The organism is Paenibacillus sp. FSL H7-0918 (assembly GCF_038007025.1).
Taxonomy (GTDB): domain Bacteria; phylum Bacillota; class Bacilli; order Paenibacillales; family Paenibacillaceae; genus Paenibacillus_AQ; species Paenibacillus_AQ odorifer.
On the sequence record NZ_JBBOWJ010000001.1, the window covers coordinates 2,014,095 to 2,129,437 of the forward strand.

The following is a 115,343-nucleotide window of genomic DNA, read 5'->3' on the forward strand; positions in this document are numbered from 1 at the left end:
TCATTCAGTAGGGTTCCATCCATATCCAATGCAAGCAGGCGGTATTTGGCAATCATTTGCCACCCCTCCATTCTTGTATGCTCTCTATTGAGAAGCTGTTTATTTTTTAGATCTTAGCCATAGGGTCAGAGTTACTCGGTACCTGTAGTCTCTCCCTCCTTCGCATTATCATTAGTATTATTGCCAGACTGGAGACTTTTCTTTGGAACTCCATCAAGCCCATATTCCCAATCATAGGCATCAAATATTTTACGTGCGACTGGTGCCGCACTTTGTGAACCAAAACCACCTTCAGGGATTACAACCGCCACAGCCAACTTAGGATTATTACGTGGAGCATATGCAATAAATACCCCATTATCGCGAATTTCACCCTTAGCTACTTGCTGAGAGGTTCCCGTCTTACGGGCAAAGTCATAAGGGAAATCAGAAAAAGCACTAACTTCACTTCGCATCCCCTGCTTAATTTCATTCCAGTAGGACTTATCGAAGTTTGTTACTTCATCGAGCACCTCACGTTTAAACTCTTTGACTATATTTCCATCTGCATCAGTAATCTTGCTAACCAATTGAGGTTTAATCCGCTGTCCTTCATTAGCAAGTGTTGTAACATACTGCGCAAGCTGCATTACTGTATAACTTCCTTGTTGTCCGAAAGAGGCATAGACCAGTGCGGACTGCGCACTACCAGCAGCTTCTATATTGGTATAGTTTCTTTGACCCAAGAATTCATTTGGCAGGTCAATTCCCGTAGATACACCAAGGCCGAACTCTTTCATATAGACATCCCAGATGTCTATCCCCTTGCTTTTATATTTGTCATACAATCTTTTACCGACCATATCGACCATAAATGCATTCGAGGATTTCTCAATGGCTCTAGCAGGATCCAAAGAACCATATACGTGGTTAGAAGAGTTTCTTACCTTCGTTTCATGCCCAGACTTACCAAAAGTCGCAAAACCTTTATCCTGATAATACGATGAAGTTGAAAACAACCCTTCATTCAGGCCCACGAGTACACTCAAAGGTTTAATCGTTGAACCTAGAAGCAATACAGATCTTAGTCCATTCCCTGAGGTTCCTGAAGAAATAGGAGTTATCGTGCCGTTCTGATAGTTATCCATAATACTGTTCCAGACATCTGCAGATAAAGAACCCGTTGTCCAAACATTCGTATCATAGTCAGGCATACTCGCCATAGCAACAATATTGCCAGTATCTACTTCCATCGCTACTGCATATCCCGTTAAAGCATTCGGATGCGTTCTGCCTTGTACGGTATTAGAGTGCAACCATTTGAGCTGATCTGTTATCGCCTGTTCTGTCTTCATCTGAACGTTCTTATTAATCGTTGTCCAGATGTCATTTCCTTTGACAGGCGGAACGACACGCTCAATTTTCTCCGCCATATTCTGTGGATTGACGGAAATTTCCTGATAGCCGTTTTGCCCGCGAAGCTCACGCTGATATTTCAGCTCCAGCCCATCGAAGCCAACAAATTCATCATCCTTATACGTTAGCCCTGGCTCCGGATTGTTTTTCATAGCACTTAGAATGTTTTTATAAATATTAAGACTGTTCGCGGATTTGAAGGGTTTGATATAACCAATCGTCTGTACAGCAACCGTATCTTTATCGTAATGACGAATGCTCTCCTCGACAATCTCAAGCCCCGGATATTCTCCTTTATGTTCCATGAAATAAGCAACTTCTTCAGTAGTCAGATCAGCCTTAATTCGCCGTGCCATAAAGCCAAGTGATTTACGAAAATATAAATCCAACACATCAATTACATCTTTCTCCGTCATCTTCTCTGCATTTGGATCCCCATATTTATTGAAATCAGCTACCAGCTTGGCTGCCAATGCATCAGACTTGGCCTTAGCCTCTGGGGTCAGCGTTGTTTTACCGGTGACTTTATCTGTTTCCTTAGCCGTATACTCTTTATTGAGTGTGATATACAGCGATTGAACAGGTGTGGAATAAGCTAGCTTCTCACCACCTGCAGCGTATATAACCCCTCTCATGGAAGCTAACGGTACATTTTTAGTATCTCTACTCGTCTCTACCTCAGTTAAAGTTGGACCTTCCACGAACTGCAGAACAGCTAGTCGGATGATGATTACGCAAAATATAACGAACGTGCTAAAGAAAAACACGTTGAGTCGCAGGCCAATGGAACTTTTGCTGCTGGTCTCGTCAGGAGGTGAGGCCTGCTTACGGAAAAAACTCACAGTTTTTCTCTCCTTTTTCTCTAATTTAAGCTTATTGTTCTTGAACGGGATCTGCCACAGGTGGAATATTCTTCTTCGGAACCCCATCCAGCCCATATTCCCAATCATAAGCATCAAAAATCTTACGGGCAACCGGAGCTGCACTATTGGAGCCAAAGCCGCCTTCCGGAATCACAACCGCTACAGCCAGCTTCGGATTCTCACGTGGAGCAAAGGCAATAAAGACCCCGTTATCACGGTTTATATTTTTTCTATCCGTTTTTTCAGAGGTTCCTGTCTTACGGGCAAAATCATAAGGAAAATCGTCAAAAGCACTAACTTTACTGCTCATTCCCTGTTTGATTTCTCTCCAGAACGATTTATCAAAGGTTACGCTATTAAGCACTTCTTTTTTAAATTCCTTAACCACCTTACCTTGCGCATCAGTAATCTTACTTACAAGCTGCGGTTTAATTCGAACACCTTCATTTGCAAGTGTAGTAGCATACTGGGCAAGCTGTAATGTAGTATAACTGCCTTGCTGGCCAAAAGATGCGTAGACGAGCGCGGCCTGTGAGCTCCCTGCAGCCTTGAAATCTGTATAGTTAATCTGACCTGGTGATTCACCGGGAAGACCACTTTGTGTTGACACACCCAGTCCGAACTTTTTCATATATTCGTCCCAGACCTCTACACCTTTATCCCCCAGGTATTTCTTGTATAGTTGCTTTCCGACCATATCTACCATAAATACGTTAGAGGATTGCTTGATAGCATCAGCCGGATACAGTTTTCCATAGACGTGACCTGATGAATTTCTAACCGATGATTTATCATCCTTACCGAAATAGGTAATCCCCACATCGGGATAGGTGCTCGAGGTGTTAAAAAACCCTTCATTTAAACCAATTAATACACTTAACGGTTTAATGGTCGATCCCAAGAATACAAGTGAGCTAAAATCATGACCCGATCTCCCGGAAGAATTCGAGGTAATTGTACCATTCAGATGATTATTCATAATTTTATTCCAGACAGATGTAGGCAGCGAGTCCTTTGTCCATACATTCGAATCGTAATCAGGCATACTCGCCATAGCGACAATATTCCCAGTCTCTACTTCCATTGCTACTGCATAACCTGTTAAAGCATCAGGATGAGTTTCGCCTTGAACAGCATTGGTATGCAGCCATTTAATCTGATCCAATATAGCCTGTTCAGTCTTCATCTGAACATTCTTATTAATGGTCATCCAAATGTTATTGCCTTTTACAGGGGGAACGGTCTGTTCTACCTTCTCCGCCATATTTTGAGGAGTGACCGAAATGACCTGATAACCATTTTCTCCGCGCAGTTCGCGTTGATACTGCATTTCCAGACCATCAAATCCTACATATTCTTCCGTTTTATACATAAGTCCCGGTGAAGAATTGTCCTTCATTGCACTACGAATATTTTTGTACATCGCTATGTCTTCGGTTGATTTAAAAGGTTTACCAAAACCCACCGTCTGCACAGCTACCGTATCTTTATCGTAGTGGCGTACGCTTTCTTCCACAATGGTAATGCCTGGATATTCATCCTTATGTTCCATGAAATAAGCTATTTCTTCTGAAGTTAGCCCTGCTTTTATACGACGCGGTACATAACCCAGATACTTTTTAAAGTCCAGATCAAGTAAATCCAGCACGTCCTGCTGCGTTAACTTAGGGGCATCTGCACTTCCATATTTCTCAAACTCCGCTACTAATCTTGCTGCAAGGTCATTAGACTTATTTTTCGCTTTTTCCGTTAGTGAGGTTTCACCCGTTACTTTATCGGTAGTTTTAGCTGTATATTCCTTATTTAGGGTAAGATAGAGCGACTCAACAGGTGTAGAATAGGCTATCTGCTCACCCCCGGCAGCAAAAATAATCCCTCGCATGGCTGCCAGCGGAACAAACTTCGTATCCCGTTTGATCTCTTCTTCTGTCAGCAAAGCTCCCTCAGTAAACTGCAAACCTGCAAGACGCACAATAATGATACAAAAAATAAAAAAAGTGCCAAAGAAAAACAGATTCAATCTCAGACCTACAGAATGTTTCGAAGATTTCCCGTCCGCAGGCGGGAGCTGCTTCCCAAAGCTCACCAGCTTTCTTCCCTTCTATATAAAAATAATGTCTGAATTGCCTTAGCCAGCGACATTGCTCTTATAATGAAGGTGATTTCTAAGAAGCTGATTGTGAGCATTGCACTCGCATTTGTGTTAGAGCGGTTGGTATGAGTTTATTGTACCACACGGAAGGAGTGCGGCGCCCTCACTCAGAGTGCGTTCTCCCTAATATGCGTATCGTCAAAATCCTTCGGATTAAACCAATCCCCACTGCTCGCCCAAGTGGGATCCAATGGAATCCAAGCTTGCCGGTCACTTATATAAACTTCATTCCAGGCATGTGCGCCATACCCGCCTCGACCATCATAGCCTTGACCCGTTACAACGCGCACCTGCAATCCTTGGGAGCGGGCCATTACAGCGTAAAGACGTGCATAATCAATACATACCCCTATGCGTGTGTCGAAGGTATCCTGCGGGGTCTGTTCATGCCAAATTCTATTTTTTTCATAATTTTCCGCTTTGGCGTAATCATAAGTTACTCGTGTTCCTACCCAATCATACAGTAGTCTGGCTTTCTTCTCGTCTCCTTGCGCTTGTCCAATAATATCTTCAGCCGCACCCACAATATCTTGTGGAATGTCATGATCAATAACTTCATATTTTCTGCGCAGGATATCATTCATCTCAGCTGCAACGGTCTTCGTCAGAATAGGCAGCTTTTTCTGCACGGTCTCCCCAACAAAGGGCTCAAATACAGCGGCAGCGCTTTGACTGTAGATCGGAGAAGATTCAACATAACGGCTAAATTGACTTTCTGGATTTAGGCCAACACAAATGAAGAGAGCAAGCACAATAATTAAACCACGAGTCAAGCCTATAATTAATCCTATGATAGCTCCGCCCATACGGCTTACTTGCGTAATCTTTCTGTCCTTAAATGTCTTGGTGCGCCGTAGCTGATGGAATGGGAGCAGCATAGACAACAATCCCAGAAGCATGCGAATTAAGATATAAGAGAGCAATAACAACAATAGAAACCGCACCAGCGGCGATTCCGCCAGCACAGACACAGCCGTATAATAAATTTGCTGCCACTGGGTCAGCTGTTTATCAGGCAGACTTATTCCTGCTGCCCAAGTCTGTACATGAGGATTGAGATAAGCCGCAGCAGGAATGGCCAGCACCAAAGAAGCTATTGTATACAGTCCTGTTCCCAGCAGACCGAATAATCTTCCGGTAGCACTTGAGAACCCTCTGCTCCAGCCTTGCAATAGTGAAAAGACTACTACCAGCAGGAGGGCGATGGAGATGATATTTGCATCACTAAGACTAGTCAACCAACCGTTTATCATATCCAATCTCCCCTTTCAATCGCCCGCTTGCTTGTTTTTGATAATAATTTAAACTGAAGCCGTTTATTGATGTTTCCGAGCTTCCTCGATAAATGTTTGTGTGGTATCAGTAATACTCCACTTTCCAAGACTAACTCCGCGGAAAGTAACCTCTACCTTATCTTCGCCAGTAGTACCTTTCACTTCAATATTCGGAGTTGTAATCGTAAATGTTCCGTCACCATTTGAAGTGTACTTCGCATCCTGCGCCTCTTTAAGCATAACCTCTTGTGCTTCCTTCTTCACCGTACTTACCGTTCCATCTGCCACCTTATTCACAGCGTTACCAATTTGGTCCATTGTCACACCACTATAGATGAATAGACCTACAACGATAATAATGACAATCGCCCATTTCAACATCGTTTTGACCAAATTAACAACCGCGAACAACAGAATGAGCGCAATAACAATAACTAACCAATTCTCTCTAATAAACTGTGACCACACCTCTGGATCCATCAACCTCACAACACCCCTATCACCTAGTTTCGTCCTAAGGATTATCTCCTCTATAGACATGACGCCAATATTAATTATTATACATGAATGCCCATCATAATTCATGGTTCCACAGCCAGAGAAAGGTATACCTGCTTATAGGAATTAAAAAAGCGGTATAAGCCCTCTCTGTCCCACGTAAAGTACAAGTAGTTGCTTAAATTTGATCTTCTTAAAATCCGCCTTCCTGCATTAATCTTTATTGTAGGTGGCTCTCGGAGGTGTTTCCCTGTGAAAACTGCGCTGTGGCTGTACCTGTTTCTTTTTCTGGCGTTTTTTGATTTACATGCACAGTATCCTATTCTAACGCCCTTTGCCATCTCTCTTGGTGCGGGACCCGCCTTTATTGGCTGGATGATGGGTATGTATTCGTTAACCCATCTTCCTGGCAATTTGCTCGCAGGCGTACTCGTCGATCGTAATGGCAGCCGCCGCTACATCGTCTTTAGCCTTGTTACTGCGGGAGCCATTCTACTGCTGCAGGCTCATGCTCAGCTTCCGTGGCATTTGCTGATGCTACGAGCAGCAAGCGGGTTCGCGCTCGCCTTCCTCTCTCCAGCGTGCATGACCTTGCTGGCTTCATTATCATCTGATGCTACTGAGCAGGGGAAATATATGTCCGGACATGGTATCGTTCATACCTTAGCTTCAGTGGTATCCCCGGCAGCGGGGGCCTTTATCGTAGCTAAAGCTGGCTATTCCGGCACCTTCACCACATTGGGATGGCTGCTTATCGCTACAGGCATCATGGCTTTTTTCAGTGTACCGGCGCCTGCCCGGCGTTTAGTACGCCCTGTAAACTCTGCAGCACCTCCTTTAAAAAAACAGGATCTTCCTTCGGTCCCTATATCCGATGCCAATCCAGTTTCCAAACGTTATTATCTGCTGCCTTTTTTCGTTTCTTGTTCACAAGGGGTTCTGTTCTTTGAACTTCCTCTATCTCAGACCGGAAGTAATAGCATTGTTTCCACAGGCATTCTTTTATCGCTCCTTAGCTTAGGGGCTTTGGTAACACTCAGTTTGTTCTTCCTGAACCGCTTTTCCCCAGGAGGAAGAATAGCCGTGGCCTTGCTAGGAATGGCCCTTTGTTTTTTTGCGCTTGCCTCACTTCACAGCATTCCCGCTTCCGTTATTCTCTTTATGCTGGGTGCAGCCAAAGGAATATTATTTCCCGCAATGGCATCGCTCTTTATTAGTCTAGGTGGACCAGGACGTATGGGACGCACCTTCTCCATGCAGTCGATAGCCATGTCACTAGGCGCATTCGCAGGCCCTGTGGCCGCAGGACAATTAAGAGCCGTTGTTTCGCCTTATTTCATTGCCTTTCTATTGCTAATGGTTGCACTATTACTGCTTTCGCCAAAAAATTCAACCAAGCTGTCTACCTACTCTTCCAAATGGAATGGGCGGGCCGCATGATTTATTGTTTTTACGACATTTCCCGGGGAATGAAGATTTTCCTGTAGAAACAGTTGTTAAAACTGCTCCTCCTTCGGTAAACTATAATGAGTCTGTAAGTTCAGACTTCATTTCCGGAGGTGATTGTCAGCAAATGTCCATTACGATTATTGTCGAAGGCAAAAACGATCGCAGCAGATTACGACGCGTGCTGGTACCGGAAGTCGAAATCCTCTGTACCTTTGGTACATTAAATACGCTCAAACTCGAGTCCCTGCGACAAAAAGTAGGAGATGGAGAAGTATATCTTTATATGGATAACGACAGTTCAGGCAAAAAAATACGCGGGATTCTCCGCGATGCCTTTCCCGATGCTGGTCACATCTATACACGCCGGGGTTATGCCGGAGTGGAAGGCACTCCAGATGAATACAATATCAATCAGCTTGAAAAAGCGGGTCTGGAAGAGTTCATCATTTACCCTGAACCCATTCCTTTTTGATTCGCGATATATTGCCTAAGAAATTAAAAACGCCCTTTTCGTTATCCTTCAATAAATGGGATTCGAAAAAGGCGTTTCTGTTATGCGGTTATGTTCTATTCACGAGCCAATTCATTCAGCCTATCGGCAAGAAATTCAGGCGTTATGTTATCCGTATCCCCTGCGTCATACAATGCACGGAGACGATTGTCCCGATCAACCAATGCTATGCGATTGGCATGTACGAAATTTTCTTTACTATTCCCTGCAATTAGTACTTTAAAAGAATCAGTTGCCAGCTTACGAATGACTTCCTGATCCCCCCGTAAGAAGTACCAACCCTTATAATCTGCCTGGAAACGGTCCGCAAAGCTTTTAATGGCTTCACGCGTATCATTCTCTGGATCAAAAGAAATGGAGACGAACGCCGTATCTTTTCCAAAGCTGCCATCGTCGACCAGAATTTTCTGCGTCTGAGATAACAGAAACGTAGTTATAGGACATACATCCGGACATTGTGTGAAAAAAAAGTATACCAGCCGCGCTTTACCTTGTGTATCAGCCAGAGTAATCTGGTCTCCATCCACATTTTCAAGTGAAAAGTCCTGCACTTCTCCGATTACCGGCAGTTTTTCTTTTCCTAAATTCAAAGAATTAACTGCCAGATAACCAGCCATTACCAAAGCAAGCAATAGTAGAATCCAGGTCCATTTATAACGCTTAAAGGTCTGCACGGACAATAATACCCTCCCTCTTCTTAACCGTGAATCGTATTCAATACAAGTACGATCAAACTTACCGTTAGGTAGTTAATGGAGAAGAGGAAGTTCTTCTTCGCCCAGACTTCGTCATCTTTTGCTGCAAAGCCCATCAAGGTTATGATTAACCAAGCCAGGGACAGCGCTGTTGAAATCACCAGATAAAAAATCCCTGCATAATCGTAGGCGTACATTAACACTGGAATAGGCAGCAACAGTGCTACATAAGGAATCATTTGAAACTTCGTACGACGTGTTCCTTTGACTACAGGCAGCAGCGGAAATCCAGCGGCTCTATATTCTTCTTTACGTCTAATCCCGAGTGCCCAGAAATGGGGAGGTTGCCACAGAAACAACATCGCAAACATCAGCCAAGCCCCTAGATCAACTGTCCCCGTAACTGCAACGTAGCCAATTACAGGTGGCATAGCTCCAGAGATCGCACCTACTGAAGTGCTCCATGTTGATGTCCGTTTCAACCAAAGGGTGTATACTACAACGTAAACGAACATCCCTACAATCCCGAACAGACCGGCTAAAACTCCGGAAAAAGCAAACAGTACAATCAAGCCCGCAATCCCTAGCCCAATAGCATACAGCAATACGGTTTTGGGTTTCAGTCGTCCTGTAGGAAGCCCCCGATCGCGCGTTCTTTCCATCTTCATGTCCAGGTCACGGTCGAAATAGTTATTAAAAACACAGGCCGAAGCCATAACCAGCATTGTACCGAGCAGAGTCAGAACTAATCTGCCGTATTGAACATCCCAACCTGAAGCCAGCCAATATCCTGCAAAGGCAGCGATGAGGTTAGATCGGATAATACCGGGTTTTGTTACGGTAATGAAATCACGCCAACTTGCACCTTCCGGTGGAGATTTTGCAGACATAGCTGCAGAATCGGAAGAAGCTTGAAATGTTATATGATTATCCACACCAAATGATCCTCCTTCTAAACGAACTTCTAACGTTCTAGCCGAAGCACTAAATAGACTTCGCTGTTAACTTTATCATATCAAACCCGAGGAGACTTTGACAGTCATGGCACAGTATGTTCATGAATTTGACAATTACGTGACAATATTTATTTCCAGCCCGTTAATAACCTAAGCTGTATTTGGGTAATTATTAATAATGTACTTCCGAACAACAAAGGAGAACTGACCAATGGACACCGCTACACATTTAGTTATGGGCATAGGGTTAGCCGGACTTTCATTCGTAGATCCTGTCGTTGCTTCTGACCCTAAACTGGCCGGGGCCGTTATGCTGGCTACGATTTTAGGCTCACAAGCTCCTGATGCCGATACCGCATTAAGACTAAAGGACAATGCAATATATATTCGTAATCACCGGGGAATCACACACTCCTTGCCTTTTCTAATTTTGTGGCCCGCTCTGATTGCCCTAGTCTTAGGGCCTCTGTTTGGATTTACTGATTTGGCAGCTTTAAGCCATGTTGCACTCTGGGGTTTCATAGGCGTAGGCGTGCACGTCTTCTCTGATCTGTTTAACACCTATGGAACCCAGGCCGCCCGTCCATTTACTGAGAAATGGATTGCCTGGAATATCATCCACATTTTCGATCCATTTATTTTTGGCAGCCATATCGCAGCTATTCTACTCTGGATCACTGGGATTGTGCCGCCCAAACCTTTATTTATTACGCTTTATGCCTGTACCATTCTTTATTATATTTGGAGAACGGTTGTTCATGCCCGCCTTACACGAAACATCAAGCTTAAAGATATACACCATAATGCTGGTGAACGTTATATTGTAATCCCTACAATTTCACTTAAACGCTGGAACGTAGTTAAAGTGAAAAAAGACGGCAGCTATGACGTTGGACAGCTACTGAACAACCGCCTGGAATGGTTCAAACATGCGGTCTGCTCGAATCATCCCGCTGTGGAAATATCCAAGTCGCATCCAGATATTCAGTCCTTTCTATATTTCACCTCTTATGCGGTTGCCGAAGTGGAGGAGCTTCCTTCAGGATATATGGTGCGCTGGGGAGACGTTCGTTATTTACACCGCAAACAATACCCTTTTGTGGCTGTATTAGTTATGGATAACCAATATAAACCTTTAAATACTTATGTAGGCTGGCTTAGCAGTGATAAGCTCGACAAACGATTTTCCATCGACCCTGGTTCTTTACGATGAAACTGTAGACTTACTGAGAGATCTATTCTATAATCACAAAAAATCCCGGAGTATTTTATAATACTCCGGGATTCATTTTAGCAGACACGGAAAGGAAGGCTCTTAATGGGTAAAGGACTCTCACTTTGGTTCGCTTGTTCTTCTATTCTTATTCTCACTGCCGCTTCAATCGCGATCAGCTATAGCTTCTGGCTGGCACTTCTGCTTGGTTTTCTTTGCGTAATGAATATTGGCTGGGGATTTATCCTCAAAGCCAGAATTAGACGCAAACAGGAAAGCTTAAGCTCTGACTAAGATTAACGAGCTGGCAGAAAGCCCATCCGCTCTTTTACGCCATTCAACGTCTCAGCTGCAACAATACGTGCACGTTCAGCACCTTCAGCAAGAATATCAGTGATCGCACCTGAACTGCGAATTTCATGATATCTTTGTTGCAAAGGCTCAAGTGTGGATACAACCACTTCCCCAAGATCCTTCTTAAAGCCACCATACATTTGTCCTTCATAACGATCGGCAATTTGCTGGAGGGACATCCCAGAACATTCCGAGTAAATACTCATCAAGTTACTAATCTCTGGCTTGTTAGCCGGATCAAAGATCACTTCACGTCCAGAATCAGTCGTTGCGCGGCTGATTTTTTTACGGATCACATCCGGTGAATCCAACAGGGCAATATAGCTGCCTGCATTCGGGCTGCTCTTGCTCATTTTTTTAGTGCCATCATCCAGAGACATAATGCGTGCGCCCACTTCAGGGATATACGGTTCAGGAATCGTAAAGAATTCGCCAAAACGGTTATTGAATCGGCCAGCTAAATCACGGGTCAACTCCAAGTGCTGCTTCTGATCTTCACCTACTGGCACAAGATCCGCATTATAAACAAGAATATCTGCTGCCATTAAAGAAGGATATACGAATAGGCCCGCGCCAACTGAATCCTTACCTGATGATTTATCTTTGAACTGTGTCATACGCTCAAGCTCGCCCATTGCCGTCAGCGTAGTCATGATCCAACCCAATTCCGCATGCTGAGGCACATGAGACTGCATATATACATTCGAACGCACAGGATCAATTCCTGCCGCGATAAAGAGTGCAGCTACAGCTTCAGACTGCTCACGCAGTGCCGCAGGATCTTGAGCAACGGTGATCGCATGCATATCGACAACCATAAAGAAACATTGATGATCGTCTTGCAGCTTCACAAAATTTTTCAGCGCTCCGATATAGTTACCCAAAGTTAGAGAACCGCTCGGTTGTATGCCTGACATTACTTTTTTCAACATAATATAGACCTCCGTTAGATGTAATTTCCGATTTCCGAGAACGCAAAAAAAGCCTCATCCGCAAGGGACGTGAGACCGTGGTGCCACCCTTATTCGCTGCTTAACCTTTGTATAGTCAAAGGGAAACAGCCTTAGTCTTCCGTTAACGGGGAAGATCCGGCCGGTCTACTAGGGCATCTTGCTCCCGTTCAAGCGCGGCGCTCAGGGGTCCATTCATCAGGAGTGTCCTACCGGTTCGCATCAACCACCGGCTTTCTGAAGGTGCATTTCCTGTCTACTTGTCCCCGTCATCACATTCTCATCATAATTTAATGCCTTCATCATAGAACCATAAAGAGAAGTTGTCAAATCACTTAACCACTTCCGCATAAATCTGTTATGATAAGGTTATCCATGTTCTATTCGATTACAGTTACGATAAAGGAGCATATCTCATGAAACAGGTGACCAAAGGGCAGTGGGGCGGTTATGATACTTATATTTTGCACAGCCGCGAACTGGAAGTCACGCTTTTGCCGCGACTAGGAAACAACGTGATTTCATTGTTTGATGTAAAAGAACAACGGGAAATTCTGCGGCGGCCTGATGAAAGCGATCAAGCTTTCTTTATGCAAAAACCTTACCATTTTGGCATCCCGCTCTTAATTCCACCCGGAAGAATTCGTAAAGGAAAATTTCAATTCGAGGGTACAAGTTATCAATTTGACCAGAATACCGCTGGTGACAATCATATCCATGGTCTACACCGGACTCAATCCTGGTGTGTCAGCGATATTGAAGAAGACGAGGACGGTTGTGCAGTCACTACTGAATTCCTTACTGAAGATGATCCGCACTGGATGGAGCAATTTCCCATTCCACTCAAATTCGAAATGACATTCAGGCTTCAGGATGCCCGGCTCAGCCAGACTTTAAAGGTTACAAATCTCGGCGATCATCGTATTCCCTTTGGGATCGGCTATCACACCTGGTTTATGATCGATGGAGAACCTGAACGCTGGAATCTCAAGCTGCCCGTAAACAGCATTTATGAACTAAACGATGAATTGCTCCCTAGCGGCAATCTAATTCCACTTGGTGATCTAGATTCACTAAACTCTGGAATCAACCTCCAGGGAACTAATTTTGATACTGCTCTACGTATTGGTGACAAGCAGCCCGTAGAAGCCTTGCTATTACGCGATGATGGTTATGGTCTTCGTTATACAGCTGACGAGAATCATTTCCGTCACTGGGTCCTGTATACCAAAGGGCCGCTCGATCAATTTCTGTGCATCGAACCTTACACCTGGCTCCCGGATGCTCCTAACGTTTCCGATGACCCTTCCTTCACGGGCTTGCTGAAGGTAGAACCAGGTCAAAGTCTTGAGCTGTCCACTATGCTGGAAATGATCTATCCCGAGAATTAAAGCAGATATACATTATATCGGTCTTCCCTTGCGTTTACGTAAGAGAAGGCCGATTTTTTGTGCGAGCTTAGTTATTTGGGCTTTCTACCCTTACTTTTAATCGACTAATAATTACCATCCTTAAAACCTTTCGATAGCATGCATGAATTAGCCTCTTAGCGCTCATACTATCTTCACAACGGGCGAAGGAGGTGACACACATGGGTCAAGCAGGTCAAGGTCGTAGCAGCCGTTCCAATAACCTTGTAGTTCCTCAAGCAAATGCAGCGTTGCAACAATTGAAATATGAAGCAGCACAAGAGCTTGGAGTAACGATCCCAGCTGACGGTTATTACGGGAACTACACTTCCCGCGAAACTGGTTCTTTGGGAGGTTACATCACTAAACGTCTAGTACAACTGGCAGAACAACAACTGTCCGGTCGTCAGTAACATCGTTATCTTAAGTGTTTTATCCGGCAGAGGTCTTAAAAAGCCTATTGCCGACTAGCTTTCAAACCTCTCACACTTCTTCTAGAAGCTGTGGGGGGTTTTTCTAATTTATAGCCTATAGTCCCAGCTGCAAACAATTTTTATGTAAAACGTTTAACTTAAAAATTGATCAGCACTCTCGGCGTAAGCATTACGGGGAGATCGAATCATCAGATTCGCCATATTATAATTAGACTCCAGCGTAGCATCTACGATTAGCTTGCCTTGTCTTATAGCAAATTCATAGCTGATCTCACCATGAGTCCAACGGCGTTTGTATTTCAGACTCTCCAGTGCCATTAGACGAAAAGAAGACAGCTGGCTCTCCGTTATTCCTTCCTTCACTTCTGTGAATCCACCCCCCCGACCGGCTAAAGGATGATGACGTATGCCGAATTTGCCAATGGTATTATTTCGTATTTGCACAAATACCGTACCGGAAGATAGTCCTGACAATTCCTCTTGCAGTTCCCTAAACACCAAATCCATCTGTCTTGCTAATGATAGCTGTTCTGTCTTAAGCATATCTTTCCTCCTAAAAGTTTTGTGAGCTTAGCTACTTCGAGTTTACTTCGTCTTATAAATCGAACCCTAAATATTTGGGCTAAGGGTCCGTCGCTACTGCGGGGAATGTTTGGACTTCCAGCCGCTGTTGTCTCCAAATTTCTTGAATTCTTACGCGTATAGCGGGTGAAATTCGGAGACAAAGGCAGTCGCTCCCGCTCTTACAGTTCCAAAATTCCCCTCCGCCACTCCTTCCCCTTTTCCCAAGTTTCTGGTTCGATTTATATCGTTTTGTGAGCTTAGCTACTTCGAGTTTACTTCGTACAAATCGGCTTAGTAAGCGCTTACTTAAGCTTTTTGAGCTGAGCTCATTTGTCTTCCATGCAAGCCTTTTATAAGGCTCAAGGCTCATTATAGACCCCTTAAATACGTCAAACAACATTATTCTACAAAATTGGGTTATTATCCCTAGTAATGCGCAAAATTCATGGATCATTCGTATATTAATTTTTATAAACCGGGGGTTTTCGACATTTAAGCATTAAAAAAAGACCCCTTAACCGGGGTCTTTGCGTGTTCACACTGAAATTTCGTTATTTTTTGTGTCCTGAAATTTGTCTTATTTTAGACATTTCACGCTAAATGCTCTGTCATCTCCAAGAACTCGTTAATATCAGCCACGATCAGATCTGTAGCTCCTTGCCAGAAATCCGGTTTTGTCAGATCCACACCCAAATGTTTGAGCACCAAATCCTCCAATGTCATCACGCCGGTATCCTGCAACAAGCTATCGTATTTGTCTGCAAAGGAAGCTCCCTCTTGTAATGCCAGACGATATAAGCCTGTACTGAACATATAACCAACGGTGTACGGGAAATTATAGAAAGGTACATCTGTGATATAGAAATGCAGCTTCGACGCCCAGAAGTGAGGATGGTATTCAGAAAGCACACCACAGAAAGCTTCTTTCTGTGCTTCCACCATCAGAGCGGACAGTTCCTCAGCATTTACAAGACCTTCCTTACGTTTCTCATAAAAGCGAGTCTCGAACAAGAATCGAGCGTGAATGTTCATAAAGAATGCCACACTGTTCTGTATCTTCGTTTCAAGCAGAGCCAGCTTCTCCTCTGCATTGCCCGCAGCTTTAACCTGAGCATCAGATACAATCACTTCTGCAAAGGTTGAAGCGGTCTCTGCAACGTTCATTGCATAATTCTGATTAAATACAGGTTGATCATCAAGCAGGTAGGAATGATAAGCATGTCCCAGCTCATGGGCCAATGTTGAAACATTGGAAGGTGTGCCGCTGTAAGTCATGAATATCCGTGATTCTTTACTCTCAGGGAAGGAAGTACAGAATCCACCAGGGCGTTTGCCATTACGATCCTCAACCTCGATCCAGTTATTATCAAAGGCACGCTCTGCAAACTCAGCCATCTTAGGACTAAATTTACGGAACTGTGTGACGATATCCTTCGCAGCTTGATCATAAGGGATCTTGCCGGAGGATTTGCCTACAGGAGCTTCGACATCGACCCATGAGAGAGAATCCAGCCCCAGCAGCTTGGCTTTACGCTGAAGGTAGGACACAAGTACAGGTTTGCTATTCGTAATCACGTCCCACATTGTATTTAAGGTGTCCTGTGTCATACGATTGATGCTGAGCGGATCTTTCAGAACATCGTCCCAGCCTCTGCCCTTATAGAGCTTCAGGCGGAAGCCTGCTAAGTGATTTAAGGTATCCGCGCAATTATCTGCCGCTTCAGTCCAAGCCTCTTCCCATTTATGGAACATCGTTTGACGCACTTTTGGATCTGGATCATCCAGCTTATTAAAAGCTTGACCAGCAGATAGCAGCTTTGTTCCTTCTTCATCCTCAAATGGGATCTTGATCGAGCTCACAATCGTATCATAGTGCCCGCTCCATCCATGATATCCGTCAACAGCTAATTCCAACGCTAAGCTTTCCAGCTCAGGGCTCATCTTCTCACGGGCCAAATCACGGCTCTCGCTCAGTACGAACGTTAAAGGAGCAATCTCTGGACGAGCCATCCACTCAGCCCATACCTTGTCCGTAGTCTGACGAAGGACATTGCTAAATTGCGAGCTGATCCCTTCGAATCCGGCGCGCATGCTTGTCACTTTGGCCGCCAGCCTTACCGCACCCTTGTCCATCTGATTCTGAGCGCCTAGACAGTCTGCGAAGGAAGTGACCTCCACAAGTCTTCCTGAACAGCTCTGAAGCAATGCTATAACCTCATCCAATGCTTTTGTAGACGCAACATCCGTTGGTGCCACAGCATCCTTCACAAAGCCTTGCAAGGATAAAATATCTTTTTCAAGCTTGCTCAAGAACCCTTCTAACTCTGCAGACGAAGAACCCCCCGGAAAAATAGTATCAAGTTCCCAAGTCAGTGATAACGGTTGTTTCATGTGTACTCACCATTCCTTTGCTTTCATTTGACTTTCTTTGTAATTGTCTTAACACCATGGTAAAGTGAATAACGATATCTGAACATTTATAGCCGATAAACTTTAGGAGGGCATCCATATGAAGCCACTACAAATTTCACCGGAAACAGCCATTACGTTATCCAAGCAACTAGGCGTTCCTTTGGAACACTTGATGCATATGCCCCAACATATTTTACTACAAAAAATAGCGGAGCTATCCAAAAAAGAAAATCCCCCACAAACTGAGGGCGAAAATGAAGAGACTCCTTCTGGGAAGGACTCACAATGATTCCATTTAGTCATACCTGGCCTTATGACATCATTCTAGGCGATATGTATGTGCAATACTGTCCATTCTGCAACTCAGAGAATGTGCTTCTGCCTATGAAGCCTAAAGAATTACAAATCGTTCGTGACGGCAAGAAAAAACTGCTCGTCTTCCCCTGCTGCAGCGCCAGTCCTACAGTTATAGATAATGACGGCGATTACCTTTTGTTCGATCGAGCTGTCAGATAAGCAAATCCTAACATTTTCTTTCTACAAAGCGCAGAGGAGAATTTAAATTCTCTTCTGCGCTTTTTGTTGTTCGCAAACATTATGAACTTGAAGACAAGCCTTCGATATCAACTTCAACATCTAGAGCCTCAGCACGCATTTGCTCCCGTAAAATAACCCACTGCTCACGTGCCGCTCGAATCATCGCCGCATCCATGATCTTCTGATCATTGATCAGACGGGAGAACCACATTACAGCCACTGAGTATTCTCCGATCCGCCGATTAAGTTCGCCGATCAGGTACATGAGCCGGGCATCATTGCCGGCAATGCCATCTATTTCATAGACCTTAACATACTCGTCCAAAGAATAGCGTAAAAAACGCTTCTCCTGCTCAGTCTCCCCTTGATAGCGATAGAGCCAAGCAATATGATGCAGCAGACTTGCGATAATCCGATCTTTATCGTTAATACTTTGAGCACATAAAAGCGCCAGCTTATAGGTCTCGAGCGCAGTTTCCCAGTCTCGTTTCTCTCCAAAGTCCCGGCTCTTCCAGCGTTTCCCTACCTGTTCATTAAATGCCTTGCGCTGGCGTTCCGTCAGCTTGTCAGCCGAATTTTCTGTGGAGGCAAACCCGCAATTGGGGCAGACCCGTACAACATAATAATCCGGATTCTCATTTTTATAATACGCGCAGAAATCAGCATCACGCCGAATAGCCTTTTTTAGACTAGGACGTACCCGCGAGGTTGAAAATTCATTTTCACAGTTGCAACACTTGACCTTAATAGAATATAGGGGTATTAACTCTGTCAAGTACTCTCATTCCTTTCAGGATCAACCTGTCCCTTATTATTCCTGGGGCATGTTAACAAAATGATGTGCAGGACCTGCAAGGCGGCTAAGCACGAATGAACGCAGTGGTTCTTCGACTCCAGTCTCCACCAGTGCCTCTTTCATACAATGTAACCACTCCTCAGCACGTTCTGGAGTAATAGGAATATGCATATGCCTTGCTCTCATCATGGGATGTCCATGTAATTCCGAATAAAGTGGACCCCCGCCAAAAAACTGTGTCAGGAATTGATATTGCTTCTCCAGAACTGGAGTAATATCTTCAGGGAACAAGGGTCCCAGCTGCGGATGAAGCTGTACCTTGGCATAGAACACTTCCACCAACCGATGTAGTGCTTCAGCCCCCCCTAGATTGTCATATATACTCTCATTTGGATTCATTGAGGTTACCAGCCTTCTTCCATATTAATGAAACGTTACTTATTTTATTATACCAAAGATAAGCATAACACGGATATCCGTCGAAAGTGCTCTCTAAACTACAGAAAAAAGGCGCTAAACTATAGTTCAGCGCCTGAAGAGTAAGGTTAGTAGGTCCTAAATTCCTCATCACCAGGAGGGACGAGAGAGACCCGGATTACATATACAAAAGCACAAACGAGAACTCCGGCTATAACGCTCATCGCCATCACTCCATCCCATTTAATCGTGTAACAGAGGGTGCATTTATTTATTACATAATATCATAATTCCTGCGAAAAAGCACAGATAATTGTAACCGCTTTCTCCATTTTTTTGTGCTGTTTGTCCCTCTTTTTGCATACATCTAACCATAGACCAGGAGGCGTTAATTATGACTTTTAAAAAGATTGGCGGCCCGCTGCTGGGATTCATATTGGCAGGTTGTATGCTGCTTATGTTACTTCATCCTGAAGCATCTCTTGCCGCAGCCTTACGTGGCCTGGCCATCTGGTGGGACGTGCTCTTCCCTTCACTGTTTCCCTTCTTCGTCATTTCTGAAATCATGCTAGGCTTAGGCATTGTCCATCTCTTCGGCGCTTTACTTGATCCACTGATGCGTCCCCTCTTCGGTATACCAGGCAGCGGTGGTTTTGTCGCGGCCATGGGATATGTATCAGGATATCCCGTTGGAGCCAAATTAACCGCTAAGCTGCGGGAGCAGAAGCTGATCAGCAGAATCGAAGGTGAACGCCTTGTAGCATTTACAACCTCCTCCGATCCTATTTTTCTATTAGGGGCGGTATCCGTTGGGTTCTTTCGCGATGCTTCTTTGGGGCTAATATTGGCACTAGCCCACTACGGAAGTGGCTTAATGGTTGGTCTCCTAATGTCATTTCATGGACGTAAGGAACAAAAGACCCCCACCCAAGACCCAACAAAAAGTAGTTCTGACGTCCCCTCTGCTCCAGCAAAACAAGGATTCGGCAGAATACATGCCGCACTCCTTGCGATGTCCGAAGCCCGGCGCAAGGATGGACGTAGCTTCGGGGAGCTGTTAAAAGGAGCGATCCAATCCTCGCTACAGCTTATTATTGTCGTAGGGGGTCTGGTTGTATTCTTCAACGTGCTAATGGAGCTGCTTGCCCGTGCCGGAATCCTGCCCTCACTATTTAGCCTGGCCGGATCTCTCGTCTCCCTTGTTGGAGGGCCTCCCGAATTAGCTCAGGCCTTGATCAGCGGATTATTCGAGGTCACCATAGGTGCCCGTTCTGCTGGTGAAGCCGCTTCTTCCATCCCGCTTCAATTCAAGGTCGCAGCAGCTGCCTTTATTCTCTCTTGGGGCGGATTATCTGTACATGCCCAAGTCGCCAGTATTTTGAACGGTACCGGGCTGCGTTATCTGCCGTTCTTAACAGCGAGACTAATACATGCCGTACTCGCAGCAGGTCTCGTGGTGCTGCTATGGAAGCCTGTGATGGGATCAGGATTGTCTTCTGCCTGGGTCTCTCTGCCAGCCTCCACCGCCTTTACACCTTCAGCCTCTGGTGTCACTGCCAGCCTAGCTCTACTGAGTCTTATACTGGCCGCTGCTCTTCTAGTGTCACTGCTTATTCCTGTCTTTATGGCAATGCTCCGATTGATGCGCCGAAGTTGATTACATATTGTGTTCCGGGGCAAGATTGATTATGATCGGTGTATGACGGAATTATATAAAGGAGCTTGTACATCTTGAGATATTATGTTCTGGACCGCGGTGATGAGCTGTCAATCAAACTTGCCGAGCAATTTCACAAGCTGGCGGCGGAGCGGGATTTGCAACTGGATGCCGAGTCTCCGGAAATCGTCATCTCGATAGGTGGAGACGGCACAATGCTGCACGCTTTTCATACCTTTATCGATCAGATTCCCAACTTAGCCTTTGTAGGTGTGCACACAGGACACCTCGGCTTCTATGCGGACTGGCAAGCAGAAGAGCTGCCCACCTTAATCGACTATATGTGCGGAACCGGTGATACTGAGCCGCAGAAACCGCGCATTGTGAAATATCCATTAATAGAGCTGGAGATTCACAAAAAATCGGGATCTTCATCTCACATTGCCCTCAACGAATTTACCCTTAAAGGGGTGGATGGAACTATAATGATCCAAATCGACATCAATGATGTCACCTTCGAAATGTTCCGGGGCGATGGAATTTGTATTTCAACTCCCTCTGGCAGCACCGCTTATAACAAAAGCCTTGGGGGCGCTATGGTTCACCCTTCAATAGAAGCGCTGCAGATTGCCGAAATCGCGTCTATTAACAACCGTGTATTCCGGACAATGGGCTCTCCGCTACTACTGCCGAAGCATCATCATTGTGACATTTTTTCATGTAAAGACCAGCGTTTGCTGCTCACCGTAGATCATAACAACATTCCTGTTGATGACCTGATTTCAGTACGCTGTCAAGTTTCAGACAAAAAAGTCAGCTTTGCAAGGTATCGTCCGTTTCCGTTCTGGAACCGTGTCCGTGAAGCTTTCTTAGTCTGAGATCAGGGGATCAAAAAGCTGGAGATTTCAATATCTCCGGCTATTTTTGGTGTGACAAAACTAACACCAATTGATAGACATAGAGAGAAATCAAATGGTATAATGAGGCTATTTTACAAAGAGTTACATAAAAGGAGAGAGTACTGTTGAAAAAATTATTATCCCTCTTGAGCATAAGTCTTCTGGCCCTGATACTGGCGGTCCCGGCTTTTGCTGCTTCAAAACCGATTGATGTTTATATCAACGGCAGTAAGGTTTCCTTTACCGCAGGAACCCCATACTTAGCGAACAATTCTGTACTTGTCCCTTTCCGGGTCATCTTCGAAAAGCTTGGACTGCAGGTGCTTTGGGATGCCAAGACTGGAACAGTAACAGGTAAAAGTTCAAATCTGGCGATCAGCCTAAAAATTGGCAGCAACCGCGCAACCGTTAACGGAACCGTGAAAAAACTGACCACCGCACCAGTCTCCTCAGCTGGCACTACATACATTCCTTTACGTTTTATCGCAGAGGCAACCGGAGGCACAGCCGTCTGGAATTCAACCAGCAGAAGCGTGCAAATTACCACCCCAGTATCCAAAGATAAGGACGAAGCAGCGATTACAGCATTAATCCGTTTGTCTAATAAGTATTTCAATGAAGAAAAAGCGATTAGCTTCTATTCCCTTATGGATTCAGAATCCTCAAATGCGGAGTCAGTAGCGGATCTTAATGCATCCTTTGAGATTTTTGACATAAAAAATACTATTGAGAGTTTGGAAATCATTGATATTTCAGGCAATGACGCTACTGTCTATACACTGGAAAGCTCTCGCCGGACAGGTGGGGCCTATACGCCAGATACAGAGGACGAATACATGTATACACTTGTCCGCAAGAATGGAAGCTGGAAAATATCATCTGTGGAATCCCAAAGCTCCGTGATACTGCTGACTCGTGAACAAGCTCTAAAAACAGCAGCTAACATTCCTCAAAATGATGCGGATGCCATCAAAGGTAATATCACCAAATATTATCAAGCTATGAATGAACAAAATTCGGCCGCTGTTCTTTCCACCATGACTTCATACGGAGAAGAATATGATACTTCCCTTAAGGAAGATCTGGAAGATTTCTTTACTTCATATGACGTCATTTATACTCCAAGCGTTTCGAGTATCTACTATTTTAGCGCCAAAGAAGCAGCTATTTATGTAGAAAGCAAAGAGAAGGATGCCAGTGAAGAGGAAACTTTTGAGCAAGGCACGATCTTCATTTTATCCAAGTCGGATAACGGGGTATGGACTACTGATAACACCTACAGCGTTTACTATAAACTTGTGAAATCCTAACAACCATACGTCACAGAAAGTTAATTCGTGCAGTGTATACTTTCTTATCTTATAAATTATATAAAAAGGGCGTATGATTCCATGAAATCCAATAAAGTAATAAGTGCACTTCTGGCTTTATCCCTAACTTTTGCTCCAGTGGTGTCTGCTGCCGATGCCGCTCAGGCATCTACAGATAACCGTGATCTTATCAATGAAGTCATGAATATTCTGGAGAACTATAACCTCTCCGGTGTAGATAAGGATACCTTGATTCGTGGAGCCATTGACGGCATGGTGAACACCCTAGATGATCCCTATAGCCAATACTTCAATACCGAGGAAGCGGCACAATTTGAACATGATGTTGATCTGGAATACGTTGGTATTGGTGTTAGATTGCAATATACCGCAACTGAACTCTACATCGAAGACATAACACCCGGTTCGCCTGCAGAACAAGCAGGTCTGAAACGCGGCGATACGATAGTCAAAATTAACGGAATCCCCGTTGAAGAGACTGAAGGTGACGAGTTAAGCGGAGCCGCAGGCACCAAGGTCACTCTGCAGGTGCTCCGGAATGGAGTGTCTAAATCATTTCGTGTAACCCGGAATGAAATCAGCTCAACTTCCGTTACCGGAACCATTGTTGGACAGAAGATAGCCTACATCACACTGAGCGGTTTCACACAGAATTCCGATGAAGAATTCGCCGCCATGCTGAAAAAGATGCGCGCAGCAGGTATGAAATCGATGGTGCTTGATTTGCGTGACAACTTAGGCGGCTATATGGATTCGGCATACAACATTACCTCCAATTTTATGGATAAAGGCATTATGATGTATACCTCTGATCAAACCGGAGCACTTACTCCAGTAACGATTACCAGCGGCAGCAAAATAGGCGTACCCGTCGTTATTCTAACGAATGAGTACACTGCCAGCGCTTCTGAGGCGCTTACTGGCGCATTACGTGACAATAAGCTCGCTACCGTCGTAGGCACTCGTTCTTTCGGCAAAGCACGTATTCAGAGCCTGCTTCCAATGTCTAATGGAGACATGCTGAAGCTGACTACGCAGAAATACCTAACTCCAAATAAAGAAGACTTTAATCACATCGGCCTTGCACCGGATATTGAGGTTAAAGGCAAAACTGCACAGCTGATTACCGCTCTTCAGATTGCAGGAATGAAAAGCATTGAGGTTTCCGGTGATCATCATATCTTGAACGTCAACGGGGTTGCCTTTGCTGGTAATGTGGGTCTAATAAAGCAAGGAGATAAGACTTATGCTTCTTCGCTCGTATTAGGTGCTCTGATCGAAGGCGACATCACATGGGATGCCAAGAACAAAAAAGTCATCGTAACGAACGGGGCAGGTAAAGCGACCGGCTTTACATTGTCCTCCAAAGAGGCGCTTTCTCAGAACGGCGAGACCTTCATTGAATTAAATGCCTTTAAGAAGAAGTTCCCTGCGCTTGTATGGAGTTACAATGCAACACAGAAACAATTGAAATTATCTGTAAAATAGATCCTTAATCTCACTAATCATTAAGCTGCTGAATCAAGCACCAATGAGTAAAAACAGGAGTTGTCACATAAGCCATGAAATGGCCGTTGGGACAACTCCTGTTCTTTGTTTAGTTTGATAATATTTGCACCTACGAAACATCTGTAGCACCTATCGGACATGGATGACCCTAAACGCAATATTAATCCATATTTGTTATGCTATCGGACTCCATAGTCGCTATTGGTATGAAAAACACCATAATTACGCCTCTTTCTAACGAATAGCATCATTGGAGTCCGAAACACCGCTCAAAAGGCTGAAAATTCGCAAATAACGGCATCTGGGTCCTTAAGCCTTAGGGGATGATGAAACTGCTGGGTCAAGCAGCCAACGACTAACAGCAAAGAGCAGCAGAGCAACACTGAGCCACACAGCAACACCGAGCGGCACAGCAACACCGAGCCACACAGCAACACCGAGCAGCACAGCAACACCGAGCCCACAGCACAGAGCAGCACTGAGCAACACCGAGCGGCACAGCAACAGCAGAGCAGCGATCTCCAAGTAACGGGAGAAACGCTGCTCTGCTATTTTTTATAAGAAAAAAAGCTGGCTCATTCGTAGAAGGACTCTACTTATGGTTCAGCTTTCATCATTAAGGTTGTGAATTTTCTATGTTTTGGTTGTTTTGGTTGTTTTGAGCGCTTTGAGGTTTTGGTGTGTTTTGGGGCTTCTGAGACTGACCTTGTGGCGGTCTGCCTTGGAAATCCTTTTTGGATTTCTTGCCCTGTGAATCCTTGCCCCGGTGATTTCGGCTCTGATGTTCTCTCACAGGTCTATCCTTCGCCATATTGTCCTTTGAAGAAGTCATCTCTTTAAATGCCAATGAGTGATTCGAGCCTTGCTTAGAGGATGTTTCTTTAACAGAGAACTCTTTATCTGCAGCCGCTTCATCACTAGCTTCCCCTTCTTGCTCCAAGGCCTCTTCATCACTCGGCTCTGGTATTTCTTTGATTAAAATATCCTTGAACATGCCTTCCTGTGGTACCTCTTTCAATTTATGCAGCACAAAATAAGCGCAGCCAAAATTGCAATATTCATTAATATAATCAACCATACCCGAAATCGCTGTATCCCGATTCACCTTAGGATGGTTGTCCCGGTAAAAACCTTTCAAACGCAACTGACTGTAACCCCAGTCACCGATAATATAGTCGTATCTTTCCAGCACCTCGCTATATCTCCCGCGAAACGCCTCCGGATTCCAACCATCCTTATGATCCAACATAAGTTCATAGCCTTTTCCGCCTATTACGATCAAACCTTTTGTCGCCTGCCTTTCTTTGGGTATCGTAGCGTTGATTATACCGCCATCTATGTGGAATATTGGGCTTTCGGTCGCTGTTCTAGAACCGCTCCTACAGCACCAATATTCCCCTCCGATGACGCAAATCAACGATTTTTATGGGTAACCTAAGAGCAGAGATATCAGAACGCTGTCGCTTCTTCCTCCTCTTACTAACATTCTCTGTGAATTAAACCACAGAAAAGCAATAATTAGCTAGAAGAAACCGCACGCTCCTCGCGAGCTTGAGCTGCAGACTTCACCTGCTCATGCGCATGATAAGAGCTGCGAACTAGCGGGCCTGATTCCACGTGGCTGAAGCCACGCTTCATTCCCTCTTCCTTCAACAGTGCAAATTCCTCCGGTGGATAATATTTCTCCACATTTAAGTGTTTTGGAGTGGGTTGCAAATATTGTCCTAAAGTCAATATATCACAATTTACGGCTCGCAAATCATCCATTGCTTGTAAAATCTCATTCCACTCTTCACCGACACCAAGCATGATGCTCGATTTGGTTGGAATATTGGGTTTCATTTCCTTGGCTCTACGCAGCAATTCCAAGGAACGAGGGTACTTCGCTTTAGCCCGTACACGATCTGACATCCGTTCCACGGTCTCAATATTATGATTAAGAATGTCTGGATTACTGTTCATGACAATCTCAAGACTATTCCGGTCTCCTAAAAAGTCTGGAATAAGCACTTCAACGCTACATAACGGAAGGCGTTTACGAATCGCCGCTACCGTCTCAGCAAAAATCTGAGCGCCACCATCCGCAAGATCATCGCGGGCCACACTAGTCACCACACAGTGACGAAGATTCATTTTCTCTGCAGCTTCAGCTACACGTTCAGGCTCCTGCAGGTCCAGTTCTGTAGGCATCCCTGTATTCACTGCACAAAAACGGCATGCGCGTGTACAAATATCACCTAAAATCATGAAGGTAGCCGTACGGTTTGCCCAGCATTCATAAATATTCGGACACCTAGCTTCTTCACATACGGTATGTAAAGTTTTGGAACGCATCATGCTTTTGATTTCCTGATAGTTGTCACCGGTAGTTAGCTTAATCTTAATCCAATCCGGTTTAGGTTGCTTTGCTGTTTTATTAGACAAAATGATAAACCCCGCTTCCTCCTGAATGTGATGCTGCAGATGAAAGTTGCTGCCTCATATTATAACATGTGCGATTTACAATTGCCTGTTTTTGTGAAATATGCAGGGTGTATCATCTGGAGTTTCCAGCGAGATTTTTCTGGTACCTTTAGACAAGAACGGATAAAAAGTAGCATTTTGCACCAATCTATAAAAAAGCTTCATCCGAAGTGACTACACTCAATTTAATGCCCGGACAAAAGGAGGCTGTTATCTTGCTGGCCCTATTTAAGAATATTAAAGACCGGAGAACCCTGTTATGCCTGTCCGCGGCCGCTATCCTCTGGGGTGGTTTAAACCTTCCCGTTTCAGCAGCTGTAGCGCGGCCTACAATCCAACCGGTGATGAGCAGCGGGGATCCCGCTAGTGCTAGCAAAGAAGCGCAATGGTCTGGCCGAAGACAGCTTTATGAGCAAATGAGCGCAGCTACTGGTATCCCGTGGTTTAGGTTCGCAGCCATTGATCAATATGAACGCACGCTCGCCAAAAAGGGAGCCTCAGGGCAGCCTGTCTCCACGCGCCTTACAGCCATAAAGATCCCGGCACCGGTATGGGCTGGTCCACTCAATCCGGATCAAGGGGATACTTCCCCGAACTCCATTAGCTTCTTTGATGGTTTTGGCAGTGATGGCTCAGGAGACGGCATTGCTGATCCAGAGAATGATGCGGACGTTCTGTATAGTATGGCTAGACACTTATTGAAGTATGGACAATCCGCTAGTGATTTCAGTATCGGGGTCTGGGAGTATTATCACAATGGCCGCGCCTCGCAGCGCATTACCCAGTTCGCGAAGTTATATGAACATTTTGGACGGCTGGACCTATCCGGCAATGCCTTCCCGCTTCCCTTAAGTAACCTTTATTCTTATCGTAGCACTTGGGGCACTGGAAGAAGCTGGGGTGGAGCACGTATCCATGAAGGAACAGATTTATTTGCACCTCAAGGAGTGCCAGTCCGAAGCACCTGCTTTGGCTTAGTGGAGACAAAAGGCTGGAACCGGTACGGCGGCTGGAGAATCGGGATTCGCGATATTGAGAACCGTTACCATTATTACGCTCATCTATCTGGATATAACAAAACCATTTCTCGCGGAGATATAGTCACCCCCGGTGAAATTATTGGCTGGGTAGGCAGCTCGGGTTACGGCAATCCCGGAACTCAAGGGAAATTTCCTCCGCATCTACATTTTGGCATTTACCGCGATCGCGGAATTACCGAATGGGCTTTTGATCCGTTTCCGTTGCTGAAACAATGGGAGAATCAGGAATATAGAGACTTAAAGAACAAAAGAAGCAAAAAAAGTGCCGTAAATTAGAATAAGGTCCCTTTCCTTAGAGAGGGGCCTTTTCTTTTTTAATACAACATCAAACAGCCGAATGGTTCAATGCTGACCGTAAGCTTATTATTATTTTTAAAAATTACTCCAGACAATAAATCAGTTAATTCGTTCTTATCAGCTCGATATGGGCTAAGCTCTAGTTGGTAAGGGTTTGGAGAATTATTGATAATCAGCCCTATCTTTTCGTGCTCCACACCTCGTATGTAACCAAGCACATTACGAACTTCATCAGTAAACCAAGGACGGAAGGAGCCTTTGCGCAGAACCTCATGACTTTTTCTCAGAGAAATCAACTGTTGATACCACTTATGCAGCACTGCATTCTGAGCTTGTTCTTGCCATATCATAGCTTTTCTACAGTGGGGGTCCGTCGCCCCTTCCATCCCAACCTCATCCCCGTAATAGATCATTGGAATGCCGATATAGGTCATCTGGAAAAAAACAGCCAGCATCATACGTTCAACAGCGGTACCCAAGCGGTCCCAACCACGCCCACCTTCTTTACACGCTGTAAGAAACCGCAGGGTATCATGGCTGCCAAGCAACTGAAACATAGCTGAATTCGCCTGGTCATTATACAACGCCTCCTGATGGAGCAATTGCTCCATAAAGCGAACTGGCCCCGTCGATTGTTCCGCAAAAAATTCTAACACTGCATCACGAAGCACATAATTCATTCCTCCATCGAACTGATCCCCTCTAAGCCATGGCCCAGAAGCATGCATAATCTCACCGATCAGCAGGATTTCAGGATATTCAGATTTGAGTTCTTGCCGAAACCGGGACCAAAAACGCGGATTAACTTCATTGGCCACATCCAGACGCCAGCCGTCAATCCCTGTCTCGCGCACCCAATACTTCGCAACCTCAATCATGTAATTCGCCGTATCCGGATTGTCCATGTTCAGCTTTGGCATATGCGCTTCAGCTTTGGCAAACGTTTCATAATTGGGTACAGGGGTCTGCGTAACCGGAAAGGAATGAATGAAGAACCAATCTTTATACGGAGATTGCTCTCCTTTTGCCAACACATCCTTAAACGCGAAAAAGCGATCTCCCGAATGATTAAACACAGCATCTAAAATCACTTTGATTCCATGTCTGTGCGCCTGGCTGACCAGTGCCTTCAATCCTTCCGTATCCCCAAATACTGGATCAACCTTATAGTAATCGGAGGTATTATATTTATGTTCTGAAGGAGACTCAAATACAGGCGTCATATAAACAACGTTTACTCCTAACTGTTGCAGGTAGGGCATTTTGTCAGAGATGCCTTGTAAGGTTCCTTCGTTATAACTGCTGGGATAGATTTGATAGGTTACTGCATCCATGCTCCATGAAGGTAACTTCAACGCCTCAGAATGATGGAGATATGCATATTGAAAAGAACCCGCACGTTCCCGGTTCTCCGACGCCCCTCTCTCTCCATACCAGACATATTCACCAGCAGGATTAGTTACATGGAATAGATATCTGCATTTTTTAGTAGGGGTCTCAATGACCGCTTCATGTATCTCATAAACACCTGCCGACCCAATCCGCTCCATCTGCAAAGGAACTTCATGCCCCGGAGAATCATAACGGTCTGAGTAGATGACGGTACAGGATAATTGCTGTCCAGCTTGCGTGAACAGTCTGAGCTTCAAGATGCCCGTACCCATAGGATAGGCAAACGGATCTTCACTTGTATGATATAAAAACCATGTATGAGGCATAACTTCTAAACTCCTTTTTATGCTTTTATCGTTAAATCTATAAGACTCTTTGTAATTAGAGAGACTGCTAAATTTGTGTTATTATGGTTACAAATACCGTTCCGGATTATGAGGGGAAGACAATGAAAGTAACCATTTCTGATATTGCCAAAGCAGCCAATGTGGCTAAATCTACCGTATCCAAAGTATTAAACGATTCCCCCAAAATATCACAGGAAACGAAACACAAAGTTCGCGAAATTATGAAGCAGATGAACTATACACCAAGTAGTATCGCTACCGGATTAGCCAGACAAAGCAGCTGTAATATTGGTCTCCTGGTCGATATGTCCAAGGAAAGTGAATTTCTAAACCAGTTTTTCTACAACATCATCGGTGGAATAGAAAGTGTAATTGCGCCTTTAAAATACGAGCTGACTATTTCCAATGTACAGCATAGTAGTCCGGAAGGACATTTTCTAAATAGACTTGTATTCAGCAAACGTGTCGACGGAATCATAGCGAATAACTCCGTACTCACGGAAGAGCTTTGCGAAGAACTGAACCGCTTGGAGTTTCCCTACATCTCCATCGGCGAAATTATGACTCCCGGAAGCTGGGTTGATTTCGATAATGAAGCAGGCGGCAGCATGCTGACCTCACATTTAATAAAGCAGGGGTACTCCAAAATAGCCTTCATAGGCGGGCAGCAGCAGGAAAAGATTTATACCCATCGTCTGAGTGGATATTTGCAAGCATTGCAGCAAGCAGATCTTACCGATCAGCAGCAATGGATTATCAATTGTAAGGCTGATGAACATGAGAGCTATCATGCTGCACTTGAGCTTCTACAGAGCGAAGATCGACCAGACTCCGTAGTATGCATGAACAGCTATGTTGCCTTCGGGGTGCTTCAAGCTGCAAAATCACTGGATATTCATGTTCCCTCACAGCTCGGCATTGCCGCATTTGATGAATATCCTCTGTCCCGTTACACTACGCCTCCTCTAACCTCGCTGAATATCGACACCTTCCAGCTGGGGGTATCTTCAGGCGAGCTGCTGATGCAACGCATTCGTAATAACAACATACCTTCTAGGCATTTGCTTCTCGAGCCAGAACTCATTCCTCGTGAGTCAACTATGAGATCGCAGTTCCCGGCGGGAACGTAGTGAAGAGGCGGGAAGCTTGGTTGCTCTGAGTGCTGTTTCGGTTTGATTGTCTTGAGTAACTAACTGAGCTTGGTTGCGCTTGTATAGCTGACTGAACTTTATTGCGCTGCATGCTGTTTCGGCTTGATTGTCTGGAGTAACTGAGCTTGATTGAGCTTGTATAGTTGACTGAACTTTATTGCGCTGCGTGCTGATTCGGCTTGATTGTCTGGAGTAACTGCTTTAGCTTGATCGAATTTGAGTAGCTAACATGGCTACATCGGATTTAATTGCATTTTGTGCAATAGAAATCCTTATAGGATGGATAACATTCGATTTAATTGCACTTTGTGCAGTCAAAACTCATAAAATCGGTAAAAAACAGCCTTTTTCCTGAATTCTACTGCACAAAATACAGTTAAATCTTTCTACCAGCTTCAAACAGAAAGTTTAATTGTACTTTCTGCAATTAAAAAGCTTCATACTGCTTACCAAGGAGCGGCCCCATACGGGAGCCGCTCCTTGTTGTGTTTAAGCTGTAGATATTATGAAGCTTATAGATCCTTCCAGCGCTGAACCGTCAGATTTACGGTTTGTGCACCGCCTGATGGCGTAAGGGTTCGATTGGAAAGATCCGATCCATTCGAATTCACCTCCACATTAGTCCAAGCACCTCGTGTAACTTTGTATTGAATTGCTGTTCCCGCCGGTAGACTTAGTGTGATGGAGTAAATACCATCACTACCCTTCGTCAGTTGGTAGTTCGGATCTGCCGCATTCCAGCTATTGAAGGAACCGGAGAGATAAACGGGACCACTCACAGGAGTAGACGCAGGAACAGTTGCTCGGAATGTAACACTATCCGCTTGTGGCTCTCCTGCGGTGATGTTACCATTCACCATACTCCAGGTGCCCGCAGCAAAATGATAGTTATTGCCTCCATTGTTATCCCATGTGCCACTGCCATTATTAAAGGCTGCGGTCAGCCCAGCTGCCGTGTCCAACTGAATCGTAACCGCCTTATATCCTGTAAAAGCAGAAGCTTGAAGCTGCTCGCCTGGAGACGTCGTCCAGACCGTTGAACCATCGAGCTTATAATGGATATAAGAGCTGCTATAAGCCGCATTCTTATAATAGATCGTTGCCGTACTGCCGACAGGTGTTGCCGTTGGTGTTGGCGTTACGGTGGGTGTCGGCGTTACCGTTGGCGTCGGTGTTGGCGTCGGTGTTGGCGTTACGGTTGGTGTCGGTGTCGGCGTTACCGTCGGAGTTGGCGTTGGTGTTACCGTCGGTGTCGGCGTTACGGTTGGTGTTAGTGTCGGCGTTACCGTTGGTGTCGGCGTCACGGGTCCACCCGATTGAATATTGCCAGTTGGTGTATAAGTCCAGGTGCCGGCACTAAATAAATAGTTGCTGCCCCCGTTACTGTCCCAAGTGCCGCTGCCATTGTTAAAGCAAGCTTCAAGCTGGCTGGCCGAGCCAATATTAATCGTTATTTTGTTGTAGCCTGCTACATCAGAGACAGGTATCGCCACACCCGGTGATGTCGTCCAAGTTCCTCCTGCAGGACGATAATGAATATAAGGCGAGGTATAGCCCTGCTTATAGTAAATAGTGACACTGTTCCCCGCTGGTGTTGTCACTGAAGCAATCGCGCTAAGGAGGGATAGATTGCCTGCTGCATCCAATGCTTTTACCGTATAGTCATACGTAGTACTGGCAGATAATCCGTTATCCGTATATGAAGTAGTTGCGGATGTACCCACTTTTACGCCGTTGCGATAAATTTCATATCCGGTCACACCTACATTGTCGGTGGAAGCGGTCCAGCTTACTAAAGCACTGGATGCATTTTGAACGGTTGCGGTCACGTTAGTGGGTACAGTTGGAGCAACTGTATCTGTAGGAAGCTGTTGTTTGGCATAGATTTTGGCTGCATTTGCACCCACGGTTACAGTGATCTGCTTGCCAGTTGCTCCACCCGATTGTACGGTTACCGTATCCGAAGTGTTCAACTGGTTATAAAGAACCGTCCCGACTGCCAAGCTGCTCTCTGCACGCAGTGGAATGGTAACGGTCTGCGAGCCGCTGGATTTATTACTGAATACGGAGATAACTTCCTGCCCCAGATTAGTTCCAGTGTCAATACGACGTGAAAAAGCATATAAGTTCTGTGCAGACCACATTTCACGTTGAGTGCCTGTACGGAGTGCCGGATTATTTTTCCGAATCTCATTAAGTTTGGCTACGTGCTTGTAGGTGCTGGCATTCTCATTAAAATAATTCTCTATTACATTGCCGTTTGCATCCCGTTTCACCATTGACCAGCGGTTCCAGGTATCGGCGATGCCTCCCGTCATAATCTGCCCGTTACCATTGCCTTTGTTCTGTTCCGTACCTTGGAAGACAACGGGTGTTCCACGCACTGTAAAAATAAAACTCAAAGCGTTCTGCAGCTTATCTACGCTTCCTCCAGCTTCTGTGAGAAAACGATTGCGGTCATGATTGTCGATAAAGGTAACCATGTGATTGGCATTTCCGTTATAGTAGGAATCCTGTGCCAAGGTGCTTTTAATATTGGAGTCAAAAGACTGCCCATATGCGAAGCTATTTAGAACGGAGAAGAACATTGGGAAATCAAGCATGCCCCACTCCTTGTTGTTGCCGACCCAGCGCGAGACAAATTCAGCATTGCCGTCAAAATTCTCGCCAAAGGTATTAACCCCCAGATAATTTTGCAATTCACCAATATCAGTCGGCTTCATCAGCTTGGCTGCGTCTACACGCGCACCATCTGCCCCTGTATAGTCAAACCAGCCTTTAATCGAATCAAATATGGCCTTTTTAGCAGCAGGGACATCGAAGTCAATGTCATCCAGTCCGCCTAGATCATGATTTTCTAAGTAATCCTGTGCCCATTGATCGTATCTTCCGTCTGCCAAAGACCAGTTGATATCTCCGTTATGGTGATACCAAGCCGGGTTATTGAAAGGAGCTGCTGGCTGCAGACTAGGGATATCATAGTAGGCTTGGGTACCCAGCATATAATCCCCGATATGGTTTGGCACAACGTCTATAACCACCTTGATGCCAACCGCATGTGCGGAATCCACTAACTCCTTCAGCTTCTCCTTTGTACCGAAGTAGGGATTGGCTGCGTTAGGGTCCTTAACGTTGTACCCGTGATACGCCGTGTTTTTACCACTGCCATTGTTCTCCCGATTCGTCATTTGCGGCTCCGCCACTGGGGAAATCCAGATCGCGGTGTAGCCCATATTTTTAATATAAGATAGCTTGTCGATCACTCCTTGCCAATCTCCGCCTTTCATATAACGGAAATCTTCTTCAGAGTTCTCGCCATAGCGAATTGCCGCTCCCGTAGCATTGTTGGAAGAGTCCCCGTCATTAAACCGGTCAACCATAATCTGATAAATGGTATCATTCTCGTTAATCGTACCGATGCTGGCTGCATCTGCCTGTTGTGGCGCTAAGACGAATAAATTAATCACAGTAGAAAGAAGAATAGATGTAATCAGAACGGGCACGTACCATAACTTACGTTTCATCGCGCGCATCTCCCTCTCTTATTAAAGCGTATTCATAACACACTAAAACCTACTTCTTGGATTAAAAACGACCTTTCCAGCGATGTTTTTGGCATAGAAACAAACGAATTTTAGGGAAACCGGTTTCCCTACTAAAAATTACCATGACTCCAGACGCGTTGTCAAGCCTTAAAATTGAAATGTACAACAAAAAAAGAGTTCCTATTTAGGAAGCTCTTGGAGTTGAATATTTACTGTTTGAGTTCAGCGTCCCGCCGTCTGAATAAACTGCAAGACCTCATTCATAATTCGGTCCTTCTCTTCACAATGGCACACCATATGACCACTGTTGTCGACCATCAGCACCTGTTTTTGGGTCGCCTTGATCATATGATGTCGTAGGTAATCGGCGCTTCTAGTCTTCACTAGATGATCTCTTTTTCCTTGCACGATCAGGGTTGGAGTCTCAATATGCGGATAGACAGAAAAGCTCTCACGAACCAATCGCTGGAACTCTCGAGTTGCTTTTGGAGGCGTTGAACTGAATTTACTAATATAAGTTTTTAGCATGGAAAAGCTCCCAAGGGTCTTAATAATTTCTACAGGATTCAGCGGAAACACAGGGGTAGACAACAAAGTGAGAGATTTAATCCAAGGTTTATAGCGCACGGAAAGATGTGAAGCAATAAGAGCACCGGTTGAAAAACCGATCAGATGAACGCCGTCATTTGTCTTTAACAGCTCTGTTAATTCATCCTCAGCACTTTGCTGCCAATCATGTCGATCCGAATGCAGTAGATCATTCCTGCTGCCCCCGTGCCCCTTCAGGGTAAATGTTCTGGAACGATAATTATGCTGCTCCATAAACTGGGACAAGGGAGAGATTTCATGCTCACCTCCGGTAAAGCCATGAATAAATAAACAACTTTCCATAATTGTCCCTCTTTTCACATTCCATACTGAATTCCAACTTTATTGTATAATGCCAATCCCCTTTATTTTCTATTCATTCCAACCTTCTATGTAAAACCTTAACCAAATGATGTCAAGGTTTACCACCGTTATAGGTTCAAAAAAAAATATAAACTCTATTGCTCCCACCAAAGAAGACCAAGTGCAGAAGTAATCGTTAAACCTACAGCCGAGCTAGATGAAGTTACGTTAGCACAAATAGCAGTCCCCGGCGGAACGATGATGCTGCCCGTAAAGTTCTGTGAGAAAGCGCCTGGAGCTAATTGATAATTGTAAAGCGTCGTCCCCCCGCTAATTGCCGCTGTTGAAGATTGAACGGTCATCGCACTTGTAGCCGCGCTTCCGAGATTATTATTGGTTGGTGTCAAGGTTGCAGGAGAGGTTAGCGTCCCTCCTTTTACAATTGTAAAGCTTCCAGACATAGCCGATAGCAGAGAAGATCCGCCGATACTGCCGCTAATACGTGAGATATATACGGTTTTCCCGCTACCAGCAGCATTACTAATCCGAATAGAAGTAATTGCAGAAATAAGACTAAGTACGACCAAACTAGACGCGGATGTGTTGGTAGAATACAAGACCGCAGCCTTCGAAGCACTTATTTCAGGTGGCGCGCTGATATCCGGAGATTGGAAGGTATTGACCATATCCACAAAAAGAGGTTGATCATTGTCGTTAAACACATATTGATTAGGCATGATTATCCCCTCCCATTTCTAATATTCCCACCAACTGATAGATGTTGTCGCTGCTGAAGTTCCCGATGCAATCGTGATGGACGTGGTTATGGAATTTCCGGGAGGAACAACGATTTGTCCAGTAAAATCAACAATGACGGGCCCCGCTGCCAGTAATAAAGATACTAGAGTGGCCGGCCCTCCCGTAGGGGCAGCAGTCGAGGTTCTGGCCGTCATCACACTGGTTAACGCACTTCCAAAATTAAAATTTATCGGTGTAACGGTAGTCCCGGTGACCGTAGCGTTCCTAAGTAGAGATAAATTAACAGCAGCTGTTGCCGAGCTAGCTGCAACACGGGATACATACAATGTACGTCCGCTGCCTGCCGGATTACTAATCTGAACAACTAACGGTGCAGCAGTCGTTACCGTAGAAGTAAAAGGGATTCCAAACAATAGCCCCGCCTTAGCCGCTCCTCCCTCCGGAGCTGAATCTATACCAGGTGCAACATACGTGTTGACTTGTTCTGTAAAGAGTGGCTGGCTACTCTGATTAAAGACTGAATCGTTTGGCATGCGCTATCCTCCCCGTACTTGAGCTTATCTTATTTTATGCCGCTCTAAGTAACAGGTTGTTTGGGAATGTGCGTATTTTTGCTTTCCCAGCCCAATCACCTCTTATTTTTCACCATATATTATTATCACCATTCGAATGGCTAAGGATTGTCCCTAACGGTTCGCGGCTTATTGAACTGCGGTTTATTGATGCTCAGGGCTCAAACGACGGTTAGGGTCCTTTTATGGACAGGGTTCCAGAAAACCCGTAGGAGGTGAATGAAATCCATAACGGTCTGGAACTAAAAAAGCGCAGCAAAATAAAACACTCAAAAAAACAGGGGAATTGTTCTAGAAATCCGCAATCATTTCCACCTCCAAAAGGTCGAAAAAACCGCCGTAAGGTGACGATCAGTCCTTTATTTTCCGAGCATCAATTTATCGGATTCCCCGTGTCCAGCTCCATTTCACCTCTGCCTTGGCAAAAAAGCGGAACCAAAACGATGATCTCTTACGCAGTTATGAACCAAGGAGACCACCCTGTTAGCGTCCGCTTGGAGATTAGTCCGAACAGTTTTGATTCTTTTATAGATTCAGAAGAGATCGTGGCTGCAAAAGAAATGAAGGTGCTAGTGCCAAGCAGATTTTTAAAGTGGACTCGGATATCCGCCTCCACGCAACAGTCAACGGGTTTAGGCAAAATTGATGTATACGTCCAAGCCCAGTCTATAGGTATGAGTTAACAATTTTATAAGAGAGGGACGAGGAACTTTGCCTAACTACAGCTCTTTTCAAGCTAATCCCGATAATCTACGAACGCTTATTTTTGGCCGGGATGCCTCGCTGATTGATCATCCGCTCACTACAGATCCAGGCGGAAATCTAACTACAATTATCCTAGATGGTACGATTTCCAATATACTCGGAGCTACCATCACTGCGGGTACTTTGTCCTCAGCAGGAACAGTTACCAACATTCTTAACGGGACCATTACTAGCGTACTCGGAGCTACCATCACTGCGGGTACTTTGTCCTCCGCAGGTACGGTTACCAACATTCTTAACGGGACGATCACTAGCGTACTCGGAGCTACCATCACTGCGGGTACTTTGTCTTCCGCAGGTACGGTTACCAACATTCTTAACGGGACGATCACTAGCGTACTCGGAGCTACCATCACTGCGGGTACTTTGTCCTCCGCAGGTACGGTTACCAACATTCTTAACGGGACTATTACTAGCGTACTTGGAGCTACCATCACTGCGGGTACTTTGTCTTCCGCAGGTACCATTACTAACATTCTCGAAGGCACGATTACTAGCGTGCTCGGAGCTACGATTACGGCTGGTACCATTACTAGTGTACTAGGCGCAACTATTACCGCGGGGACTTTGTCCTCAGCAGGTACGGTCACCAATATCCTTAACGGGACCATTACTAGTGTGCTAGGAGCTACGATCACAGCTGGTACCCTATCCTCAGCAGGTACCATTACTAACATTCTCGAAGGCACGATTACTAGCGTACTTGGAGCTACCATCACTGCGGGGACTTTGTCCTCCGCAGGTACGGTTACCAACATTCTTAACGGGACTATTACTAGCGTACTTGGAGCTACCATCACTGCGGGTACTTTGTCCTCAGCAGGTACAGTAACCAATCTCTTAAACGGGACCATTACCAGCGTACTTGGAGCTACGATCACAGCCGGTACTCTGTCCTCAGCAGGTACGGTCACCAACCTCCTAAACGGGACCATTACCAGCGTACTTGGAGCTACGATCACTGCGGGTACTCTGTCCTCCGCAGGTACGGTCACCAATCTCTTAAACGGGACCATTACCAGCGTGCTCGGAGCTACGATCACTGCGGGTACTCTGTCCTCCGCAGGTACGGTCACCAACCTCTTAAACGGGACCATTACCAGCGTGCTTGGAGCCACCATTACGGCTGGTACGCTCAGTAGTGTGACCTCTATTTCACAACGCAGCTTTATCGAACAGACGACGACGGGTATTGCAACTGCTAATGCCTATACTCCACTGCCAGCAGTGACTACGAGCGTATTGGGGACCTATTCCTTTTTCATCAATAACACTGGAGCTAACCCAGTCAACACACGAGTAGAAATCAGTGCTGACGGAACGAACTATTTCGTCGATACCACAGGAGATAATCCTTTAGCAGCAGGTTCTATCGATGTCATAGTTCCAGCCAGATTCCTGAAATATACACGCTTATCCTATCAATCAACGAATGCAGGGGCCGCCTCAACAATCAATGTAAGTTTCAACGCACAGGGAACGTAATGCAGATGCCCATCATATGTTGTAACGAAAGAGTGCATGGATATCCATGCGCTTTTTCTTTTGATAGCAAAAGCTGATTTCTACTTCTACATATGTAACAAGGAGGAAACAACGTGAACAATATTACGCTTGGCGTCCACCTCATCGTTAACAATGAAGCTGATCTTCTGCCCCACTGTCTCACAAGCGTAGCAGGTGTTGACGAGATTGTGATCATAGATACAGGCTCTACTGACGAATCCATAGCTATTTCCCAAGCGCACGGGGCTAGAGTATTCCAACGGGAATGGACAGAAAACTTTGCTGCAGCACGTAACGAAGGTCTCGATCAGGCGGATACCGATTGGATTCTAGTCCTTGATGCCGATGAACGCCTGCAAACTCCACTTCCGGAACTCCGCAGCCTCCTGCAAAACACGCAAGCTCAGGCTTTTACAGTACACATTGATAATTGGCTTGGCGTTCGGCCTGAGGATAAGGTAAAGCACAGTGCGGTTCGTATATTCCGAAATGGACAGGGTTATCGATATAGCGGAAGAATTCATGAAGGAATTGACGCTGCAATTCTTAAATCACATAACATCTCGGCGATTGTGCATAGTGATATTGAGATTGAACACTTCGGATATTTGCCGGAAATCATGGCACGAAAAAATAAAATCAAACGCAATGAGCATCTGCTGCGACTCGCTTTAGCCGAACAACCGGAAGATCCTTTTCACTCGTATAATTTAGCAGTCACCTGCTGTCAGGACGGTCGTCTTCAGGAAGCAGAGACATTACTTCGCCAGACCCTTCACCATGTGCCACTTGAAGCTTCTTACCGTCCTACGATGATTAGAGATCTCTGTAAAATTTATCTGACTCAAGGAAAAACCAATATCATAGATCCCTTGCTGTTGCCTGAATTGGAGCGTTATGAGGATTACCCTGACCTGCATTTTTTATTAGGCCAATCTTTGGAGAGTCAAGGCTTGTTAGAACGTGCTTTTCAAGCTTATCAGCGTGCAGCATCCATTTCTGGAGATCAGGTTAGTCAAAAATATGTATCTGAGCAAGGGATGAACACCTTCCGCCCACTTTATCGACTAGGCTTAATCTCAGAGCGGCTTGAGCTTCAGGAGGACGCTGCGAGATTCTACCACCGTGCGCTTCAACACCACTCTTTATATAGGCCTGCCTTGCAGGGAATAGCTTCTGCTTTTCAACGCTTAGCTGTACCCGACGAGGAGATTGCCAGCTTGCTGATACAACTCGTCCCCCCAACTAATGCTGCCCAACGAGCTGCAATCATTGACAGCTTATTTGCGATAAATGCTAATGAGACCATCACTAACTTATCCCGAGACACTTTTCCCTTGGAATTAGATACGGCAAATTGGATGATCTCTTCACTCCTGATCACCGGCAAGCTAGAGGACGCCTATGCAACCATAAGACAAATGACCTCCTTAGCTACGCAAGATAACCATGATTTAGAATATCTGAAAAAGTGGGCTACCCTCTGGGCTATTTGCTCTTGGGCGCTTTTTGGAGAATTCCACAATGACCTGCTAACCTATGCACCAGACGAACTCCGTTTCGGACTGCAATACATTCAGAAGTGCCACCAGCAACAAAAGGTAGATCCCGCTGAAGCAGAGGTAGATTCATTAACATTACATTCCTCATTCATTTCAGATTTGATCGAACAATCAGTAAAACTACACCAGCCCGCGTTAAGCGAAGCTTTGATAAAGCTGTTCCCTACCTTTCGGTCTGAATTAGCCGCAGCATTATATAAAGAAGGGAATAGGAATGCAGCCGGTGAGCATTTTATCAGGTTAGTTAGCGATCAAGCGGCTGATGCGAAGGTTCTTTTTTATATAGGTGAGATGGTCTTTGACAAGGGGCATTACACGGAAGCCAGTGAATGGTTTCAACAAGCGCTGGAGCAGATGCCTGAGCATGAGGCTGCCCGAGTGGGTTTAGCACTCTGTTACCTTCAGCAAGCGAAGCTTAGCATGGAGGAGGCACTGAACAGCTTGGATGCAGCTAACGTTCATGGTCCACTGCAAACGGATATTGGTGCCATCCATAAATCCATCTTTTTACTAAATCGTACACCGTGGCACACACAATGGAGCTTCCGCCAGAGTGAGGGGAGGACAGCCAAATGAGCATGCCAAGCCAAAAACCTCTGATTTCTCTATGCATGATCGTTAAGAACGAAGCAGATAACCTAAACCAATGTTTAAAAAGTGTACGTGGTGTCGCCGATGAGATTATTGTAGTCGATACTGGCTCTACTGACTCCACGCTACAAATTGCTCTAAGCTTTGGAGCTAAAGTTGTTCACCATCCTTGGAATGGCGATTTTGCCGCTGCCCGCAACGCGGGTCTTCAGCAAGCCCACGGACAATGGATTCTCATTCTGGATGGAGACGAGGAACTGGATGCGAAAAGTAAGGGGGAGCTGTTGCTGTGTGCGGAGCATTTGGAGTATGAAGCTTTTTTTCTGCGCATTCATAATCATAAAGGTTTAACCGCAGCTTCCCAGACCATTACTGTTAATCCGATTATCCGGCTATTCCGTAACCGCCCGCAGTACCGTTTCAGCGGCATCATCCACGAACAGATTGCAGAAACGATCGTAAGAGCTACACCCAAAGCAGCTATGCATTTAAGCAACGTAGTCATCCATCATTACGGTTATGCAGACGGCGTAGTAGCAAAAAAAGATAAGATCAAACGAAATGTAGAGCTGCTCAAGGAACAGCTAAAGTTAAATCCCAATGACCCCTTTCACCATTTCAATATGGCTGTTGAATATATGCGGCTTAGTGAATATCAACCGGCTCTAGAGCATATCAAAAGATCACTTAACGAAGCTCCACCCGACACAAGTTACGTTCATCTGCTGCACAAATATCAAATCCGCTGCCTGGCAGAATTAAAAGATTTCAACGCGGCGCTGGAAGCTTGCGACTCAGGGATAACCTTACATCCGGATTATCCTGACTTGGCTCATATCAAAGGTGTGCTGCTGTTTCAAATGGGGGCCCTAGCTGAGGCCAAAACAGCATTGCTGCAAGCCTTAGTCATTGGAGAAGCTCCTTCCGGTTACCATACCGAGTCCGGATTCGGATCTTATTTGACATTTTATTTGCTGGGACAGTTATGCGAAGAAATAGGCGATGAGACCGAAGCCTGTGCCTGTTATACCAAAGCTGCTCAGCTTCATCCCGAGCCAACGCCCATCATAACCCGACTGATCCGAGCCTTAAAATGTGCTGAGCGCGAAAATGAAATTTCGGGCTGGCTTCACGCTCATCTACCCGAATACACAGCTGTTAAAAGCGGACTTCTCTTAGATTTAATGCGGATTGAGGGATGTGAAGAGGCAGCAAAACAGCTGATGAAGACCACAGGGCAGTCCTCATCTAATGACTCGTTATTCAACCCAGCCTATCACCCAGGGCGTTCGGAGCTTTTGTTGGCGGATCGTCTGCTTGCCTCCCTCACTTCCTCAACCCCCTATTCTCCAGCGGCTAAAAGAGTGCGACTCGCACTTCCACTGCCCAGAGTTTCAGATTAGGAAGGACGTATTCCTATGACCACACCGGATATCACACTTTGCATGATTATTAAGAACGAGGCAAACCATCTGGAGAAATGCTTATCCTCTGTGCGCGGGCTAGTGTCTGAGATTATCATTGCGGATACAGGCTCAGAGGATAACAGTAAAGAAATCGCTCAGAGGTTCGGTGCAAAGATTATCGACATTCCTTGGGAAAATGATTTTGCCAAAGCGCGGAATATAAGCCTAGAGTATGCAACTTCCGCTTGGGTTCTGGTACTGGATGCTGATGAGGCTGTGGATCATTGGAGTGAGGAGCTGCTCCAGCCCTTGCTTGGTGCCGAGTATATTCATGGGTATTGGCTGCCCATTATCCACTATGTCGGTGAAATACCTGAAGCGGATTTTGTTACAGATCATGTCTGTCGATTATTCAAAAATGATAAAAGAATTATTTTTCGCGGAAGTATTCATGAGGAGATTGCCAGCAGCATTTGGGAGCTTCCAGCGGGGGAGATCGCTTATGCAGATTTGCGTATTTTCCACTACGGATATTTAGAAGATGAACTGCTGCGTAAAAATAAATATAACCGCAATTTAGCACTCATCAACAGGGATCTGCGGCTTCAACCGAACCATCTTTTTCTTCGTTACGCGTTAGGGGCAGAGTATTATCAGCAGGGTCAATATAAAGAAGCGGCAGAGATCCTCCTTCCGCTGCTCACCGATGTTCCAGCCCCTTCCGGTTATGTCTCAGATATTTACCTTAAGACGGCGTACGCCTTACAACTATGTGACCGAAAGCAGGAAGCCGAGGAAGTTTTTCGTACGGGGAGCGGTCTTTTTCCTGATTTCACGGATTTATTAGAAAGCTATGCCCTCCTATTACTGGAACAAGGGAAGCTCAGCTCAGCCAAGCACTTCTTGGAGAACGCACTTCAGAGCGGGAATACAGCACAGAAATACCCTTCTTCCTCAGGCAGTGGAACGTATCGGACAGAACTACTAGCCGGAAGAGTCTGTGAGAAGTTATACCAATATCCGGATGCGTGGAGACATTACGAGGCTGCTATACAACATAAGCCTGATTATAGCGAAGCGTGGAAAGAACTCGTCCCACTAAGCCTTCTATCTGGAGAGAAGGCACAACTACGAGCATTGACCCACAACTATCTTCACTCTTTATCTCCTGATACTTTGAGTTATCTTCTGCCCGCAGCGCTCAATGCCCGCGATCCGGAATGGCAAGCTGAGCTTTCTACAGCCAGCCAGTTACCCTCATCTGTTCAGGCTGCATTGCAGGCGATTCTGGAAATAAACAATCAACCGGAACATTTTCAGACACTCGCACCGCTTGAACAGCTGCTTCATGATCCTTCCCATCTTTCCAACCGATCCTTTGTACTTGGCTACCTGTGGGCTTTCTCTTGCCGTATTGGAGATACTGAGTCTGCCATGCGCTGGCTTGTCTGTCTATTGCCTTACAGACCGGGGATTTTATCGATCCATCATATTTTAGCGGGGAATTATAGACTTAAAGCTGATCTTTCGGATCTCAACTATGCAGCACAATTGCTGCTTCAGACTGGTGCTTGGAATAGTTTATTGACACTTTATCGCCATTCGGAAGGATCTTCCTTACAATGGTCCAGTCTGCCGCAGCCCTTACTCTACGGATTACTCGAAGCCCCTACCTCCATAAAAAAACAATGGTGCTCTATTTATGTCAGCAAGCACCCTCAATATCATACGCCTGCGGACTGTACCGAGTGGCATTTATACGCTGCGATATCCTACTCCTGCGGAGAGATGCCCATCCTTCATGTAGAGGATGAAGCCGCTTTGCGTAGAGTCGGGGGGGCTACCGCAGCCGTGAGCCTCGCTTATTACAAGCTGCAGCTCGCAGCAGAAGTATATCCGCAAGGGATACCATCAGCTCATATCCCATCTGCGCTGCTTCTGAGATCTGCCAGCCGGACTTAGCCGGTTGGCAGATCAGATGCGGATTTCAAAGCTCCTCTTGCCATTCCACCAGATGGGGCTGCTCATCAAGGATAGATTCGTACTGCTCCAGACTACCCCAGCGCCCCTCTGGATCAAGCTCCAGGTAACGCGAGTATTTTCGCCGAAGCTCCTCAGGGGATATCGCCCAACCATAATGTTTCACACGCAGCTCGGTAAGAAACCCCGGCAATACCGAATAAGAGAGCGGAAGTCTTGGCACATGATGATCCATTTTCGGAAAAAAATAATGAAAGTTCGGCAAATACCGGACTAGTGTACGGGTATGCTTCGTGTGGATATTCCAATGCTCATCTTCACGGTAATGTGTGGTGCCACCCCAAAAATCAAATAATCGGAAGGATACCCAGTCATACACATCCTGATTGATGAGTCGCCTCATCTCCCGTTTAGCAGACTCTTCATAGAATTCATCGGCATCCACAGACAGCAGCCAATCCGGATTCGTAGATACCGCCAGCTCCCACAATGTTTGCCGTAGCTCCCATTCACGGTTAAACAAAGAGCTTTGCAGGGTTACGAGCTTCTTAACTTTAGCAAAAGAGAGACATAACTGAGCCGTATGATCTGTACTTCCATCATCCACGATCACAATATCATCCACGAACTCACTTAATTCCTCCAGCACCTGCTCTAAATACCTTCCGGCTTCGTTCCTAACCTGCATAATAGCGGTCAGACGGTTGCCTGATGTTTTGCGGAGTGGCCCTCTATGACTACTCATCCTCCACTCTCCTTCTCAATCGTCTTACAGCCTCTTCGAGATCTGCCATCTCTGACAAAAGTGGCCATGCCTGATTGTCTTGCCCTCCTGCATTTAAAAAGCTGCGAATGGCCTCGTGCCGCCTGCCATACAGCAAGTGTATGGTGCCTTCCATGGCTTCATCCACATTTTCTTCCTGCTCATGTTGCAGCACTATTGCCTTTTCCCATTGAAAAGTCCGAACATAATTTTGCACCAGCAACGCTTTTGCCTCGGGAGAAGTTAGCGGACTTAAAATTCTTACCGCCGCTGCCTCATCCTCATTCCGGTGGAACAACTCCGCACGAACCAGTTCATCCTGCCCGGAATGGAGCCAGCCCTCCATCCTTTCTACTGCTTGCTTCTCCTCTGCGGTAAATGCTGTAATCGCAAATTGGCGGACCGCCGTTTCCAGATTCCCTGTCTTGGCTTCTATTGCAGAAAAAAACCGGAAGTGTGAAATAAGGCAATTCAAATATTCATACAGAACCATTAACTCAAAGGATTGCGCCAGATATCGATTCGCTGTGGAGTCCCCAAGCAAATACAAATAAGATGCTGCCAAATAATGTACAACAGGCTGGCTGGGCAGCTTGGCGCACATCGAAGTATAATAATCCGCCCTAAGCTGGAGTTGAATCCTAAACCAGTCCTTAGCAAGGAGGGGCTCCTCCTGCCATAAGCTCCCAATCGCCTTACTCCATAACACTTCATAATCTGTCAGAAAATAAATCCGCTCGCGCTGACATACAACTCCATAGGATTCCTGCTGATCCCCGTCGAGATAAATAATATTCTCCCTGCACAAGCTCTGCTCCAAATAGATCCGTTCTGATCGGGTTCCTACTAGATCGGCCTTTGCTCCAAGCAAGCCGCTGTATTTATCCCATAAGACCTTATTTTCTTCTTCCGGACAGCGCTCTAACAAAGCCACTATATATCCCGCTTGCAAAGAAAGAACCTCGGGCAGCCAATAGGGAGAAGAGACCAGAAGTGTGTACTCCCTCGCCTTGAGAGTATGAATATCCGCGATCATTACTGGCTTGATCTGGCTGTTAGTCTGCTGCTCAAGAGTCATTCTTCCGGCAAAACAGACCTCTTCCCGCTCGGGCAGAAGATCCAACAGTCTTTTATATTCGTATTCCTCCCAGGAGCCTCTGCTCAGAATTAAATATTTCATGATTGCGCCTCCTTGCCCCTGCTCCTATCTGCCTTTTTCCCCTGCGGTTCGGACAAATCCCCCACATAACCTATAGTTAGTGAAGCTTCAGGGTGAAGCTGCAATTGGTGCGAAGTAGACGCCTTACAGGTAATCACTCCAGGCACATTCCCGCCTTTATGAGCAACTCGCTGTAATGGAAAAACAATTCCCGAAGGGTCCCCCCTAAGCAACCGCCCCACCTCTTCGTCCATATCCGTAGATAAACTAACGATCAGATCTGCGGAACCTTGGGTGATCGCCTTCACTACCCGTTCAACGTAATATTTCTCATATCTGATAGAGTCTGATAAATACACAGTTATCTCACTCTCAAATAATGCAGATGCATTCCTCAAAGCCCGCAGCCAAGCCTCTTGACCACGAACTGTAATCACTACATCCTGTTCATTTACTGGCAAGCCGGGAGCTGTGTTCATCCAGCTGTCCTTGATCCAGATCCAGCGAATATTCTTGTAGCTCTGCTGCTCCTGTGTAGCTGCCCATTCCTGCGGAAGAGGGTCCCCATTCCCATCCTCTTCGCAATAAACAATCGCCGTCACTAATGGCGTTGTCAAGGATGCCTTACCGAGTGGAATAACAGGTTGTGTTGATTGTAAGAATCCATTCTTCGGTACAAGATGTTCTTCGGCTTCTAAGACATCTTCCAGCGCCCATTTTGTACTGTACGCCTGCCAGCCATCCGCAAGTGTTGGTCCGTTCAGCCTTCTCTGGCCCCTATCAAGTGAATGTATAGCATGAACATACACAGCATCACTTAGCGCCAGCTTGGCTCCAGACTGCCGGGCTCGAAGACACCAATCGGCAATCATAAGAGGCCGCGCTTGAAGCGAGGTGTCCAACCCTCCAATACGCTGAAGCAGCTCTTTAGAGAACAGGAGGCAAGAACCCGTTAGTACATCCATCTCTCGCCATTCTCCTTGATGCCGGCCAAGACTGTAGCTTACATGAGCAGCAAACTCATCATAGGTGCCGAAGTGAAGACGTTTCTTCCCTTCCCCTCTTTCGGTTGAAGAGCGAGGGGCCACCACCTTAACTGCAGCGTCATCAAAAGGAACCCACAATAGCTCACTTAGCCAGCCAGGCGATACCATGATCGAATCTTCAAGCAAAACCGCGAAACTGGTTTCGATCTGTGCCAAAGCCTGGTTAGGCATGTACTCCTCCTTTTCATAAGGAAGAAAGAGAATCGACTGCTCCGGTGAGAACTGTCCCGCTAAAGTTTCCATAGGAAAATCAGGAGTCATCGCCACAGCAATAATGCGCACAGACTCTCCAGAATGGAGCAGCAGCAAGGGTAAGCAAGCTGCGGCACATTCCAGGCGGCTTAGCTCAACTACAAGGGTAAGCCCATCTTTACTCGGCAGTGGAAGTAGTCCCGTGCGCTCCAAGAACCCATACCTTCCCGCCAAGCGTTCCACATTCAGAGATTCTTGCGACATTAGGATTCACGCTCCATTTATTAAAGCTGTTCTACCTATAGTCTATGAGCACTGAAGCATGATATCCCCTTAATTTCCTCCGCCCGCGCCTTTGTCTTCTTCCGTATGCTCTGCACCCGTACTCGCGGGATCGGTTGCCGCTGGAGACGAGCTGTTATCTTTCTGACTGTTACTGGAGGTATCCTTGCCCTGATCCACTACTCCACTCTTATCCCCGCCTACAGCTGGAGCAGGAATGGCAATTCCCGGAGCACTGCTGCCGTTAGCCCCCACAGGTTGACCTTGATTATCGTAATAATACATAGGTACATCTCCAACAACCATCAGATAAGACACAGGAATTTCTGTATCCACTACCTGCGGCTCCATATCAAAAGGAATGACGACTGCAACCTCTGTCACAATATGAATGTATACCTCGACCAGAATCATATTGATCCCAGCGTTTTGCTGGCGGGTGCTGAGTTCAACCTTAACCGCACCTTGTGGTTCAATCTTGATCGGAATATCGGGTCCATAAGAAGCAATAAGGGGACTGCCCAGCGCTTGCCCCAGCGGAATATATTCTGTTCGATTATGCAATTCCTGCAGCGTAGACTGAATGACCTGTGCCGCTTGCGAAGTAATACGCATATGCTCCGCGTAGTTGAGCATGAACCCTGATATTTTCCCGTTCTTATCCGTCTTCCAATCAATTAACTCTTCCGCATTCCCTCCATTCGCAACCTGAGAGGTAATCGCCTTGTTAATCGATTCCGTAGCGATTTGCTTCACACGTATTTGTGCTAAATGCAGGATGGGCGGCTTCATATGCAGCTCCACATAGCGCAAGGATTGCAGCACCAGCACAAGTATTACTAAGGAGGCTATCAGCCAAAATTTGCGTCGGCTTCTTGGCTTATGTGTTCTTCCGCCTGCAACCGTTACCTTACTCTCTGGCCGGCTGGATAACCTAAAGCGGCCTTTGCTACGTTTGGCTTCAAAGCGCGTACGCTGCGGCCTAACCGCTGCCCGGCTGGGTTTTGACTTGAATGCAGAGCTTCTCGCTGAGAATCTCCGATTCGTGTCCCCATTTATTTTTGGCAGCCGAAAATGGCCTAGATCAGGTATTCTCAGCCTTCGGTTCCCCCATTTTTTCAATCTGCCCATTGCAATAGTCCCTCCCGCCTTACGCAGAGGTCAAGCCACCTCCACTTAATTTAAGGTATTCGCTAAGAGGACAAAAAAGAAGAACGTTCCCTCCGGCAAACTGCGCCTGAAGTAACGTTCTTCATCCTTTAGATCATGAACTGGGAAGATGATATTAGTGCATTCTGCTCCGCTTATCCTCCTGCAAATGGTCCCAATGACGCCGAATAAAGATGCCAATGAGAATAGCTATAAACACCGCATACCAGGTAAGATAACCATTCCATTCTTCACGCGGAACAATTAGGGTGGATCCGATCGTACCGAATAACCATATATAAGACAAATTACCAAGTACGGTTCCCCATATAAAAGATGAGGCTTTAATCGGTGAAACAGCAGACATGAAATTGATTACATTATTCGGAATAATCGGGATCGTACGCAATAGCACCAGTGTCCAAATCCCATATCGATCCAAGTAACGTTGCCATTTATCATAGCGCTTCAGTTTGCTTCTCCATTTTCGGTCAAACCAGTTATACAGATATCGCCGAATGAGAAAATACATCAGTATTCCGCCCAGATTGCAGGCCAGCCAACTGATCAGCATACCTCCAATTACGTTAAAAACAGAGACATGCAGCACGATCAAAATTACGAATGGAAAAAATCCTAATATACTCTGCAAAAGTGCAAGCGGGATGGTCACGAATAAAATAGATGGCCCGCTAAGGCCCAGCGTTTGCAGCAGCCAATCAATCCAGGTATTTATGGTCTCTGTCATGAAGCAGTCTCCTCTCTTGACTCCTTGCAGCAGCTGCCTCCTGATTTACTTTGACAAAGCATAAGTCTAAGTGTGTAAACTAGGTATCCATTCTTATTGAAATATAAGCAGGGTACACTAAGAGCTTGTAATGCTTTGCTTATATTCCCAAGAAAAACACCCCTTACGGGGTGTTTTATTGAATGAGCTTGCTTATGAAGTGTAATGTGTAAAGAACAGTAGTTAGCGTACAAGTTACATTTTTGTTTCCATTTATTCTTCACATCATAACACAGTTTTTAATCTACTTACAATTCTATACCTGCAACCCAAGCATTCACTTTATCCGGATTGCTCTCCACCCAAGTTTTAGCGGCTTCTTCTGGTGACTTGCCACCCTGAACCTCAATCATTACTTTGGCCATATCTTCTGCTGTCCATTCGAATTGATCCAGGAATTTGTAGACATTCGGCATGTCATCTTTCAGACCTTGGCGAACCATCGTGTGGATCTGTTCATCCGCACCGTAAACCCCTTTTGGATCTTCCAGATATTTCAGATCCATATTGGCGAACATCCAGTGCGGTGTCCAGCCTGTAACAACGATTGGTTCGTTGTTGTCATAAGCCTTTTGCAGTTCCTGAGCCATCGCTGCGGATGAGCTTTCAAGAAGTGTGTAATCGCTAAGATCATATTCAGCGATAGCTTTTTCTGTGGTTGTCATAATGCCGGCACCTGGCTCAATGCCGATAATGCGATTGTTCAGCTTTGCTGCCATATCACTGTTCTTCAAGTCTTCAATAGAGTTAATATCCATATAGGCCGGAACAGCCAAGCCAACCTTAGTCCCGTTTAGATTTGCATCCAAATCTTCAATTTTTGCACCGTACTTCTCTAAATAAGCCGCATGGGTGCTTGGCAGCCAAGCTGCAACCATTCCATCCGCACTACCGTCTGCAACCCCAGCCCACATTGGACCAGCATCTACCTGCAGCATTTCAACGGTAGCTCCAAGCTTAGTTTCAAGTACTTCCTTTACTACATAAGTACTCGCAATTTCCGAATCCCATGCTACATATGCTAATTTTACCTTCTCTTTACTTGATGAGGAACATCCAGCAATAACAGCAATCATCATAATAACTAACAGGAATACCCCTATATTTTTCTTCTTCATTTATTTAAAACTCCTATCTTTGTTTTGGTTTTAGTGCGTTCTGTGTCAAACGGTCCAGCAGAATGGCGATAATAACGATCGCAATCCCTGCTTCGAATCCGTCTCCTGTCTTAGCCTGTGATACCGCACGGTATACATAGGCACCCACGCCCTGTGCACCAATCATCGATGAGATAACAACCATTGACAGTGACAACATAATGGTCTGGTTCACACCTGCCATAATTGTTGGTAAAGCGATTGGAAGCTGCAATTTAACCAATTTCTGAGTAGGTGTCGATCCGAAAGCATCTGCTGCCTCCACCAGTTCCTCCGAAACCTGACGAATTCCGAGATTGGTCAAGCGAATCGTTGGCGGAATTGCAAAAATAATCGAAGCAATAACCCCTGGAACTACGCCCAGTGAGAAAAAGGATACCGCTGGCAATAAATATACAAAAGCCGGCATCGTCTGCATAAAGTCCAAAATAGGCGTAACTATATTTCTAACGGTATTTCTCTGCGCACATAAAATACCAATCGGCACACCAATTACTACAGCCAATATCGAGGCGGTTAGAACAAGGGCCAAGGACTGCATAGAAGGTCCCCATAATCCAAGATTATCGATCAGAAGCAACCCAATGACCGCAAATAGTGCCATGCGCCATTTACCGATCCAATAAGACAAAGCTGCAATAAGCACGATAAGTACTAGTGCTGGCAGGAAGGTAAGTGCATTTTCAATGCCAGCCACCATACCACCGATAATCGAATGGATGAAGTCAAACAGGGGCCCACAATAAGTCGTCAGCCAATTTTCCAACCACTCGAGTGCCTTTCCCAAAGGCAGTTTAGGAATGTCCATTATAATCCTCCTTCCGGTACCGCGTTGCCGGCGAGTGCGGAAAGAACGGCTCCTTTAATCACAATACCCTTCAATTTATCCGCTTCATCTACGACGGCTACAGGCAAATGTGTCTCAGATATTAATTCAAAGAAATCATTGAGTAGCGTTTCCGGTTGTACACGTGGGATTTCTCTCCGCGTTACTTCCAGAATAGATTTATTATCATTCAGTGCCTTAAGGGCATCCTCAGCTGTAATAACACCCAGAAGCTTATTTTCCTTGTCCACTACATACAGACTGAATATACCACTGTCACGCATTAATTGAAGCGCTACCCGAGGCCCGCGTTCAGGTCTGACTGTTTCCGGCTGACGCATTACATGAGCTGCAGTCAATACCTTAGACAAGTCCACATCCTCCACGAATCGCTCTACATATTTATTGGCAGGTTGGATGAGGATTTCTTCCGGTGTACCAATTTGCACAATGACTCCGTCCTTCATCAGTGCGATCCGATCTCCAATCCGCAAAGCTTCGTCTAGATCATGAGTGATAAACACGATGGTCTTCTTCACTCTGGCCTGTAATTCCAGCAGCTCTTGCTGCATGTCTTTACGAATAAGCGGATCCAGTGCACTAAATGCCTCATCCATAAGCAGGATATCCGGGTCGTTGGCAAGGCCCCGTGCCAGTCCAACACGCTGCTGCATCCCTCCACTGAGTTGATCAGGACGATGATTCTCCCAACCTTTCAGACCTACCAGATGCAAGGCTTCCGTTGCCAGTTCAGTTCTTTTCTTTTTATCTACGCCCTGAACTTCAAGCCCGTATGCTGCATTCTCCAGTACGCTTCGATGTGGAAATAATGCGAACTTCTGAAACACCATGCCGATGTTCTTCCGTCTGAATTGGCGCAGCTGCTCCGGATTCATTTTCACAACATCTTTCCCTTTAAAAAGAACTTGCCCCCCTGTAGGCTCAATCAAGCGGTTCAACAAACGAACCAGCGTCGACTTACCGCTGCCGGACAAACCCATAATGACGAATATTTCTCCTTCTTCAATGCTGAATTCGGCTTTGTTGACTCCGACTGTCAACTTCAATTCCTGAGCAATTTTTTCCTTCGACATCCCTTGCTCTAATAAAGGAATCGCGCGTCCCGCATCATGACCGAATACTTTGGTTAGTTGTTTCACCTCTATAATAGCCATGCCGTCCTCCTTCTCCCGAAATGTTATCCGGGTTTAGTTCACTTATAGTAGTTTACCGGACTATTGAAAATTCATGCAAACACCATATACGGATAAAAATTAGTGTACAGTTTTAACTTTACGAACTTTATGTATGGAATACTCTGTTTTACGCCAAATTCCTTTATTCATGAATTCTTTACTTATGGAGGGGGATTTGATTACAATACATTGTATAAGGTTGCAGTCTATCGACCTATTCCTCAGGAGGGACATCATGAACGATTTAGAAGGGCTTACGCCCGAACAAATAGAGAAGATTAGTAAAGCCCGTGAACGTGTGATCGATTCTATCGGCAAAAACATGGATCTGTATGGCATTACCTTGTCTATTGGACATTTATACGGTTATATGTACTTCAATCAAGGTCCAGTAACACTGGATGAGCTCAGCAAAACAATGGGAATGAGTAAAACGTCCATGAGTACGGGAGTCCGTACCCTTCTAGATCTGAAAATGATCGACAAAGTATGGGGGAGAGGGACGCGCAAAGACTTGTTCACCACTGTGCCTGACTGGCATCAGAACTTCAGTGATTACTTCTCTATTAAATGGAGAAAAGCCGTCGAAGGTAATATGATCTCACTAGCGAAATCACTTGCAGAAATTAACGATATGAAAAAAGAGTATAGTGACGATAGTAAACTTATGCAGCTCTTAAATACAGATGAAGAAAAAATAACTGAATCCATTAACTACTACCGCTGGTTGCTGAAACTAATAGAATCTTTTGAGAGTGGCAAAATTTTTGAATTTATCCCTAAAGAAACTTAAATCAAACCCACAAAAAACACACAAAAAAACGACAGTGCTCCTGTAAAAGGAAAACACTGCCGTTTTTTTCGTTTACCCTTCGATCAAGCTTACATCATCCAAATAAATTGTACTGCCCGCGCTAATTTCACTATTCGTCTCCGTACTATTCCCATCTATAAGCCCTAGCAAAAACACCAGATGAACACCAGCGTCTGTTGCCCCATTCATTGTAAAAGTGTAGCTGTATTCGTCCATATTCTGGGTCAAGGCTACAAGCTCAGCTTCCATATATTTGGTGTAGTCCCCGCCTTTATGCTCCACAGCTACCTGAATATTGCGGTTTACTGTAGAACGAGCTTTAAACTTCAAGGTGTACGTTTTTCCCTGAACGAGCTTGAGATTTTCGTAATCCACCTGTGCGCTATAAGGGGCTTGCCCGGTACCTGTTAAGTTGATAGCAAATTCCCCCTCTTGAACAGAAGCAGATCCGATTCCGTCAAAATACTGGCTCCAGCCCGTTGCATCTACATCGAAGGTTCCATTATCCAGCGTACCGCTTGGCGGTATTACTGGTGGACCCCCTTGTACCTCCCTGACCACAATATCGTCAAAAGAAATCGTATGCGGCGTATTGTTAGCCGCAGGATCAGCGCCCAGCGTTTTGCCGATCAGATAATTAAGCTTCAGCGGGTTGCTGTTCGACACCGTAAATTGTGCTGTATAAGTAGCCCAATCCGCATGAATATCAAACTTAGCTTGCGCGGAAGCAGCTGAAGTATTGGAGTATTCTAACACAATTTGGCGCGGAACCGTTGATTTTGCTTTGAAGCTCACCTCATATGTTTTTCCGCCCTCCAGTGGAATACCCTCTTGGAAAAATTGTGTATGCCACGCTTCCCATCCGGCCGACGTAATCAGGATTTCAGCTACGCCATCCTTCACATTAAACGCGGAGACGCCACCTTCTCCGGACCATGTAGTCCAGCCCGTCTTATCGCTGCCAAACGAACCATTGATAACTAGATTGTTATCATTAGCTAGAATAGTCTGCGCGACAGTTGCAGTAACATAATGTTCAGCCTCAACAGTAATGGTATAACTTCCTTCTGCCGGAAATACTGCTGCTTCAATTGTGATTTTTCCCGGTTCAATAGTGTACTGCTCTGCATTAAGTGTTGTACCGTTAACCTTTACCGCCATGATTTGATTCCGCCAATTTTCATTATCGATAAAAGTAAGCTCAATCGGTTGCGAAACTCTGTTATTGCTGCTGTCGCTTAGCAGCTCCTGCGGTTTGGCCGGTGCATTTTTGATCTCAAATTTCACATTGTCAATGATAATATCATGGTTTTGAGGAATACTAATCCCCTCAACCTTCCCAAGCAGGAATTTAAGAGACAATGTATCCTTGCTGCCTTGCCGGAATTCGAATCTGTAATGATTCGTCTCCGGCGTTACCTCCACAATATTGCTGAATGAGGCCTGATACGTACCATTTTCTACGTTCACCCCGATTTTGCGGATTACGGTTGAACTGGCATCAAATTCAACCACATAATCCATTCCAGCAGCAGCTTTCAAGTTGTTCTGAAACAACATTACAGAATACGCCTGACTGCCGGTATTCGTAATGCTAAATTTTGCTGCTCCATCTGCAACCGTAGCGCTGCTCTGACCACCCTGCTCTGTCAACAGGCGATCCCAGGCGCTAAACCCAAAGTTAAATTCACCATTCAGGAGCGGGTAATATATTAGCGATGGATCAAAATAGAAGCTAGTACGTATCATCTGGAAGTTATCCAGAACGACTGTATCCGCTGCCCCGTTTAACAATAATACGAATTGTCCTTCATGATCGGTTGCACCTGCAAGATTGATAAAGGTGGCTTTAATTTTTTGCTCACCTTCGCTTAAGCTAACCGTTTGTTCTGCCTGTACACTTCCGTCTTTTGCTAGTAGTTGGACCGTTCCTGTGCGTGCAGAGGAGACTGAAACATTGAAGGTAACCTCGTAGTCCTGCCCTTGAATGAGCTGAATCCCCTTCTGAAGTAACCGAACCTCACCATTTTCACTGCCGCCAATCTGCAGCTTTAACTGGCCAGCGTCATTAACGTTTGATTCTACCGTGGCACCACCAGCTGCTTCCGTATGCCAATAACTCATCCGATTGGGTTCCCCAATATCGAAAGTACCATTGTACAGATGATTACCGTTGGCCAGCGGTTCCTTCGCACTATCATGCGGGAATTGAATATTCTCAATCTCTTCTAATCTGACATTACCAAACCATACCGGTGAAGTATTGGTACCCACGTTGAACTCGACGCGTGCAGCAATATCTGAGTTCTCCTTCATTTGAAACATCGTTTCGTAATGCGTCATCGCTGAAGTTAGATCTACCTTAAGCGATGGAGAATACGCTGCAAATCCACGAGATTCTCCACCTGTTAACCGAACGCTCATACTGCGGGACATATCGGTTTTGGCATCGAAGCTGAGTTTATAGAACCTGCCTTTAGCTATAGATACGATAGCTTGGGGTTGAATCGAATAAAAATTCCCGCCCCCACTGCTGATATCTACCTTCACATAATTGCGCTCCCCAATAGGAACGGTAGAAACCGTAGCCTCAGCCCCTGCCTCTTTATAAAGTGCCCAATGTGCGGTATTCGGGATTCCCATACCGCCATCCCCCGGCACCTGCTCCGAATAATTGTTGTTATAAACCATGTTGCCGTCTGCCAGTGCAAGCTTGGAGCCTTCTGGATAGGCTTCCTTCTCCAGTGTAACTGGAATAGGCTCGCGGTACTCACGACCTGTCAGCTCGTAGACTCTAACGTAATCAATCTCCATCGATTTTGGAAATACGGTTTCGCTAGTCGGATCACCATCAAAGTTACCGCCTACGGCCAGATTCATCAGCAAATGGAACTTCTGATTAAACGGCGCTGGATACACATTATTGGCAGGCTGCCCATTGCTGATGCTGTACCAGTCATTTTTGGTCGAATATAATTCACCATCCACATACCAGCGAATTTCGCCCGGCTCCCACTCAATAGAGTACGTATGGAACTGCTCAATCGTAGCGTTATCCGGAAATACATATTCTTTGCCGGAGTATACATTGTTCGGCGCCATACCGCCGTAATGAATCGTCCCCGCTACCGTGTCTGGACGACTGCCCCAGCCTTCCATAATATCAAGCTCACCGGAAGCAGCCCAAGTCCCGTACACATCGTTCTCCGGCAGCATCCAGATCGCCGGCCAGTACCCTTTTCCAGTAGGTGCTTTGGCCCGAATTTCAAATTTCCCATATTTCTTACTAAACAACCCTTTAGTCTTAATCCGTGTAGAAGTATATTGTTTGCCAGCTTTTTCTTCTTTGTGGGCCGTAATGATCAGGTTACCGTCCTGTTCCTTTACATTCTTCTCATCGTTGGTATACCACTGCTTCTCATTGTTTCCCCAACCTGGATTGTTGTATTGCGAACCATCTCCAAGGTCATAGGTCCACTTTGTAGCATCAATCTCTCCATCATCAAACTCATCCCCCCACACCAGTGTCCACGGATCAGTGGTTGGTGTTGGTGTTGGTGTTGGTGTTGGTGTTGGTGTCGGTGTCGGTGTCGGTGTCGGTGTCGGTGTCGGTGTCGGTGTCGGTGTCGGTGTTGGTGTCGGTGTGGCTGTTGGTGTCGGTGTCGGTGTCGGTGTCGGTGTCGGTGTCGGTGTCGGTGTCGGTGTCGGTGTCGGTGTCGGTGTCGGTGTCGGTGTCGGTGTCGGTGTCGGTGTTGGTGTTGGTGTTGGTGTTGGTGTTGGTGTTGGTGTCGGTGTCGGTGTCGGTGTCGGTGTTTCGGTTGGTGTTGGTGTTGGTGTTGGTGTTGGTGTCGGTGTCGGTGTCGGTGTCGGTGTTTCGGTTGGTGTTGGTGTCGCTGTTGGTGTTTCGGTTGGCGTAGCAGTTGCCGTAGGTGTCGCCGTTGCTTCAGGTGTAGAGTTTGGCGTTGATATTGGACCTACATTCCCCGAACTGCTTGGCGCTGAGCTTGCTATTGGCAATGTTGTTTTGCCAGTGTTTCCTTTTTTTAATGCTACACCGCCAATCGTTACTCCATCGGCTTTGTTATCTATTGTGGTTACGCTTCCGCTGCCTTGAATTGTTGTACCTCCAGCGCTCGCAGATAGGATTAGTGCCGCCACTTGTGAATTGTTCTCCAATGTTAATTGGGTCGGACTTCCCAGAGTAAGGCTGCCGACAGTTCCAAGGATTCTTAACAAAGAACCGCTGACTGCTGAGTCTGCCGAACGAACCGCTCCAAATGTTCCGCGAAGCGAAATATTGTGAGGAACGACATCCATCTCAACATCCCCAAACCCTGCCCCGGTAAGATCGCTGCTTTCTTCCAAGATTGCCCCAGATAGCAGCTGCACAGTACCCACAGCTGTTGACCCGCTGGCATAAATCCGAACCTTACCATTAGGCTTGGCTACTTGAAGCAGTCCAAGAGAAGTATGGTGTAAGCCGATACTTTGCTCGCCGCCCCCGCGTACAAAAGTAGTCCCTGTTACCTTTACACCTTCAAGCTTTGCATTCCCGTCAGCTACCCCCTCGGTTAGATAAAGATTACCTTGGATGACCGTGTCTTTAAGAATCACATCAGCCCGATTTATGACTACATTGCCCTTAACTGTTCCTAGTGAAGTCTCTCCTGATTTCAGGAGGAGTCCCGAAACCATTCGATCAGCCAACTGAGCTAACTCTGCACGGGTGATCCCACCATCTGGCTTAAACAAACCTCCAGGATATCCTTTTACAAAACCTGCACTCGATAGAACAGCTATTGCTTTTGCGGTTTCATCGCTGACTCCGTTCAGATCGGTGAATGCTGCTGTACTGCTTTTGTCTGCATTGAAACGAAACACTTTCTCCAAGGCTAACGCCGCCTCAGCGCGCGAAAGTGCTTTTGAAGGATAAATATTGTTCTTCTGATCACTGCTTAAATATCCAGCTGCAATCCCTTTGGCTATATCATTTTTATACCAGTCTGTAGCCTGGACATCAGCGGGAACCTTATCCGATTGCTCCTGATAATTAAATATACGATTCATAATAGCTGCGAATTCTGCCTTCGTGACTTCCTTACCCGGACGAAACGACCCGTCGTCATATCCGCTTATGATCCCATTTGCGCTCCAACGCTGTAATGGGCCTGCGGCCCAATGACTTGGAGATACATCAGTAAACGCTTTCAATGCATTGATTGGTTCATTTTCCACTTTCGTTGCCGCTGAATCAGGTGAGTTTTCCTTTAACGCCTCTGCCGCTGAAGCATTCATGCTCCCAACCGGTGATAGCAGCCCGGTGACAAGGAGCATAGCAGCAAGCGCTGCTGTGAAATTCCTTTTCATCCTAAACATCACTCCTCGAATTTCGTAATATTCGTAATTCAAGCGAAAAATCGAAATCGGTTTCGACAATGCTATTGTTGCTTAGTTTTCTATTTTTGTAAAGATGTAATTTTGAATTTTTTTACATAGATTATTTTGGAATAAATCTGCATAGTGAAATATATATTTGACTTGTTTCGGCAATAATAATAGACTGAAAATAATTGAATTTTCATTCACCCTATTCATAATAACTCGCAAATAACCGCTCTAGAACAGTCTTTTTCTCAAATTTCAACTATTTAGCGGAGGGTGGCTTTATTAACTATGAATATCAAAATGATTGCCGAAATGGCCGGCGTTTCTGTCTCGACTGTTTCGAAAATTATGAACAATTACAGCGATGTTTCCGAAAAAACCAAGCAAAGAGTTTTGGAGATCATCGAACAAACCGGATATTCACCTTCCAACTCCGCCAAGACACTCGCAACGAAGAAGTCGAACCTGATCGGGGTTATTTTTGCTGGCGAGCTTAATGTCGAATTTACCCATCCCTTTTTCGTAGAAGTGCTAAATTCCTTTAAAAAGCAGATGGGCGTTCTGGGCTACGATCTCATTTTCTTTTCCAACGAGAAATTCATCAGCAGCGGCGATTATTTCGCTCGATCTGTTCATTTTAATGTGGATGGATGTGTCATTATTTCCGGGCAAAAGATGGAGCCTACCATCCGCGATCTGGATATGAGCAGTATTCCTTGTATCGGGGTCGACCTTGAGCTAAAGGGCAAAAAATCCGGCTTTGTGATGTCAGATAACTTTCAGGTTTCTTCCAAGGTCGTGGAGCATTTTTATCTACTTGGCTATAGAGAGCTTGGATTTATCGGAAGTGCAGCGGATTCAGATATTTCTAACCTGCGGGAATCCGGATATGTCAAAGCTATTGAAAGCTTCGGCCTCACTTTGAACCGTCAGTGGTTTGTTCATGGCGACGATTTCTTTGAGCCCAGCGGTTATACGGCTATGCAGCAATTAATTCAAGCCGGAAATTTACCAAAAGCCATTTTTGCGGCTTCTGATTTGCTGGCTCTGGGAGCCATCCGGGCTTTGAAAGAACACGGCCTCAGCGTTCCTGAAGATATTGCCATTATCGGTTGTGACGACATTGAAGCCTGTAAATATACCAGTCCAAAACTGTCGACCATCCGCCAGAACAAAGAACGGCTTGGCATCCTCGCTGCTCATATGCTCTATGACTTGATTAACAATCAGTCTGGCGGTGGATCGTTTGTAGTGGAGCCTGTGCTTATTGTACGTGAATCCTGTGGCAGTCAATTAAATACTCAGTAATCAACAAAAAAAAGACAACAGCCAATGTAAGCGGGTTTCCGCAAACGGCGTTGTCTTTTTATTGATTAACCGAAACGTTTCGTTTTAAACATTCATTGGACATTAACTCGCCAAATTCCACCTCTTAATATGGAGTAGGTATCCCTACCTGATGATCCAAATTCAACTCAATCAATTGTCCAGCCTGGGTCAATCCGGCACCAAAACCATACATCAGGATCTTTTGTCCATTTTGTACTTTACCCTCGCGGATGCCCAAATCGAGTGCTAAAGGAATCGTGGCAGCAGAAGTATTGCCGAAATTCACAAGACTGTGCAGCACCTGCTCCAGCGGATAATTTAATCGCTCGCATATTGGCTCAATCATACGCATATTAGCGCTGTGTGGAATATACCAGTCTACTTCCTCCAGAGTTACCTCCGCTTTTTCAAGCAGTTGTTGCACACCTAAAGGAACCGTTCTGACCGCCCAGCGAAACACTTCACGTCCGTTCTGTACCAGCATTTGTGTATCTACCAGCTCAATATTGTTTACAGTATGGGCAAGCCCCGTACGGTACACATGATGTGCCCCACCGCCATCACTTGCCAGCTGGAAGCCCAAAAATCCCGTCGACTGCTCATCACTTTCCACAAGCACAGCTCCCGCTCCATCCCCAAAAAGAATACATGTACTGCGGTCAGTATAATCCGTAATCTTGGAGATCGTATCCGCACCAATAACCAGGACCTTGCGATGCATTCCTGAAGCCACATAACTGTGAGCAGTATGCAGTGCATAGACAAAACCCGCGCATGCTGCACTCAAATCCATAGCACCCGCAGTCTGTGGAATGTTAAAACGATTTTGAATCAAAGAAGCTACTGAGGGAAAGGAAAAGTCAGGTGTGCTCGTAGCTACCAGGACCATATCGACATCCTGAACGCTTTTTCCATAACGAGTCATAAGATCCTGCACAGCTGCTGCACATAAATCACTTGTATACTCATCCTGCCGACTAATTCGACGCTCACGGATTCCGGTCCGTTGCACAATCCATTCATTATTTGTATCTACGATCTGTTCCAGATCGGCATTAGTCAGTCTTTTAGCTGGGACATAGGTTCCGATAGCGGTAATTTTTGCACCTGTCATTCCAATCACCTCTTCAATTAGTATCTGATATTAGTACTTGGTACTAATTATAACTCTGTGCCTGCTAAAAAGTAAAGAAGGCCGGTAAAGCATCCTAGCTTCCCGGCACTTCCGAAACCTTACGAACCCACTTAGAACCGTTTTCTATTACGCTGCTTTCTTTTTCTGATAAACAATATAATCGCAGTTACAATAACCACCACTAAAATGATAAGCACAATCACGATATTCCATACATTAGGCACATAAACCTGCATTTGAATTGGCTCTGTATCCGCTAGTGTAACATTCCAAGTAAGGGTTCTGCCGTCCTCCACATTTGCATTATTGTCTCCATATAAATCCACAGGTAACGTTAATTTAAAGTCAAAAGCCATGTTTTGCAAAAACGCCCGAATAATCGGCTTCGATAAGCTGAGCGATCCCATATTATCCATTATGGTGTCTATGTAACTATTTAATTTAGGCTTCGCCTCAACATCATATTTGGTATAAAACCAATAATCTTTGGTATCTAATTTCAGGTCCACAATATCCAAGTCACCAGAGAGTGCTTTCATTTCCTCAAAAGAGGCATAAGATTTCATGAATTCATAGACTGTAGATTTTCCATCTTGGCTTTTCTCTAGCTCAATCCCCTGATCTTTAAGTTTGTTTACCAGAGCATCTTCCATTTTTCCGCTAATCAACGCTTCTGCCCGCGAATTCACTTTCATATTCACTGCAAAATCTACGCTTCCATTCTTATTCACTGTGACATGCGCTGTTCCTTTAGAACAGCCTGATAATAGTACAAGCATTAAGAGCAGCCCTAGTAGCGAAAACCCTCTCCATTTTGACAACAACATTTCCCTCAAACCCTTCACTAACATGTATTTATATAACGGCTACCCATTCTATAAAGGCTACCTCATTTATATCATAGAATCAAACTCTATATGAATGAATAATCAAATTTGAGGACCGTCAAACTTAAACTTTATACGCGCATAAAAAAGAGGCCCTCACAGAAGTAATCATTTCTACTCATGAGGTAACCTCTTTCAAAAAAACATCAGCAAATTTGATGTTACTTGGAGTGCTCGTTGTCGCTTGGGTGCACGGTGTTACTTGGACTTTCAAAGTCGCTTTCGGACTCCAGAGCCGTTATTTCCGCACAAACGCCTCTTTTCATGAGCTATCGGACACCAGAGTCACTATTGGTGAAAAACGACCCCATTATGAGCCATTTCACGAGGAATAGCGCCCCTCCAGTCCGAAACTAACCGGAAAAGGCTCTAAATTAGCAAATAGCGGCAGTTGAGTCCGAAAGCACAACGCCAGACCTCCCGCAACCGCCCTACTGCCCCTAAACTAATCAATTTTTAAGCCACAGAGTTGCTCTATGTTACTTGAAGTGCTCGATGTTACTCGGGATGATCAAAGTTACTTGGAGTGCTCCACGTTACTCGGGATGCTTAATGTTACTTGGAGTGCTCGATGTTACTCGGGATGATCAAAGTTACTTGAAGTGCTCGACGTTACTCGGGATGATCAAAGTTACTTGAAGTGCTCGACGCTACTCGGGATGATCAAAGTTACTTGAAGTGCTCGACGCTACTCGGGATGATCAAAGTTACTTGAAGTGCTCGACGTTACTCGGGATGCTTAATGTTACTTGAAGTGCTCGTTGTCGCTTGGGTGCACGGTGTTACTTGGGCTTTCAAAGTCGCTTTCGGACTCCAGAGCCGTTATTTCCGCACAAACGTCTCTTTTCATAAGCTATCGGACTCCAGTGTCACTATTGCCTCAAAATTACCCCTACATGAGCCATTTCACGAGGAATAGCGCCCCTCCAGTCCGAAACTAACCGGAAAAGGCTCTAAATTAGCAAATAGCAGCATCTGAGTCCGAAAGCACAACGTCATCCCTCCCGCAACCGCCTTACTACCGCCTCCCGCAACCGCCCTACTATCGCACTACTGCAGCACTACTACCACCCTACTGCCGAAACAAAAACACTACTCCACAAACAACATCTGACTCTAAAACCACTACATTGCCCATCAAGCTAGGCTTATAGAGTCCCGCTTATGTGGTTAACGAGGCGCTTCTTTTCCCCGCTCCATGTAGTGAAGCATTCTCTTCACTCAAGCCGATATCCGCTTGGCGGAGAACCTTTCGCCCCCTCCAGCGCGCCAAAACAAGCAAACCTCTCACCAATTCGTCGGCTATCATACAACAATAGATACCTATGAGTCCCCAGCCGACGCTGATTCCTAACCAATAGGAGCAGCCCACGCCAATGAGGGACATAGACACGATGGAAGTATACATCGTATAACGCGTATCCCCGATGGCATTCAGCGCGTTGCCGAGGGCCATATTCAGCATTTTGGAGGGCTGAAGCAATAGATTTAGAGCTAACAAAGAAACCCCGATCGCAATAATTTTCGGATCAGATGTGAAATAACCGAGCAGCTGTTTTCCGAACAAGAATAATAACAACATGTTAGCTGACACAATGCTCAAACCAATAAAGAGTGTACGATACGCACTGCGATAAGCTTCTTTCAGTTTGCCTGCTCCGAATAAATGAGCAATCTGTATCTGCCCCGCCAGCGCAAAAGCATAACCAAGCGTGAAGCAAAAGGACTCCAAGGTGTTAAGATACGTGCGTGCTGCTAACGCTTCGGCTCCAAGTGCAGCCAGAAAGGAATACACAATAAGCTGGGAGAATACCCAACAGGAAGAATTGATCCCCAGCGGCCAGGCAATCTTCAGAATTTGCTTAAACAGCTTGCCATTGAATATCCGGAAATCTCTAAGTCTAACCTTGATCTCGAAAGAACGCCGGAATAAGGAGTAGAGAATAATCACTCCGACCAGTCTACTGACAATACTGGAGATCGCGATGCCCGCAAGGCCTAGCTGTGGCAGACCGAATACACCAAATATAAAAATATAGTTCAGAATTATATGGATGACATTGATTATAATCCCTGTGTACATCGGCCCTTTGGTATTCCCTGTGTTCCGGATAGCGGTACCGAGGGAAGCGATCATCCCGACCATAAAAAGTCCACCGCCGACATAGGAGATATAGACATTCGAAAGTGATAATAGTTCCGGTGCTATATTTAGAACCCCACCAATAGGGCCCGCATAGAAAAACAACACAATACTCACGACAATCCCCAACACGAGGCTAACCGATACTCCCATAATAGCAATCGTGCGCGCTTCACCAAAACGTTTGGAGCCCATTCTCTGTGCGATCAGAATCCCCGCTCCACCCGCAAATGTTGTAAAAAGTGTGGTCAATGCACCGAACAATTGATTGGAAATGCCGACTACGGCGACTGCATCATCAGAGATACGGCTGACCATTAATGTATCTACCGTACCCAGCAGAGTCTGTAGAAATACCTCTATAAATATAGGCCAAGCCAATACCCAGAGCCCAAAACCCTGTCTTTCTTTTTTCACTATACAAACCCTCCTCGTAAACCATGCCTACAGACTTAGCCTAAAAAATAACATCTTTATTCATTAGGTCAGACTAAATTATAGATGATATACTTTGGATGATGGTACAGATTTCAAACCAATTATTACATTATTCCAACCTCACAAAAAGGAGCCTCTGACATGAACATCTTGAACTTCACCGTTCCTCCGTTGCTGTACTACATTGTAAGCGGATTCCATACTTTCTCCCCCGGCCATTATCATATGAGCCGCCATAATACCCGGGTGTTCGATTTGCTTGTAGTTAAACAAGGCTGTTTATATATGAGTGAAGGCGGTCTCCCTTTTCAAGTAAAAGCAGGTCAGGCGCTCTTACTTCGTCCAGACAGCCATCATTTCAGTACGGATAGCTGCAAGGAATCCACCTCTTATTATTGGCTGCATTTTCAAACGGTGGGCGACTGGAATATGACCGAGGATACGACTGCTACGCTTGAGAAAGACAACGTCAAAATAGAGAACTCCCTGCAATCTGACGAATTTGATATCCGGCCGTTTAGCTTACGCTTGCCTCAATATACAACTCTGCTGCAGCCGTCCAAGATGGAAGAGCTGCTCTCGCAGCTGAATCAGCTTGTGCCTAATTCCCATTTAAGCGATACTCCATTTCAGCAGCAGCTGTTGTTTCAGGAGGTTATTCAGCAGTTATCCGCCTCCCTCAGCCATGAGCGCCCCTCGCCCTCCAAAATATGTGCAGAGCAAGCGGCCTCCTATTTACGCAGCCATTTTCGTGAGCATATCACTGCGCAGCAGCTCGGGGAAAGTCTAAGCTTTCACCCTGTATATATCGCTCGTTGCATGAAGAAGGAATACGGCTGTGCGCCGATGGAATATCTGCTGCATTATCGGATTCAGCAAAGTAAACTTTTGCTGATGCAGACTAGCTACACGATTGCCCGTATAGCCGAGGAAGTTGGCTTCAATCAGGCGCCTTACTTCAGCTCCAGCTTTATTCGAATAGAAGGAACCACTCCACGGGAATTCCGTCAACGTTTCTCGTAAATCTGAGTACGTTAAAGAACACAAAAAAAGGGATGCTCCCTGCCATTAGGCTTAAGGAACATCCCTTGCTACTTTTATTATTTCAAACCCTTCTCCTGCACATAAGCATCCCATTGCTTGATATATTCGGTCTGGATTTTTTCAAGGCCGGCTTGCTTAGCCTTTTCCATAAAGGTGGCTAAACCCGCATCAACATCCTCTACTAATCCAGCTTGCAATGGATACAGGTATTGCTTTTCCACCTGCTCTAGTGCTGCTTTTTCCGCCTGATAAGAGGTATAATCCTCAGCAAAACCGGTGAAAATATCCGGCTTCTGAATTTTGTCGAGCTCAGCGAAAATTTCCTTCACGCCATCATAGGATTTATCAAATAGCATGAACTCCGGATTCCGCCAGGCCCAGCCATTCATTCCCTCGCGTGTAAAACCGTTCGTTGAAGCATCTCCAATAAGTTCATAGTAGCCGTTCGCATCAATTTTATAGTTCTTTCCTTCCACACCGTATTGTGTCAGCTGATTATAACGTTTATCCATGACCATTTTTTCATAGAAGGCCAGTGCACGTTCAGGGTTCTTGCTGCTCTTCGGAATGGCGAAACCATTATGAATAGGATGAACTGGTGTTGCATAACCAATGGTATTTCCATAAGGATAGTAACCTAGATCCCAATCCGGATGTGCTGCTTTCACCTTCATCAACGTATCGTTGAAGCGAGTCGGATTATCTCCGAAGATGCTTGCTGCCTTGCCCGCGATAATCGGAGCCTGGATGGTATCCTTCAAGTTCAGGACGTTTTTGGAAATCAATCCGTTTTCCTGCCAGCGTCTCATCGTCAGCAGCTCTTCTTTATGTTCCTCCGAACCCCAATACAGATAAGCTTTTGAAGGATCATCGTACTTAATACCAATACCATAAGGCAGCGGACTGCCGACCTGTGCGGTAAGTGTTGAATATACATCATGAATGTTACCTCTTACATCACTGTTAAAAGAAGCAGGCGACATCTGAGGTTCATTTTTCTTGATTCCTTCCATGTATGCTTCATAGCTAGCCAGATCTGTCGGCTGAGGCAGATTGTATTTCTTGCGCAGATCCTCACGCCATACGAAGCCGTTCGTTACATACTCCTTATAAGTCGCTGGAACGGTGTAAATCTTGCCATCAATCTTCACAGCATCCCACATTTCCTGTGGTACGAATTGCTGGAGCTCTGGGGCAGCTTTGGGCAGCAGATCATCTATAGCTAAAAAAGCTCCCTTTTTCGCATAAGCCTGATATTGGGTCCAGTCCGCAGTGAAGATCAGATCGATTGATTGACCCGACGACAGCAGCAGCTTATATTTCTGATCCCAATCTGTCCAGGTTGTATAGTTGAATTTAACGGTTGCATTCAGATCCTCTTCGGCCATTTTGTTAATTTCCGCTTCAATGCTTGAGAGGTCCTTCGGCGCATCGCCTAGCATATAGAATTGCAGCTCGACCTTTTTGGAAGTGTCCAGTCCGGTCTTCTCCTCCGTCCCTGCGTTCGTACTTTGTGCTGTGTTTCCTCCGCTATTACTCTCTTTTACCGCCGCATTGTCTCCGTTTGCAGAATTAGAATTCCCCCCGCAGCCTGCCAGCAGCGTCAAGCCCAGTACTGACGTAAGCAGAATAGACATGCGTTTGCCCCGTTGTTTATTCATCTGAATCCTCCCTTTTCACTATGCTTCTATGTTAGCCGACTGTACCTTAACCCGGTAGTGGGCAGGTTGCGGTTCTAACCTTTTACAGCGCCGATGGTTAGGCCTTTGACAAAATAACGCTGAACGAACGGGTACAGAAAAAGAATAGGTCCCGTCACGACAATTGCCATCGCCATTTTGGTAGACTCAGCAGGGACCTCCGTAGCCAGTGACACCCCGGTTCCCGCCCCCATCTGTGCGATAAACTGTGCTGAATTAATAACATTGTACAGATAGAATTGCAGCTGATATTTATGCGTATCATTGATGAACAGTGAAGAGGTGAACCAGTCATTCCAGTAATACAAAGCCAGAAACAAACCGACTGTAGCGATGCCCGGCATGGAAAGCTTGAGTACAATCTGCCAGTAAATCCGGAAATCACCGGCCCCGTCTATTTTGCCAGAATCGAACAATTCCTCAGGAACTGCTGATTTGATGAAGTTTTTCATTAAAATGATCAAAAATGGCGTCATCAGACCTGGAAGCACCAGTACCGCATAGGAATCCAGCAGACCGAGGTATTTCGTAATCATGATGTACCACGGGACAAGTCCTCCCCCAAACAAAGTCGTAAAGTATATATAGAAGGAAAAGCTATTTCGATATTTAAAATCTTTACGCGCCAGTACATAACCCGCCATAGTCATGAAAAAAAGTCCCATTACCGTTCCAATAGCAGTTGTGCTGACTGTGACCGCATATGCCCGCAGCACCTCATCCGGGAAGATGAATACCGTCTTGTAGCCCTCCAGTGAGAACTGTGCCGGAATCAGATGATAGCCATCGCGAATAATGGACTCATTGCTGGTCAAAGATGCAGAGATAATTAGCAAAAAGGGCAGCAGGCAAGCGATCGATAAGCCAATAATGACCACATAGGCAATCCAATGAAGCATTCGCGTATATTTATCCTTTTGAATTTTCATTTCTTATCCTCCTAGAACAGGGCGTAGTCATCGTTTATTTTGCGGATAATGTAGTTGACCGTCATAATGAGGACGAAGCCGAACAAGGATTGATAGACCCCGGCAGCCGTTGCCATGCCCACATCAAAGGTTACTTTAAGCGAACGGTATACATAGGTATCAAGGATATCCGTCGTATTGTAGAGCAGCCCGTTATTGCCTATTAATTGATAGAAAAGATCGAATTGGCCCTTCATAATACTCCCGAGCGCAAAGAGCAGCAGCACCACAAAGGTTGATTTCAGCATCGGCACCGTTATATACCAAATCCGTTGGAAAATATTAGCGCCATCAATTTTGGCCGCTTCATAATATTCGTCACTAATCCCCGTAATCGCCGCCAGATAAATCACCATACTGTAGCCAAGATTTTTCCATAGATAAAAGATAATGATCAGAAAGATCCATGCCCAAGGTTTACTGTAAACGTCGACCGGATCAAGGCCAAATTGGGTAAGCATTGTATTTAAGAAACCGCTATCATAATTAAACAAGTTGTAGACAATTACGCTGAGAATTACAAAGGATACAAAGTAAGGCAGAAACATTACCGATTGGCTAATCTTTTTAAACCATTTTCCATTGAGCTCACTCAGCAGGATCGCACAGACAATTGCCAGCACATTCCCTAGTACAATAAAAGCAATATTGTATCCTATCGTGTTCATCGTGAGCTTCACCAGCGTACCGGATCTCCAGAGGAACTCGAAATTCTGTAATCCCACAAACTTGGAGTTGAACATGCTGCTGTTGAAGTCGAATTGAGTGAACGCATAATAGATGCCTACCATTGGAAAATAGGAATTCACCAGAAAAAAGATCAAGGTGGGCAGCAGCATCAGAAACATTACCCGATTGTGCACCAGCTCATACAACAATCCTTTCTTCTTTCTTGTCGTTCGTAAGCGTGCTCTACCATCAGCCTGGATGCCAAGTTCGACGTTTGAAATTCCTTTGGATGAGGTTTGGCTCAAGATCTCTCACTCCCCTTAATATAGAAACTGCATAATTCCACTATAGGGGGATTCTTCTGAACACAGAAGTGAAGCTTACAAGCCTTACTGCACAAACTGGCGAAACAGGAACTGAACAATCAGGATGTTTATGTAAAAGTCTTCGGAGACCCACTGAGCTTCTCAAGCTTCGCTAACTCCTTATAATCCTTGTAGAAAAGACTGTTTTGTACACGAATATTTAATTTGTTCACTCCCTTCAGATTGGAAAAATGCAGGATTCTAAGGTTGCTCCACTGTTCTGTTCACTCTTGGGGACTTATAATAAAGGAACTTCATAATATGAATTCATCCAGAGTCTTGTCCGAGTAAGTCATATGATGATCAGGGGGGACGGTATGAAGAATAATGATCTACGGAGAAAAAGACTACTGTATGGCAAGCTGCTCACCACCATAACCCTGTGCATATCGTTAACCCTTCTTATCTCTACTTTTGTTTACTATACGTACTACATCGGCGTCGAGAAGACGCAAACCTTTCGCTCCGATCTAAGGGATCTGACCCAGACTGGCAAAAAAGTGGTCAACATGGCTGAAGTCGCGCAAACGCTTTCATTTCAACTGTATCGAACCAGCACGATTTCTCATCTGTTGTTCTACAACAAGCCCTCTATTTATGAGGTAACCGCGGCGATGTCCGATCTCGGAAACTACTTAAATTCCATGCCTTATATTGAATCCATCTATGTATATAATCCGAATAATGACACGGTTTATATTTCGGCAGCACAGGGCCAGAATGGCGTATTCACCACCCGCGAACTGGTGGACACTGAAATTATTCAGATGCTGAATCATTATCAGGATTACAAAACATTTACGCCGATTCCGCGAACCTATTCCATAGATGAACCTGAGAAAAAAACCATCTCAGTCTATACTTACCTTTGCTATGATGCGATCAATTGGGACCGCTCTATTAACTCTGCGGTTATTGTTAACATATCCGCGGCTTGGATCAATAAAGAACTGGCTAACGGCAATACACCCGGTAGTGGCAGTACCTACATTTTGGATGACCAAGGCCGTTTTCTGTCGGGGAATAAGCTGACATTGGAGAAGCTCTCCGGGGATGAAAACAGTTGGCTGGAGCATCAAGTAAAAGCACGTTCTGCCGGCTATTTTACTGCCCCTTTTAGAGGGAATAAATCACTGGTGTCCTATACTTCGCCCGATTCGCTTGGCTGGCAATATGTGCGCATTACTCCTTATGAGGTAATTACTGAACAGACCAATCATATCCGCAATACTACGCTTCTGATTTCTTTAATTATTTTATTGTTCGGTCTTGTTATTTCTAGGGTACTGTCCAAACGGCTTTATCTGCCGATTGATTCGATCGTAAGCCGAATGAACACCCTTGAGGCAGATAAACGCAACAGTATGTTTACGATCAGGCAGAACTCATTACGCAATCTGGTGCTTGGCATTAAATCTCCTCATAACAGCCGGCAAAATGATGTTCAACAGCTGGGTATTTCTTTTAATTTAAACGAGGGCTACCGGCTAGTATTACTACGCATTGATGAGTACGAAGCTCTGCGAAAGGAACGAGGCTCTTATCTCCTTCCGTACAAGTTTGCCATCATGAATATTGCCTCAGAGATCTGTGGACAGACTTATCAGGTGGAAACTGTAGATATGAATGACGATAGTGTGGTCATGTTGCTTAGCAGCATGACCTCCACTGAGCATCTGGATACCGAGCTGATTGAAGTGCTGCTGCGGCAGATCCGTGTGGCCTGTTGTGATTATTTAAAAATCGGACTGTCGTTAGTGTACAGCCCTATCAGTGATAATCCAGATGTACTAAACCGGCTGTACAGTCAGGCCAGAGAAGCTTCCAAACATAGACTGTTTTATGGTCATGGCAGCCTGATCAATGCTGAGCGAATTAGCGAGCTTCAGAACAATCTTTACTCCTACCCGGCTGACAGCGAAAAAAAGCTGGTCGATGCGCTCACAAGTGGCAGAACAGACGAAGCCCGCAGTCACTTCTCCGAAATGGTACGTGAAATGGAGCAATATCCCTATCATGTGCTGGAACTTACTGTTTCAAGGGTGACGCTAACGATTAAACGAATTGTCGATAACATCAAGAAGCTTAGTCCTACCCCCACCGAAGGGATGATGGTGATGCCTTCGCTTGAACATTATGAAACAATAGAAGAATTTGAGGCAGCTTTTTACCAGCTTTTTGATCATATTCAGGAATTCCAAGCGGATAAGCGCAGCTCCAAGCAAAGCGATCTAATCCGGCAAATTAACCAAACCATTCAGCAATCTTACATGGACCCTTGCTTAAGTCTGAACCAAATTGCCGATGAACTTAATATGTCTCCAATCTATGTCAGCAGACTTTATAAGCAGCAGACCCTAACCACTATTGTGGATGTCATCATGGAGGTACGGATGAAGGAAGTATGCCGCCTGCTTGTAGAGAGTGATTTATCGGTATCGGATATTGCTGAAGTAACTGGCTTCACCAGCAGTTCTTATCTCCACCGGATGTTCAAACGCAACTTCAGCCTTACACCAATAGAATTCAGACGGACCAAAAACAGTTCATAACATGAATCACCTATCCCCCAAAAAGAAAGGTGCTCCAGCAGCCATTACATTGGCCTTTGGAACACCTTTCGATATCAAAGGAAATATTAAAATACCTTCGCAATATTTGCTTCATTCTCACCTGCAAGAATGGTGTATTCTTTGGTCAACAGATTAGCTTCAAGCTTCGCCACACTGTTTTCATTTTTCCAAGTGATGTTCAGCTCATTCTCACTACCTTGTTCAATCTTGATCTCACCATTAAAAGCTGGACAGCTATTTCTGAATTTCAACAATGCGAACAGCTTTTGAACAACAGGACGTTGTACCTCAGCAGCAATTTCATCTTTAGCATAATAATGGCGGTTAATATTGCGTCCTTCTTTTGTGCTTTCGAGCAGCTCAATATCATTCTCGCCAGCGAATAGACCTACATAATAAATCTGTGGAATACCAGGGGCGAAGCACTGAATAGCTCTGGCCAAAAGATATGCCTGATCATCATTGCCAAGTGCAGAATAATAAGTGCAGTTAATTTGATAAATATCCAGATTATTATAAGCGGCGGAGCTATATTTTTTCTTAACATTTGCTCCTTGACTATATAGGCTTTCTCTGGTCATCTCAGCTTCTTCGTCGGTCATCAGATCCTTAACATCCACTACGCCAATGCCGTCATGTGTATCCAGGGTAGTGAATTGTTTTCTCGGACAGATTTCCAGCCAATGCGCAAGCCGATTTACTTTTCCACTGTATAGAGCATGTAATACCAACATTGGCAGGGCGAAATCATAGACATAATAATCCTTGTCTGCAATCTTCAATTGAATGCTGTAATGCTCATGGATTTCCGGAAGAACAGTTACGCCATAAGGCTCCACTACTTCTTTAGACAAATTCAACATTTCCCAAATATCCGGTTCTACGAAAAAGCAGTTGGTACCCATCTTTTTGTTGGCATAGGCAAAAGCGTCCAGCCGGATAATCGATGCTCCTTTATCAGCAAGGAAGGTCAGATTGTCTTTTACAAATTTCTTCGTAGTTTCCGTAGTCACGTCCAGATCGATCTGCTGCTCATCAAACGTACACCAAACCTTTTCCTTCGTCCCATCTTTAAAGGTAACCTCTACGTATGGCGCCCGCGGTTTACGTTTATAAATTAAATCCACATCAACCTCAGTTGGTTCACCGTTAGGCCAGAAATCCTTGTAACGAATAAATAAATCCTTGTACTGCGATGCATCCTTCTTCTCAAGGAAATCTTGAAAGTATGGAGACTGCTGTGAAATGTGATTGATCATGAAATCATACATCATGTAGAACTTCTCGCTCATCTCTTCGATTTCCGCCCAGTCGCCAAAAGCCGAATCAACCTTCGTATAATCCATCGGAGCAAATCCCCGGTCGCCCGAAGAGGGGTAAAACGGCAATAAATGAACCCCACCCACGACTCCTTGCAAGTGTGTATCCAGTACTTCGTTTAGTTCTTTTAAATTGTTTCCCATGCTATCTGCGTAAGTGATAAGCATAGCTTCATTTTTAATCTGCATATTGGCGTTCTCCTTCTATTTCAATTTATACACTCTTGCTTTATAAGGTCTGAGAAATCATCAAACTAATGCAACTTATGAAAGCGTTCTCCTAACGATCTTGTTCCTCCCTAGATGAAGGTTTATTCAAAACCAATTTTATAGATGCGCAAATAATATGTCAAACGTTTTCATATAATTAAATCAATAAAATATGGGTATAATGATTGATTTTTAATATTATATCCATATATTTGTGGTAACGTATAACATACCTATTATAACTATCAAAAACTATCTATGCTTTTACAATTGTTAGTCTCGATTAGTGTCAACAATCCAAGAAAGTTGTAGAATATAGATTAGAGCATTTTATGAAACGGGGATGAGGGTATGGCAAGTATTAAAGATGTTGCCAAGGAGGCGGGCGTTGCTGTAGCTACCGTGTCCAGAGTAATGAACAACCGGGGATATATCAGCAAAGAGACGCGAAAAAAAGTTGAAAAAGCGATGGACGCCTTAGATTATCATCCTAATCAAATCGCCAGAGCCTTACAGAAGAATCAATCCTTTTTTATTGGGATTATTGTTCCAGATTCAAACCACCCTTTCTTTTCCGATCTCATCAAGTATGTTGAAATGAGTGCTAATGAAAAAAACTATAAATTGCTAATATGTAATTCTCTTGACGATCCTGAGAAGGAAGCCAACTATATTAGCATGCTTCGCCAGAATCAAGTAGATGGCATTATCATGTGCAGCCACACTATGAATATTGAAAGCTATAAAAAGGTCCCTTTCCCTATTGTCTCTTTTGACCGTTTTATTTCTTCCAATATCCCTTGTGTGGGATCGGATAATTACCGCGGTGGTGAGCTAGCTACCGAACATTTGATACAGCTGGGCTGTAAACGGCTGCTACATATCTCCGGCCCGCTAGATCTGGATATTCTAGCGAATCGCCGTCGGGATGCTTTTGTCATCACAAGTATGAAACATGGTGTAACTTACGATATTATCGAAGGCGCGCACAACAAGCTTACCTTTGATTATTTTTGGTCCTTTGTCACCGAAAATATCTCTCCGGCCCAACTTCGAGAATATGATGGAGTATTCTGCAGTAATGATATTGTGGCTTATGCTTTATACATTTATGCTGAACAGCAAGGCATTCGAGTGCCCGAGCAACTGAAAATCATCGGTTATGATTACCACAGCTTTACCCGCATGCTTCAGAGTCCTAAATTGACTACCATTATGCAACCTAGTGATCGGATCGGGGTCATGCTGACCAATACTCTCCTGCAAATGATCGAAAGTGCTGACGGAGAGCTAATCAACAACACTACTGTAGACGTAACTCTTATTAAGGGAGAGACTACTTAACGTATCTATTAAAAAGGTAGACTACCGTAATTAGCGGTGGCCTGCCTTTTTTGTATTACTTCATTAATAACGACTTTCAGGAATAACGGCTTTTAGGGCAATTTTTGTAACCACTTCCGCTTCTCAGAATATGCTGATTGGGCAGGTTCCCATTTTTTAAAGGAATGAACAGGAGAAGTTCAAGGAGGAGATATAGAAATATGCCTGATTACAGACCATTTAAAGGCGATGCTATCCTAAACAAGCATGGAAGGATCAGCAGTCCTATTAGAAAGAGGGAGTGTAACGCACTATTAAAAATAGTCACTGATCTCTCTGCAGTGGTGCCCCCCGTACTTACGAATCCCACAACACTTCATATTGCCAATCTCCAAAGAGTGTTAAGAGAACTATTGGAATTCTTGCATACCTCTAAGTTATGCAGCCCTTTTAGAACTGAGCTACTTTCTGTAGTAGAGATAACCATTGTATCGACCGAAGTCAGTCCCTTCTCTGTCGTAAGCGTGGGCACTAATCTTCAACTGTTGTTAGCTGAGTTATTATCTTTTATTCTCGCCACGAAGATTGACTCTAATTGTAAAGATCAGCTGATTATTCAGATCAGACATATTCAAGCTTCTATTACACAAGCAATTGGATTACCTATTAAAGGTGTGACTGGACCTCAAGGGCCACAGGGACCCCAGGGTCCGCAAGGAGCGCAAGGGGTTCCGGGCGCAAAGGGAACCACAGGGGTAGGGCTGCAAGGAATTGTTGCTTTTAATCCTGCACTAAGCCCTACTTATCCAGCAGGTCAAGTAGTAACCTTTAATGGCAGTACCTATATTGCTATTGTTGCTGGACCAACGGGAACACCTGGAAGTTCACCAGACTATTTATTAATTGCTGGTGGCTCCACAGGCCCCCAAGGACCGCAAGGACCACAAGGCCCTCAAGGCCCTCAAGGAACGCCTGGACTTCAAGGACCTCAGGGTCCGCAAGGGGTAGGGCTGCAAGGAATTGTAATCTTTAATCCTGCACAAAGTCCTACTTATCCAGCAGGTCAAGTAGTAACCTTCAATGGCAGCACCTATATTGCTACTGTTTCTGGACCTACTGGAATACCTGGCAGTTCACCAGATTACTTGTTAATCGCTGGTGGTGCGATGGGACCTCAAGGACCACAGGGTGTGCAAGGGATTCAAGGACCAACAGGTGCGCAAGGACCAGCGGGTCCAGGCGTAGGAGCAACTGGAGCGACGGGCTCGACTGGTGCTGCCGGCTTGGCGGGCCCTGCTGGTACAACGGGCGCGACGGGCGACCCGGGCGCGGTCGGCGTTGCCGGAGCTACGGGGGCAACGGGCGTGACGGGTGATCCGGGGGCGGTCGGCGTTGCCGGAGCTACGGGTGCCACAGGGGCGACGGGTGATCCGGGGGCGGTCGGCGTTGCCGGAGCTACGGGTGCCACCGGTGATCCCGGCGCGGTCGGAGCTACTGGCATTACCGGAGTCACTGGTGCAACCGGTAACGGTGCAATTATTCCGCTGGCATCCGGAGGACCTATTATTATGACCACGGTTTTAGGTGGTTTGGTTGGAACCACAAGCCTTGTAGGCTTCGGAAGTTCAGCCACAGGTATTTCGCTTGTTGGCGGTAATATTGATTTGACAGGTACTCTCCTTGGACCGCTTATCAATTTTGCATTCTCAACTCCTCGAGCAGGAGTAATAACTTCCATTGCCGCTTACTTCAGTAATACCATAGCTTTATCGCTGCTTGGTACTACGATAAATGTAACAGCGCAATTGTACCAATCTGCCACACCAAATAACACATTTACTCCTATTCCAGGCGCAACAGTCCCACTTCCACCTATCACCGGTACTATTAATCTTGGAACTTTTGTCAGCGGAATTACGAATGGTATCAATTTTACTGTAACACCACAGACACGTTTGCTTATGGTATTCTCAGCCACCGCTACAGGTCTTACCCTTGTAAATACAGTCACTGGTTATGCAAGTGCTGGCTTTACGATTGTATAATCACTAAAAAAAAGTTAAAAAAAGCATCTGCGATTCCTTTTGAAGGAGGTGGCAGATGCTTTTTTTGTAATATGCGTATTCAACTCTTGATCTTTCGGACTCAGATGCCGCTATTCGTTAATTTATCACTGTTTAGAGAGATTATCGGACCTGAGAGGCGCTATTGGGCAGAAATGGTGCTCAGTAGTGTCTATTTTGTACTAATAACGCCTATGGAGTCCTATAGCAACTCAAAAATAGGAAAATATTGCAAATAAGAGCGCCTGAGTCCGATAGCTACTCCGTTCACTGGGAACCATAGTCCATTCACTGAGATTCATAGCCCGTTTAGTGAGATTCGTACTCCGTTCACTGAGAGCCATAGCCCGTTTAGTGAGATTCGTACTCCGTTTACTGGGAGCCATAGTCCATTCACTGGGAGTCATAGTCCGTTCACTGGGAACCATAGTCCGTTCACTGGGAACCATAGTCCATTTAGTGAGATTCGTATAGTCCGTTCACTAGAATTCACACTTTGCCACTGTTTGCAAAAACGAACCTCACAACTAATACGATTTCAGCTTATAACAAATACACCTTCAGCTTATCGATGACCTCATCGATTTCCGCTGTAGTCGTATATCGTCCCACACTAAAACGAACCGCTCCCCGTCCAATATTCTCCGACACATGCATAGCCTTTAAAACAGGCGAAATCAACGTTTCACCGGAATGGCACGCCGAGCCAGTTGAAGCCGCCACAGCTTCCAGGGAATCGATAATTTCATGACCCACTGCTCCAAGAAAACTAACGTTAAGGGTGTTAGGCAAGCGCTTGTGTTTATGACCATTCAAATGAATTTTTTCGCCAAAAGACTCCTGCAGTCTTCCATAGAAATACTCCGTAACTTGCTTAACTCTTTTTCTAGAATCAGAGTCAGCAGCAAGCTCACAGGCTTTTCCTAAGCCAATAATGTAGGGTGTATTTTCTGTCCCCGCTCTTCGCCCCTGTTCATGGCCCGCACCGTGTATCAAAGGCTCAATGTGAATGCCGTCCCGAATGTACAATGCTCCAATGCCTTTGGGCGCATATAATTTATGGCCTGCAAGCGTTAGAAAATCCACTCCCAAATCCGCTACATCGAGGTCTACTTTTCCCGCAGATTGTGAAGCATCTGTATGAATAAGAATGCCCCGTTGGTGGCAGACCTCAGCTATTTCCTTGATCGGCTGGATCGTACCCGTTTCGTTATTAGAGTGCATGATGGAGACCAGAATGGTTTGGTCCGTGAGCTGCTTTTTCACATCGTCAACCTGCACCATTCCATACGAGTCAACAGGTACATAAGTCAGGTTGTAGCCCATCTGCTCCAGGTACTGACAAGGTTTAATTACCGCTGGATGCTCAATAGCAGACAGGATAATGTGATTACCTTTATGGCGATACGTTTGGGCTACTCCTTTAATGACAGTATTATTAGACTCACTACCCCCACTGGTAAAAAGCACCTCACCCGGCGCACAATTCAGGAAATCAGCCACCTGTGTTCTTGCCTGCTCTATTCCGAGTTTAGCTTCCCGCCCCAAAGAATGACTGCTTGAAGGATTCCCAAAATGACCGTAAAGATAAGGGATCATAACCTCTGCTACTTCCTTATCTACTGGTGTTGTAGCGTTGTAATCTAAATAGATCATATTAAGTAAAGCCCCCTTTAACCATAACGCGAAACTTATACTTCTTGATGTTTTAAAAAAGAACGCACAGCAGTCTCAGCTTCATCCAGATTATTCACTTTAAAAGTAACTCTCTCAATGCCTTCATACTGAGTGGACGTATAATCGTATCTAGGGTCGTAGTAATACTCTAGCAGCAGCGCCACAGCTTCGCCGAACAAATCTGCCTGCAAGCATCGCTCGATTTCTGCCGCAATAGGGATATGAATTCGGGATTTAATACTCCAAAATGCAGAAATACATTGTTCCTTGTATTCTTCTGGCCGATAATCCTCAAGGATTTGCTCCACTCTGGCATGCAAAGGCATCTCAATCCAGATCTGCGTTCCGCTCTCTTTTTGCTCGGCCATAAATGGGGGCATTACTACCTTACCAATCTTTTTGCTCTCTGCTTCAAATAGTACATAAGGAGAATCCCCGATCTTAATTAACTCCTCTAAAAGAAGACTATCGAACGTTTTTTGATTGTTCGCACGAAGGCCAATCTCACCAAAAATAGAACCACGATGACCTGCCATCCCTTCCAAATCCAGAACGGGGTAGCCTTGCGCTTTCAGGCGGTGTAACAGATTGGTTTTACCTGTGCCTGTATTTCCGTGAATCACATAAGACTTCGCCTTACATTCATAGGACTCCAATTCGTCGAGCACCCATTTACGATAAGCCTTATAGCCGCCTATCAGCCGGTAAGCATGAATATCCATTAAAGAGAGTACGGTCGCAGTTGTACGGCTGCGCATACCTCCCCTCCAGCAGAATACTGCTTTGTCTCCTTGAATCGCTGCAAATTCTTTGACAAAAGAAGGCAGTTTTGCCGCAGCAATCTCCAAACCACGTTCTTTCGCGGCCTGCACACTTGTCTGTTTATACAACGTCCCTACTTCAGCCCGTTCCTGATCATCAAAAAAGGGAATATTCAAACTATCCGGCAGCGTTGCATCTTTATATTCAGAAGGAGATCTAACATCAATAATGGTGATCTGCTTCTTGTTTTTTAACACTCTAAGTTCTTCCAGTGTAATGTCCTGAAACAATATGCTCTCTCCTCTGGTGGCTAACCTTCATAATTTGCTCTAAGCTGATATACAACAGTTATTCCACAGCAGCTATAACTGTAATCTGACCCGGATGCTCTTCCGTTACCTCTCCGATCAATGCCGCTTCTACCCCTGCATCTACTAACTCTTTTAGCAAATCTTCGCTTTGTTCAGGGGCCACAGAGATCAGCAGTCCGCCAGAAGTCACAGCGTCACATAGAATATAGCGGCTTAGTTGGTCCATCTCTTCCGGATAAAGAATGCTGCCTTCCAGATGGGCAAAGTTATTCTTAGTGCCTCCTGGAACAAATCCCTGTTCCGCAAGCTCTCTTACTCTTGGCAGCATCGGTACATCGCCTTGACGAATGATCAGGCCCGTGCCGCTCCCTTTAGCCATTTCCGAGGCATGTCCCAGTAGCCCAAATCCGGTAACATCTGTACAAGCATGTACATCATAAGGCTCCATGATTTCAGCCGCTTTTTTATTCAAAGTAGACATTACTGTCGTAAGGCGTGTGGTTTCTTCAGGAGATAGCTGATCCTTTTTAATGGAAGTTGTTAAGATCCCCACACCGATAGGCTTCGTTAGAATCAGCTTGTCTCCCACCTTGGCGCCCGCATTCGTTCTTACTTTGTCAGGATGCACAAGGCCCGTAACGGCCAATCCGAATTTGGGCTCTTTATCGTCGATGGAATGTCCGCCCACAAGAGTAGCTCCTGCTTCCTGTACTTTATCCGCTGCACCGCGCAAAATGTCACCGAGAATGCTTTTATCTAAAACAGAAATAGGAAAGGCCACAATATTAAGCACCGTAAGCGGCTTTCCACCCATCGCATAAATATCGCTTAATGCATTGGCTGCTGCAATTTGACCAAATGAATAGGGATCATCCACGATCGGCGTGAAAAAATCAACAGTTTGCACTAACGCTAATTCATCACTTAAACGATACACCCCTGCATCATCACTAGTATCAAGACCTACTAGTAGATCCGGGTTAGGAACAGTTGGTGGCAGACTACGAATAACCTGCATGAGATCGGCGGGACCGATTTTGCAGCCGCAGCCCCCTTTTGAAGATAATGAAGTCAGTTTTATAGTTTCAGCTTGAGACATCATGACTCAGCTCCTTTAGTATGAATTATCTTAATCTTACACGAGTAGATCGCATTGTACAAAATGCAAGAGTAGCAGATGCGTTGCTTACTACGCCTCCTTCTATAACTATTTAGAGTCTATTGTTCTTTCCCACGTCTGGTGAGCTATATTTGGTGCTGTGGTAGGGTAGGGACATTAAGTGGCGTTCTAGGTACAATATGCTTGTAAATGTTCAACATCCATCGGTTAGTAAAATAACCAAAGGCTGGCTCATTCGTAGATTTCACTACGGATGAGCCAGCCTTTAGTTAGATATCCATTATATTAGGGAAATTCTCCCTAATGTTCATCGATAATCGCTTTAAAATGAGGTTTTTAGGGAATTCCTCCCTAAAAATTCATGCAAATACCCATTTATGGCTAAAAACATCCTATTATTAGGGAGGATTTCCCTAATCTACGTTCTAGGAGCCATAATCTCCTTCATTTTAGGGAGAATTCCCCTAAAGTTCTTCCCAGAAAGACGACCCATAGCCAGCTCATTCCGCCCTGGCTATGGGACGCCTATTTTCTCACTTAAACGCTTCGCTTGTGAAGGTCTCCCTATAGATCAGCTAATCTGCTGACTGCCCTGCTGCTTCTCTAAGAAACGCTGAAGAATCGCATTGAATTGCTCCGGCTGGCACAGATTACTTGGATCTAATGCGTTCGGAATAATCGCCAACTGCGCCTGCGGCAGCTGAGACACCATTTCCTTCATACAATTCACTCCAAATTCATTAAAGTCCCCCACAATACATAATGCAGGACGTTTAAAAGCCTTTAAACATCTGGTGTAATCAACATGGCTCGTAGCCAGCCTTTGCCGATATAACTCCCGGGGGCGTTTGTCCAGCAGTCCTCTTCTAATCTCATTGTAGGCCAGACTCCAGCGCTCTCGGTACATCATCCGAATCGAAGGCAACACCAGCTCGCTTGGGAGATAATACATTAGTAAACTGCAATATGCTGCCATAGTTTGTATTTTCCCTACTATTGTTGATCCGTGAGTCCTACAAAAGCTATCCGCGACCACAATGGCTTTTACACGCTCAGGATATTGTTTGGCAATATGCTGAACGACTAAGCCACCATAGGCGATTCCTACAAAAACTGCTTCACGGATACCTAGGTCATTCAACAGCATAATCAGATCCAGACATTGCGTCTCAATAATCTCATGTGGGGCCTCCAGCAGTTTACCAGACTTGCCATTCCCCCGTAAATCGCACAAAATCACTTTATATTTATCGGAAAAATACTCCAGCTGTGGTTTGAACATACTGTGTGTTAATCCATGTCCATGGATAAACACAACCGGAGTGCCAGTTCCATTGATTTCATAATAGAGCGAAGTTCCGTTCAGTTTAGCGATAGGCAAAGGTAACACCTCTTTCATAATAAATTCTACGACTATATCTGCTTAAAAACGCAGCAAAAAACCACAGAGGGATTCTCTGTGGCTATTCATCACTAAACACGCCATTCATCCTCTCTCCATACGCTTACGAGGTTAGCTGTCGGATTCGGGCAGTGAGAGTTGCCCTACCTGCAGGGATGCATATTATGCACCCGGAACAGGATTCACCCCATAACCAGTGCCGACTCTCACATCGGCTGCCAGTTGTTGGTTCCCCCGCTTTCCAGAAACGGAAATTAAGCGGATTGCTTATGTAATTGTAAATTTAAGATAATTCTCAGTTCTGAGATGAATCATACTCTTGTAAGGTTTTCTTGTAAAGGAGGGCTCTGGTCAAAATAATGTTGAAAGCAATGCTTTTCATTTCATATTAAGCATACTCTTCATTTTCTCTTTCTTTTGCTCTTGTTTACTCGTTTTCTTTAGAAAAACTGCTCTGAAGCAAGCGAAAAAGGGGGTGATTCACCAGTACTTTCCTATTTAATAAGAAACGACAATCTTCAATACCAATATTGGGCCAGTTTCTGTACCTTGGGGTGTTCGTCGTTTCTATGTCCCCGATCCGTTTGGCAAGCTTGTTAATATTATTTCACATGAACAGCACGAATGATTTCATAAAAAAGAAAAAAGCTAAGCAGAATCAGAGATCTCCCCCTGTCCACTTAGCTTCCTTTTACAATACTATGGCTACAAAAGATCGGCGTTTTTCAATGCATGCTCCCAGCTTGGAAAAAAGAACAGCGCACTTCTCATAAGCTCTGGGTCGCTTTGCTTTACTTGTTTTTTACTGATCGAGCTTCCGTCGCTTTGCAGCTTTTTGATCCGACTTAATACTTCATCAGCCTCCAAAGGAATTTCCATTGAAACACTCCTTTCTCAGTGACCTGTTTCCCTTCATTTTCTCCATAATATGTTTATTTATTCCGTACTCTTAATTTCCCCAGATTAAACCATCTGATAGATGGGTTGTTCAGCAATGAACCGGGTAGGAAGCATGGGATATTTGTCTGCTAAGATTTCAGCTAAATATTTCATCCCCGGTGCTTCACTCTCCGCATGACCTAACATGATGAGCGCTTTAGATCTGCCTTGGTGCCCTGCATCCCGCACATATTCCGGAGTCTCCCACTCTGGTCCCTCTCCAGCGATAATTAAATCAAGATTGTGATCATTAAAAAGCGGAATAGCCATCATCCCGCCTCCCCTGTAACCTATTAATATCCCTACGCGTTTGCAGGACAGAGACAGGTCACCAGCAGCGCGTACATAAGAGATGCCTAGCTTACTTTTAATATACTGAGCAGCTTCCATTACAGTCATAGCAGGAATAGTGAGAATCGTAGCAGCCGCTTGCTGCTCTTCCACATAGTCTGACCAATCCAGCTCTCGCAGCAAACCCATCATAATCCCATCCGGCTCTTGCCGATGCCAATAATCATGATAACGAAAAATAGCTATTGGGGAATGTTCGATCAGACTTTTTTTCGCATGATAAACCGGATCACCTTCTAACCACTCGCTCGCTGCATGATGGCTATAAAATACACCTTCATGCGTGATCAGCAAATTGGCTCCTAACGCTATTGCTTGCTCCACAATATTTTGTGTGGCAGAGAAGGCCGTAATAATCCCTGTGACTTCAGTTTCCGGTTCCCCTGGGTTCAGAATATCCACAGTCCCTTCTATCTGTTCCACAGTTCCCATTAAATCTTTCAAAATCGCTCTAATCGTGAGGCTCACTCCATCATCCCTCGGTTCAAAATCTAATAAATCTTTCTGCCTTTAAGATCCTCAATTCCGCTCTTACGGTAAAAATACGTATTGATCCGATCTCTCCATTCCTGCGCATGCTCTGCTTGCTCTTCAAGACGTTGCTTCACTTGCACATACAATCCACTATCCATGCTGCCTTCAAGTGATTCCCATGTTGCTAGAAGCTGTGCAGCCTGCTCTGCCCCTTCGAAATGAGTATCGTAGATATGTTGTATAACCGTTTGCCCCGATTGCAGAACATGCGTGTATGGAACATGATGGAAGAACAGCAGCAGCTCTTCTGGACAAGACGCTAGATTCTCATAATTTGATGCATTAAGACCCATATACTGTCCGCTATACCCCGTTCCCGATTTGACTGAACGATCCACACCAATGCCCTTATGATCCGCATAATGGTACGTTCCCCACTTGGCGTATTCATATCCATCCACATTCGGCCCATAATGATGATCCGGATTAACCATCCAGCCCACACCTAATGGAGCTGTGTAAGATTCGTAAATCCTCCATGAGTCCATTAACATCCCGCGAATAGCAGCCACTAGACCTTCATCAGTGCCAAAGGTAAGGCGAATCCATTCCTCAGCTATTTCTTTTGCCGTCAGCTCCGGATTCCAAATTAATCTCCCATATCCATACAGATTGGCTTGAGCTAACCCATGCCCCGTCCAGTTCATGTCATCCCCAACATTAGTTACAGCAGCCACACCATTATATTTATTTCCCCACACCGATCCGTCCACAATATGTTTCACAAGCGTAGTTTGCCCTTTGGCATAAGTATTGAAATCAAGGACTTCTTTCCACTCTGGAACGAGATAACAGAGATGCCGCTGCTGCCCCGTATATTCTTGAGCAATCTGAAACTCCATCAGATGATTGGTATGTTCCAGTGCGCCAAACAGCGGAGATACCGGTTCTCTGACTTGAAAATCCATCGGTCCATTCTTGATTTGCAGCACTACATTATCATTAAATCGGCCATCCAATGGTTTGAAATGATCATACGCTGCTCTGGCCCGATCTGTCTTACGGTCACGCCAATCCTGCTTGCAGTTATATACGAAACAACGCCAAATCACGATTCCGCCAAACGGCTCCAGTGCTTCTCCCAGCATATTAGCGCCATCGGCATGGTCACGCCCGTAAGTGAATGGCCCTGGTCGATTTTCTGAATCCGCTTTGACCACAAACCCGCCAAAATCAGGGATCACTCGATAAACCTCACCCGCCTTATCTTTCCACCATTGCCGCACCGCTGGGTCCAGTGGATCAGCTGTCTCCAATGCTCCGATCTGTATCGGACTGGCGAAGTTAGCACTGAGGAATAGCTTAATTCCGTATACGCGGAATATTCCTGCAATTAACGCGATATCAGGCAAATATTGCTCCGTTATAAATAGAGATTCAAGCTCATGAACATTCACATTGTTAATCGAAATCGCGTTGATCCCCACAGAGGACATCAATCTGGCATAATCACGCAGCCGCTTTGTATCGTTAAGAAATTGATTGGACTCGTAAAAAAAGGACCGTCCAGCATAGCCACGTTCAATACTGCCATCAAAATTATCCCAGTGATTAATCATTCGCAGGCCGTTCACCGGATTCATAGACAAATTCAGAGCGTCTATCTCGCTTTCTGTTCCTATCAGCCGTAACAGATGGAATACGCCATACAATATTCCAACAGGCGTTGAAGCACCGACAGCGATACATTGCTCAGTAGCATTTGTACGTATAAGGAAACCTTCAGGACCCAGTGAATCGGTTCGTTCTCCTGCGAATACTCTACTAATTAATGGATTCCCCCCTTGGAAGGTTCCTATAACGATACACGGTCCTTCAGGTTTCGCTGTGAGCAGTGGCGCTTTGCCCAGCATAGAGGTCATCCCCTGTATGAATTCCGCGGCTGCCGCCTGAATCGTCTCGTTGTCCTCCGTTACTACCAACTCAACACACCAATCTATATATTGATTGTATAGAGATCCTGATTTCAGCTGACCATAATTGAGCCAAGCCTCATAAGCGGTATTTGTCATGTTTATTCCTCCCGTATAAATAACCCGCCCTGGATTGAAAAGGACGGGTTCATGATTCGCAAGCTTGAGCAGGTTACCCGCTCTATGATTTGGTGACAGCGTTAAGCAATTGGTGATACGCTGGCTTAGGATTATGCTGCTCATCGAATAGAAATGGCCAATTTTTCCGTCCCCGAACAGGGAAGCCGTCCAGCCATGTATAGTCATCCGCTGCTCCCCAGAAAGTGACTGAGCTAATCACGTCGCGGTATTCTTTCAACAGAGCAAACATCGCTTCATAGCGCTCTGCCTGCAGCTCGAGCAGTTCAGCAGGTGCAACCTTTAAATCCATTCGTTTGTCATCGAAACGGAACATGGACACATCCAGCTCTGTCAATTGGAGCTGAATCCCTAAAGATGCATACTTCTCAATAGCAGCACGTATATCGTCTAAGCTCGGATCGTATAGATTCCAGTGGGCTTGCAATCCGACGCCATGGATCGGCACTCCTCGTTCCAGCAGCGACTTCACCATTTTATAGATTTTGTCGCGCTTAAGTGGATTAGACTCGTTATAGTCGTTGTAGAATAATAAAGCCTTAGGATCGGCTTCATGAGCGAATTCAAACGCTTTGCCGATAAACTCCGGTCCGACAATGTCCAGCCACTTTGACTGGCGAAGAAGTTCTTCTCCTTCATCTGCAATAACTTCATTTACAACATCCCAAGCATAGATATCTTCCTTGTAACGCCCAACCACGGTCTGAATATGTGATTTGAGCCGTGCAAGCAATGTCTCTTTGCTTACACACCCGCCCTTCTTATCCTCAAACAACCAGTCCGTAGTCTGGTTATGCCAGACTAAAGTATGCCCACGCATAGCCATATGATGTTTTCGGGCGAACGCAACCAACTGATCTGCTAGTTTAAAGTTATAAATGTCTTCAAGCGGATGCAGACTTTCAAACTTCATCTCATTCTCAGCGGTAATGCTATTGAAATGATAGGCGAGCAAGTGCTCCTGTGATTGTATCGTCATCGGGTTAACGGCTGCGCCAATTTTGAAATCCTCAGCAAATATTGTTTTTAGTGCAGGTTCTGTGTAATCACTAGCTTGTCTCAACAAGTTCCCTCCTGACAAAAGCATTTATATCAGTATTCGAATAATTAAGACTGATAATCGAACCAATCGAAGTAGGCAGGCACCTCAGCCACCTTGCCATGACCTGTTGCATATAATCCGATAAGAACACCCGTAAATCCATTTCCTTTTACGGCTTGAGGAGATAATGGATACGCTGCTGCTGTTGATAGCTTATTCCACTCCTGCCCATCCAAAGAATAAAGGAAGCTGTATTCGGTAAGCTCAGCCTGAACTTTCAAATAAATTCGCTCGGCAGTAGTTGGAACCTCTGCCGCTGTATGGGTTACTCCATCCATAGTCACATGAGCTGTAATCACTTTTTGCCCGTTTTTTTGAACAAGTCCAATTTCATAATGAGCATTCTCATCTAATCTGGCGCAAAGTCCAGCTTCCACATCAGCAATAGATGAAGGCATTTCAAGCAGCGTGCTCCATTCTGCCGAAGTATGCTGCTGTCTTCTGCCTACAAAAGCCACTTGGCCTACTTCACTGAGACCTGCAGATTGTCCTCGAAGAGATAACCATCCCTGTCTTTCGTTTAAGGACCAGCTTCCCTCAGCCGGATTCCGCAGAAAGGCTAATCCCAGCGGCAATACTTGATCATCAAAATCATATCTTCCACTAGTCTCAGGTTTTGGCGATTGACCAGGTACACGTGAAACCTTCATTTCCAGTCCAACTGTGTCTTCATTATTATCGATCATCGGCCATCCGTCTTCAGTCCAGCTTACCGGAGCAAGGAAAGTCTCTCTTCCAAGCACAGTGAATTTTGTATCTACTAGTCTTACCCCAAGGAATACGGCCCACCAATCCCCGTTACGATCCTCAATCAAATCGGCATGCCCTAAATACTGAATGGGATTGTCAGTACCGCTGTGCGTCAATATCGGATACGGCAATCGTTCAAACGGTCCATATGGAGAGGAGCTGCGGCCAATGATCTCCCGATGTTCCTTAGCCGTTCCTCCTGAAGCCGTCATGATATAGTACATTCCATTTATTTTGTACAAATGGGGTCCTTCCGTCCAAGGTCCGCCATCCCCAGTCCAGATAACAACAGGTTCTGTTAACGCTGCTCCCGTAGCAATATCTATCTCATATTGGATGGCATGGGAGTCATAATCTGCCCCCTGCTGGGTGGTTACATATACCTTTCCATCCTCATCAAACATTAGAGAAGGATCAATTCCTCCATAAGGAATACTAATCGGATCTGACCACGGACCCGCAGGGTCCGTAGCCGTAACATAGAAATTTCCTTTCCCGTGTACTTCGGTCGTTATCATGTAAAACGTTCCTTCATGATACCGGATCGTTGGGGCAAATATCCCCCCAGAGCTCTTGCTTTTACGAGTATCCAGCTGACTTACACGATTGAGCACATGACCTATTTGTGTCCAGTGAATCAAATCCTGACTATGAAAAATAGGTACGCCAGGGAAATACTCAAAGGAGCTGCAAACTAAATAGTAGTCATCCCCTGCCCGAGTGATACTTGGATCAGGATAGAAGCCTGGAAGTATCGGATTCGTGTATGTGATTGAAGATGGGGTCATAATTTAACAGACAACCTTCCTATTACTTAATAGTGATTGCAAGCTCCTTATTCCTTCACGCTTCCTACATTTAGACCGACCACAAAATATTTCTGCATGAATGGATAAACTAGCAAAATTGGAACCGAAGCAACGATCGTAACGGCTGCCCGTATGGAGATTGGTGTAACCATGGCATGTACCGACTCCTGAGTCATCCCTGTCCCGTTATTTACACTAGGGTTACTGTTCGAGTTCATAGTAGAGGATAGCAGCTTCATTAATTCATATTGCAATGTACTCAAGTTCTGGCGGGAAGAGGTGTAGATAAACGCATCAAACCATTGGTTCCACGCACCTACTGCAACAAAAAGGGCGATGGTAGCAAGAACAGGTTTACACAAAGGGAAGACTACTTTCATGAAGATCTTGAATTCCCCGGCACCGTCGATTCTTGCAGATTCCATAAGACTTTCATGTAAGGTACCAATATAAGTACGGATAACGATCATATTAAATGCACTTACCATGGACGGGATTACATATACCCAGAACGAATTGAGCAAATGAAGATCCTTCATAAGGAAATAGTTTGGAATCAGACCCGCACTAAAATACATGGTAAGGACGAATATAAAGGTAATATGTTTGCGGAAAACATATTCTTTCCGGCTTAACGTATACGCAAGCATCGTGGTTAAAAATAGATTCAGGATCGTAGATATCACTGTTCGTGCTACCGAAATCCAAAAAGCATTATAAATTGTACCTGAGGCAAAAACCGCTTTGTAGTTCTGTATGGTCCACTCTCTAGGCCATAAATAAATGCCGCCGCGGATGGTATCATTCCCCGCATTAAAGGAGACTGCTATAGTATTCAGGAATGGATACAAGGTAACAATAACTAGACAAACCATAAATATAGTATTGAAGGTGCTGAACACTACGGGTTCGAACCTCAGATTTTTCATCCGGTTTCCAGCATTACTTTTTGGAGATTTTTGAGGAATCAATTGAGTTTTTTCCATGATTATAACAGCCTCTCTTCCCCTAGCCGCTTCGCAGTCCAGTTAGCTAATAGCAGCAACGTTACACTTACGACTGTTTTGAAAATACCACCCGCGGTAGCTAAGGAATAATTCCCTTGCGCTATACCATATTTCAATACAAATATATCAATCGTTTCCGACCAATCTACGACAAGCCCGTTTCCTAACAAGTACTGAACCTCAAATCCAGCTTCCAGTACATGTCCTACGGACATTATTAACAGGATTACAATGGTTGCTTTCATGCCCGGCAAAGTTACATGACGCATTTTCTTATACCGGTTCGCTCCATCAATCTCAGCAGCTTCATATAAAGCCGGATCAATAGAGGCGATAGCCGCCAAGTAGATGATAGTACTCCATCCGACTTCTTTCCAGACGTGTGAAGCACCTACAATACCCCAGAAATACTTCCCTTCACTCAACCAAAGGATCGGTGAATCAATGAGATGCAATTTCATGAGCACGATGTTGATAATCCCGTCATTAACCGAAAGAGAAGTAGCTACAATGCCTGTTACAATAATCCAAGAGAGGAAGTGAGGCAAGTAGGATATGGTCTGAACGGTTCTTTTCCAAAATACATTTTTGATCTCATTAAGCAGCAATGCCAGTATTATCGCAGTCACAAATCCTAGAACTAGATTAATTAGGCCCATGGCCAACGTATTGCGCAGTACTCTCAAAAAGCTATCGTCCGTAAAAAGAAACTTGAAGTGTTTTAAACCCACCCATGTTTGTTCACTAAATGCTCTAGCTGGTTTATAATCTTGGAAAGCCATCGTCCATCCCCAGATGGGAACATAAGCAAATAGTATAATATAAAGCATTAATGGAACCGACATCCAAATCAGCTGTTTCTGATTCTTAATCAAGGTCATAGTAATCGGTTGCTTCTTTTTTCTTTTAGGATGCCGGTTAACTTTTTTCCCCGTTAATATCTCATCCATATATGTTTTCTCCCCACATCATCCATATATTTCAGAAAGTGGTTGGCCTAATAAGCCACCACTTTCTGATTTTTAAGCAAGCTCTAACTATTTAACACTCCAAGTATCAAATCTCCATTTAAGCTGTTCATTGATTTTGTCTTCATAGGCTTTGACATTCGCTTTACCAATTTCTCCAACAAAGTCATTCCAAACCTTATCGAATTCTGATGGACTGGCCAAGATTGCTTTTGGCAGGTATTTGGTTCGCAATTCATTCAGCTTCGTTTCGGCAATTTTGGCATCTGAGCCTTCAACAAGATCTATGGACCAAGCTGGATAAGCTACTGGATTCGGCTCAGGCTCGCTGAAGAAATCCACATAACTGTTGTAGCCATAAGCATCAAGAATTTCCTTGTCATACGGCTTGAGTGCAGCCCGGTATTCTTCTGGTTGAGCCGCAGCATCTGTTGAGTTTCCATCCTCAAAGAATCCTTGCAATTTCGGAGCTGTAGCATACCAAGCATCTGCTTTGTTGCTGAGCTTCCATGTAGCATCAACTGCGTTCTTCCGTTGTTCTTCATTTCTTATAAAACGGCCATTTTCCACTTGATAATCTTCACCTTCAATACCCCAAGTGAAGATTTTTTGCCAATCTTCTTGAATCAATGTATCCATTAGTTTAATAATTTTTTCAGGATTTTTGGCATTGATACTGATCCCGAAGCCATTATTCAAGTTCAGCGCTGGGCGATCCAGATAATAATCTTTAGTGCTGGTATCAAACACAAGTGGAAGTCCTACATAAGTTCTTTCATCTTTACCTTGTGTCCGGAGTGAATCTTCTGCTGAACCAAAGTTCCAGTGCTGATCAAACATTCCCAGAACGGCTCCACTAGACAGTTTCGCCAAATATTGATCGTAGTTTTGCACAAATGTTTCTTGGTCGATAACGCCCAATTGGTTCATTTCATTAAGCTTTTGATAGTACTGCTTAGCATAGTCTTTATCTGCGAAGATTTCTGCAACGTTATCATTAACTACTACCCCGCCATCATTAGGGTGTCCGATCAGATGCTGAGGAGCGTTAAACAACCCCCAGTTTCTCCAGTCGTTGTTAAGAATTTCGAATCCGATGGTTGGCGTTCCATCGATGGTTGGATTTTTTTCTTTATATTTCACAATGAGGTCAAAATACTCGTCCAAGGTCTTCACCTGTGGGTAACCAGCATCTTTCAGGATGTCCTTCTGAATCCAGAAAGCAGGACCTGCATAATAGGTTGTATTCACTTTACCGTTATACGCACCATAATTCGGAAGCGTATAAATATGTCCATCATTCGGGTCTTTCATCATGTTCCAGTAATCTGCGTAATGCGCTTTCAAATTTGGAGCATATTGTTCAATCAAATCTTCAAGCGGGATAAAAGCTTCCGCTCCTGTCAGCTTAGTATTGGCAGTCATCAAATCCGGATAATCCTGACCGGCAATCATTACGCCTAACTTCTGGTTAAGATCCCCAGCTAAGAATTCGAAATTGAAGGATGCGCCTGTTTTTTCTTTAATCATTTTATAAATTTTATTATCTGGTGTTGGTTGCTGGCCTGCTTCTCCAAGAAAGATACTAATTTCAAAAGGTTCAATCTTCTCAGAATCTGTTCCTGCAGCAGTTGAAGTGGCTGTTTCTGCTGGTTTGTCTTCCCCTTTAGCCGTCGTATTGTTGCTGTTATTTCCTCCGCACCCTGCTAAGGTAAAGCTTAGGGATAACACAGCAATCAGACTAAGTTTCCATTTGGATATTAACTTGCCCCCCATAAAGCACCTCCATATATTTGTTGGTGTAACAATGTTGTAAGCCCTTACAAGTTAAATTATAGAGGTGATAATCTTCTGAAAATACGCCAGAATTAAAGATGTACCCCCAAAAAGTTTAGGTATTAGTGTTTTTAAATTCGTTAGGGCTCATATGCAGCTTTTTTTCAAATTGCTTGAGGAACTGACTATAATTGCCATAGCCCACTTTTTCAGCGATTTCACTATTTTTTAATTTATTTTGTTGAAGTAAATGTACTGCCTCTTTTATTCGGAGGTTATGCAGCTGTTCATTGAAATTAATACCGTTCTTCTTGATCAATAATTGGCCCAGATATACCGGGTGCAGGAAAAAAACCTCTGATAGTCTCTTAATAGTAAGACATTCGCGAAAATGCTCTTCAATATAATTGTTAATCTCCTGAACAATCCCCTGTGATTTTAGGTTTTGTTCCTTAAGAAGGATATCGATACTGGCCTCGCCGCAGAATAGCAAATTACGCATTAAGTCCGTCAAGGTGATCATTGAGTCTAACATCGCGGGGATTCTAATTTGATTAGATAAGGAGGACTCATGAACTTCACTGGCTTCCGAGGTAAACTCAATAATCTTATACATCATATGAATAACAATTTTCTTCACAACCTCTGGAGCGATGCGCTGCTCACGGAAACTACGGGCTGCCGAGTTCACAGCCTGGTTAAAATCTGCGGAGTCCAGTGTGTTAATAGGTCTTATCAAGTCATCCATCAGTTGAATTTGATCATAGTGATAACTGAAGGGACTATCCTTAATCTCTTGATAAGTCAGGACCGCTGCATTTTCAGGATAATAAAAATAATACATTAATGCTTCTTTCGCCGTTCGGTAACTGTCCCCGATCTGAAGCAAGGAGCCTACGCCAGCGCCAGCTGCAATACACAAAGCTTGTTTTGGGTGTTCATTCAGCAAGGGAGTTGCGATCTGATCGATCACAGCTCCCTCAGTGGACAATGAATTGTATCCATATACGATTCCAAAACAATGACTCTCCAGATCCATCAGAAACATCGAATCTTTATCGGTTAGGAGGGCTGAGGCTTGCTCTCTGATCTCCGTATACAAAACCGGCTCTGTCTGTATCAAACAAATATTCCAATGGCTTTTCCCTTCCGATAGTCGGTTAAGGATCTCCTGATTCGACTGCTCAGCTTTCTCATGCAGCATTCCTTTCAGGAGAGAAACAGCCTCCTCTGCGGAGGCTATTTGATTTAAACTGCGCTTCTGAGCTTCCTGCTCCAGCTCCTGATATATCTCCAGCAATTCTTCTGCCGCCTCTTCGGGAAACACTGGCTTCATCAGATAATGATTAATTCCATAATGTATAGCTGTCTTGGCATATTCAAACTCACTATAACCACTTAGTATGGCAAATTTGATCTCCTTAATCTCAGCTTGTTGCCAAGCTGCGACCATCTCCAGCCCATTCATTAGCGGCATATTAACATCCGTAATTACAAGATCTGGCTCTAGCTGTTTCATTAACTCCAGTCCCTCTTTGCCATTGCTGGAGGTCCCACATACCTCAAAGCCAAGCTCCTGCCAATTAATCCACAGTTGCATCGCTTCAAGCGCACTAGGCTCATCATCGATCAATAATACTTTGTATTTCATAGGAGGTCCCTCACTTTCTAGCTATTCTTCCGTTCCAGGAGTTTTAGTGGAATGTCAAAAGTGACAATGGTCCCTTCATCCGGAACGCTGCTGATATCAAAACGGACCTGATCTTCATAGTACAATTCTAATCGGCGGTACACATTGCGGATTCCGATGTTCGTTCCTGATGACGCTTCATTTTGAACATTACCTAATAATTCTTGCAGCTTCTCTGGCTCTATCCCTTTACCGTTATCAGAGACGGTAACTTTTAATCGTCCCTCCTCCACTAACGTCTTCACTTTTATCACACCTAGTCCCTCTATGGCCTGTAGACCATGTTTGCAGGAATTCTCAACGAGCGGCTGCATGCTTAGCTTGGGAATCTTATATTGAAGCGACTGCTCATCGATCTCAAATTGATAGTCGAATTTATCCCTGAACCGGAATTTTTCAATTTTCAAATACATCTCGATGAAAGTCATTTCTTCTTCCAAGGTAACGAGATCCTCTTTCCAGCTCAGCAGCCGTCTAAGTAATTTCGATAAACTCTTAATGATATCCGTAACATCCGAGTAATTATTTTTAGTACAGACCACCAAAATGGCATTTAACGTATTAAACAGAAAATGCGGATTCATCTGACTTTGCAGAAAATTCAGTTCAGCTCTTACTCTTTCCATCTCCAGATTATTTTTTTGAATCTCCAGTTTATATACATCATTGATCAAGGAATTAATGGTAGTGGTCATCCTGTTAAAATTACGGATCAAGCCCCCGATCTCATCCTGACCTTCATCAATCCGAATCAGCTCAAATTTCTCATTGGATACTTTCTGCATATGTCTGGACAACCGTTTCACCCGATAATTATAGGATCTTAACATCACATATAAAAAAGCGGTTGTGATTAGCGTGACAATAGACGCCAAAATCCCTGCATAAATCCGAATCTCCATTATCGCTTGGGCAATACGCTCACCTTGTGTAATTCCTATTATCCGCCAGCCTTTTATATAACTAGCTCCGCCGACGGGTACAATATGCACATCCTCCTTGCGCTCATCATCCTGCAGCTTGAACACGGGATAAGGTTCCGTGGTGCCTCTTTGATACCCGCTTTGGGCAGACATAATAATCTCGTCCTGCTCGTTAACCAGATAAAGACTCAAGTAATCTTTTTCTCTGATAATCACGTCATATATTTTACTGAGATCCAAATCAATTCTAAGCAGCTTTTCAAATTTATTGTATGAGCTGTAAGCGTCCATTCGCTCAATAACACTCAAATAAGGCGCTGTAGAAATCACACTAGAGATGTCACTCATATGATAAGCGGCAAGAAACAGATGTTTATTCGCAGCCTTCGACTGCTTATACCATTCACTATTCATAACCTTTTCATTGATGACCTGATAGTTGCTGCCAGAAACAATGGAATCATTGTTCGTGAATACAGTAATCCGTTCAATCTGATTGTTCACCGGCATATAGCTATTCATGCGGCCTCTTAGCTGTTCATCAAAAGTGTCATAGAATTCAATAGAGTTCCCATACGTCCGCTCAAGCAATTCATACAGGTTCTTATCAGCAGAAAGCGTATAGCTGACAGCTACCCCACCTTCAATGAAGTCATGAATATCCTTTCGGGCTCTTTCTAAGGATATCTCTAGATTCTGCTGCTCTCTCGATTTGATCAGATCGGAAATCCGATCCAAAAAAACAAGGTTAATAATAATGATAGGGAGAAGAACACCTATGATATAAATAAGGGAAAATTTATAATTCAAGGGAATATCATTCACTACTTTTCTAAATCTGAATTTTTTTCTCTCCATATGAAACACCTTGCTTCCCCTAGAGCTGTTGGTTCTTATTCTCATTTTTATACACGGATGGTACTACCCCTACAAGCAGCTTAAACTTATCTATAAAATAATCAGTGTTAGAGAATCCCACCTGCACCGCTATATCCGATATCTTTAACTGTGTTCGCTTCAGCAGACTTTTTGCCTCTTCAATCCGTTTGGCATTTAGGTATTCACTAAAACCCTGACCCGTTTGCTTTCTGAACAGTTGTCCCAAATAGGTAGAATTAATATGAAATTGTTGTGCCAAATCCTGAAGCTTTAATTTATTCCGAAATTCCCGATCCACATACTGAATAACCTTGTAAATCGTATTTTGTTCATTCTGCTGCTCTAGTTCAGACAGATAGACGGCAGCCCGTTCACACAGACTTTGTACATAACGGCTTAATATAAAATAATCACTAAGCTCACCTAGATTTCCGTATTCTTGCTGAAGCTTAATCATAATCGTATCCGGGTCTCCATTCATTTGAGCTATAATTCTACAGATCGTAAGCTCTAAATGGGCCACTTTTGCTTTTACAACTTCAAGGGTCAGCAGATTCTCGACGAAAGCAGTGAACGCTTCTTTTACACAAGGCTGGATCTGTTCCGTATCATTCGTTTGGACCTTATGCAGCAGCTGTCTGAAATGATCCTCATGAGGTTCTTCCTTTTTCAGGCTCCTAAGCTCACTATAATAAAAGACCCCTCTTTTCTGCTGATGCGTTTTTCGTTTCCATACCTCAAGTGCCTGCCTATAAATCTCTCGAATCGAGCTCACCCCGACCATTCTGCTGCTAAGTGCTAGAAAGACCAGCTCCTGTGATTGTTCAGTGAGATCTGAATGCATCTGGTTGACGATAGTCTCCAGGCTCTCATTGCCGATAGAAGCAGACTGAAGAATGATCCCCGCTCTTCCCGATCCGTCTTGAAAGAAGCAGAAGTGTTCCTCGGAAAAATAATCACTTATCTGCGGTTGGAATGGATTCATAGAGGAGGCCGGTTCGATAAGAATACACATTAACTCTGCATCCGCTTGAAGCTTCAAGGTGTTTCGGGTTAGAAGCTCTAAATTTTCGTTATACTCCCCTTGGATCAGGCGGTTGATGATATTATTTACGATAAAAAATTGCTTTTTATCAAACTCCTCATTGGAAGCGATTTCATTTTGGATTATTGGAGTGATCCTGCTTAATAAAGCCTCTATTTCTTCATCATCAATGGGTTTTAATAAATATTCATTTACCCGCTGGCGCAATGCCGTACGTGCATACTTGAAGTCATCATATCCAGACAGAATCACAAATTTAGGAGGTTTCTCCATGACCTCATTCAACTTTGTAATAAGCTCAAGTCCGTTAATTACAGGCATATTAATATCCGTAAGAACCAGTTCCGGTTTATTCTCCTGGATAAGCCTCATCGCATCCGTGCCGTTTTGAGCTTCACCACAAACTTCATAACCGAATTTTTCCCAGTCGATCATCGTCCTTAGCCCCTCAAGAACCCAGGGTTCATCGTCCACGATCAGAACCTTAAGCATGATGTTCGCTCCAATCTTATTAAGTTAAGCCCGCGCTTTACACCAAAATATATAGATCATGCTATCATACTTGGATAATGATGTGAATTCATAAATTTTCCTTCTTTTGTTTAAAACAGTACTTTTTTTACTTGAAAAAACGTACAAAAAACGACGTATCCTATATTTCAGATACACCTTTACAAGGGCCCATCATTCCATTATTATGGTTTACATCGAGTAAAGAATTACATAGTGTAAACCATATGGGAGGGCTAAGATATGAGCAGCTTATCTAAGACTGCTAGATTTCCACTTTTCATTCTGATGTTGAATCTATTTATCGCTTTATTGGGGCAAGGTATGGTTATTCCCATTCTACCTGAGTATCTGAAGCTGTTTAATGCGTCAGGGGCTGCTGCCGGATATCTTATTGCAGCTTTTGGAGCAGCACAGTTTATTTTTTCACCTATAGGGGGACAGCTTTCGGATAAATGGGGAAGAAAATCAATGATCATTTCCGGAATGTTTTTAACGGTACTTTCAGATCTGATATTTGCTGTCTCTACGACATTGCCCCTACTCTATGTCGCTAGATTTATTGGGGGTATAGGTATCGGAATCATGGTTCCTTCCAATATGGCCTACGTCGCTGATATCACTACCCATGAAACCCGCGCTAAAGGTATGGGGTACTTGGGGGCTTCCATGAATTTGGGTATGGTGCTTGGTCCAGGGTTAGGCGGCATTATCGCTGGGTTTGGCATACGCATGCCTTATTTTTTTGCGGGTGGACTTGGGCTTATCGCTACGATACTTTGTTTTTATATGCCAGAGACACTCCCAAAGGAAAAACGGAAATCTGTTAACAAACAGGCCCCTCGCGAATCCATTCGTAATCAAATCGTAAATTCATTCCGGACGTCCTATTTCCGCTATCTTCTGCTCATTCTGATCATGACATTTGGTCTGATGAATTATGAAACGGTGTACGCCCTTTTTGTGGAACAAAAATACGGTTTTGATGCAACGAAAATCTCAATCATTATTACGGTTGGTGCTATTATAGGCATTATTGTGCAGATCTGGCTGCTTGATCATCTGATTAAGAGACTTGGCGAGATAAAGCTTATACGTATATCATTGGTGATGACCGCTATAACCTTATTGTTGATGATATTCAAAATCAATTTAGGTTATTTATTAGTTGTATCCGGTTTATTTTTTGCTTTTAATGCTTTTTTACGACCCACAGTAAGTACATTGATTGCCAACTCAGCTGGTGATCGGCAAGGATATGCTGCCGGATTAAATACAACGTATACCAGCATTGGAAACATACTTGGACCCATTTTAGCGGGATTGATGTTTGACAAACACATGGATATCCCCTATATTTTTGGGGCAATTATCCTGGCCTCAGCCTTTTTCATCACCTTACAAAAACCAAAAAAAGAACAAGAAAGGAGTGTAACCCATGACTGAGAATTGGCACCAGAATTTAAAAAACAGAAACCGGGAAGAATTGATTGCTGCGGCGAAGGATCTTTTTATGAAGCAAAGCTTTCTCAAAGTTAATATTAAGGATGTCTGCGACGTGGCTGGTGTAAGCCGGGTTACCTTTTATAAGCATTTCCAGTCCATGAACGAACTGATTTTTGAAGTCCAGATGGAAATCCTGGAGAGCATGACGCAATTTGTTAGAAGCGCACCTTCTTCAATTGAAATGAATGGTAAGCAAATGCTTGCTTCGATGCTTAATGCTTGGATTGATTATGCCCGGCAACACCCAGGTTACATCAAATTCATTCTTCTATTCGATTTGCATTTTGAAGCCTATGATTACAGTAAAGAACTCAAAGAAAATTACAGAAATTTTGTGATGCGGGGTAAAGAACGACATTTCTTAATGGATGCTCTGGAGGCCGGAGTTAAAGATGGATCATTAAAATTTGATACAGAACCCTTATCCACTGCTCATTTCATCTTCACGTCTATGATGGGTTTATTGCAGAAAATGAGCCTGATTTCCAAAGACGATTTCAACAACGAACTTCAGGATATTCAAATTGCTAACCGATTTGTGGACATGTTAGTTCAATATTTAAGTACAGAAAGTGATGAATCTCCTGCCTTGAAGTAAGGGGACCCATCACTTTCTCCGTAATAGAGAGAAGTAGTTAAATGAAATTATTCTCCTTTAAGGAGCGGTTAGACTCATGTTTGATTAACCAATCTTTTCTGGCAAGCCCGCCTCCATAGCCCCCCAATTCACCATTGCTATTTATCACTCGATGACATGGAACCAAGATTGAGAGTTGATTGGTGCCATTCGCCCTTGCTACAGCGCGGCAAGCAGAAGGATTGTTGATTTTCTCTGCAAGCTCCTTATAAGAAGCTGTCTGTCCCAGAGGTATTTTCCGGAGTTCATTCCACACCTTTTGCTGAAAGTCTGAGCCCAAATAACGAACCGGCGTTGTAAATTCCGTAAGTTCACCGGTGAAATACAGCTTCAATTCCTCCTCAATTTGGTGAAGGACGGCTACCTTTTCAGGTAATATAGTTGCATTTAAGCGAGTGCGTAATCTCTTGATTTCATTTTCAAGTCCCTTGCGATCCACAAATTCCAGCAGTAAAAGACTCTCTTCATCGGAGATGGCCAGCATAGAACCCAATATCGTTTCTATCCAAGTACAGTACAGCACTTTAATCTGCTTGGAATGATTCGGGACAGTCCCCATCGTTCGTGAAAAAGCATCCCTAAACCCATTGCTCGAATCGTACCCGCTTTCCAGTTGTGCGTTAATGATTGAATCCCCATTCCTAATATGTTTGAATGCCAGTCCTAAACGTCTAGAACGTGCATATTCGATAAAGGTCATTCCAAATTGCTTCTTAAATTGGCGGCGTGCCGTGTTTGCACTAATAGACAGCTCATCAAAATCTTTATCTGTCCATTTTCGTTCCGGATTGCTCTCAATAGCTTCTACAAGCAGCTTTACTTCAGGAGACATTTTTGTTGGATTGGATAGCGGCTGACACCTTTTACAAGGTCTATATGAAGCTAATAAGGCTTCCTTGGCTGTAGCAAAAAACTCACAATTTTCTTTTAATGGCTTTTTAGCCGGACAAGTTGGCCTACACATGATGCCCGTTGTTTTCACTCCTACAAAAAATACGCCCTCATAATTCGAATTTTTCTCGACCAGCATCTTATAATATTTATCGATATCCTGCTCATTAGTTATCATAGTGTGGTTAGCTCATTTCTAAATAAAGTCCTGAGGCATCAAGCGTTTGCCGGGCATTTTCTTGGAGGTTATGTTGTGCCTGAAAGAAACTACGCGGTCCATAGCTAATCCGTTTCACGCCAATATTTTGTAATTCATGATTTGAAAGCATACCGTCCATAACCATAATATTCACAGGCAGTGGCGATTTTTTAACAAATTGTTCAATCAAGCTTGGATCAGCGAGCCCCGGTATAAAAATCCCATCCGCTCCAGCGTCTGCATAAGCATAGGTACGTTCTATAGCTTGATTCACTATATCCATCGAATGTTCCTTAGCCTTGAAAAAGATATCCGTTCTAGCGTTAATAAACACGCGCTTTTGCAGTTCGGAGGCTACTTGTTGTATGGTTTTGATCCTCCGGCTTTGTTCGCTGGTCTCCCATAGTTCATTGTTAGGATGATTTACGATCTGATCTTCAAAATTGATACCACAGATGTCTAATTGAAATAACTGCTCCATGTTATGCGCTAAAATATCCTCATCTATAGCATATCCACCTTCGATGTCTACGGTCAATGGAACCGTTACTCGTTCGGCAATCCTTGAAATCATCCAAAGCATAAGCTCAAATGTAAGCTGTTCACCGTCCGAATATCCCCACGCTTCCGCCATGGAATAGCTGCTGGTTGCTACCGCCTTTGATCCAGCTTGCTCTATTGCTTTAGCCGAGGCTACATCCCAGCAGTTGTACAGGATCAGTGGATTTTTTTGATCATGCAGCGTTTTAAAATAGTCATAGTTTTTAGTGTTCATAAGTGGTCATCTCCATTTAGTTAAGAATAGAACCACTATATATTAGACATCCATTATCGATACCAGAAAAATTAACACCAATCTTTTTTTCCACAAAAAAAACACCGATAGATAATCTAATCCTCTCAGGATCAGATCATACCATCGATGCCAGTTTGCCGATTAAAGTTCTACCTTACGGAGTGATTGTTTTGGTGATGGTTTGGATGACTTTTTCCCTGTCCCCATCGGTAGGATTTGTGGAGCTGCGATCCCGATCAGAACTACGATAATCCCGATCCAGCGAAGTAATGATACCTCTTCTTGCAGAACTAACACGGAGGCTACTACAGCTGCCGGTAACTCCGCTGCCCCTAAAATCGCGCCTAGACCTGAACCCAGCTTCGGAACCCCGATCGAAAAGAACAGAACTGGAATTACGATGCCCAACAAACCTAGAGGTAGGCCGTATTTCCAAAGCCCATCGGTAATCGCACCGTCATATAAAAACGAAGGCGAAAAAACAGTCATAATAATAACCATTGCACTAGTGGTCATATACAAGCTTTTATTAACGGCAGGCACCTGCGTAGCTACTCGTCCACTCACAAAAATATAGAAAGCAAACGACACGGCTGACATTAAGCCAAAAATCACACCAGTGGTCGTAATTCCACCTATACTCGGCTCAAGGATGCCCCCCGCTAATACTGTACCAATTAGAAGGATAACCATCGAAATCACTTTTTCCCGACTAGGAAGTTTTCGATCTACAACTGCCTCCAGAATTACACCGATCCAAGTAAATTGGAATAACAGTACAATCGCAATCGAAGCAGGTAATTGTTCAACGGCGAAGCCATAAAATATGCCAGTTAAACTGATGGTGATCCCAGCGGCTAATAATTTCCCGCCTGTTTTTAACCCTAATTTCTTTCGAGAAAATAATAAGACCAGCAAGAGCAGCATACACCATCCAAAAAAGTATTGTGATCCTACCAATTGTTTCATTCTAAAACCATCGTTCATTCCAAGCTTGACGATCGTAGAGAGTGAGCCATAACTACAAGCGCCTAAAAAAACTAGTAAAGCATATTTGAATAACTTCATATTCATCGTAAACCTCTTCCCTTTCTCTTGAGCAAGCTCATTAACATAATAAAGCCCCTTGTCATCGAAATGACAAGGGGCGATTGAAACCAAAGAATACATCTTTGACAAAATTCCGCCACTCCATCCACTGGATAGAGTTTGGTTTATTTACTTATAACAACTCCAATCATAATATGATAAATCACACAGGGTGTCAACTTGAAATTTAAGGATTTAGCTGGAACAATCGATAGACAATAACAGCTGCCTGAGCACGAGTTGTATTGGCTTTAGGTGCAAAGTTATCTTTGCCCACACCTTGAATAATCTTTGCTCCGCTCATGAATTGTACAGCCTCACGAGCGTAGGCTGAAACGTCAGCGGCATCATTGAAATTCACTGGCTGGTCCACTCCCACGACCGTAAGCTTAGCGAGCTGTGCTGCACGATAAGCCATCAACGCCATTTCCTCACGGCTAATCGTTTCATTAGCACCGAAGGTTCCATCAGATCTGCCCTGAATAATTCCTAGCTGCTGAGCAGCAGCAACGGAGCTGTAGTACCAAGCATCCAGTGAAACATCCTTAAATGTACTTGCCGCATTACCTTCCTCTAGCTCTAATGCAAGCATCAGCATCTTCAAGAACTGTGCCCGAGTTACATTCAGCTGTGGCCCGAAATTATGATCTCCGGTGCCATTCAGGATGTCTCTGGCGGCGAGGGCTTGAATGCTATTTTGTGCCCAGCCTAGTCCAGCGATATCCTTAAAGGAATTTTCCGCATATGCTACTGCGAATCTGCTGGAATTGTCTGGTCTAAAGATGATCTTGCCAGTTGTCAGATTAAACTGAGAGTTTCTAACCACCTCCACAGTCCCGTCTTCACGGATTTGGTAGACTACTATTTGTTCTACACCTGAAGTTGTCTTTGGTTTGTAATCTCGTTCAACCTTCAGTCCACGCCCAAAGCTGTCAAACTGTTTGCCATCAACAAAGAACTTAAACTCATAAATATCCCCGACATCTGTCTGAAGCGACAGTGTCTTCGCGTCAACTTTGCCAACTACAAGCTTAACGCTTACGGCGTCAGATCCTGCCATCGCAAGAAGCAGGTCAGCATTTATTCGGAACGTAGACAATCCCATGTCTATTTCTAAAAGTTGAATTGCTTTTGCTCCCGCTCCAGCCAACTCACGAGCTGGCAAGGTCAGTTCAACCACCGAGCTGGCAGAGGCTGGCTTCACTGTGATTCTCAATACTCCATTCTGCATTGAGCCAATTGCTTGTTGCAGAATCGCTGAGGATACCTCTGCAATAGCTTTACCATTCACATCCGCTGTCACGGAAAGAGTAACTCCATTTGCGTTCACAGTTGGTTCCGGTTGTTTCACTGGTTTGACTGTCGTTGAAGATGAAGTACCGCCCGATTCTGAAACCTGCGATTTTGCCTTAATCTCAATGGACATCGTACCTACAACACCGGAGCCATCTTTAGCTGTCGCTCTCACGGTTACCGTGCCTGCTGCAATTGCAGTGAGCAAGCCGGTATCCGTAATAGTTGCTCGCTCAGTAGCTGATCCATCCTCATTCACTACTGACCAGCTCACTGCTGGATCGGATGCATGGTCCGGCAGGATTACAGCTGCCATTTGCAGGGTTTGCCCTGACTTGATTTCGCTCACATTATCTTTGGAGGAGACTTTTATCTCCATGACGGATATAGGCATGACATGAACAACCGACTGTGCCTCATGCAGGATGTCAAAATCAACATCTGTGTTGGATCCCCGGAAAGAAATAAATCCAAGCGGCACGGCGATTTCACGGGTTGTCTTCTTCGCTTTGAAGACCATTTCTAAGAATTCCGCATCATCGGTCAGGATATTTCCTGCCTCCGTTCCAGCTACACTAACTGTTATTAGACCTGGACTGTCCTCATTAATATGAGTGATGCTGAATCCGTCTGGCAAGGTCTGAGCAAATACAAATTCCACACCAGATACGTCATATGCCATGGTAAAGTCTACAGCATACACTTCCTTGTAGACGGAGGTAGTAACATTTGTAATCCCTACACGGTAAGTGAAATCCTGTCCTGCCACCACTGTGACCGGTCCGTTCAGCGTTGCAGCGGGCAGATTACGGGCAATCTCATCTTGTCCGCTGATGTTAATCTCTAGGCTTCCGGATACTCCACTTCCATCTATAGCTCGCGCAGTTACTTGTACGCTACCGTTCTTTCTAGCTGTCAGCAAGCCCTTCTCATTAATAACCGCTTTATCCGTAGAGGTTACCCCATCTGCTTCAGTTACCGTCCAGATAACTTTAGGATTCGTCGCATTCTCTGGAAGCACAGAGGCTTGCAGCTGCAAGGCACCGCCCTTCGACTCAATGCTGCTAATTCCATCTTTACCCGTTACAGTAATTGAAGAGACATGTGCCTCAGGTATCTGCTCTTGACCCACTAAGATCTTGGATTGCTGTGGATTCCAGCCATCACTTCCACCAAGCACAGCTTCAATCGTATAGGCAGCCGCCTCTTCTGCTGTTAATTGTTTGGACCAGCTGTAACGTGAAGCTGCATTAGCACCCTCTCCGTAACTTAAAAACTCAGAGAACCGTGCAGTTTTGGAACGACCTTCATACCATTCATGCCAGCCAGTAGCACGAATATGAGCTCCCAGCTCCGTGTTAATGAAGGTAGAGCTGCCATATTCTCTCCATGGCCGGCCCAAATCAACGGTTCCAGCAGCAACGTCCTCACTGGCAGTTAGTCGATTATTGATGAACACATAACCAGGCTTACCCGCTGCCGTGGAAGGCGCAGTAACATAGCCAGCACCCGCACTTTGAATCACATTATTCTCGAATACAGCAGCGGAATTACCGAAGATAAAGTCCACTGTACCTTCAATATGGCTGTCGACGAAATAGGCTCTTCCCTTATCTGCGAACAGGGTATCCTGATATCCTAGAAGCTTAACATTTCTGTACACTCCCCGGTCTCCTTCAGCATATAAAGCGACTGCCTGACCGGCATCCCGCCCAGCACTGTTCTCAACCGTCATGTTCTCCAGTGTGAAATCAGTTGCAGCAGCCTTTAGTGTATAACTGCCGCTGGTGCCCATTTCTTTACCATCTGAGCCAATGGTTTTCGCGGAGTCACCGTTAATAAGTACGGTACCTTCCCGGCTCTCACCGATGATACTAATATTCATCTTACTAGAAGGTACAAGCACCTTCTCCTTATACGTGCCGTTCTTCACTTTAATAATCGTGGTTAGGGCACTATTATCAGGTGCTGCTTGAATAGCGTCATTAATCGTTTTATAATCTCCTGTCCCATTCTGAGCAACAATAATGACAGGAGCTGGAATTCCCTTGACCACCTCGGATGGAAGACTGGCACCCTTATCACCGATGGCGATTACCGCATATTGATAGGCAGTCCCGTTGCTCAAGCCTTTATCGGTATAATCGGTTGCTTCGATGCCGTCGGCCACGACCGCATAACTGCCACCGCTCTCCGAGCGTAGAATTTGATAGCTGCTAGCTCCATCAGCTACATTCCAAGTCAGATGGATATCAGTGTTGCCAGGCTCAGCACTAACTCCTTGTGGAGCCTGCGGCTGGCCGGAATTCTGGTATGGAACCGCTGAGGCAACAGCTGAATCTAGACTACTACGGGTACCATTTATTGCTTTGACTTTGTAATAATACGGTGTTCCGTTTACGAGCCCACTATCAGTAAAGCTTGTGTCTGATAAATCAGACCCGAGCACTTCATAAGGACCTTTCGCCGATGAGGCACGTTTGACAATATACTGGTTCGCCTCCTCAATCGCTGGCCAGCTTAGTTTCACTACACTGTCACCAGCTTCAATGGAAACCACAGGCGTTCCCAAAGGAGATTGCGGAGTAGCTTCAACAGGCGCTGATTCTTTTCCCTCTCCGGCCACATTTGTTGCAGATACGACGTAACGGTAGGTTTGCCCGTTGGCCAGACCTCCGACGCGGTAAGTTGTGCCGGCGATTTCTTTTGCCACGAGTTCATAGCTGCCTGAAGTCTCATTCCACTTCTTGATGCTGTAGCTGGCTGCATTCTCCACAGCATTCCAGCTGAGATCCAGCTGAGCATTCCGGCTTATAGCCGCGAACGATTCTGGCGCAGGCAATTTCACCGCCAAAGCGGATGGGGTAATACTAATTTCATTGGAATTTCCCGATTCACCAGTGGGCGCCATCGCCGAGATAACATAATAATAGGTAGTTTCGTTGGTAACTTCAGTATCAATATATGAGGTCTCTGTAATAGCGTTGGCAATAGTCTCATAAGGCCCCCCGCTCTTAAGACTTCTCTTAATATTGTAGGAAGTTGCCCCTTCAAGAGCAGGCCAGGATAGCTGGGCTGCTTGGTTTCCTGGAAGTCCAGTCAGTCCAAGCGGTGTTTCAATCGGCTCAACATAGATCTTTAAATTATCTAAGTAATAATTTCCTGAGCCGCCGCCCGGTGTCTTGGACAAAATACGCCCAATGCCATAGCTGGCGAAATTCGTGGTTGTGAACGGAAAAGAGCCCGCAGGCTGATCATCGATATATACATCCACTTTATCGTTGTTCACATCCACCTTTAGCTTCAGGTTATACCATTGTTTTAGGGAATAAGAGTTCATCAGTTGATGATACTGGCTGCTTCCCCTACTCATGGTTAGCGTATATTTACCTGTAGCTTCAGGAAGCGTTGGCTTTCTGCTCTCAATGGAGAATGCCGTTTTGCTTCCATCTGTACTCTGGGCCTGCAGGAACACCGAGGTTCCCGATTCTGTCGCAAACATAAAGTCAGTGTCAATAACGAGTGCACCCGTAATTGGCGCGAATTTGCGGATAAACTGCACGCTGCCGTTCGCACCATCGAACACATTCAACACTTGATCTGACGTATTCCCCTTACTGTCAGACGGTGTGGGAGATACAATAACCTTTTGAATTTCAGTCTGTGGATTTGGAGTCACATCATAATACTCTGGTGTCACACCCACAGCAACCTGCTCGAAGTCTTCATCCACATAATACACATTACCTGCTTCACCTTCAGCCGTAGCGCTGGCCTCATCGGAATCAAAGCTTTCACCAAGTTCATTCACTGCACTGACCACGTAGTAATAAGTTTTTCCGGAGCTGAGTCCGGAATCAGTATACAGGCTATCTTTAATTTCAGTATTGATCGTCTTGTATGGACCGCCTGAAACCTCACTACGTTTAACACTATACGACTTGGCAGAACCAACATCCTCCCAATTCAGCTTCACTTTTTCCTCACCTGCTGTCGCTGTAAGACCACGGGGCGCAGTAGGAAACTGATCACTAAGCGGTTTCAGCTCCACCTCACTGAAGACAGATGCATTATAACGATTAACCTCGTTATCTACCTTAGCGGCATCGGCTGCAAGACCAAAATAAACCGTATCATTCAGGTCAAGCTTCACCGTGCCTACCTTGCTCCATGTTACTTTATCCGGCGATACCAGACCTGTCACTTCATTACCAAGACGAACCAGTTTCACCCAATAAGGTGTATTGATGAAGCTGTCCGGTTCTGTTTTTACCACCTTGGCTCCTGTGGTGGAGCGGGTAATCATAACTCCCTTCTTGCCATATTTGACATAAGGGATTGCCAGCATTGTCATTTTAGAGTTCTCATTGAGATTATCACGAATCATGACACCTGCTTTGGCATAATCGTCAGTTCCCGTTACGGAGTCGATTCTAGCAATAATTTCACCATTGCCTTTCAGGGTTTGATAAGCAAACTGAAAGTTATCAACAGCCGTTTCGCTCTCTGATGTTGCTCCGATAAGTCCAGCCGATTTGAGCGTAATCTTCCCGCTATCCGGATGAAGCGTAGTCACTCCCGCTATCCCTGGATGGCCAATATCCACCGAAGTCCAAGGAAGAACGGATCCAGACGTGTTGACATGAATAGCCACGTTATCAGATTGTGTCTTGAGACCCTTATTGTCTATAGCCTGAACAACGAGATAATAGGTACCATCCTGCACATTGTTCCAATCGAAACTATAAGGTGCTGTGGTAGCTTCGGCTTGCTTCACACCATTAACGATAAATTCCACCTTAGCAATACCATCGCTATCACTGGCAGAGGCTGTAACATTCACATTGTTGCCCGACTCTATGATTTGGTTATTCACAGGATAATTGATAGCGGTTACAGGATTGTCTGTATGCTCATTCCCTGCTTTTCCCAACACAATCAGATCATTCAGATACACTTCTAGATTCGTATAGCCCTCCGCAGATAACGTCGTCTTCTTACCATCCTCAGAATCGGTAGGGTCTAGTCCATTAGCAATCTCCCAGTTGTCATCCATACCGTCATGATCCATGTCGATTACATTGGAAGCTGTCTCTGTATAGTCTGGGTAACCGCCTATTTCAATAGGTGAATTAATATGCTGTCCAGTGCGATTCTTCACATCATTAATGACCCGCGCATCGTAAGCATCACGCCTTGGCAGAGTGGCACCGGCATCAGCCATTACATTTACGTAGGCTTCCTCCGTCGACACTGCCGCATAGGGGTTAGGCATCTTTGCCGGCTCCGTAAGCTTAGAGATATCCGAATACTTTTGCACACCCTTCCAGTTGTCTTCAGTAACCTTCGGATTACCATCCATGATGTTCCCATCTATAAACAACCGGGTTTCTGGTGACACTTCCCCAAACAATTGATTTTTTACACTGGTGTAGGTGTTTGGACCATTTTTATAATAATTGTTAGTGATATTATATCGATAATCTTCTGCTCCCCCACCATAGGTCGAAGCGAATCCCCAGTTATAGATAACGTTATTAGACATTTCCGTCAGGTCCACCAATTTGGTCACCGTCGGCAAACGGGGGTTGCGGCTGGTGCTATGAGCAATCAGATTGTGAAGGAAACTGGCATTTTTGCCACCCCAGATTCCTCCGTAGCCGTGACGTCCCTTCTGGTGTGTCGTCATCAGCATACTTTCAGCGGATATCGACCATTGCACAGTAGTATTCTCGTTATCATACAGACTGACCACTTCATCCACCGACCAGCTGAATGAGCTATGATCGATAATGAGATCCTTATGGTACCTTGATCCAAAAGCATCATCTTCACTAGCTACCCGGTCGCCTAACCGGAAACGCATATAGCGCATAATAATATTGTCAGCTTCAACAGAGGTTGTGTAGTCGGCAATTGTAATTCCGTCACCTGGAGCCGTTTGCCCGGCAATCGTCAGATTTGAGCCGGTAATCTTGAGGGATTCCTTCAGATGGATGGTTCCCCCCACTCGAAAAACAATGGTCCGATTACTTTGGCTTACCGCATCGCGGAAGGAGCCGGGGATCGGAGTTTCCTTGATACCATAATCAGCCAACGTCGTTACTTCATACACAGGTTGAGCTCTTCCGCCGGTTACATATTTGCCGCCGCCTTCCGCGCCCGGAAAGGCAGGAAGCGCTTCCAAAGAAGCGGCCTCGACACCACCAAATGGCATACATGTTGCAAGAAGACTCGCAACCAGCGCCCCGGATAACCATTTTCTCTTCATACAAGACCTCCTAATATCTATTGGAATAAGAAGGGGGCCCTGTCCTCAGAGCAACCCCTTCCTTAGTAAAGCCGTGTGTATTATTCCTTGCCCTGATAACGGAAATATGCGAAATCAGCACTGCTCCCACCGAACTGCTGCATATCATGCGCCGCAATGCCAACAAAGTTCCCAGTGAAGCCTCCCGACAAAAAGCTGATATTCTGCGGATCGCCAAGTGGCTTCCACTCCGTATCGTCACCCTTAAGATAAACAAATTGCCCAGTCACTTCCTGCACCTCAACCGCGATCCGCACTGTCTCCCCTGCATTTAGTTCAATCATTACAGGCTCCGCAGTGAATTCATCCCGCTGACAGCGCATTAACCGCAGCACCTTGCCACGTCCTTCTTCATGGCTGATATACGCATAAAGATAGTTATCTTCATTCAGGTATAACAGTAGTCCTGCCATCTGCAGATAAGTATTCGGTTCATATTCAAGCGCTGTTTCGGCGCGGAAGCTTATATCCGTCTGGCGAATAGCCAGAATATGATGCTCAAACAGACTCTGCACGGACTCCCCGGCCCTGATTCTTAACCAGCCCGGTCTTTCAGCAAGGGAACACCAGCTTTCATTCCTAGGAATCCGCAGTGTATTCCAGTTCTTTTTCAATTCCGGACCATTAAAATCATCCTCGAATTCAAGCGTCCGCACTTGGTTCAGGAACTGTGTTCCTTTAGGTGCTGGTACCTTGAGCTGTGGTGTATTTCCGCCTGAGGTTAGTCTTAACCAGCCCTCCTCATTCCAGTGCACCTGCTGAACGGCAGTCTCTCTCCCCAGTATGGCGTATTCGCCTTCCAGGGGTCGCGTACACAAATGGGCCATATACCATTCACCTTCTGGTGTCTCTACCAGACTTCCATGGCCGGCACATTGAAGCGGCAGCTCGGGATTATCCCGTGAGGTCAACATCGGATTGAGCGGATCCACCTCATACGGACCAAGCAGCGCCTTGGAGCGCGCTACGGTTACGGCATGCCCCGATCCAGTGCCGCCTTCTGCCGTAATTAAGTAGTAATAACCTCCCCGCTTGTAAATATGCGGCGCTTCCGTCTTCTTCAGCGGCGTGCAATCAAAGATTTTCACAGGTTCACCTATTAATTGGCACTGCTCTGGATCGTACTCCTGAATTACAATCCCGCAGGACTTGTTGCCTTCCGTAATCCGGTAATCCCACAGCTCATTCAGCAGCCATTTGCGCCCATCCTCATCATGATACAGAGATGGATCGAACCCGCTGCTGTTTAGGTATACCGGTTCAGACCAAGGTCCCTCAATACCCTCCGCAGTGATCAGATAGTTATGACAGTCTTTAAAAGGCCGTTTAGTGCTCTTAACATCGGTATAAATCAGATAAAACAAACCGTCATAATAACTAAGCTGTGGAGCCCAGATACTGCAATTTTTCGGATTTCCCCGCAGATCCACCTGATGAGTCAGAATATCTGTGCAATGCTCCCAGTCTGCTAAGTCCGCTGATTGATACACCCTCACACCGGGCAGCCATTCAAAAGAAGAAACAGCAATATAGTACATCTCCCCTGCTCTTACAATACAAGGGTCAGGATTGAAGCCTTTTAATATGGGATTGTGAATAACTCCTGTCTGAATGTTATCTGTAATCATCTTCATACTCCTTCCTATTTCCATACATCCGCACCCTTCACCCAAAGCAAATCTGCAGTCTATCCTGTCAATTATCAGTCTGTCTGCTCACTTAGATCTTCCTGTGACGGGATAACGGTTACCTGCTGCACTAATTCTTCCACTTTACGGGTGTTTCTCGATTGGCAGCCGGTGATATCTACCGTTTCTCCATTTTCAATATAAAAAGCCGGTCCTTCATGATTCTCGATCGTCACTTGGCGGAAGCGAATATCTCTTACGTTGCCCAGATAGAACCCACGGTTGTTCATATCCTGGATTCCTGACATCATGGCTGGACGACCAGGGATTGCATTCTCTGCCATGGAAATATCAATATCGGAAAAGGTAATTTCTGAAATGTATTGCTCCGCAAGGCCGTAAAGAAAACCTGCAGCCGCGTGAACATTCCGAGCAGTAATATTAGCAAAATGAATCCGTCGGAAGCAGGGGGTCTCCTCCGTCACCGGATAAGGATTCTTATCCCATACATATTTGTCCTTACCACGTGGTCCGCAGAAATAATAAAGATTAAGAATAAACGGACAGATCACGTCCTCCATCACGATATTGCTGACACGAATATCTTCGACAACACCTCCGCGCCCGCGTCTGGACTTCAGCCGAATGCCGCGGTCCGTCTGCTTGAACACGCAATTGCTGATCACGATATTACGGATATCTCCGCTCATTTCGCTTCCCAGCACCACACCGCCATGACCATGAATCATCGTGCAGTTAGTTATCGTGATATTCTCGCAGGCAACCCGCTCCTTCGTATCCTCCGTCCCTGCTTTAATGGCGATGCAGTCATCACCCACATCGATATTGCAGTTGCTGATGCGGACATTCACACAGGATTCTGGGTCAATACCGTCTGTATTGGGCGAATCCGCCGGATTATAGATCGACAGATTATCAATCGTAACATCATGGCAACAGATAGGATTCACAGTCCAGCTTGGGGAGTTCACGAGTGTCAGATCTCTGAGCGTGACTCTACGGCAGTTGTCGAAGCTGATAAGCTTCGGGCGGGGATACAGCAGTGAATCAGGAGAATTCCGATGTTTATCCCACCAAGGTACGCCCCTTCCATCCAGCTTGCCTGCACCTGTAACCGATACATTCTCTAGATTTATTCCAAAAATACATGAAGCATGGACGTTCTGCTTCACACCCTCCCAACGGGAATCCACCACCGGATAATCGTTAGGATCAGAGCTGAAGCTAAGCACAGCTCCAGGACTGAGCTTCAGCTCAATATTGCTTTTCATGAAGATAGCACCCGTCTGATAGTGCCCGGAAGGAACATAAACTGTTCCTCCCCCTGCCTCGCTTGCTGCATGAATGGCACTGGCTATCGCTTCCGTTGAAGGCTCTGCACGATTAGGATGTGCTCCGTAGTCATTTATATTGTAGATAGACATGTGCTTCACTCGCTTCCTTTCGTCACGGCGGGATGCTGCAAATATTCATATTCTCCACAAGCCAGGAGGAATGCGCCAAGCCCCTTCTGATCATTGGTTACGATCGGTTCACTGATATAATAGGCGTAAGTACCATCTCTCCGGTCTTCACCACCGAGTCCAGCGACCTGGCAGTTTTTATTCAGGTTAACCCAGCCATTTTTGGTTTCCAGCACAAATTCAGCAATAAGGCCTTGATAAGCACGGTCAAGTGTCTCGAACCAACTATCATCGAGTACACCAATCCGAATGCCCTTAGCCATTGCATAGGTGATCATGCTAGAGGCGGAAGCCTCCAAATAATTGCCTTTACGGCCGCCCATGTTTACAACCTGATACCATACTCCAGCATCCGCATCCTGAACCTGACGAAGCGCTGTCAGCGTATCTGTCAGTATACGTGCCAAAATCTCATAATCCGCGTGTTCCTTAGGGAGCATGCCGAGTACATCCACTAGCGCCATCACATACCACCCCAGCGAACGCCCCCAAAAGTTCGGAGACAACCCCGTTTCAGGATCGCACCACGGCTGTACCCGCTTTTCATCCCATGCGTGAAACAAGAGACCCGTCTCAGCATCCTTGGTATGACGCTCGCACAGAATAAATTGCCGGGTCACATCGTCCAAACCCTTGCCGCCTTCATACTCAAGTAAATACTCCAGATAGAAAGGAGAGCCCATATACAAGCCATCCAGCCAAATCTGATAAGGATATACATTCTTATGCCAAAACGCACCTTCTGAGGTTCGAGGATGCGTTGTTATCTGCTTTCTTAATAAATCTGCAGCCATTTTATATTTCGCTAACCCAGTTTCTTTATGGAGCACAAATAGGATCTTTCCGTTATTTAAGTGATCAATATTATGTTCGCTCAGGCGATATCCCTTCACAGAGCCGTCTTCCTCAATAAAATAATCCATATTATCTTTGATGAATTGATAATATTTAACCTGCCCGGTCTGTCTCCACAGCAGCTCAAAACCCTTCAAGATGACTCCATAATCATAAGACCATTTTCCATGATATCCGTTATCCTCATATAATCTTGGCGTTCGCTCCATAATCGAATCTGCCATTCGAACACCCCAGCCCATACTCCTAAGTGCATTGTTGTCTTTCATTTTTTCCTCCTGTTTGAATAGATATGGTCCTAAACGCAGCCACCCCATTTAGGACCCCTCTACTATTTTCTTAGAATATAGTCTGTAGTACTTCTTAAGGATTTACAGCTTTATAAGCAGCTTCATATTCAGTAATGATTTTGCTGCCGCCGGATTTCTTCCACTTTTCAACCTCAGCTTTAAATCCGTCCAAATCAATTTTACCTAGGATATATTTATAAGTGGCATCTGTCATAATCTTCTGCAACTCAGATCCTTGAGTAGAATAGGTCTCAGATTCCAGAGAGTAAGCAGGATTCAGTACAGCATATTTAGC

Annotated in this window: 86 protein-coding genes, 1 pseudogene, 1 riboswitch and 1 other annotated feature (2 of these 89 cut by a window edge); of the genes and pseudogenes, 28 read left to right on the top strand and 59 right to left on the bottom strand. The window is 44.9% G+C overall.

Annotated features, from left to right (window positions below; all coding sequences use genetic code 11):
* From MHI15_RS09135 to MHI15_RS09155, 5 genes are all read right to left on the bottom strand, one after another.
* On the bottom strand, positions 1-56 hold the start of the coding sequence (locus MHI15_RS09135) for a Cof-type HAD-IIB family hydrolase (protein WP_076302418.1). Its footprint begins 712 nt before the window's first position; only the first 56 of its 768 coding nucleotides appear in the window; its start codon is at positions 54-56; its stop codon lies off the left edge, out of view.
* A 75-nt stretch (positions 57-131) separates the two neighbouring features.
* Positions 132-2,237 carry a peptidoglycan D,D-transpeptidase FtsI family protein gene (locus MHI15_RS09140; RefSeq protein WP_076279678.1) on the bottom strand — a complete coding sequence of 702 codons (2,106 nt, stop codon included), beginning with the start codon at positions 2,235-2,237 and terminating at the stop codon, positions 132-134.
* A gap of 31 nt (positions 2,238-2,268) precedes the next feature.
* Entirely contained in the window at positions 2,269-4,344 is a 2,076-nt protein-coding gene (locus MHI15_RS09145; RefSeq protein WP_254848804.1) for a peptidoglycan D,D-transpeptidase FtsI family protein, read from the bottom strand.
* 173 nt (positions 4,345-4,517) lie between these two features.
* Positions 4,518-5,663: a transglutaminase domain-containing protein gene (locus MHI15_RS09150; protein ID WP_076281937.1), complete on the bottom strand. Its 1,146-nt coding sequence runs from the start codon at positions 5,661-5,663 to the stop codon at positions 4,518-4,520.
* A 63-nt stretch (positions 5,664-5,726) separates the two neighbouring features.
* Entirely contained in the window at positions 5,727-6,164 is a 438-nt protein-coding gene (locus tag MHI15_RS09155; RefSeq protein ID WP_076127990.1) for a hypothetical protein, read from the bottom strand.
* 270 nt (positions 6,165-6,434) lie between these two features.
* On the opposite strand from MHI15_RS09155, the gene MHI15_RS09160 reads away from it, so the two are divergent.
* A complete protein-coding gene (locus tag MHI15_RS09160; RefSeq protein ID WP_341164351.1) occupies positions 6,435-7,622 on the top strand; it encodes an MFS transporter in 1,188 nt (395 codons plus the stop codon).
* Positions 7,623-7,755: 133 nt separating this feature from the next.
* Positions 7,756-8,103: a DNA primase gene (locus MHI15_RS09165; protein ID WP_036685586.1), complete on the top strand. Its 348-nt coding sequence runs from the start codon at positions 7,756-7,758 to the stop codon at positions 8,101-8,103.
* A gap of 95 nt (positions 8,104-8,198) precedes the next feature.
* On the opposite strand, the gene MHI15_RS09170 is transcribed toward MHI15_RS09165, so the two are convergent.
* Positions 8,199-8,816, bottom strand: coding sequence for an SCO family protein (locus tag MHI15_RS09170; protein ID WP_036685589.1), 618 nt, complete (start codon positions 8,814-8,816; stop codon positions 8,199-8,201).
* A 23-nt stretch (positions 8,817-8,839) separates the two neighbouring features.
* Positions 8,840-9,772 carry a heme o synthase gene (gene cyoE / locus MHI15_RS09175; protein WP_036685285.1) on the bottom strand — a complete coding sequence of 311 codons (933 nt, stop codon included), beginning with the start codon at positions 9,770-9,772 and terminating at the stop codon, positions 8,840-8,842.
* Between the two features lie 232 nt (positions 9,773-10,004).
* Between cyoE and MHI15_RS09180 the strand changes: the two genes are divergently transcribed.
* Both MHI15_RS09180 and MHI15_RS09185 read left to right on the top strand, forming a co-directional pair.
* Complete coding sequence (locus MHI15_RS09180; protein WP_076218717.1) at positions 10,005-11,006, top strand: metal-dependent hydrolase; 1,002 nt, start codon at positions 10,005-10,007, stop codon at positions 11,004-11,006.
* Between the two features lie 105 nt (positions 11,007-11,111).
* Positions 11,112-11,300, top strand: a complete 189-nt coding sequence (locus MHI15_RS09185) for a hypothetical protein (protein WP_036685291.1) — start codon at positions 11,112-11,114, stop codon at positions 11,298-11,300.
* Between the two features lie 2 nt (positions 11,301-11,302).
* Here MHI15_RS09185 and trpS read toward each other — a convergent pair whose 3' ends face one another.
* Complete coding sequence (gene trpS / locus MHI15_RS09190; RefSeq protein WP_036685592.1) at positions 11,303-12,289, bottom strand: tryptophan--tRNA ligase; 987 nt, start codon at positions 12,287-12,289, stop codon at positions 11,303-11,305.
* Positions 12,290-12,352: 63 nt separating this feature from the next.
* Positions 12,353-12,592 (bottom strand) — a binding site (T-box leader).
* 134 nt (positions 12,593-12,726) lie between these two features.
* On the opposite strand from trpS, the gene MHI15_RS09195 reads away from it, so the two are divergent.
* Positions 12,727-13,701, top strand: coding sequence for an aldose 1-epimerase (locus MHI15_RS09195; RefSeq protein WP_341164352.1), 975 nt, complete (start codon positions 12,727-12,729; stop codon positions 13,699-13,701).
* A gap of 200 nt (positions 13,702-13,901) precedes the next feature.
* Positions 13,902-14,132, top strand: coding sequence for an alpha/beta-type small acid-soluble spore protein (locus MHI15_RS09200; RefSeq protein WP_036685295.1), 231 nt, complete (start codon positions 13,902-13,904; stop codon positions 14,130-14,132).
* Positions 14,133-14,285: 153 nt separating this feature from the next.
* On the opposite strand, the gene MHI15_RS09205 is transcribed toward MHI15_RS09200, so the two are convergent.
* The gene (locus tag MHI15_RS09205; protein WP_076281939.1) at positions 14,286-14,696 is read right to left on the bottom strand and encodes an O-methyltransferase; all 411 of its coding nucleotides are present in this window, start codon (positions 14,694-14,696) and stop codon (positions 14,286-14,288) included.
* A gap of 612 nt (positions 14,697-15,308) precedes the next feature.
* Complete coding sequence (locus tag MHI15_RS09210) at positions 15,309-17,108, bottom strand: M3 family oligoendopeptidase (RefSeq protein ID WP_076184769.1); 1,800 nt, start codon at positions 17,106-17,108, stop codon at positions 15,309-15,311.
* Between the two features lie 118 nt (positions 17,109-17,226).
* On the opposite strand from MHI15_RS09210, the gene MHI15_RS09215 reads away from it, so the two are divergent.
* Both MHI15_RS09215 and MHI15_RS09220 read left to right on the top strand, forming a co-directional pair.
* Positions 17,227-17,418, top strand: a complete 192-nt coding sequence (locus MHI15_RS09215) for a YycC family protein (RefSeq protein WP_036685305.1) — start codon at positions 17,227-17,229, stop codon at positions 17,416-17,418.
* On the top strand, positions 17,415-17,645 hold the full coding sequence (locus MHI15_RS09220; protein ID WP_036685307.1) for a hypothetical protein: 231 nt from the start codon (positions 17,415-17,417) through the stop codon (positions 17,643-17,645). Before MHI15_RS09215 ends, MHI15_RS09220 begins: the two co-directional genes overlap by 4 nt.
* A gap of 79 nt (positions 17,646-17,724) precedes the next feature.
* On the opposite strand, the gene MHI15_RS09225 is transcribed toward MHI15_RS09220, so the two are convergent.
* Positions 17,725-18,441 carry a DUF2225 domain-containing protein gene (locus MHI15_RS09225; RefSeq protein ID WP_036685310.1) on the bottom strand — a complete coding sequence of 239 codons (717 nt, stop codon included), beginning with the start codon at positions 18,439-18,441 and terminating at the stop codon, positions 17,725-17,727.
* A 36-nt stretch (positions 18,442-18,477) separates the two neighbouring features.
* A complete protein-coding gene (locus MHI15_RS09230; RefSeq protein ID WP_341164353.1) occupies positions 18,478-18,861 on the bottom strand; it encodes a globin domain-containing protein in 384 nt (127 codons plus the stop codon).
* 412 nt (positions 18,862-19,273) lie between these two features.
* On the opposite strand from MHI15_RS09230, the gene ylbJ reads away from it, so the two are divergent.
* The 4 genes from ylbJ to MHI15_RS09250 all read left to right on the top strand — a co-directional run bounded on the left by ylbJ (position 19,274) and on the right by MHI15_RS09250 (position 24,254).
* Entirely contained in the window at positions 19,274-20,536 is a 1,263-nt protein-coding gene (ylbJ, locus tag MHI15_RS09235; protein WP_036685315.1) for a sporulation integral membrane protein YlbJ, read from the top strand.
* A 74-nt stretch (positions 20,537-20,610) separates the two neighbouring features.
* Positions 20,611-21,414, top strand: coding sequence for an NAD kinase (locus tag MHI15_RS09240; RefSeq protein WP_341164354.1), 804 nt, complete (start codon positions 20,611-20,613; stop codon positions 21,412-21,414).
* Positions 21,415-21,560: 146 nt separating this feature from the next.
* Positions 21,561-22,745, top strand: coding sequence for a copper amine oxidase N-terminal domain-containing protein (locus tag MHI15_RS09245; protein ID WP_076279682.1), 1,185 nt, complete (start codon positions 21,561-21,563; stop codon positions 22,743-22,745).
* Between the two features lie 81 nt (positions 22,746-22,826).
* A complete protein-coding gene (locus MHI15_RS09250; RefSeq protein WP_081391913.1) occupies positions 22,827-24,254 on the top strand; it encodes a S41 family peptidase in 1,428 nt (475 codons plus the stop codon).
* 330 nt (positions 24,255-24,584) lie between these two features.
* Here the strand turns inward: MHI15_RS09250 and MHI15_RS09255 are convergent, their stop codons facing one another.
* The 3 genes from MHI15_RS09255 to lipA all read right to left on the bottom strand — a co-directional run bounded on the left by MHI15_RS09255 (position 24,585) and on the right by lipA (position 26,699).
* The gene (locus MHI15_RS09255) at positions 24,585-24,779 is read right to left on the bottom strand and encodes a hypothetical protein (protein WP_076304912.1); all 195 of its coding nucleotides are present in this window, start codon (positions 24,777-24,779) and stop codon (positions 24,585-24,587) included.
* Positions 24,780-24,891: 112 nt separating this feature from the next.
* Positions 24,892-25,524, bottom strand: coding sequence for a YutD family protein (locus MHI15_RS09260; RefSeq protein WP_076128054.1), 633 nt, complete (start codon positions 25,522-25,524; stop codon positions 24,892-24,894).
* Between the two features lie 269 nt (positions 25,525-25,793).
* On the bottom strand, positions 25,794-26,699 hold the full coding sequence (lipA, locus tag MHI15_RS09265) for a lipoyl synthase (protein ID WP_036685320.1): 906 nt from the start codon (positions 26,697-26,699) through the stop codon (positions 25,794-25,796).
* A 254-nt stretch (positions 26,700-26,953) separates the two neighbouring features.
* Here lipA and MHI15_RS09270 point away from each other — a divergent pair, with 254 nt between their 5' ends.
* Positions 26,954-28,054, top strand: a complete 1,101-nt coding sequence (locus tag MHI15_RS09270) for a M23 family metallopeptidase (protein ID WP_076220521.1) — start codon at positions 26,954-26,956, stop codon at positions 28,052-28,054.
* 38 nt (positions 28,055-28,092) lie between these two features.
* Here the strand turns inward: MHI15_RS09270 and MHI15_RS09275 are convergent, their stop codons facing one another.
* Positions 28,093-29,793: a glycoside hydrolase family 13 protein gene (locus MHI15_RS09275; RefSeq protein WP_076128007.1), complete on the bottom strand. Its 1,701-nt coding sequence runs from the start codon at positions 29,791-29,793 to the stop codon at positions 28,093-28,095.
* Positions 29,794-29,915: 122 nt separating this feature from the next.
* Between MHI15_RS09275 and MHI15_RS09280 the strand changes: the two genes are divergently transcribed.
* Complete coding sequence (locus MHI15_RS09280) at positions 29,916-30,944, top strand: LacI family DNA-binding transcriptional regulator (protein ID WP_076304913.1); 1,029 nt, start codon at positions 29,916-29,918, stop codon at positions 30,942-30,944.
* A 533-nt stretch (positions 30,945-31,477) separates the two neighbouring features.
* On the opposite strand, the gene MHI15_RS09285 is transcribed toward MHI15_RS09280, so the two are convergent.
* From MHI15_RS09285 to MHI15_RS09300, 4 genes are all read right to left on the bottom strand, one after another.
* Positions 31,478-34,489: a carbohydrate binding domain-containing protein gene (locus MHI15_RS09285; RefSeq protein ID WP_341164355.1), complete on the bottom strand. Its 3,012-nt coding sequence runs from the start codon at positions 34,487-34,489 to the stop codon at positions 31,478-31,480.
* A 243-nt stretch (positions 34,490-34,732) separates the two neighbouring features.
* On the bottom strand, positions 34,733-35,401 hold the full coding sequence (locus tag MHI15_RS09290; RefSeq protein WP_036685332.1) for an alpha/beta hydrolase: 669 nt from the start codon (positions 35,399-35,401) through the stop codon (positions 34,733-34,735).
* A gap of 155 nt (positions 35,402-35,556) precedes the next feature.
* Complete coding sequence (locus MHI15_RS09295) at positions 35,557-36,138, bottom strand: hypothetical protein (protein ID WP_036685335.1); 582 nt, start codon at positions 36,136-36,138, stop codon at positions 35,557-35,559.
* An 18-nt stretch (positions 36,139-36,156) separates the two neighbouring features.
* Positions 36,157-36,693, bottom strand: coding sequence for a hypothetical protein (locus tag MHI15_RS09300; RefSeq protein WP_248549586.1), 537 nt, complete (start codon positions 36,691-36,693; stop codon positions 36,157-36,159).
* Between the two features lie 383 nt (positions 36,694-37,076).
* Here MHI15_RS09300 and MHI15_RS09305 point away from each other — a divergent pair, with 383 nt between their 5' ends.
* From MHI15_RS09305 to MHI15_RS09325, 5 genes are all read left to right on the top strand, one after another.
* A complete protein-coding gene (locus MHI15_RS09305) occupies positions 37,077-37,415 on the top strand; it encodes a DUF6385 domain-containing protein (protein WP_076128014.1) in 339 nt (112 codons plus the stop codon).
* A 28-nt stretch (positions 37,416-37,443) separates the two neighbouring features.
* On the top strand, positions 37,444-38,982 hold the full coding sequence (locus MHI15_RS09310; protein WP_341164356.1) for a DUF6385 domain-containing protein: 1,539 nt from the start codon (positions 37,444-37,446) through the stop codon (positions 38,980-38,982).
* Between the two features lie 113 nt (positions 38,983-39,095).
* Positions 39,096-41,141, top strand: coding sequence for a glycosyltransferase (locus tag MHI15_RS09315; protein WP_341087702.1), 2,046 nt, complete (start codon positions 39,096-39,098; stop codon positions 41,139-41,141).
* A complete protein-coding gene (locus MHI15_RS09320) occupies positions 41,138-42,559 on the top strand; it encodes a tetratricopeptide repeat-containing glycosyltransferase family 2 protein (RefSeq protein ID WP_341164357.1) in 1,422 nt (473 codons plus the stop codon). Before MHI15_RS09315 ends, MHI15_RS09320 begins: the two co-directional genes overlap by 4 nt.
* Before the next feature lie 15 nt (positions 42,560-42,574).
* Entirely contained in the window at positions 42,575-44,524 is a 1,950-nt protein-coding gene (locus MHI15_RS09325) for a tetratricopeptide repeat-containing glycosyltransferase family 2 protein (RefSeq protein WP_076306985.1), read from the top strand.
* A 25-nt stretch (positions 44,525-44,549) separates the two neighbouring features.
* On the opposite strand, the gene MHI15_RS09330 is transcribed toward MHI15_RS09325, so the two are convergent.
* The 8 genes from MHI15_RS09330 to MHI15_RS09365 all read right to left on the bottom strand — a co-directional run bounded on the left by MHI15_RS09330 (position 44,550) and on the right by MHI15_RS09365 (position 53,078).
* Positions 44,550-45,287, bottom strand: coding sequence for a glycosyltransferase (locus MHI15_RS09330; RefSeq protein WP_076128019.1), 738 nt, complete (start codon positions 45,285-45,287; stop codon positions 44,550-44,552).
* A complete protein-coding gene (locus MHI15_RS09335) occupies positions 45,280-46,485 on the bottom strand; it encodes a hypothetical protein (RefSeq protein WP_341164358.1) in 1,206 nt (401 codons plus the stop codon). The genes MHI15_RS09330 and MHI15_RS09335 overlap by 8 nt, the downstream gene beginning before the upstream one ends.
* A complete protein-coding gene (locus tag MHI15_RS09340) occupies positions 46,482-47,966 on the bottom strand; it encodes a hypothetical protein (protein ID WP_341164359.1) in 1,485 nt (494 codons plus the stop codon). The genes MHI15_RS09335 and MHI15_RS09340 overlap by 4 nt, the downstream gene beginning before the upstream one ends.
* A gap of 69 nt (positions 47,967-48,035) precedes the next feature.
* Positions 48,036-49,115, bottom strand: a complete 1,080-nt coding sequence (yunB, locus tag MHI15_RS09345; protein ID WP_076099391.1) for a sporulation protein YunB — start codon at positions 49,113-49,115, stop codon at positions 48,036-48,038.
* Between the two features lie 154 nt (positions 49,116-49,269).
* Positions 49,270-49,881 carry a TVP38/TMEM64 family protein gene (locus MHI15_RS09350; protein WP_076099392.1) on the bottom strand — a complete coding sequence of 204 codons (612 nt, stop codon included), beginning with the start codon at positions 49,879-49,881 and terminating at the stop codon, positions 49,270-49,272.
* Positions 49,882-50,168: 287 nt separating this feature from the next.
* Positions 50,169-51,038: a glycine betaine ABC transporter substrate-binding protein gene (locus MHI15_RS09355; RefSeq protein ID WP_341164360.1), complete on the bottom strand. Its 870-nt coding sequence runs from the start codon at positions 51,036-51,038 to the stop codon at positions 50,169-50,171.
* Between the two features lie 13 nt (positions 51,039-51,051).
* Positions 51,052-51,885: an ABC transporter permease gene (locus tag MHI15_RS09360; RefSeq protein WP_076099393.1), complete on the bottom strand. Its 834-nt coding sequence runs from the start codon at positions 51,883-51,885 to the stop codon at positions 51,052-51,054.
* Positions 51,885-53,078 (bottom strand): quaternary amine ABC transporter ATP-binding protein, encoded by a 1,194-nt coding sequence (locus MHI15_RS09365; protein WP_036685362.1) that lies wholly within the window; start codon positions 53,076-53,078, stop codon positions 51,885-51,887. Before MHI15_RS09365 ends, MHI15_RS09360 begins: the two co-directional genes overlap by 1 nt.
* 256 nt (positions 53,079-53,334) lie before the next feature.
* Between MHI15_RS09365 and MHI15_RS09370 the strand changes: the two genes are divergently transcribed.
* Positions 53,335-53,892, top strand: coding sequence for a GbsR/MarR family transcriptional regulator (locus tag MHI15_RS09370; protein ID WP_036685364.1), 558 nt, complete (start codon positions 53,335-53,337; stop codon positions 53,890-53,892).
* Between the two features lie 72 nt (positions 53,893-53,964).
* On the opposite strand, the gene MHI15_RS09375 is transcribed toward MHI15_RS09370, so the two are convergent.
* Entirely contained in the window at positions 53,965-59,280 is a 5,316-nt protein-coding gene (locus MHI15_RS09375; protein ID WP_341164361.1) for a carbohydrate binding domain-containing protein, read from the bottom strand.
* 306 nt (positions 59,281-59,586) lie between these two features.
* On the opposite strand from MHI15_RS09375, the gene MHI15_RS09380 reads away from it, so the two are divergent.
* Complete coding sequence (locus MHI15_RS09380) at positions 59,587-60,606, top strand: LacI family DNA-binding transcriptional regulator (RefSeq protein WP_076128026.1); 1,020 nt, start codon at positions 59,587-59,589, stop codon at positions 60,604-60,606.
* A 124-nt stretch (positions 60,607-60,730) separates the two neighbouring features.
* On the opposite strand, the gene MHI15_RS09385 is transcribed toward MHI15_RS09380, so the two are convergent.
* From MHI15_RS09385 to MHI15_RS09395, 3 genes are all read right to left on the bottom strand, one after another.
* Positions 60,731-61,741: a ketoacyl-ACP synthase III gene (locus tag MHI15_RS09385; RefSeq protein WP_341164362.1), complete on the bottom strand. Its 1,011-nt coding sequence runs from the start codon at positions 61,739-61,741 to the stop codon at positions 60,731-60,733.
* Between the two features lie 131 nt (positions 61,742-61,872).
* Positions 61,873-62,541 (bottom strand): DUF3153 domain-containing protein, encoded by a 669-nt coding sequence (locus MHI15_RS09390; RefSeq protein WP_076277198.1) that lies wholly within the window; start codon positions 62,539-62,541, stop codon positions 61,873-61,875.
* 1,270 nt (positions 62,542-63,811) lie between these two features.
* Positions 63,812-65,212, bottom strand: coding sequence for an MATE family efflux transporter (locus MHI15_RS09395; protein WP_340034643.1), 1,401 nt, complete (start codon positions 65,210-65,212; stop codon positions 63,812-63,814).
* 159 nt (positions 65,213-65,371) lie between these two features.
* Here MHI15_RS09395 and MHI15_RS09400 point away from each other — a divergent pair, with 159 nt between their 5' ends.
* Complete coding sequence (locus MHI15_RS09400; RefSeq protein ID WP_076128032.1) at positions 65,372-66,253, top strand: AraC family transcriptional regulator; 882 nt, start codon at positions 65,372-65,374, stop codon at positions 66,251-66,253.
* A gap of 77 nt (positions 66,254-66,330) precedes the next feature.
* On the opposite strand, the gene MHI15_RS09405 is transcribed toward MHI15_RS09400, so the two are convergent.
* The 3 genes from MHI15_RS09405 to MHI15_RS09415 form a co-directional block, all read right to left on the bottom strand.
* Positions 66,331-67,941 (bottom strand): extracellular solute-binding protein, encoded by a 1,611-nt coding sequence (locus MHI15_RS09405; RefSeq protein ID WP_139329889.1) that lies wholly within the window; start codon positions 67,939-67,941, stop codon positions 66,331-66,333.
* 68 nt (positions 67,942-68,009) lie between these two features.
* A complete protein-coding gene (locus MHI15_RS09410) occupies positions 68,010-68,903 on the bottom strand; it encodes a carbohydrate ABC transporter permease (protein WP_036685379.1) in 894 nt (297 codons plus the stop codon).
* 11 nt (positions 68,904-68,914) lie between these two features.
* Positions 68,915-69,790: an ABC transporter permease gene (locus tag MHI15_RS09415; RefSeq protein ID WP_094903677.1), complete on the bottom strand. Its 876-nt coding sequence runs from the start codon at positions 69,788-69,790 to the stop codon at positions 68,915-68,917.
* A 503-nt stretch (positions 69,791-70,293) separates the two neighbouring features.
* Here MHI15_RS09415 and MHI15_RS09420 point away from each other — a divergent pair.
* The gene (locus tag MHI15_RS09420) at positions 70,294-72,528 is read left to right on the top strand and encodes an AraC family transcriptional regulator (protein ID WP_076128035.1); all 2,235 of its coding nucleotides are present in this window, start codon (positions 70,294-70,296) and stop codon (positions 72,526-72,528) included.
* Between the two features lie 86 nt (positions 72,529-72,614).
* Here the strand turns inward: MHI15_RS09420 and gtfA are convergent, their stop codons facing one another.
* Positions 72,615-74,057 (bottom strand): sucrose phosphorylase, encoded by a 1,443-nt coding sequence (gtfA, locus tag MHI15_RS09425; protein WP_340033647.1) that lies wholly within the window; start codon positions 74,055-74,057, stop codon positions 72,615-72,617.
* A 372-nt stretch (positions 74,058-74,429) separates the two neighbouring features.
* Here gtfA and MHI15_RS09430 point away from each other — a divergent pair, with 372 nt between their 5' ends.
* Together MHI15_RS09430 and MHI15_RS09435 are read left to right on the top strand one after the other, a co-directional pair.
* Positions 74,430-75,422: a LacI family DNA-binding transcriptional regulator gene (locus MHI15_RS09430; RefSeq protein WP_076128039.1), complete on the top strand. Its 993-nt coding sequence runs from the start codon at positions 74,430-74,432 to the stop codon at positions 75,420-75,422.
* A gap of 200 nt (positions 75,423-75,622) precedes the next feature.
* The gene (locus MHI15_RS09435; RefSeq protein ID WP_341164363.1) at positions 75,623-77,446 is read left to right on the top strand and encodes an exosporium glycoprotein BclB-related protein; all 1,824 of its coding nucleotides are present in this window, start codon (positions 75,623-75,625) and stop codon (positions 77,444-77,446) included.
* 561 nt (positions 77,447-78,007) lie between these two features.
* Here MHI15_RS09435 and MHI15_RS09440 read toward each other — a convergent pair.
* The 4 genes from MHI15_RS09440 to MHI15_RS09455 all read right to left on the bottom strand — a co-directional run bounded on the left by MHI15_RS09440 (position 78,008) and on the right by MHI15_RS09455 (position 82,715).
* Positions 78,008-79,120 (bottom strand): cysteine desulfurase family protein, encoded by a 1,113-nt coding sequence (locus MHI15_RS09440; RefSeq protein ID WP_076221014.1) that lies wholly within the window; start codon positions 79,118-79,120, stop codon positions 78,008-78,010.
* Positions 79,121-79,155: 35 nt separating this feature from the next.
* The gene (gene mnmH / locus MHI15_RS09445; RefSeq protein WP_076280141.1) at positions 79,156-80,193 is read right to left on the bottom strand and encodes a tRNA 2-selenouridine(34) synthase MnmH; all 1,038 of its coding nucleotides are present in this window, start codon (positions 80,191-80,193) and stop codon (positions 79,156-79,158) included.
* Positions 80,194-80,251: 58 nt separating this feature from the next.
* Positions 80,252-81,313, bottom strand: a complete 1,062-nt coding sequence (gene selD, locus MHI15_RS09450; RefSeq protein ID WP_076184790.1) for a selenide, water dikinase SelD — start codon at positions 81,311-81,313, stop codon at positions 80,252-80,254.
* A 592-nt stretch (positions 81,314-81,905) separates the two neighbouring features.
* Complete coding sequence (locus MHI15_RS09455) at positions 81,906-82,715, bottom strand: alpha/beta fold hydrolase (RefSeq protein WP_076130474.1); 810 nt, start codon at positions 82,713-82,715, stop codon at positions 81,906-81,908.
* Positions 82,716-82,820: 105 nt separating this feature from the next.
* Positions 82,821-83,007, bottom strand: a riboswitch (cyclic di-AMP (ydaO/yuaA leader).
* Between the two features lie 246 nt (positions 83,008-83,253).
* Here MHI15_RS09455 and MHI15_RS09460 point away from each other — a divergent pair.
* Positions 83,254-83,364, top strand: a pseudogene (locus MHI15_RS09460) (glyoxalase); the annotation flags it as partial.
* Positions 83,365-83,441: 77 nt separating this feature from the next.
* On the opposite strand, the gene MHI15_RS09465 reads toward MHI15_RS09460, so the two are convergent.
* The 11 genes from MHI15_RS09465 to MHI15_RS09515 all read right to left on the bottom strand — a co-directional run bounded on the left by MHI15_RS09465 (position 83,442) and on the right by MHI15_RS09515 (position 98,052).
* Positions 83,442-83,615, bottom strand: coding sequence for a hypothetical protein (locus tag MHI15_RS09465; protein ID WP_169744809.1), 174 nt, complete (start codon positions 83,613-83,615; stop codon positions 83,442-83,444).
* Between the two features lie 84 nt (positions 83,616-83,699).
* The gene (locus tag MHI15_RS09470) at positions 83,700-84,494 is read right to left on the bottom strand and encodes a Nif3-like dinuclear metal center hexameric protein (RefSeq protein WP_438268981.1); all 795 of its coding nucleotides are present in this window, start codon (positions 84,492-84,494) and stop codon (positions 83,700-83,702) included.
* Between the two features lie 23 nt (positions 84,495-84,517).
* The gene (locus tag MHI15_RS09475) at positions 84,518-86,572 is read right to left on the bottom strand and encodes an alpha-glucuronidase family glycosyl hydrolase (protein WP_341164364.1); all 2,055 of its coding nucleotides are present in this window, start codon (positions 86,570-86,572) and stop codon (positions 84,518-84,520) included.
* Between the two features lie 82 nt (positions 86,573-86,654).
* The gene (locus MHI15_RS09480; protein ID WP_254848834.1) at positions 86,655-87,674 is read right to left on the bottom strand and encodes an endo-1,4-beta-xylanase; all 1,020 of its coding nucleotides are present in this window, start codon (positions 87,672-87,674) and stop codon (positions 86,655-86,657) included.
* 44 nt (positions 87,675-87,718) lie between these two features.
* On the bottom strand, positions 87,719-89,251 hold the full coding sequence (locus MHI15_RS09485; RefSeq protein WP_341164365.1) for a glycoside hydrolase family 43 protein: 1,533 nt from the start codon (positions 89,249-89,251) through the stop codon (positions 87,719-87,721).
* Between the two features lie 47 nt (positions 89,252-89,298).
* Entirely contained in the window at positions 89,299-90,201 is a 903-nt protein-coding gene (locus tag MHI15_RS09490; protein WP_139329891.1) for a carbohydrate ABC transporter permease, read from the bottom strand.
* 59 nt (positions 90,202-90,260) lie between these two features.
* Positions 90,261-91,229: an ABC transporter permease gene (locus MHI15_RS09495; protein WP_076130468.1), complete on the bottom strand. Its 969-nt coding sequence runs from the start codon at positions 91,227-91,229 to the stop codon at positions 90,261-90,263.
* Positions 91,230-91,316: 87 nt separating this feature from the next.
* A complete protein-coding gene (locus MHI15_RS09500) occupies positions 91,317-93,023 on the bottom strand; it encodes a sugar ABC transporter substrate-binding protein (RefSeq protein ID WP_076280136.1) in 1,707 nt (568 codons plus the stop codon).
* Positions 93,024-93,138: 115 nt separating this feature from the next.
* Positions 93,139-94,674 carry a response regulator transcription factor gene (locus MHI15_RS09505; protein WP_341164366.1) on the bottom strand — a complete coding sequence of 512 codons (1,536 nt, stop codon included), beginning with the start codon at positions 94,672-94,674 and terminating at the stop codon, positions 93,139-93,141.
* Positions 94,675-94,691: 17 nt separating this feature from the next.
* Positions 94,692-96,494, bottom strand: coding sequence for a sensor histidine kinase (locus tag MHI15_RS09510; protein WP_076184836.1), 1,803 nt, complete (start codon positions 96,492-96,494; stop codon positions 94,692-94,694).
* A 19-nt stretch (positions 96,495-96,513) separates the two neighbouring features.
* Positions 96,514-98,052 (bottom strand): response regulator, encoded by a 1,539-nt coding sequence (locus tag MHI15_RS09515; RefSeq protein ID WP_076184797.1) that lies wholly within the window; start codon positions 98,050-98,052, stop codon positions 96,514-96,516.
* 261 nt (positions 98,053-98,313) lie between these two features.
* Here MHI15_RS09515 and MHI15_RS09520 point away from each other — a divergent pair, with 261 nt between their 5' ends.
* Together MHI15_RS09520 and MHI15_RS09525 are read left to right on the top strand one after the other, a co-directional pair.
* Entirely contained in the window at positions 98,314-99,516 is a 1,203-nt protein-coding gene (locus tag MHI15_RS09520) for an MFS transporter (protein WP_341164367.1), read from the top strand.
* On the top strand, positions 99,509-100,174 hold the full coding sequence (locus MHI15_RS09525; protein WP_076194117.1) for a TetR/AcrR family transcriptional regulator: 666 nt from the start codon (positions 99,509-99,511) through the stop codon (positions 100,172-100,174). Before MHI15_RS09520 ends, MHI15_RS09525 begins: the two co-directional genes overlap by 8 nt.
* A gap of 37 nt (positions 100,175-100,211) precedes the next feature.
* On the opposite strand, the gene MHI15_RS09530 is transcribed toward MHI15_RS09525, so the two are convergent.
* The 8 genes from MHI15_RS09530 to MHI15_RS09565 all read right to left on the bottom strand — a co-directional run.
* A complete protein-coding gene (locus tag MHI15_RS09530; RefSeq protein WP_341164368.1) occupies positions 100,212-101,282 on the bottom strand; it encodes a bifunctional transcriptional activator/DNA repair enzyme AdaA in 1,071 nt (356 codons plus the stop codon).
* A 7-nt stretch (positions 101,283-101,289) separates the two neighbouring features.
* Positions 101,290-102,078, bottom strand: coding sequence for an isocitrate lyase/PEP mutase family protein (locus MHI15_RS09535; RefSeq protein ID WP_341164369.1), 789 nt, complete (start codon positions 102,076-102,078; stop codon positions 101,290-101,292).
* Positions 102,079-102,240: 162 nt separating this feature from the next.
* Positions 102,241-103,167 carry an EamA family transporter gene (locus tag MHI15_RS09540; protein WP_076130480.1) on the bottom strand — a complete coding sequence of 309 codons (927 nt, stop codon included), beginning with the start codon at positions 103,165-103,167 and terminating at the stop codon, positions 102,241-102,243.
* 208 nt (positions 103,168-103,375) lie between these two features.
* Entirely contained in the window at positions 103,376-110,752 is a 7,377-nt protein-coding gene (locus tag MHI15_RS09545; protein ID WP_341164370.1) for a pectinesterase family protein, read from the bottom strand.
* Positions 110,753-110,832: 80 nt separating this feature from the next.
* Positions 110,833-112,419, bottom strand: coding sequence for a glycoside hydrolase family 43 protein (locus tag MHI15_RS09550; protein ID WP_076280130.1), 1,587 nt, complete (start codon positions 112,417-112,419; stop codon positions 110,833-110,835).
* 74 nt (positions 112,420-112,493) lie between these two features.
* A complete protein-coding gene (locus MHI15_RS09555; RefSeq protein ID WP_076280129.1) occupies positions 112,494-113,864 on the bottom strand; it encodes a glycoside hydrolase family 28 protein in 1,371 nt (456 codons plus the stop codon).
* A 5-nt stretch (positions 113,865-113,869) separates the two neighbouring features.
* Positions 113,870-115,027 (bottom strand): glycoside hydrolase family 88/105 protein, encoded by a 1,158-nt coding sequence (locus tag MHI15_RS09560; RefSeq protein WP_076280146.1) that lies wholly within the window; start codon positions 115,025-115,027, stop codon positions 113,870-113,872.
* Positions 115,028-115,121: 94 nt separating this feature from the next.
* Positions 115,122-115,343, bottom strand: the 3' portion of a protein-coding gene (locus MHI15_RS09565) for an extracellular solute-binding protein (RefSeq protein ID WP_076130457.1). 1,335 nt of this gene lie beyond the right edge of the window; the window shows 222 of its 1,557 coding nt (coding positions 1,336-1,557); the start codon falls outside the window, past its right edge; the stop codon is at positions 115,122-115,124.

Coding starts and splice junctions, on each gene's coding strand:
- MHI15_RS09435 (WP_341164363.1), top strand. CDS start 75,623: ATGCCTGATTACAGACCATTTAAAGGCGATGCTATCCTAAACAAGCAT.
- MHI15_RS09510 (WP_076184836.1), bottom strand. CDS start 96,494: ATGGAGAGAAAAAAATTCAGATTTAGAAAAGTAGTGAATGATATTCCC.
- MHI15_RS09560 (WP_076280146.1), bottom strand. CDS start 115,027: ATGAAAGACAACAATGCACTTAGGAGTATGGGCTGGGGTGTTCGAATG.
- MHI15_RS09155 (WP_076127990.1), bottom strand. CDS start 6,164: ATGGATCCAGAGGTGTGGTCACAGTTTATTAGAGAGAATTGGTTAGTT.
- MHI15_RS09250 (WP_081391913.1), top strand. CDS start 22,827: ATGAAATCCAATAAAGTAATAAGTGCACTTCTGGCTTTATCCCTAACT.
- MHI15_RS09385 (WP_341164362.1), bottom strand. CDS start 61,741: ATGACAGGTGCAAAAATTACCGCTATCGGAACCTATGTCCCAGCTAAA.
- gtfA (WP_340033647.1), bottom strand. CDS start 74,057: ATGCAGATTAAAAATGAAGCTATGCTTATCACTTACGCAGATAGCATG.
- MHI15_RS09360 (WP_076099393.1), bottom strand. CDS start 51,885: ATGGACATTCCTAAACTGCCTTTGGGAAAGGCACTCGAGTGGTTGGAA.
- MHI15_RS09420 (WP_076128035.1), top strand. CDS start 70,294: ATGAAGAATAATGATCTACGGAGAAAAAGACTACTGTATGGCAAGCTG.
- MHI15_RS09215 (WP_036685305.1), top strand. CDS start 17,227: ATGAAGCCACTACAAATTTCACCGGAAACAGCCATTACGTTATCCAAG.
- MHI15_RS09300 (WP_248549586.1), bottom strand. CDS start 36,693: ATGCCAAACGATTCAGTCTTTAATCAGAGTAGCCAGCCACTCTTTACA.
- MHI15_RS09490 (WP_139329891.1), bottom strand. CDS start 90,201: ATGAAAAATCTGAGGTTCGAACCCGTAGTGTTCAGCACCTTCAATACT.
- MHI15_RS09205 (WP_076281939.1), bottom strand. CDS start 14,696: ATGCTTAAGACAGAACAGCTATCATTAGCAAGACAGATGGATTTGGTG.
- MHI15_RS09280 (WP_076304913.1), top strand. CDS start 29,916: ATGAAAGTAACCATTTCTGATATTGCCAAAGCAGCCAATGTGGCTAAA.
- MHI15_RS09415 (WP_094903677.1), bottom strand. CDS start 69,790: ATGTTTCTGATGCTGCTGCCCACCTTGATCTTTTTTCTGGTGAATTCC.
- MHI15_RS09530 (WP_341164368.1), bottom strand. CDS start 101,282: ATGATAACTAATGAGCAGGATATCGATAAATATTATAAGATGCTGGTC.
- ylbJ (WP_036685315.1), top strand. CDS start 19,274: ATGACTTTTAAAAAGATTGGCGGCCCGCTGCTGGGATTCATATTGGCA.
- MHI15_RS09165 (WP_036685586.1), top strand. CDS start 7,756: ATGTCCATTACGATTATTGTCGAAGGCAAAAACGATCGCAGCAGATTA.
- MHI15_RS09465 (WP_169744809.1), bottom strand. CDS start 83,615: ATGGAAATTCCTTTGGAGGCTGATGAAGTATTAAGTCGGATCAAAAAG.
- MHI15_RS09325 (WP_076306985.1), top strand. CDS start 42,575: ATGACCACACCGGATATCACACTTTGCATGATTATTAAGAACGAGGCA.
- MHI15_RS09380 (WP_076128026.1), top strand. CDS start 59,587: ATGAATATCAAAATGATTGCCGAAATGGCCGGCGTTTCTGTCTCGACT.
- MHI15_RS09355 (WP_341164360.1), bottom strand. CDS start 51,038: ATGAAGAAGAAAAATATAGGGGTATTCCTGTTAGTTATTATGATGATT.
- MHI15_RS09370 (WP_036685364.1), top strand. CDS start 53,335: ATGAACGATTTAGAAGGGCTTACGCCCGAACAAATAGAGAAGATTAGT.
- MHI15_RS09400 (WP_076128032.1), top strand. CDS start 65,372: ATGAACATCTTGAACTTCACCGTTCCTCCGTTGCTGTACTACATTGTA.
- selD (WP_076184790.1), bottom strand. CDS start 81,313: ATGTCTCAAGCTGAAACTATAAAACTGACTTCATTATCTTCAAAAGGG.
- MHI15_RS09230 (WP_341164353.1), bottom strand. CDS start 18,861: ATGAATCCAAATGAGAGTATATATGACAATCTAGGGGGGGCTGAAGCA.
- MHI15_RS09200 (WP_036685295.1), top strand. CDS start 13,902: ATGGGTCAAGCAGGTCAAGGTCGTAGCAGCCGTTCCAATAACCTTGTA.
- MHI15_RS09195 (WP_341164352.1), top strand. CDS start 12,727: ATGAAACAGGTGACCAAAGGGCAGTGGGGCGGTTATGATACTTATATT.
- MHI15_RS09330 (WP_076128019.1), bottom strand. CDS start 45,287: ATGAGTAGTCATAGAGGGCCACTCCGCAAAACATCAGGCAACCGTCTG.
- yunB (WP_076099391.1), bottom strand. CDS start 49,115: ATGGGCAGATTGAAAAAATGGGGGAACCGAAGGCTGAGAATACCTGAT.
- MHI15_RS09440 (WP_076221014.1), bottom strand. CDS start 79,120: ATGATCTATTTAGATTACAACGCTACAACACCAGTAGATAAGGAAGTA.
- MHI15_RS09290 (WP_036685332.1), bottom strand. CDS start 35,401: ATGGAAAGTTGTTTATTTATTCATGGCTTTACCGGAGGTGAGCATGAA.
- MHI15_RS09475 (WP_341164364.1), bottom strand. CDS start 86,572: ATGACAAATACCGCTTATGAGGCTTGGCTCAATTATGGTCAGCTGAAA.
- MHI15_RS09335 (WP_341164358.1), bottom strand. CDS start 46,485: ATGAAATATTTAATTCTGAGCAGAGGCTCCTGGGAGGAATACGAATAT.
- MHI15_RS09260 (WP_076128054.1), bottom strand. CDS start 25,524: ATGTTGGATCATAAGGATGGTTGGAATCCGGAGGCGTTTCGCGGGAGA.
- MHI15_RS09220 (WP_036685307.1), top strand. CDS start 17,415: ATGATTCCATTTAGTCATACCTGGCCTTATGACATCATTCTAGGCGAT.
- MHI15_RS09295 (WP_036685335.1), bottom strand. CDS start 36,138: ATGCCTAATCAATATGTGTTTAACGACAATGATCAACCTCTTTTTGTG.
- MHI15_RS09515 (WP_076184797.1), bottom strand. CDS start 98,052: ATGCTTAAGGTTCTGATCGTGGACGATGAACCCTGGGTTCTTGAGGGG.
- MHI15_RS09505 (WP_341164366.1), bottom strand. CDS start 94,674: ATGAAATACAAAGTATTATTGATCGATGATGAGCCTAGTGCGCTTGAA.
- MHI15_RS09430 (WP_076128039.1), top strand. CDS start 74,430: ATGGCAAGTATTAAAGATGTTGCCAAGGAGGCGGGCGTTGCTGTAGCT.
- MHI15_RS09485 (WP_341164365.1), bottom strand. CDS start 89,251: ATGACCCCATCTTCAATCACATACACGAATCCGATACTTCCAGGCTTC.
- MHI15_RS09540 (WP_076130480.1), bottom strand. CDS start 103,167: ATGAAGTTATTCAAATATGCTTTACTAGTTTTTTTAGGCGCTTGTAGT.
- MHI15_RS09375 (WP_341164361.1), bottom strand. CDS start 59,280: ATGAAAAGGAATTTCACAGCAGCGCTTGCTGCTATGCTCCTTGTCACC.
- MHI15_RS09535 (WP_341164369.1), bottom strand. CDS start 102,078: ATGAACACTAAAAACTATGACTATTTTAAAACGCTGCATGATCAAAAA.
- MHI15_RS09500 (WP_076280136.1), bottom strand. CDS start 93,023: ATGGGGGGCAAGTTAATATCCAAATGGAAACTTAGTCTGATTGCTGTG.
- MHI15_RS09210 (WP_076184769.1), bottom strand. CDS start 17,108: ATGAAACAACCGTTATCACTGACTTGGGAACTTGATACTATTTTTCCG.
- MHI15_RS09550 (WP_076280130.1), bottom strand. CDS start 112,419: ATGATTACAGATAACATTCAGACAGGAGTTATTCACAATCCCATATTA.
- MHI15_RS09340 (WP_341164359.1), bottom strand. CDS start 47,966: ATGTCGCAAGAATCTCTGAATGTGGAACGCTTGGCGGGAAGGTATGGG.
- MHI15_RS09350 (WP_076099392.1), bottom strand. CDS start 49,881: ATGACAGAGACCATAAATACCTGGATTGATTGGCTGCTGCAAACGCTG.
- MHI15_RS09555 (WP_076280129.1), bottom strand. CDS start 113,864: ATGTCTATCTACAATATAAATGACTACGGAGCACATCCTAATCGTGCA.
- MHI15_RS09390 (WP_076277198.1), bottom strand. CDS start 62,541: ATGCTTGTACTATTATCAGGCTGTTCTAAAGGAACAGCGCATGTCACA.
- MHI15_RS09520 (WP_341164367.1), top strand. CDS start 98,314: ATGAGCAGCTTATCTAAGACTGCTAGATTTCCACTTTTCATTCTGATG.
- MHI15_RS09150 (WP_076281937.1), bottom strand. CDS start 5,663: ATGATAAACGGTTGGTTGACTAGTCTTAGTGATGCAAATATCATCTCC.
- MHI15_RS09320 (WP_341164357.1), top strand. CDS start 41,138: ATGAGCATGCCAAGCCAAAAACCTCTGATTTCTCTATGCATGATCGTT.
- MHI15_RS09545 (WP_341164370.1), bottom strand. CDS start 110,752: ATGAAGAGAAAATGGTTATCCGGGGCGCTGGTTGCGAGTCTTCTTGCA.
- MHI15_RS09495 (WP_076130468.1), bottom strand. CDS start 91,229: ATGGATGAGATATTAACGGGGAAAAAAGTTAACCGGCATCCTAAAAGA.
- MHI15_RS09275 (WP_076128007.1), bottom strand. CDS start 29,793: ATGCCTCATACATGGTTTTTATATCATACAAGTGAAGATCCGTTTGCC.
- MHI15_RS09365 (WP_036685362.1), bottom strand. CDS start 53,078: ATGGCTATTATAGAGGTGAAACAACTAACCAAAGTATTCGGTCATGAT.
- MHI15_RS09285 (WP_341164355.1), bottom strand. CDS start 34,489: ATGAAACGTAAGTTATGGTACGTGCCCGTTCTGATTACATCTATTCTT.
- MHI15_RS09525 (WP_076194117.1), top strand. CDS start 99,509: ATGACTGAGAATTGGCACCAGAATTTAAAAAACAGAAACCGGGAAGAA.
- MHI15_RS09410 (WP_036685379.1), bottom strand. CDS start 68,903: ATGAAAATTCAAAAGGATAAATATACGCGAATGCTTCATTGGATTGCC.
- MHI15_RS09185 (WP_036685291.1), top strand. CDS start 11,112: ATGGGTAAAGGACTCTCACTTTGGTTCGCTTGTTCTTCTATTCTTATT.
- MHI15_RS09180 (WP_076218717.1), top strand. CDS start 10,005: ATGGACACCGCTACACATTTAGTTATGGGCATAGGGTTAGCCGGACTT.